The 115343-nt window shown below is 55.0% G+C and carries 93 protein-coding genes, 4 pseudogenes and 1 riboswitch (2 of these 98 cut by a window edge); of the genes and pseudogenes, 41 read left to right on the top strand and 56 right to left on the bottom strand.

The window, feature by feature from the left end; genetic code table 11:
* The 4 genes from FN082_RS17435 to yegS all read left to right on the top strand — a co-directional run.
* A protein-coding gene (locus tag FN082_RS17435) for a DUF3290 domain-containing protein (RefSeq protein WP_139536539.1) crosses the window boundary here: on the top strand, positions 1-336 show its 3' portion. The gene continues 111 nt to the left of window position 1, outside the view; the window shows 336 of its 447 coding nt (coding positions 112-447); the start codon falls outside the window, past its left edge; its stop codon occupies positions 334-336.
* A 10-nt stretch (positions 337-346) separates the two neighbouring features.
* Positions 347-982, top strand: a complete 636-nt coding sequence (locus FN082_RS17430) for a DUF421 domain-containing protein (protein ID WP_139536540.1) — start codon at positions 347-349, stop codon at positions 980-982.
* Positions 983-1302: 320 nt separating this feature from the next.
* Positions 1303-2664: a prephenate-dependent tRNA uridine(34) hydroxylase TrhP gene (gene trhP, locus FN082_RS17425; RefSeq protein WP_139536541.1), complete on the top strand. Its 1362-nt coding sequence runs from the start codon at positions 1303-1305 to the stop codon at positions 2662-2664.
* A 404-nt stretch (positions 2665-3068) separates the two neighbouring features.
* A complete protein-coding gene (gene yegS / locus FN082_RS17420; RefSeq protein ID WP_142982001.1) occupies positions 3069-3962 on the top strand; it encodes a lipid kinase YegS in 894 nt (297 codons plus the stop codon).
* Here the strand turns inward: yegS and FN082_RS17415 are convergent, their stop codons facing one another.
* The 12 genes from FN082_RS17415 to dalD all read right to left on the bottom strand — a co-directional run bounded on the left by FN082_RS17415 (position 3963) and on the right by dalD (position 17421).
* Positions 3963-4433: a hypothetical protein gene (locus FN082_RS17415; protein WP_139536543.1), complete on the bottom strand. Its 471-nt coding sequence runs from the start codon at positions 4431-4433 to the stop codon at positions 3963-3965.
* Entirely contained in the window at positions 4420-5229 is an 810-nt protein-coding gene (locus FN082_RS17410; RefSeq protein WP_139536544.1) for a winged helix-turn-helix domain-containing protein, read from the bottom strand. The genes FN082_RS17415 and FN082_RS17410 overlap by 14 nt, the downstream gene beginning before the upstream one ends.
* A gap of 416 nt (positions 5230-5645) precedes the next feature.
* Positions 5646-6419 carry an ABC transporter ATP-binding protein gene (locus FN082_RS17405; protein WP_139536545.1) on the bottom strand — a complete coding sequence of 258 codons (774 nt, stop codon included), beginning with the start codon at positions 6417-6419 and terminating at the stop codon, positions 5646-5648.
* A gap of 10 nt (positions 6420-6429) precedes the next feature.
* Positions 6430-7293, bottom strand: coding sequence for an ABC transporter ATP-binding protein (locus FN082_RS17400; RefSeq protein WP_139536546.1), 864 nt, complete (start codon positions 7291-7293; stop codon positions 6430-6432).
* On the bottom strand, positions 7265-8170 hold the full coding sequence (locus FN082_RS17395; protein ID WP_142982000.1) for an ABC transporter permease: 906 nt from the start codon (positions 8168-8170) through the stop codon (positions 7265-7267). The genes FN082_RS17400 and FN082_RS17395 overlap by 29 nt, the downstream gene beginning before the upstream one ends.
* On the bottom strand, positions 8167-9204 hold the full coding sequence (locus tag FN082_RS17390; RefSeq protein ID WP_142981999.1) for an ABC transporter permease: 1038 nt from the start codon (positions 9202-9204) through the stop codon (positions 8167-8169). Before FN082_RS17390 ends, FN082_RS17395 begins: the two co-directional genes overlap by 4 nt.
* A complete protein-coding gene (locus tag FN082_RS17385; RefSeq protein WP_142981998.1) occupies positions 9201-10823 on the bottom strand; it encodes an ABC transporter substrate-binding protein in 1623 nt (540 codons plus the stop codon). The genes FN082_RS17390 and FN082_RS17385 overlap by 4 nt, the downstream gene beginning before the upstream one ends.
* Positions 10824-10946: 123 nt before the next feature.
* The gene (locus FN082_RS17380; RefSeq protein WP_142462817.1) at positions 10947-12101 is read right to left on the bottom strand and encodes a mandelate racemase family protein; all 1155 of its coding nucleotides are present in this window, start codon (positions 12099-12101) and stop codon (positions 10947-10949) included.
* Positions 12102-12399: 298 nt separating this feature from the next.
* Positions 12400-13062 carry an HAD family hydrolase gene (locus FN082_RS17375; RefSeq protein WP_139536670.1) on the bottom strand — a complete coding sequence of 221 codons (663 nt, stop codon included), beginning with the start codon at positions 13060-13062 and terminating at the stop codon, positions 12400-12402.
* 48 nt (positions 13063-13110) lie between these two features.
* The gene (gene dalT, locus FN082_RS17370) at positions 13111-14388 is read right to left on the bottom strand and encodes a D-arabinitol transporter (protein ID WP_142462819.1); all 1278 of its coding nucleotides are present in this window, start codon (positions 14386-14388) and stop codon (positions 13111-13113) included.
* Positions 14389-14580: 192 nt separating this feature from the next.
* Positions 14581-16044, bottom strand: a complete 1464-nt coding sequence (xylB, locus tag FN082_RS17365; protein WP_142462820.1) for a xylulokinase — start codon at positions 16042-16044, stop codon at positions 14581-14583.
* 9 nt (positions 16045-16053) lie between these two features.
* Positions 16054-17421 (bottom strand): D-arabinitol 4-dehydrogenase, encoded by a 1368-nt coding sequence (gene dalD / locus FN082_RS17360; protein WP_142981997.1) that lies wholly within the window; start codon positions 17419-17421, stop codon positions 16054-16056.
* A 206-nt stretch (positions 17422-17627) separates the two neighbouring features.
* On the opposite strand from dalD, the gene FN082_RS17355 reads away from it, so the two are divergent.
* Complete coding sequence (locus FN082_RS17355; protein WP_142981996.1) at positions 17628-18569, top strand: sugar-binding transcriptional regulator; 942 nt, start codon at positions 17628-17630, stop codon at positions 18567-18569.
* Positions 18570-18583: 14 nt separating this feature from the next.
* Here the strand turns inward: FN082_RS17355 and FN082_RS17350 are convergent, their stop codons facing one another.
* Entirely contained in the window at positions 18584-19585 is a 1002-nt protein-coding gene (locus FN082_RS17350; protein ID WP_139536555.1) for a LacI family DNA-binding transcriptional regulator, read from the bottom strand.
* A 256-nt stretch (positions 19586-19841) separates the two neighbouring features.
* On the opposite strand from FN082_RS17350, the gene FN082_RS17345 reads away from it, so the two are divergent.
* Together FN082_RS17345 and FN082_RS17340 are read left to right on the top strand one after the other, a co-directional pair.
* On the top strand, positions 19842-20591 hold the full coding sequence (locus tag FN082_RS17345; protein WP_180349494.1) for an SDR family oxidoreductase: 750 nt from the start codon (positions 19842-19844) through the stop codon (positions 20589-20591).
* A gap of 30 nt (positions 20592-20621) precedes the next feature.
* On the top strand, positions 20622-22229 hold the full coding sequence (locus FN082_RS17340; protein WP_139536556.1) for an FGGY-family carbohydrate kinase: 1608 nt from the start codon (positions 20622-20624) through the stop codon (positions 22227-22229).
* 100 nt (positions 22230-22329) lie between these two features.
* Here the strand turns inward: FN082_RS17340 and fbaB are convergent, their stop codons facing one another.
* The 3 genes from fbaB to thiM form a co-directional block, all read right to left on the bottom strand.
* The gene (fbaB, locus tag FN082_RS17335) at positions 22330-23382 is read right to left on the bottom strand and encodes a class I fructose-bisphosphate aldolase (RefSeq protein ID WP_139536557.1); all 1053 of its coding nucleotides are present in this window, start codon (positions 23380-23382) and stop codon (positions 22330-22332) included.
* A 148-nt stretch (positions 23383-23530) separates the two neighbouring features.
* Positions 23531-24331, bottom strand: coding sequence for a bifunctional hydroxymethylpyrimidine kinase/phosphomethylpyrimidine kinase (thiD, locus tag FN082_RS17330; RefSeq protein WP_142981995.1), 801 nt, complete (start codon positions 24329-24331; stop codon positions 23531-23533).
* Positions 24328-25101: a hydroxyethylthiazole kinase gene (thiM, locus tag FN082_RS17325; RefSeq protein ID WP_142462824.1), complete on the bottom strand. Its 774-nt coding sequence runs from the start codon at positions 25099-25101 to the stop codon at positions 24328-24330. The genes thiD and thiM overlap by 4 nt, the downstream gene beginning before the upstream one ends.
* Positions 25102-25135: 34 nt before the next feature.
* A riboswitch (TPP riboswitch) is annotated at positions 25136-25232 on the bottom strand.
* A 232-nt stretch (positions 25233-25464) separates the two neighbouring features.
* On the opposite strand from thiM, the pseudogene FN082_RS17320 reads away from it, so the two are divergent.
* The 3 genes and pseudogenes from FN082_RS17320 to FN082_RS17310 all read left to right on the top strand — a co-directional run bounded on the left by FN082_RS17320 (position 25465) and on the right by FN082_RS17310 (position 28553).
* Positions 25465-27441, top strand: a pseudogene (locus FN082_RS17320) (alkyl/aryl-sulfatase).
* A 483-nt stretch (positions 27442-27924) separates the two neighbouring features.
* Positions 27925-28194 carry an AbrB/MazE/SpoVT family DNA-binding domain-containing protein gene (locus FN082_RS17315; RefSeq protein ID WP_142981994.1) on the top strand — a complete coding sequence of 90 codons (270 nt, stop codon included), beginning with the start codon at positions 27925-27927 and terminating at the stop codon, positions 28192-28194.
* A complete protein-coding gene (locus FN082_RS17310) occupies positions 28188-28553 on the top strand; it encodes a type II toxin-antitoxin system PemK/MazF family toxin (protein WP_142981993.1) in 366 nt (121 codons plus the stop codon). Before FN082_RS17315 ends, FN082_RS17310 begins: the two co-directional genes overlap by 7 nt.
* 544 nt (positions 28554-29097) lie before the next feature.
* Here the strand turns inward: FN082_RS17310 and FN082_RS17305 are convergent.
* Entirely contained in the window at positions 29098-30024 is a 927-nt protein-coding gene (locus FN082_RS17305; protein WP_180349496.1) for a LysR family transcriptional regulator, read from the bottom strand.
* Between the two features lie 127 nt (positions 30025-30151).
* Between FN082_RS17305 and FN082_RS17300 the strand changes: the two genes are divergently transcribed.
* Both FN082_RS17300 and FN082_RS17295 read left to right on the top strand, forming a co-directional pair.
* On the top strand, positions 30152-31963 hold the full coding sequence (locus FN082_RS17300) for an adenine deaminase (RefSeq protein WP_142981992.1): 1812 nt from the start codon (positions 30152-30154) through the stop codon (positions 31961-31963).
* Between the two features lie 2 nt (positions 31964-31965).
* On the top strand, positions 31966-33309 hold the full coding sequence (locus FN082_RS17295; protein WP_142462830.1) for an NCS2 family permease: 1344 nt from the start codon (positions 31966-31968) through the stop codon (positions 33307-33309).
* A gap of 127 nt (positions 33310-33436) precedes the next feature.
* On the opposite strand, the gene FN082_RS17290 is transcribed toward FN082_RS17295, so the two are convergent.
* Positions 33437-34330 carry a LysR family transcriptional regulator gene (locus FN082_RS17290; RefSeq protein WP_142981991.1) on the bottom strand — a complete coding sequence of 298 codons (894 nt, stop codon included), beginning with the start codon at positions 34328-34330 and terminating at the stop codon, positions 33437-33439.
* 170 nt (positions 34331-34500) lie between these two features.
* Here FN082_RS17290 and FN082_RS17285 point away from each other — a divergent pair, with 170 nt between their 5' ends.
* Complete coding sequence (locus FN082_RS17285; protein WP_139536566.1) at positions 34501-34818, top strand: RcnB family protein; 318 nt, start codon at positions 34501-34503, stop codon at positions 34816-34818.
* A gap of 60 nt (positions 34819-34878) precedes the next feature.
* On the opposite strand, the gene FN082_RS17280 is transcribed toward FN082_RS17285, so the two are convergent.
* Entirely contained in the window at positions 34879-35208 is a 330-nt protein-coding gene (locus FN082_RS17280; protein WP_139536567.1) for a hypothetical protein, read from the bottom strand.
* A gap of 363 nt (positions 35209-35571) precedes the next feature.
* Positions 35572-36681 carry an iron-sulfur cluster carrier protein ApbC gene (gene apbC, locus FN082_RS17275; RefSeq protein WP_142981990.1) on the bottom strand — a complete coding sequence of 370 codons (1110 nt, stop codon included), beginning with the start codon at positions 36679-36681 and terminating at the stop codon, positions 35572-35574.
* 151 nt (positions 36682-36832) lie between these two features.
* Here apbC and metG point away from each other — a divergent pair, with 151 nt between their 5' ends.
* The 9 genes from metG (at position 36833) to FN082_RS17230 (ending at position 57337) form a co-directional block, all read left to right on the top strand.
* Positions 36833-38866, top strand: a complete 2034-nt coding sequence (metG, locus tag FN082_RS17270; protein ID WP_112213219.1) for a methionine--tRNA ligase — start codon at positions 36833-36835, stop codon at positions 38864-38866.
* Positions 38867-39004: 138 nt separating this feature from the next.
* A complete protein-coding gene (locus FN082_RS17265; RefSeq protein ID WP_142981989.1) occupies positions 39005-42742 on the top strand; it encodes a DUF4132 domain-containing protein in 3738 nt (1245 codons plus the stop codon).
* Positions 42743-42754: 12 nt separating this feature from the next.
* Complete coding sequence (locus FN082_RS17260) at positions 42755-46495, top strand: WGR and DUF4132 domain-containing protein (protein ID WP_142981988.1); 3741 nt, start codon at positions 42755-42757, stop codon at positions 46493-46495.
* A 629-nt stretch (positions 46496-47124) separates the two neighbouring features.
* Complete coding sequence (locus FN082_RS17255; protein ID WP_456237445.1) at positions 47125-50109, top strand: DUF4132 domain-containing protein; 2985 nt, start codon at positions 47125-47127, stop codon at positions 50107-50109.
* Positions 50110-50339: 230 nt separating this feature from the next.
* Positions 50340-51428, top strand: a complete 1089-nt coding sequence (locus FN082_RS17250) for an ATP-binding protein (protein WP_139536572.1) — start codon at positions 50340-50342, stop codon at positions 51426-51428.
* Between the two features lie 10 nt (positions 51429-51438).
* Positions 51439-53724, top strand: a complete 2286-nt coding sequence (locus FN082_RS17245; RefSeq protein WP_142981986.1) for a DUF5682 family protein — start codon at positions 51439-51441, stop codon at positions 53722-53724.
* Positions 53724-54860 carry a vWA domain-containing protein gene (locus FN082_RS17240; protein ID WP_139536574.1) on the top strand — a complete coding sequence of 379 codons (1137 nt, stop codon included), beginning with the start codon at positions 53724-53726 and terminating at the stop codon, positions 54858-54860. Before FN082_RS17245 ends, FN082_RS17240 begins: the two co-directional genes overlap by 1 nt.
* Positions 54857-56863: a hypothetical protein gene (locus tag FN082_RS17235; protein WP_142981985.1), complete on the top strand. Its 2007-nt coding sequence runs from the start codon at positions 54857-54859 to the stop codon at positions 56861-56863. The genes FN082_RS17240 and FN082_RS17235 overlap by 4 nt, the downstream gene beginning before the upstream one ends.
* 12 nt (positions 56864-56875) lie before the next feature.
* Complete coding sequence (locus FN082_RS17230; protein WP_139536576.1) at positions 56876-57337, top strand: YehR family lipoprotein; 462 nt, start codon at positions 56876-56878, stop codon at positions 57335-57337.
* Between the two features lie 87 nt (positions 57338-57424).
* Here FN082_RS17230 and FN082_RS17225 read toward each other — a convergent pair whose 3' ends face one another.
* The 3 genes from FN082_RS17225 to FN082_RS17215 are packed head-to-tail and all read right to left on the bottom strand — an operon-like array spanning position 57425 to position 60347.
* Positions 57425-57892, bottom strand: a complete 468-nt coding sequence (locus FN082_RS17225; protein WP_139536577.1) for a YehS family protein — start codon at positions 57890-57892, stop codon at positions 57425-57427.
* A 53-nt stretch (positions 57893-57945) separates the two neighbouring features.
* Positions 57946-58665, bottom strand: coding sequence for a two-component system response regulator BtsR (gene btsR / locus FN082_RS17220; RefSeq protein ID WP_139536578.1), 720 nt, complete (start codon positions 58663-58665; stop codon positions 57946-57948).
* On the bottom strand, positions 58659-60347 hold the full coding sequence (locus FN082_RS17215) for a sensor histidine kinase (protein WP_139536579.1): 1689 nt from the start codon (positions 60345-60347) through the stop codon (positions 58659-58661). Before FN082_RS17215 ends, btsR begins: the two co-directional genes overlap by 7 nt.
* 402 nt (positions 60348-60749) lie before the next feature.
* Between FN082_RS17215 and FN082_RS17210 the strand changes: the two genes are divergently transcribed.
* Complete coding sequence (locus FN082_RS17210) at positions 60750-60863, top strand: protein YohO (RefSeq protein WP_004103838.1); 114 nt, start codon at positions 60750-60752, stop codon at positions 60861-60863.
* Here FN082_RS17210 and FN082_RS17205 read toward each other — a convergent pair.
* The 5 genes from FN082_RS17205 to bglX all read right to left on the bottom strand — a co-directional run bounded on the left by FN082_RS17205 (position 60838) and on the right by bglX (position 67122).
* A complete protein-coding gene (locus FN082_RS17205; RefSeq protein WP_139536580.1) occupies positions 60838-61575 on the bottom strand; it encodes an ABC transporter permease in 738 nt (245 codons plus the stop codon). The genes FN082_RS17210 and FN082_RS17205 overlap by 26 nt on opposite strands.
* Positions 61559-62506, bottom strand: a complete 948-nt coding sequence (locus FN082_RS17200; protein ID WP_142981984.1) for an ABC transporter ATP-binding protein — start codon at positions 62504-62506, stop codon at positions 61559-61561. Before FN082_RS17200 ends, FN082_RS17205 begins: the two co-directional genes overlap by 17 nt.
* Positions 62499-63656, bottom strand: coding sequence for an ABC transporter permease (locus FN082_RS17195; RefSeq protein ID WP_139536582.1), 1158 nt, complete (start codon positions 63654-63656; stop codon positions 62499-62501). The genes FN082_RS17200 and FN082_RS17195 overlap by 8 nt, the downstream gene beginning before the upstream one ends.
* 7 nt (positions 63657-63663) lie before the next feature.
* The gene (gene osmF / locus FN082_RS17190; RefSeq protein ID WP_139536583.1) at positions 63664-64581 is read right to left on the bottom strand and encodes a glycine betaine ABC transporter substrate-binding protein OsmF; all 918 of its coding nucleotides are present in this window, start codon (positions 64579-64581) and stop codon (positions 63664-63666) included.
* Between the two features lie 243 nt (positions 64582-64824).
* On the bottom strand, positions 64825-67122 hold the full coding sequence (gene bglX / locus FN082_RS17185; protein ID WP_142981983.1) for a beta-glucosidase BglX: 2298 nt from the start codon (positions 67120-67122) through the stop codon (positions 64825-64827).
* 194 nt (positions 67123-67316) lie between these two features.
* Here bglX and dld point away from each other — a divergent pair, with 194 nt between their 5' ends.
* Both dld and FN082_RS17175 read left to right on the top strand, forming a co-directional pair.
* Positions 67317-69059: a D-lactate dehydrogenase gene (gene dld / locus FN082_RS17180; RefSeq protein ID WP_142981982.1), complete on the top strand. Its 1743-nt coding sequence runs from the start codon at positions 67317-67319 to the stop codon at positions 69057-69059.
* A 93-nt stretch (positions 69060-69152) separates the two neighbouring features.
* On the top strand, positions 69153-69707 hold the full coding sequence (locus FN082_RS17175) for a GNAT family N-acetyltransferase (RefSeq protein ID WP_004138576.1): 555 nt from the start codon (positions 69153-69155) through the stop codon (positions 69705-69707).
* Positions 69708-69862: 155 nt separating this feature from the next.
* Here the strand turns inward: FN082_RS17175 and pbpG are convergent, their stop codons facing one another.
* Positions 69863-70810, bottom strand: a complete 948-nt coding sequence (gene pbpG / locus FN082_RS17170) for a D-alanyl-D-alanine endopeptidase (RefSeq protein WP_142981981.1) — start codon at positions 70808-70810, stop codon at positions 69863-69865.
* 175 nt (positions 70811-70985) lie between these two features.
* On the bottom strand, positions 70986-71573 hold the full coding sequence (locus tag FN082_RS17165; RefSeq protein WP_110272418.1) for a Yip1 family protein: 588 nt from the start codon (positions 71571-71573) through the stop codon (positions 70986-70988).
* A 154-nt stretch (positions 71574-71727) separates the two neighbouring features.
* Between FN082_RS17165 and FN082_RS17160 the strand changes: the two genes are divergently transcribed.
* Positions 71728-72297: a DedA family protein gene (locus FN082_RS17160; protein ID WP_142981980.1), complete on the top strand. Its 570-nt coding sequence runs from the start codon at positions 71728-71730 to the stop codon at positions 72295-72297.
* Positions 72298-72452: 155 nt separating this feature from the next.
* Here FN082_RS17160 and mdtQ read toward each other — a convergent pair whose 3' ends face one another.
* The gene (mdtQ, locus tag FN082_RS17155; RefSeq protein WP_142981979.1) at positions 72453-73892 is read right to left on the bottom strand and encodes a multidrug resistance outer membrane protein MdtQ; all 1440 of its coding nucleotides are present in this window, start codon (positions 73890-73892) and stop codon (positions 72453-72455) included.
* Positions 73893-74011: 119 nt separating this feature from the next.
* On the opposite strand from mdtQ, the gene FN082_RS17150 reads away from it, so the two are divergent.
* Positions 74012-74746 (top strand): class I SAM-dependent methyltransferase, encoded by a 735-nt coding sequence (locus tag FN082_RS17150; protein ID WP_016809253.1) that lies wholly within the window; start codon positions 74012-74014, stop codon positions 74744-74746.
* Between the two features lie 63 nt (positions 74747-74809).
* Here the strand turns inward: FN082_RS17150 and FN082_RS17145 are convergent, their stop codons facing one another.
* From FN082_RS17145 to mhbT, 9 genes and pseudogenes are all read right to left on the bottom strand, one after another.
* Positions 74810-76207, bottom strand: coding sequence for a glycoside hydrolase family 1 protein (locus tag FN082_RS17145; RefSeq protein ID WP_142981978.1), 1398 nt, complete (start codon positions 76205-76207; stop codon positions 74810-74812).
* Positions 76208-76224: 17 nt separating this feature from the next.
* Positions 76225-78196 (bottom strand): annotated as a pseudogene (bglF, locus tag FN082_RS17140) (PTS beta-glucoside transporter subunit IIABC).
* Positions 78197-78249: 53 nt separating this feature from the next.
* The gene (gene bglG / locus FN082_RS17135; RefSeq protein ID WP_139536593.1) at positions 78250-79083 is read right to left on the bottom strand and encodes a transcriptional antiterminator BglG; all 834 of its coding nucleotides are present in this window, start codon (positions 79081-79083) and stop codon (positions 78250-78252) included.
* A 143-nt stretch (positions 79084-79226) separates the two neighbouring features.
* Positions 79227-80174, bottom strand: a complete 948-nt coding sequence (dusC, locus tag FN082_RS17130) for a tRNA dihydrouridine(16) synthase DusC (protein ID WP_139536594.1) — start codon at positions 80172-80174, stop codon at positions 79227-79229.
* 143 nt (positions 80175-80317) lie between these two features.
* Positions 80318-81511 (bottom strand): 3-hydroxybenzoate 6-monooxygenase, encoded by a 1194-nt coding sequence (locus FN082_RS17125; RefSeq protein WP_142981977.1) that lies wholly within the window; start codon positions 81509-81511, stop codon positions 80318-80320.
* Between the two features lie 8 nt (positions 81512-81519).
* The gene (maiA, locus tag FN082_RS17120) at positions 81520-82164 is read right to left on the bottom strand and encodes a maleylacetoacetate isomerase (RefSeq protein WP_142462991.1); all 645 of its coding nucleotides are present in this window, start codon (positions 82162-82164) and stop codon (positions 81520-81522) included.
* Positions 82165-82172: 8 nt separating this feature from the next.
* Entirely contained in the window at positions 82173-82871 is a 699-nt protein-coding gene (locus FN082_RS17115; protein WP_139536596.1) for a fumarylacetoacetate hydrolase family protein, read from the bottom strand.
* Positions 82872-82895: 24 nt separating this feature from the next.
* Positions 82896-83933 carry a gentisate 1,2-dioxygenase gene (gene gtdA / locus FN082_RS17110; protein ID WP_142981976.1) on the bottom strand — a complete coding sequence of 346 codons (1038 nt, stop codon included), beginning with the start codon at positions 83931-83933 and terminating at the stop codon, positions 82896-82898.
* A 14-nt stretch (positions 83934-83947) separates the two neighbouring features.
* The gene (gene mhbT / locus FN082_RS17105) at positions 83948-85306 is read right to left on the bottom strand and encodes a 3-hydroxybenzoate transporter MhbT (RefSeq protein WP_142981975.1); all 1359 of its coding nucleotides are present in this window, start codon (positions 85304-85306) and stop codon (positions 83948-83950) included.
* Between the two features lie 126 nt (positions 85307-85432).
* Between mhbT and FN082_RS17100 the strand changes: the two genes are divergently transcribed.
* The 5 genes from FN082_RS17100 to sanA all read left to right on the top strand — a co-directional run bounded on the left by FN082_RS17100 (position 85433) and on the right by sanA (position 89414).
* Positions 85433-86350: a LysR family transcriptional regulator gene (locus tag FN082_RS17100; RefSeq protein WP_139536599.1), complete on the top strand. Its 918-nt coding sequence runs from the start codon at positions 85433-85435 to the stop codon at positions 86348-86350.
* A gap of 121 nt (positions 86351-86471) precedes the next feature.
* Positions 86472-86870: a CidA/LrgA family protein gene (locus tag FN082_RS17095; RefSeq protein WP_139536600.1), complete on the top strand. Its 399-nt coding sequence runs from the start codon at positions 86472-86474 to the stop codon at positions 86868-86870.
* Positions 86867-87562 carry a CidB/LrgB family autolysis modulator gene (locus tag FN082_RS17090; protein ID WP_139536601.1) on the top strand — a complete coding sequence of 232 codons (696 nt, stop codon included), beginning with the start codon at positions 86867-86869 and terminating at the stop codon, positions 87560-87562. The genes FN082_RS17095 and FN082_RS17090 overlap by 4 nt, the downstream gene beginning before the upstream one ends.
* A gap of 126 nt (positions 87563-87688) precedes the next feature.
* Complete coding sequence (gene cdd, locus FN082_RS17085) at positions 87689-88573, top strand: cytidine deaminase (protein ID WP_142981974.1); 885 nt, start codon at positions 87689-87691, stop codon at positions 88571-88573.
* 124 nt (positions 88574-88697) lie between these two features.
* Positions 88698-89414 (top strand): outer membrane permeability protein SanA, encoded by a 717-nt coding sequence (sanA, locus tag FN082_RS17080; RefSeq protein ID WP_139536603.1) that lies wholly within the window; start codon positions 88698-88700, stop codon positions 89412-89414.
* A 74-nt stretch (positions 89415-89488) separates the two neighbouring features.
* Here sanA and FN082_RS17075 read toward each other — a convergent pair whose 3' ends face one another.
* From FN082_RS17075 to folE, 9 genes are all read right to left on the bottom strand, one after another.
* The gene (locus FN082_RS17075) at positions 89489-90148 is read right to left on the bottom strand and encodes a DUF799 domain-containing protein (protein ID WP_142462853.1); all 660 of its coding nucleotides are present in this window, start codon (positions 90146-90148) and stop codon (positions 89489-89491) included.
* Positions 90145-90501 (bottom strand): DUF4810 domain-containing protein, encoded by a 357-nt coding sequence (locus tag FN082_RS17070; RefSeq protein ID WP_139536605.1) that lies wholly within the window; start codon positions 90499-90501, stop codon positions 90145-90147. Before FN082_RS17070 ends, FN082_RS17075 begins: the two co-directional genes overlap by 4 nt.
* 60 nt (positions 90502-90561) lie before the next feature.
* A complete protein-coding gene (locus FN082_RS17065) occupies positions 90562-91233 on the bottom strand; it encodes a CsgG/HfaB family protein (RefSeq protein ID WP_139536606.1) in 672 nt (223 codons plus the stop codon).
* Positions 91234-91567: 334 nt separating this feature from the next.
* A complete protein-coding gene (mglC, locus tag FN082_RS17060) occupies positions 91568-92578 on the bottom strand; it encodes a galactose/methyl galactoside ABC transporter permease MglC (RefSeq protein ID WP_139536607.1) in 1011 nt (336 codons plus the stop codon).
* Between the two features lie 15 nt (positions 92579-92593).
* Entirely contained in the window at positions 92594-94114 is a 1521-nt protein-coding gene (gene mglA / locus FN082_RS17055; protein WP_139536608.1) for a galactose/methyl galactoside ABC transporter ATP-binding protein MglA, read from the bottom strand.
* Between the two features lie 118 nt (positions 94115-94232).
* Positions 94233-95231: a galactose/glucose ABC transporter substrate-binding protein MglB gene (gene mglB / locus FN082_RS17050; RefSeq protein WP_139536609.1), complete on the bottom strand. Its 999-nt coding sequence runs from the start codon at positions 95229-95231 to the stop codon at positions 94233-94235.
* A 291-nt stretch (positions 95232-95522) separates the two neighbouring features.
* On the bottom strand, positions 95523-96545 hold the full coding sequence (gene galS, locus FN082_RS17045) for an HTH-type transcriptional regulator GalS (RefSeq protein ID WP_142467011.1): 1023 nt from the start codon (positions 96543-96545) through the stop codon (positions 95523-95525).
* Between the two features lie 155 nt (positions 96546-96700).
* On the bottom strand, positions 96701-97858 hold the full coding sequence (gene yeiB, locus FN082_RS17040) for a DUF418 domain-containing protein YeiB (RefSeq protein ID WP_139536611.1): 1158 nt from the start codon (positions 97856-97858) through the stop codon (positions 96701-96703).
* A gap of 15 nt (positions 97859-97873) precedes the next feature.
* Positions 97874-98542: a GTP cyclohydrolase I FolE gene (gene folE, locus FN082_RS17035; protein WP_004103895.1), complete on the bottom strand. Its 669-nt coding sequence runs from the start codon at positions 98540-98542 to the stop codon at positions 97874-97876.
* A gap of 368 nt (positions 98543-98910) precedes the next feature.
* Between folE and fghA the strand changes: the two genes are divergently transcribed.
* Positions 98911-99747, top strand: coding sequence for an S-formylglutathione hydrolase (gene fghA / locus FN082_RS17030; protein WP_139536612.1), 837 nt, complete (start codon positions 98911-98913; stop codon positions 99745-99747).
* A gap of 301 nt (positions 99748-100048) precedes the next feature.
* On the opposite strand, the gene FN082_RS17025 is transcribed toward fghA, so the two are convergent.
* Complete coding sequence (locus FN082_RS17025) at positions 100049-101176, bottom strand: MFS transporter (RefSeq protein WP_142982033.1); 1128 nt, start codon at positions 101174-101176, stop codon at positions 100049-100051.
* 141 nt (positions 101177-101317) lie between these two features.
* Positions 101318-102376 carry an alpha/beta hydrolase gene (locus FN082_RS17020; protein ID WP_142981973.1) on the bottom strand — a complete coding sequence of 353 codons (1059 nt, stop codon included), beginning with the start codon at positions 102374-102376 and terminating at the stop codon, positions 101318-101320.
* A gap of 265 nt (positions 102377-102641) precedes the next feature.
* Between FN082_RS17020 and FN082_RS17015 the strand changes: the two genes are divergently transcribed.
* On the top strand, positions 102642-103526 hold the full coding sequence (locus tag FN082_RS17015; protein ID WP_139536614.1) for a LysR family transcriptional regulator: 885 nt from the start codon (positions 102642-102644) through the stop codon (positions 103524-103526).
* A 98-nt stretch (positions 103527-103624) separates the two neighbouring features.
* Here the strand turns inward: FN082_RS17015 and FN082_RS17010 are convergent, their stop codons facing one another.
* The gene (locus tag FN082_RS17010) at positions 103625-104497 is read right to left on the bottom strand and encodes a LysR family transcriptional regulator (RefSeq protein WP_139536615.1); all 873 of its coding nucleotides are present in this window, start codon (positions 104495-104497) and stop codon (positions 103625-103627) included.
* 124 nt (positions 104498-104621) lie between these two features.
* Here FN082_RS17010 and FN082_RS17005 point away from each other — a divergent pair, with 124 nt between their 5' ends.
* From FN082_RS17005 to FN082_RS30210, 4 genes and pseudogenes are all read left to right on the top strand, one after another.
* Entirely contained in the window at positions 104622-105329 is a 708-nt protein-coding gene (locus FN082_RS17005) for an AzlC family ABC transporter permease (protein ID WP_142467005.1), read from the top strand.
* Positions 105326-105634 (top strand): AzlD family protein, encoded by a 309-nt coding sequence (locus tag FN082_RS17000; RefSeq protein ID WP_142467003.1) that lies wholly within the window; start codon positions 105326-105328, stop codon positions 105632-105634. The genes FN082_RS17005 and FN082_RS17000 overlap by 4 nt, the downstream gene beginning before the upstream one ends.
* Before the next feature lie 44 nt (positions 105635-105678).
* A pseudogene (locus FN082_RS16995) lies at positions 105679-106365 on the top strand (alpha/beta fold hydrolase); the annotation flags it as partial.
* A pseudogene (locus FN082_RS30210) lies at positions 106356-106480 on the top strand (GNAT family N-acetyltransferase); the annotation flags it as partial. The pseudogenes FN082_RS16995 and FN082_RS30210, both read left to right, overlap by 10 nt.
* Positions 106481-106516: 36 nt before the next feature.
* Here FN082_RS30210 and cirA read toward each other — a convergent pair.
* The 3 genes from cirA to yieE form a co-directional block, all read right to left on the bottom strand.
* Positions 106517-108490 (bottom strand): catecholate siderophore receptor CirA, encoded by a 1974-nt coding sequence (gene cirA, locus FN082_RS16990; RefSeq protein ID WP_139536618.1) that lies wholly within the window; start codon positions 108488-108490, stop codon positions 106517-106519.
* A gap of 303 nt (positions 108491-108793) precedes the next feature.
* Positions 108794-110263, bottom strand: coding sequence for an amino acid permease (locus tag FN082_RS16985; RefSeq protein ID WP_142981972.1), 1470 nt, complete (start codon positions 110261-110263; stop codon positions 108794-108796).
* A gap of 160 nt (positions 110264-110423) precedes the next feature.
* A complete protein-coding gene (gene yieE / locus FN082_RS16980) occupies positions 110424-111290 on the bottom strand; it encodes a DNA-binding transcriptional regulator YeiE (protein WP_139536620.1) in 867 nt (288 codons plus the stop codon).
* A gap of 294 nt (positions 111291-111584) precedes the next feature.
* On the opposite strand from yieE, the gene FN082_RS16975 reads away from it, so the two are divergent.
* The 3 genes from FN082_RS16975 to FN082_RS16965 all read left to right on the top strand — a co-directional run bounded on the left by FN082_RS16975 (position 111585) and on the right by FN082_RS16965 (position 114677).
* Positions 111585-112634: a YeiH family protein gene (locus tag FN082_RS16975; RefSeq protein WP_139536621.1), complete on the top strand. Its 1050-nt coding sequence runs from the start codon at positions 111585-111587 to the stop codon at positions 112632-112634.
* A 95-nt stretch (positions 112635-112729) separates the two neighbouring features.
* Positions 112730-113587 carry a deoxyribonuclease IV gene (gene nfo, locus FN082_RS16970; protein WP_142981971.1) on the top strand — a complete coding sequence of 286 codons (858 nt, stop codon included), beginning with the start codon at positions 112730-112732 and terminating at the stop codon, positions 113585-113587.
* A 1-nt stretch (position 113588) separates the two neighbouring features.
* The gene (locus FN082_RS16965) at positions 113589-114677 is read left to right on the top strand and encodes a sugar kinase (RefSeq protein ID WP_142461966.1); all 1089 of its coding nucleotides are present in this window, start codon (positions 113589-113591) and stop codon (positions 114675-114677) included.
* Between the two features lie 35 nt (positions 114678-114712).
* On the opposite strand, the gene FN082_RS16960 is transcribed toward FN082_RS16965, so the two are convergent.
* A protein-coding gene (locus FN082_RS16960) for a NupC/NupG family nucleoside CNT transporter (RefSeq protein ID WP_139536624.1) crosses the window boundary here: on the bottom strand, positions 114713-115343 show its 3' portion. Its footprint extends 620 nt past the window's final position; 631 of the gene's 1251 nt are visible here — the last part of the coding sequence; its start codon lies off the right edge, out of view — the gene reads right to left on this strand; the stop codon is at positions 114713-114715.

Below are 115343 nucleotides of genomic sequence, written 5' to 3'. Positions count from 1 at the left end.
TATATGCGTCATCGCCTGCAGACCAAATACAGAGACCTCACAATTATTGTCTTTCTGTTTTTACTTTTTCTTTCTGGCGTTCAGTATTCAGATTATACCAATAGCCAAAATGTCCATTCTCAGTCATCACAGATGGTTAACTTTGTTAAACTATTAGCACATGAAAAAAATATAAGCGTCAACAATATCTACTCCAATTCAGTACAATTATCAGATGGCGTAATAGTTAAAATTAATGATGATTATTACCGGGTTAGCTTGAGTACCGATCAAAACACCTATAGATTAGAGCAAACGTGGTTAACCAACCCGGCCATTAATATTATAAAAAAATAAGGAAACGAAGATGGCTATTTATACGCCTATTATAATAAAACTCGGCCTGGGCATTCTCTGCCTGATAATCCAGATCAACCTAATGGGAAAAGGCAATCTAGCGCCCTCATCAGCAATGGACCAGATCCAAAACTACGTCCTTGGTGGTATTATTGGTGGCGTAATCTATAATGAATCAATTACGGTGTTGCAATTTGTTCTCGTATTGATCATCTGGACGCTACTCGTCTTTATTCTTAAGTTTTCCAAAGAACATAATCACCTGATTAAACGCATCGTGGATGGTAAACCTATTACTCTTGTGCATAATGGTAGTGTTGACGTGAAAGAGTGTTTGAGAAATGGTATCTCCGCAAATGATTTAATGTTTAAACTAAGGTCCAACGGCGTATATGAAGTTGAAAAATTAAAACGAGTTATCCTCGAGCAAAATGGGCAATTAACGATAATTGAAAGCGGTGATGAAAATATTCGCTATCCAATTATTGTCGATGGGCAGGCAAATCGTGATGTGTTGGAAATAATTGACAAGGACGATCAATGGTTAGAATCAAAAATTAAAGAACAAGGCTTTAGCAAAATCAGTGAAGTCTATTTAGGCGAGTATTTATCCGGTAGGCTCAACCTCTATGGCTACAATCGTTAAACAGGAGGGGGTATGATAACGGGCCCCTTTCATCTAATGAGCAGCAAAAATTACCGAAACTAAAAAATCTGTTGACGTCCTGTCAATATCACGGATAACCGAAGCCACTCGTCTACTACAGTACATTGTGCTCCAGTGCCCGACAAATCTTCGCAAAGCATATACTCACGTATCTTCCATACTTTACCCCCTATGGATACCCCTATGATATTTACTCCCCTCTCCTACAGCGCTACAATGCCCGCCCTTAATGTGGGGGCACTCCCCAACTCGCCGCACCGGGTGCGGCGAATCTGACCTGTCATCAGAACGAGAAAATCATGTTTAAACCGGAACTCCTTTCCCCGGCGGGAACGCTGAAAAATATGCGTTACGCATTCGCTTACGGCGCAGATGCTGTTTATGCGGGCCAACCGCGTTACTCCCTGCGCGTGCGCAATAACGAATTCAATCACGAAAATCTGCAGCTCGGCATCAACGAAGCCCACGCGTTGGGTAAAAAGTTCTATGTGGTGGTCAACATTGCCCCGCATAACGCCAAGCTGAAAACCTTTATTCGCGATCTGAAGCCGGTGGTGGAGATGGGACCGGACGCCTTGATCATGTCCGATCCGGGTTTAATCATGCTGGTGCGCGAAAATTTCCCCGATATGGATATTCACCTGTCGGTACAGGCTAACGCCGTCAACTGGGCGACGGTCAAGTTCTGGCAGCAAATGGGGCTGACCCGCGTCATTCTCTCCCGTGAGCTTTCGCTGGATGAAATCGCCGAAATCCGCAGCCAGGTGCCGGATATGGAAATCGAAATTTTCGTCCACGGCGCGCTGTGTATGGCCTACTCCGGCCGCTGCCTGCTCTCAGGCTATATTAATAAACGCGACCCGAACCAGGGTACCTGCACCAACGCTTGCCGCTGGGAGTATAACGTCCAGGAAGGGAAAGAAGACGACGTCGGCAATATCGTGCATAAGCATGAGCCGATTCCAGTGCAAAACGTGGAACCAACATTAGGCATCGGCGCGCCGACTGACCAGGTGTTTATGATCGAAGAGGCTAAACGTCCGGGCGAGTATATGACCGCTTTTGAAGACGAACACGGCACCTACATTATGAACTCGAAAGATTTGCGCGCCATTGCGCACGTTGAGCGCCTGACCCAGATGGGCGTTCACTCGCTAAAAATCGAAGGTCGCACCAAATCGCACTACTACTGCGCGCGCACCGCGCAGGTGTACCGCAAAGCCATTGACGACGCTGCCGCAGGGAAACCGTTCGACACCACTCTGCTGGATACTCTGGAAAACCTCGCGCACCGTGGTTACACCGAAGGCTTCCTGCGTCGCCACACCCATGATGACTACCAGAACTACGAGCACGGCTACTCCGTTTCTGAGCGCCAGCAGTTCGTCGGCGAATTTACCGGCGAGCGCAACGGTCAGTTAGCCGCAGTGGCGGTGAAAAACAAATTCTCCGTCGGGGATAGCCTTGAGCTGATGACCCCGCAAGGCAATGTCAACTTCACTCTGGAGCATATGGAAAACGGCAAAGGCGACATCATGCCGATCGCGCCGGGCGATGGCCACACAGTATGGTTGCCTGTTCCGGAAGATATGGTCCTGCAGTATGCGCTGCTAATGCGCAATTTTACTGGTCAGACAACCAGAAACCCGCATAGTAACTAGTTATACCCGTCATACTTCAAGTTGCATGTGCGTTTGCCGCGTTCGTTCACCCCGGTCACTTGCCGCGTTACTCGGCCTGTGGCCTCGCCCCTCCGGGGCCAGCGCAAGCGCTGTTCAAGGCACAAGTGCCTTGTCCTGCAACTCGAATTATTTAGGGTATAAATTGGGTTATTTTTAGCGATGTAAAGATATTAGAAACGGATCACATACCGTTTCGTTCAAAGCAGATATCATCCATTTCGCTGAAAAACATAACCCATAAATGCTAGCTGTACCAGGAACCACCTCCTTAGCCTGCGTAATCTCCCTTACGCGGGCTTATTTTTTATCCCCCTTCCTTCGGTATTCACCTCCTTCATGCGGTACACTTTATGCATCACTGTGCAATAAAGGTCCCCCAGATAATGTCAACGTTTCCAGCCAGCTTACTGATTCTGAATGGCAAAGGTGCCAATGAACCGCAGCTACGCGAAGCGGTTAAACTGTTGCGCGCTGAAGGAATCGATATTCACGTCCGCGTCACCTGGGAAAAAGGCGATGCCATCCGTTTTGTCGATGAAGCGCTGAAGCTGAACGTAGAAACGGTGATTGCCGGCGGCGGTGATGGCACCATTAATGAAGTGGCGACGGCGCTGGTCGAGCGCGACGGCAAAATGGCGTTGGGGATTCTACCGCTTGGCACGGCGAACGATTTCGCCACCAGCGTCGGGATCCCGCAGGATCTGGCCAGCGCGTTGAAACTGGCCATCGTTGGCCGCGATGTGGCGATTGACATTGCGCGAGTCAACGACAGAACCGGGTTTATCAATATGGCCACCGGCGGCTTTGGCACCCGAATTACCACCGAAACCCCGGAGAAGCTAAAGGCAGCGCTTGGCGGCGTCTCGTATTTAATCCACGGCCTGATGCGCATGGATACGCTCAAACCAGACCGCTGCGAAATTCGCGGTGAAAATTTTCACTGGCAGGGAGACGCGCTGGTTATCGGCATCGGCAACGGCCGCCAGGCCGGAGGCGGCCAGCAGCTATGCCCGGAAGCATTAATTAATGATGGCCTGCTGCACCTACGTATTTTTACCGGCGAAGAACTGATCCCGGCGCTGTTCAGTACTCTGGCAAACCCGGAAAACTCGCCAAATATTATCGATGGAGTCTCCTCATGGTTCGAGATTACCGCTCCCCATGAAATGACGTTTAACCTCGATGGTGAACCGCTAACCGGTAAAACCTTCCGCATGGAACTCTTACCGGCCGCGCTGCGCTGCCGAATGCCGCCCGACTGCGCGCTACTACGCTAATCAGGCTTCACAAAATAGAGACGGCGCCCGGCTGGTATACAGCAGCCGGGTACGCTCATTAAGCCGCTGGATATTAAGATAAAACGGCACCTGCGGCTGGAGGAAAAACGTTGGCAGAATACGCTTTATCTGCTCTTCCTCCTCAAGTTTTCCGATACTGGCGGAGACGGTTTCCGAACGCAGGAAGTAGTGCTGACCATCGCGGGTAAAGCTAAACCAGATGTTCTGATTGATGGTGAATGGTTCCCCCTGCGGCGGCGTAATTTCGCCACGAACGATAGCCAGACCTCGATCGCTATCGAATATGTAACGCACTGAAATATCACCGTGAAAACCAGCGTTAAATAAACGCAGCTCACCACTACATTGGAAATGATTTTTCTGCCAGTATTGCCAGGATTTTATCGTCACGCCGATGAGCAACCCGGAAAATATGATAGCAATTAACCATTTAATTTCACGCAGGCGCATGTGATGCCTCCTTAATGTAATACCAGGTGAGGCATTGATTATCACGCCATTGGCTTATTTCCTGACGGCAACTGATTACCGAGACCCGGGTCTGGCCAGGATAAAGCGTTAAATAAACCCACGAATATTTTTCACACTCAAATTTACTACGATTGATAAAACCAACATGTCGGACGTGATCGACCACATCATTATTGGCAAAGAAATGACATTGTTGCGAAGTTTTAACATTAATGGGTAAATAACTTTGCAGTTGAGAGTCGAACCCTGTCTGCCAGGCAACAAAACCAATCACCAGAAAGCTGAGTAACGCCGCAATCGCCCATATCAAAGAGCGTTGCGGCTTTAACCGCTTTTTTTCCGGTAGCCTCGCAGCGGCGACCTCCTCTGGCTTGCCCTGCGCAACTGCCGAATCCTCTACCTCTGCAACAGACGGATTTTCCGCTTCAGTTGACTGGATTTCAGTCACCGATAATGTGGCATCCAGCCTGACGCCAACTCTGGGTACCGTAATAATAATATCTTCTTCAGCACCCAGCTCCTTAAAAGCCCGACGCAATAAAGAAATATTCTGGTAAAAACCGTTGCTGGTCACCTGGGAGCCGTGTTTTATCCACACTTCCTGAAAAAAGGTTTCACGGGCAACGGTTTTACCATACTGCTGAATAAGAAGGTATAAACAGCGGCTGGCCGGAATATTTAGTGATACATTTTTCGTATCATCATCAATAAGTATTAAAGATCCACTTTGTGGAACAAAAGAAATTCGTCCATTAATTGTAAATATTTTTTCCATCCTGTTCCCTGAGAATAGTAATCATTTGGATGAGAGCGGCACGAACACCATACTATAAATGAGATAATCCTTCATACTTAGATGACATCGTAGGATTATTCGCAAGCAAGTTTACTCTATTACGCAGAGGATCTGGAGGTGCAATACACAGTTTTTCCTTGCTATTGGCAAGGTTTAAATGAATTTACAGCATGGAAGATGTCGTTCATATGGAGATAATCAGTCATTTATTTCACTGATAAAGATAAATGCGATTTATGATTTCACACAAAACAATATATACAGCAGATATTACGCTTTTAGATCTAAACACCATTTTTACATTAATAGACGATATTTATAGCTATAAATACAATTTAATTTACATTTTAATCTAAAAATTGGCGCATTTCACGATAGACAATGCGCCACATTGGCTAGTACGCGGCCACCTCTCTCGCCATTTCACGCGTATATTGCTGACTGGCATTAACCAACATCTGCGTATAAGCCGTTTGCGCCTCGCCGTTCACCAGCGCATCCACGGTCAGGGTTTCGAGGATCTTACCGTACTGCATCACCGCAACCTTCTGACATAAGTGGGCGATAACGCCCAGATCGTGGGTCACCATCAGGTAAGTCAGCTTAGCCTCTTGCTGCAATTCCGCCAGCAGATTGAGGATCTCTGCCTGTACCGACACATCCAGCGCTGACGTCGGCTCATCCAGCAGCAGCACCTGAGGTTCGAGAATTAGCGCTCTGGCAATCGCCACACGCTGGCGCTGACCACCGGATAGCTGGTGTGGGTAGCGTTCGCGAAAGGCACGGTTCAGACCGACTTTATCCAGCAGCGCATTGATCCGTCGATCACGATCGTTAATACCATGAATCTGTAAGGGTTCTTCCAGAATATCGCCGATGGTATGCCGCGGATGCAGCGAGCCGTAGGGATCCTGAAATACCATCTGTACCTGACGGCAGCGTTCGCGGCTAATCTCGTGCTCGAGCCGCTTCCCGTCAATGGTCAGCTCTCCCTGCCAGTGGGTAAATAGCCCAGCAAGACACTTCAGTACCGTGGTTTTACCGGAACCGGACTCGCCCACCAGACCGTAGATTTCGCCAGGCTTGACGTGGAAATTCACGTCGTACAGCACCTGATTACGCTTCTCCCCTTCGCCAAACGCGAGGTTGAGGTTTTGTACTTCAATCATTCTGCGCTCCTTATTCCGTCAGCCAGCTGGCCTGGCGCTGCAGTACCGGTAAAACCGGGCGGCGATGCTGCATATCCGGCAGCGAGTTAATCAATCCTTGGGTATAGGGATGACGGGCGTTATCGAGATCTTTGGCGGCGATAGACTCCACCACCCGCCCGGCGTACATCACCAGCACCCGGTCACAGAAGCTGCGCACCAGATTGATATCGTGACTGATAAAAATCAGCCCCAGACCACGCGATTTCACCAGGTCATCCAGCAGACCCAGCACCTGCAGGCGTACCGACACGTCCAGCGCCGAGGTCGGCTCATCGGCAATCACCAGCTCCGGGTCGGTGATCAGCATCATCGCAATCATGATACGCTGCCCCTGACCACCGGAAATCTCATGCGGATAGAGCTGGTAAACGCGCTCCGGCTGGCGAATGCGCACCACCTCCAGCATCTCCAGCGCCTTTTCTTTTGCCTCATCTTTGCGCCCCGGATGGTGCGTAAGCCACGCCTCCGCTATCTGATTACCAACGCAGACCACCGGATTCAGCGAATATTTCGGGTCCTGCATAATCATTGAGATACGTTTGCCGCGCACACCGCGCATTTGCGCCTCGCTGAGATGCAGTAAATCAAGGTCACCAAACTGCATCCGGCTAGCGGTGACGCGGGCCTTTTTCGGATGCAGTTGCAACAGCGCACGCCCGACGGTGGATTTACCCGAACCGGACTCGCCAACAATCGCCAGTTTTTCCCGCCCCAACTGGAAGGAGACGCCGCGCACGGCATGGGTCACCGCGCTACCGTTAACAAAGTCGACGCACAGGTCGCGCACGTCGAGCAGCGGAGCATTATTCGCTGCGAGGATCGAGGATGTCACGTAGGCCATCTCCTAAGAAGTTGAACGCTAAGCTGTTGATCAGAATCGCCAGCCCCGGAATCGTTACTACCCACCAGCACTCCATCATGTAGGTGCGGCCGCTGGAGATCATCGCCCCCCACTCCGGCTCCGGCGGCTGCGCGCCGAGGCCAAGAAAGCCCAGACCGGCAGCGGTCAGAATGATCCCCGCCATATTCATGGTGATACGAATGATGACCGAAGGCAGGCACAGCGGGACAATATGCCGCCACAGTACGCGAGCCGGAGACGCGCCTTGTAAACGCACGGCGGAGATAAAATCAGCCTGACGCAGTGACAGCGTTTCGGCGCGCGCCAGACGAGCAATCGGCGGCCAGGCGGTCAGCGTTATCGCGATAACTACGTGCTCCAGCCCCGGGCCTAAGGCGGCGACAAACGCCAGCGCCAGCACCAGGCTTGGAAAGGAGATGAAAATATCGGTGACGCGCATCAGCACCATATCAACCTTGCCGCCAAAATATCCGGCGCTGACGCCGAGCAGCAGCCCGAGCGGGCCGACGGTGACCGACACCAGCAGCACGATATACAGCGTGATGCGCGAGCCGTACACCAGGCGGCTAAAAATATCGCGGCCAAACTCATCGGTACCAAACCAGTGCTGGGCGTTCGGCGCGACCAGCGCGCTGTTCAGGTCCTGCACCAGCGGGTTATAAGGCGCGATCAGCGGCGCAAACGCTGCCACGACGATCAACAGGAAGATAATCCCGCCGCCGATAGCCGTTAGCGGATTACGCGCCATTTTGCCGATAAATCCGGCAGCCCGCGCCGCCGCGCGTTGCAGCCGCTGGCGGCCTTCACCCGTGCCGCCCGAAAGCGGCGTATCCAGAGAAACGATCATGATTTTGTCCTCGGGTCAAAGAATTGATACAGCATGTCGGAGAGCAGGTTGAGCATCACAAAGATAACCCCCACCAGCAGCACGCAGCCCATTACCGCGTTCATATCGCCCAGCAGCAGGCTGCCGGTCAGATAGGAGCCAAAGCCCGGCCAGGAGAAGACGGTTTCAATCAGTACCGCCCCTTCCAGCAGCGCCCCGTAGGCCAGCGCAACCACCGTCAGCAGCTGCACGAGGATGTTACGAAACGCGTGGTTCCAGATAACCTGACGCTCGGTTAGCCCCTTTACCCGTGCGGTAATAATGAACTCCTGCGACAGCTGGGCCAGCATAAAGCTGCGGGTCATACGGCTGATGTAGGCCAGCGAGTGAAAACCGAGCAGAGAAGCGGGTAAAATCAGGTGGTTAATTGCATTCCAGAACACCTGGCTGTTACCTGCCAGCAGCGCGTCCACGGTCATCAGGCCGGTGCGACGCGGCACAATACCGTCCAGACCGAGGTCTACCCGTCCAGCGCCGCCCACCCAACCGAGCCAGGCATAGAACACCAGCAGCCCCATCATTCCGACCCAGAAAATCGGCGTTGAATAGCCGGCGAGGCTGATAATACGCACCACATAATCGGAGAGGCTGTTACGTCGCGCCGCTGCCAGCACGCCCAGCGGAATACCAAGGCCTGCGCCGACGATAATCGCCATCGTCGCCAGCTCCATGGTGGCCGGGAAGACACGAATAATATCGTCCACTACCGGTTTCCCGGTCAGCAGCGCATTGCCCAGGTCACCGTGCAGCAGGTTGACAAAATAGATGCCAAACTGGGTGGTCAACGACTTATCAAACCCCAGTTGCTGATAAACCTGCTGGTAGGTGCTCTGGTCGGCGTCCGGGCCAACAATCGCCAGCACCGGGTCGATGGGCATCACGCGTCCGATGGTGAAGGTCAGCAGCAGCAGACCGAACAGCGTAATCGCCACCTGCAGCAGTCGTTTCGACAGGCGCCGGGTGCGGGAGCCGGGCGCAAGGATTGCAGTACTCATCCTTTCTCTCCTTCGCGGGTTTTATAGACTTCTCGCAGAAAAGTGGTCGCGGAGGGGTGCGGTTGATAATCCTGCACCTCGTTGCGGACCACCACCGAATCGACCATTTGCGACAGCGGAATTAACGCCGGGATCAACTGGTCATAGCGTGCCTGAATCGCCTGGTAGCTCGCCACCTGCTGCGCGGGGTTACGTTCCAGCAGGGCATGGTCAATCATCGAATTCAGCTGCGGGTCGTAAAAACCGGTACGCCATCCCTGGAAGTTGGTCAGGCGAGCCTCAGCGCTATTATCCGGGTTATAGACCAGCGCACGCAGGCTGGAGTGCGGGTGAGGTTCCATTCCGCTCCCGCCGCGCCCGACCAGCAGATCAAACTTACGTTCGCGCATCGCGCCGTAAATCTGGTTGCCGGTGCCGGTGATAATTTTGGCGTTAATCCCCGCCTGCATCAGCGTCGACTGCACGGCAATGGCGATATTGAGGAACGGCTGATCGGAGAGCACCCGCAGCGTGGTATCAAATCCGTTGGGATAGCCCGCTTCCGCCAGCAGCTTCTTCGCCCGCGCCACGTCGAGCGTGTAGCCCGGGTCAGGCAGCGTGGACGGCATGCCGGCTTTGATTGGTCGCTGATGCAGCACGCCGTAGCCCGGCATCAGCGCTTTGTTAATGCCCTGGTAATCAATCAAATAGCGTACCGCTTCGCGCACTTTCGGATTGGCAAAATGATCTTCATTCATGCTCATGGCGACGTAGTACATAGTCCCACGCTGCACCGCATCGACGGTCAGCTGCGGGTCGCTGCGCAGGGCGTTGATATCGGAAACCGCCATATTATTGGCAATATCAAGGTCACCTTTTTCGATCATCAGGCGCAGGGTTTGCGACTCCTGGAAGTGACGCAGCACCACGCGGCTCATTTTCGCTTCTCCGCGCCAGTAGTCGGGGTTGCGTTTCATGCGCAGAACATCTTTCGCCTGCCAGGTTTCGAGGGTAAACGGTCCGGAGCCCGCTTCATGGGTGGTCAGCCAGCGGTTGCCCCAGTCCTTATCCTGCTCGTTGCTCTGCACCGTTTTACTGTCGAGCACGCCGAGGTTGCCCAGCGCCGCCAGCGAGTAAATCACCAGCTGCGGATCGTTATCTTTCGGTAACACGATTTGTACCGTAACGTCGTCCGGAGCGCTCACCTGGTTATCAATATTTTTCTTACTGAAGCCGTAGGATTTCCATACCGAGGCCTGGGCGAGGTTGAGATGCAGGATACGCCGCATTGACCACACCACGTCTGCGGCGGTCAACGGGTTACCGGAGTGAAACTTCACATCGTCGCGTAAATGGAAAGTCAGGGTTTTACCGTCCGGGCTGATATCCCAGGATTTCGCCAGCGCGGGCCTGACGTTGGTTAGCTGTTTAGGATCAAGCTCCACCAGCGAGTCATAGAGATTGACCACAATCCCGACGACTTCATTACCGGTCATCGCTGCCGGGTCAAGGGTCAGAAGGTTGTTCATATTCATGCCGATGATCAGCTGGTCGGGCGGCGTTTTCGCTATTGCCGCCCCGCTCCCCATCGACATGGCGAGCGCGAGTAAGCACGCTCCCAGTAAAGAGGTTTTTTTCATATCTATCGCCTGTAGGGTACACGCCCGTCATCATTCACATCGAGACTGATGACGGGTCTGGCTTATATTTATTATCCGTTTGCCTCAATCCAATAAGCCTTAAGCCTTTGGAGTTTTTATTAATCAGTCGTGGCTAACGGTATTGGCTTCGATATACGCAAAATTAATGTCTTCGCCGAGGCCCGGACGTTGTGACAAATGCACAAGTCCCTGGTCATCCATTGGGTCGACAATGCTGTTGAGATACGCGGCTGGCTCATCGTAATCGAGGAACGGATGCAGCAGGCCGCGCTCATACCAGCGGCAGTTGCGGATAGCGCCGACCACCGCGAGGCTTGCCGCGCCGTTACCATGGACTTCGCAATCCATGCCAAACGACTCCGCCAACGCCGCCACCTTCATGGTCGGGGTAATACCGCCAACGCCGTTGGCTCCGGCGCGCAGGATGTCGCAGGCCCCGGCTTTCACCCATTCGGCGCGCATATGGTGCTTGCCGCCAAAGCTCTCCGGCCCCACAACAGGAATGGACAGGTTTTCCGCCAGCCATGCGTAAGAAGACATCGAATCCTCTTCCATTGGCTCTTCAAACCAGGCGAAATTCAGTTTTTCCAGCTCTTTGCCAATCCACAGAGCTTCGGCGCGGCTATACCAGTGATAGCCGTCAATCATCAGGTCGATATCCGGCCCCACCGCTTCGCGCACCGCCGCGCAGGCTTTGATGTCCATTTTCGGATTTGGCGCAAAAGAGATCGGCGGCATCCAGGTGTGCAGCTTGATGGCTTTGTAGCCGCGGGCCACCAGCGTTTCGGCGAATGACGCGTATTCTTCCGGAGTCGACAGACCGCCCGGCAGATCGTCGCCGCACATGGTGCTGCCGTAGGCCGGAACCGTGTCGCGATAGCCGCCGAGCAGCTTATAAACCGGCATATTGAGCTTGCGGCCTATCAGATCCCACAGCGCCTGTTCGACAAACGACAGCGCGCGCTCGGTCAGTTGATGAGCGCTGCCGCGCTGCCAGTGGTTAAGATCCTGCCAGATGCGTTCACGGTTGAACGGGTCCTGCCCTACCATCACCTTACGGAAGAAGGTATTCACCACAAACGGACGCACCACTTCCGGCGGCGCAAACGAAAAACCCTGGGTGCCATCATCGGCAGTAATGGTCAGCATCGCCATTTTTGCCATGCTTTCGGCTCCCGGATGGGAGTGCCCGGCGCTGTCGGAAACCCGACGAGTGGGATACTGGAAAACGGTGACATTTACAGATTCAATTTTCATTCTCAGTCCTTATCGCAGCCAAACCCGATCTATAGACGCAAATCGGCAAAGTGGTTTCACATTATTGAAAAAACGTTTCAATATCTAATCTAAGCACAATTACGCAGCAGTGCCTCGGACAATCACCGCTAAGCAAGAGATTAAATTTGGGCATTGGCACGACGGGGCGTGATTGTTTTCACAAAAGAAGGGCGAAATGTGAGGGCGATCGGCATGGTGAAAAGAGGAGCGTGAGCGCAGAAAAGAGATTAACCGACCGGGTACATCCTGAAACTTTCTGCGCTCACAAATTACTGACTTATACCGCCGCCTCTGGCTCTACAGAAAGAGCTTCCAGCAGTTCAGGTAACGCCCGATAGCGACCTGCGGCGGCCTGAAAACGACCATGCAGGCAATCTTCGGCGATAACGATAGTGGGGATATTTGCTGCCTGAGCGGCGCTAAAACCATTAAAGCTGTCTTCAATCACCAGGCACTGACTGGCGTTGAGGTTGAGCTTGCGCAGCGTTGACAAGTAAACCGCCGGGTGAGGCTTGCCGCGTTCTTCATCATCCGCGCTGGAAACCACGTCAAAATAGTGCCAAAGGGAGAGTTTGTTCAGTACTGCGGAGATAACCTGGTGGGAAGATGAGGTGGCGAGCGCAATCTGATAGCCAAGCTGACGAAAATAGCTTAACGCTTCATGCACGCCGTTCATCGGCTCACCTTCGGCGGATATCAGGCCAGTGATGCGCTGCAGTATCGCCTCTTCAAGCCGCTGTGGCGCAACATCAAGTCGACAGTGTCGGCACCAGGTGCGGGCAATATCGTCAAGGCGTTTACCTTTGGTGAGCGTTTCGCACTCATCAACGCTCACCGTTACCCCCCACTGCGCCAGCGCTTCAATTTGCGCCTGTCGCCACAGGGTTTCGGAATCAATAATCACGCCATCCATGTCAAAAATAACTGCCTGAATACTCATCATCCACCTCATTAAGGCTGGCACAGAGACCATGCCAGCCGCATTACCTTAAGAAAACTCAACCTGCTCGCTGGCGGGCGCTTCCTTGTGGGAAAATCCCGGCTGCTCAACGCGAATAAACGCACAGAGGAAAAAGGCCACCACGTACAGCGCGGTATAGGCAATAACCACTCCGATAGTGCTGAAGAACGGCAGCAATATCACCGCTATGGCTGGCGCAAGAAAGTTCGACATCCCTGCTGACAGGTTATAAACCGAAATCGCCGCGCCTTTGTGCTTCGGTTCCAGCGCCGGGAAAACGGCAGCCAGCGGCACGAAAGCGGCGACAAAGATCCCTAAGGCGATAGCCGGAATCATCGCCATAGCAAAGTTATGCCCAAAGTGCTGCGGAATGTAGTAAAACGCCAGGCTGGAGAGCGCCATACCGATACAGCCGAACCAGCGCACTACCTTCATCCAGCCTAGTTTTTCGCCCAGAATACCCCACAGCACGTTAGAGAAAATGGTGGTGAAGAAGAAGGCGGCCCACACCTGCAGCCATTCCGACGTGGTAAAGCCCAGCTCGTCAACAAACATCATCGGCATAATTACCGCAAAGCCAAACAATGACAGGGTATTAATAATCCTCACCATGCTCGACAGCAGAATATTGCGATTGGTATAAAGCAGCGTCGCCGCGCGTCCCAGCTCGGAAAACTTCTCCCGCGTGGTCAGGTTCTGCATATGACGCGGCGTTTGAATATGGCGCAGGGAAACCAGCGCAATGATGCCGCCGGTCAGGCAGAAGGCCAGCGCCAGCCACAATGTTCCCAGTTCGCCGATGTGCGGAATAGTAAAGCTCGGAATATAGCTGCCGAATACGCCGATACCGATGGAGTAAACTGCCCAGAACCAGCCGATTGCCGAACTGGCGTTATCGCTTTTCACGTTGTGGATAATGGCCACGATAAACGAGTAAAGGAACAGAGGATACGCGAAGCCGCGGATACCGTAGAAAATTAAGATCAGCGCATAGTTCGCGTGACCGAGGCCGAAGACCAGAAACAGTACATGGAATACGCACCACAGCACGAAGCCGATCATCATGGTTTTCAGAGGGGTGATAATTTCTGCTACGACCCCTGAAATCCACGCTGACAGCGCGGCGGCCAGTCCGTACAGGGTAAAGGCAAATGAAGCCTGCGCCGGGGAGAACCCAAGCTCTTTGATATAGTGCGACAGAAATGCCAGCTCAAAACCGTCGCCGGTCATAAACACGGCAATGGCGATGTATCCCCAGAGCAGGTTGAGGGGTAAACCGAGCCACTGTTTATTATTTACGGACATAATGACCTCGTTTTCAGGGTACAGGAGGCCGCTCCGGGGAGTTCACCGGAGGGCCATTCTACCCGTCATAATTCAAACCGCAGCTGTGTTGCCTTCCTCGTTCACTCCAGTCACTTACTTATGTAAGCTCCTGGAGATTCACTGCGTCGCCGCCTTGCTGCAACTCGAATTATTTAGGGTATGTTTTTAAAATTAGTGTTGACGGAAGTTCAGGTCGTTTAAATACAAGGCGTTAAACTGCGCGTAACGCTGCATCAGGGTTTGATGACGAACCGGATCTGCCTGCCAGGTCTGCCAGACTTCTGGTTTTTCACACACGGCGGCGATGGGCTTCCCTGCCGCCAGGCAGGCCAGTCGTGCCGCGCCCAGTGCGCCGCCGGTCTCTCCGCCTTTGTGAGTCACCACCGGCATGTCGAGAATATCGGCCAGCAGTTGCGCCCAGAACGGGCTGCGGGCGCCACCGCCAACCAGCGAACATTGATCGATCTGCGTGCCGCTCTCTTTCAGCACCCGCAGGCCATCGTTAATGCCAAAACTCACCCCTTCAAGCACCGCGTAGCCAAGCTGGGCGCGCAGGCTGGAATGGGTCATTCCCCAGAACATTCCGCGCGCTTCAGGATCGTTGTGCGGCGTGCGTTCCCCGGAGAGATAAGGCAAGAAGAACGGCGCATTGGCTTTCTCTTCAGCACTTAATTCAGCAATCTCCTCCAGCAACGCCACTTCCGTGGTGCCGGTCAGACGACAGAACCACTGCAAACAGCTGGCGGCGCTGAGCATCACGCTCATCTGATGCCACAGATTCGGCAGCACGTGACAGAAAGCATGTACCGCCGACTGCGGGGCCGGACGATAGGCATCAGTTACTACAAACAGCACCCCGGATGTGCCGAGCGAAATAAACGCATCCCCCGGCGAGACCGCACCGACGCCAATGGCGCTCACCGCGTTATCACCGCCGCCACCGGCAACCACCACCGAAGCGTTAAGCCCCCAGCGTTCGGCTACCTGCGGATCGAGCGTGGCGGAAACCTCGCAGCCTTCAACCAGCGACGGCATATGGCTGCGCGACAATCCGCATTTTTCCAGCAGCGAATCAGACCAGTCGCGTTTCGCCACGTCCAGCCACAGCGTCCCGGCGGCATCCGACATATCGGAGACTTTCTTCCCGGTCATCTGGTAGCGCAGATAATCCTTTGGCAGCAGCACCGTCGCAGTACGTTTAAAGTTTTGCGGCTCGTGACGGCGCACCCACAGCAGCTTCGGCGCGGTGAAGCCCGGCATTGCCAGATTCCCCGCCACCTGATGCAGCTCCGGCGCCATCTCTTCCAGCTCTGCGCACTCCTCAGCGCAGCGAGTGTCGTTCCACAGAATGGCCGGGCGAATCACCTCCCCTGCCGCATCCAGCAGAACCGCGCCATGCATCTGCCCGGAAAGGCCAATGGCTTTGATTGCCGGCCAGTGCTGGGCGCATTTTTCCCGCAGCGTGGTCATCAGGTACTCCGTCGCCTCCCACCAGGATTGCGGCGATTGTTCTGACCAGTGCGGATGGGGCCGCTGAATACTCAGCGGCGCGCTATGGCTGGCAATAACCTCATTGTTCTCATCAATAACCAGCGCTTTAACTTCCGATGTGCCGAGATCGATACCCAGATACATAGCCACCCCTTATTTAATCAGCGAGTAAACTGCGGCGACCTTCTCGCGCATCAGCGCCAGGAAGTCAGCGTTATCGGCCAGTGTGCCAAACAGGGCTTTATCGCGGGCGTAAAGCGCTACCGGATCGCTCGCTTCAAACATTTCATGCACCGCTTGAGCGTCGAGGATGCCGTCCTGGTACTGATACGGCAGGGTTCCCTTGTGCCACTGCTCCATAAAGACGAAGAACAGCGCGGGCAGCATCGCCGTTGCTTCCGGGCGAACACCGCGCTGGTAGCACTCCTGCAGAGTTGGCGCGATCATTGCCGGAATTTTCGAAAAACCATCGGCAGCAACGCGCTGGTTGGTGTCCTGGATGTACGGATTGGTAAAGCGCTTGAGCACCACATCGCGATAAGTCGGTAAATCAATGCCGTTATCGCCGAGGCACGGAATGACGTCCTCAGTAACGTAGCGGTCGGCAATGGCATAGATAAAATCGGTCAGCGTACTTTCATGAATAAATTGCTGGCCGATTAACGTCCCCGCCCATGCAATGCAGCTATGCGAAGAGTTCAGAATGCGGATTTTCGCCTCTTCATAAGGGATAACCGACTCAACCATCTCCACGCCAACCGCTTCCAGGTTCGGGCGTTCATCGCGGAAGTTGTTTTCCACCACCCACTGAATAAAGGTCTCGCCCATTACCGGCGCTTTATCATCAATACCGGTTTGCGCTTTGATGCGCGCAGGCAGATCCGCCGCCGGACGCGGAGTGATGCGGTCCACCATGGTGTTCGGGCAGGTAGTATTAGCGGCCATCCAGTCGATCACTGCCTGTTTGCCAGTGAGCTGCAGAAACTCAACCATACCGTCGTGGAAACGTTCGCCGTTGTGGCGCACGTTATCGCAGTTCAGCAGAGTAAGAGGTCCGGCATTGTCCGCCATGCGCTTTTCCAGAATCCGCGCGATGGTGCCGTAAATGGTTTTGCAATCGCCCTTAAGGTCGGCGATTAAATCGGGGTTGTTGGTTTCCAGTTTATGACTGGTGTTCAGGTAATACCCCCCTTCCGTCACGGTGAAGGCGATAACTTTAGTCTGCGGATTTGCCCCTTCGTTAATCAGCGGCTGCAACCCGGCCTGCCACGGCAACAGTTTTTGAATGGAGGTGATCTCTTCATATTCGCGCTCCCCTTCCGGGCTCACGGTTTCCAGCACGTAGCGCCCACCCTGCGCCGTCAGCGCCTGAACGACCTGCTCAGCATCGTTGCGAATATTCCCCGCCGCGATGTGCCAGCGCTTATCCCCGGAAGCAATCAGACGATGCAGATACCACGCCTGATGTGCGCGATGAAAAGAACCCAGACCAATGTGAAGCCATGTGAATTGATTGTTCATGTTCTGCTCTCCTTGAGTTGATGGGGTCACTGTAATTGATCATTTGACCCAAATAAGAGCTATAGATCACAAAAGAGCAATTACCCAATTAAATTACAAATGACCATTAAAGAGCAAAAGCTTGCCAGTTATCCCGACCGCAGCCAGAATGCGGTTATTCGCCAGGCGAATTTTTCGCTGTGGCCAGAAACTTAGGGCAGGAAACCATGAGTAAAGAAGATGATATCCGGCTGGATCAGAAGGTCCGCGCCGCATGGATGTACTACATCGCCGGACAAAACCAGAGCGAAATCGCCAGTCAGCTTGGCACTTCAAGACCAGTGGTGCAGCGGCTGATTGCTGCGGCAAAAGAAGAAGGGATCGTATCGATTAGTTTGCACCATCCGGTAGCGAACTGCCTCGATTATGCGCAATTGTTACAGGAAAAGTACCAGCTTATTGAATGCAATATCTTGCCTGCCTTTAGCGAAGAAAGCACGCTGGACAGCGTGTCGTTCGGCTGCTATCAGCTGATGGCCCGCTACCTGCAGGATGATAAAGATAAAATCATCGGCCTGGGATCCGGACTGACCCTGAAAAAAACGCTACAGCGCATCGACTTCGATAGCTCAAATACCCGCTGCGTCGCGCTCATCAGCGCCATGGACGCCGATGGTCAATGTAACTATTACGATGACGTCCCGCTGCTGCTGACCAGTAAAATTAAGGCGAAGTACTATCAGTGGCCCGCGCCGCGCTATGCGCAAACCCAGGAAGAGTACAACATGTGGTGCACCAGCCGACTGTTCCGCAGCGTTTGTGACGTTGCCCGCCAGGCGGACGTTATTTTTGTGGGGATTGGACCATTAGGTACGCAAAGCCCGATATTTAAAGATGGCTTTATCAATCAGGCGCAAATGGATGAGGTGACCGCGCAAGGCGGGATCGGCGAGATCATGGGGCGCTTTATCGATGCCGAAGGCGGCGTGGTCGACAGCGAAATCAACAGAATGATCACCAGCTACGATATCCGCCAGAATCAGTGTCCACGTATCGCGGTGGCGTGCGGCGAATACAAACGCCCGGCTATCCTGGCGGCGCTTAAGGGCGGCTGGATCAACGGCCTGGTGACCGATGAACACACCGCCCGCTGGCTGCTGACGCGCTAACGTCAACAGCCGAATCAACGACTGCTCATCAATAGCGGCGGAATTTCAATCCGCTGCTGGTTGGTATCGCCGGAATCGATAATACTAAATACCGCCTCCAGCATCGCCGGGACGTTCTGCTGCACCATATCAATATCGTGCCCCAGCAGATAGACAAACGGGTCCCAGTCAAAGCAGCCCATTGGCGGCTGGCCGCTACCGGTAAGCCCCGCCTGCGACAGCCATCGCACCACCCCTTCCAGCGAAATAGTCGAGTTGACGAACAGCCCCTGCAAAGGAATATCAGTCAAGCCAAACCGCTCTTGCAGGCAGGCCTCAACTTTACCCTTCGAATAGCCGGGGGCCAGAATATTCGCCTGCGGCACGTTCAGCCCCAGCTCACGGTGCGCATCGTGAAAACCGCGTAAACGCTCGCTGGTGTTGTGGTCGCTACTACGCCCACCGATAAAGGTCAGCGGCGCCAGCTCTCCCCGGCGGCGGGCGCTGTTAGCCAGGATCTTGTGGGTCAGCGCTTTCGCGCCACCGTAGTTATCAGAAATCACCGACGGCGCGATAGACCCCGGCAGGTCAAGGTTGACGGTTGGCACCCCCGCCTGCTGACATAAAGCAGTAATTTTGTCCGGGTTGGTGGCCCCGGTTGCCACCACCCAATCCACCTGCCAGGAGAGCATCGCTTTTACCGCTTCAATTTCCAGTTCCGGGCTACGACGGGTGCAGGTAATAATCGGCAACAGCCCGCGCTCGCGGGCCATCTCCTCAAAGCGCTCGGCAACCGATCCGAAATAGCGGTTATCGTATTTGGGGACAATCATGCCGATGACGTGCGATTTTTTACTGCGCAACATGCTGGCCTGACGATTAACCGCATAGCCCTGCTCTTCGGCAATTCGCGTTACCTTTTCGGCAAGCTTTGCGCTGATGCGGCGCTTTTTCCAGTTGCCATTGAGGATGGCGCTCACCGCGCTTGCCGACACGCCGGATAGCTCCGCCAGGTCGTAAATCGTGATTTTCTTCATTTTCCCAACTTGCGTCACAAATTCATTTCGCCGTTAATTTCCCCACTTGCTCAATCGATGAAGCTAGCGCAACATGAGCTTCATCGATTGAGCTTCCATTTCACTCCACGAAGTATTAGCGCATTCAGCGTTAATACTCCAGCGAATATGAAAAAATAGTGCTTGTATTCAATAACTTAAAATATTTAATTCAAAGCATCGAACGCGATGCCCTCGCGTTCGATAGTTCCAACCAGACTCTGTCGAGGATTATAAAATGAACCACTCTGTCTCCTCTATGAATACTTCCCTCAACGGTAAAGTTGCCGCCATCACTGGTGCCGCTTCCGGTATCGGCCTCGAATGCGCTAAAACCCTGCTGGGGGCTGGCGCAAAGGTCGTGCTTATCGACCGTGAAGGTGAAAAGCTCAATAAAATTGTCACCGAGCTGGGCGAAAACGCCTTCGCCCTACAGGTTGATCTGATGCAGGCGGACCAGGTCGATAATATCCTGCAAGGTATTTTAAAGCTGACCGGGCGTCTCGATATTTTCCATGCTAACGCCGGAGCCTACATCGGCGGGCCGGTAGCGGAAGGCGACCCGGACGTGTGGGATCGCGTACTGCACCTCAACACCAACGCCGCTTTCCGCTGCGTGCGTAGCGTCCTCCCGCATCTGATTGCGCAAAAATCCGGGGATATTATTTTCACCAGCTCTATTGCCGGCGTGGTGCCGGTTATCTGGGAACCTATCTATACCGCGTCGAAATTTGCCGTCCAGGCGTTTGTCCATACCACCCGTCGCCAGGTTTCCCAGTACGGCGTCCGCGTGGGTGCCGTGCTGCCAGGACCGGTAGTGACCGCCCTGCTGGACGACTGGCCAAAAGCCAAAATGGACGAAGCCCTGGCCAACGGTAGCCTGATGCAGCCGATTGAAGTGGCCGAGTCGGTGCTGTTTATGGTGACCCGCTCGAAAAACGTTACCGTGCGCGACATTGTTATCCTGCCTAACAGCGTGGATCTCTGACCGTTCAACCAGACTGTGTGAGAGGATTTTATGCAAAGCAATACTCAAAATATTATTGGCGTAGATGTTGGTTCAGGCAGCGTTCGCGCGGGGGTATTCAACCTGCGGGGTGAGCTTCTTGCCCACGCTACCCGGGAAATCACCCTGTTTCGCAGCGCAGGAAGCGTGGTTGAACAGTCGAGCCGCGAGATCTGGCAGGCGGTGTGTTACTGCATTAAAACGGCGGTAGCGAACGCGAACGTCGCTCCCGCGTCGATTGCCAGTATCGGCTTCGACGCCACCTGTTCGCTGGTGGTAATTGGTGAAAACAACGCGCCGCTGGCGGTTGGCCCTTCGGAAGATCCTGACCGCAATATTATTGTCTGGATGGATCACCGCGCCACCGGGCAAGCGGAAAAGATTAACGCCACGGGCCACTCGGTGCTGCAATACGTCGGCGGTAAAATCTCGCCGGAGATGGAAACGCCGAAAATTTTGTGGCTGAAGGAGAATCGTCCGCAAATCTATCAACAGGCGCGCCACTTCTTTGACCTCGCTGATTATCTCACCTGGCGCTCAACCGGCGATTTGGCCCGCTCGGTGTGCACCGTGACCTGTAAATGGACCTACCTGGCGCATGAAAAACGCTGGGATGCCGGATACTTCCGCCAGATTGGCCTTGAGGAACTGGCGGATGAAGATTTTGTCCGCATCGGCCAGCGTATTGTCGATCCGGGAACGCCCTGCGAGGGTGGTCTGTGCGCAACAGCGGCAGATGAGATGGGCCTGCCCGTCGGCACGCCGGTGGCGGTCGGCATGATTGACGCCCACGCGGGCGGGATTGGTACCGTTGGCGTGCTTAACGGCGCGGTCAACAATATGGCCTACGTGTTCGGTACTTCCTCCTGCACTATGACCACCACCCAGGATGCCGTCTTTGTGCCCGGCGTGTGGGGGCCTTACTATTCCGCCATGGTGCCAGGGTTCTGGCTTAGCGAAGGCGGCCAGAGCGCAGCGGGTGCGGCTATCGACCAGTTATTGAGCTTCCATCCCGCCGCGGCAGAGGCTAAAGCGCTGGCAAAAGAAGCCGGGGTTCCGCTACCGGTGTATCTTGCCGACAAGGTGCTGGTGCAGGTGGATAATCCTTCCGAAGCAGTCAAGCTCGCTGCCGGTCTGCACGTGGTGCCGGAGTTTTTAGGCAACCGTGCGCCGCTGGCGGATCCGAACGCGAAAGCGATTATCGCCGGACTGGGCATGGAGCGGGATCTGGAAAACCTGATTGCGCTGTACGTCGCGGGATTATGCGGTATCGGCTACGGTCTGCGGCAGATTATCGATGCGCAGAAAAATTGCGGGATTGATAGCGAAAATATCGTCATCAGCGGCGGCGCAGGTCAACATCCTTTAGTTCGCCAGCTGCTGGCAGATGCTTGCGGCATTAACGTGGTCAGTACCGAGTCCAGCGAACCAGTGCTGTTAGGTTCGGCAATTCTCGGTGCCGTAGCGGGTAACATTGCCCCTTCGCTGCCGGAAGCGATGAAGCAGTTTACCCGAGTGGATAAAACTTACCGCTGCGAAGAGCAATTTAGCGCCGATCATCAGCGTCGTTACGAAGCGTATAAAACGCTCCAGCACACGGCGCGATTGATTCGCGAATAAGCAGGATCCCGGAGGCGGCGCTTGACGCACCTGTCCGGGCTACCCTTCCCGTAGCCCGGACAAGCGTAGCGCCGCCGGGGAAGGCAGACGACGCGAATGCTTAAGCGATGGTAACTTTGCCGTCCAGATAAACATCCTGCACGGCATTAATCAGCTTCACGCCGTCGGCCATCGATTTTTTAAAGGCCTTACGGCCCAGAATCAGCCCCATGCCGCCCGCGCGTTTATTGATAACCGCCGTACGTACAGCATCGGACAGATCGGTTTCACCGCCCGCCGCGCCGCCGGAGTTAATCAGCCCGGCGCGACCCATATAGCAGTTCGCCAGCTGATAGCGCACCAGATCAATCGGGTTCTCGGTAGTTAATTTGCTGTAAACCCGGTCATCGGTATAGCCGAAGTTCACCGCCTTATAGCCGCCGTTATTCTCCGCCATTTTCTGCTTCACAATATCCGCACCGATAGTGGCCGCCAGATGGTTGGCCTGGCCGGTTAAGTCGGCGGAAACGTGATAATCGACGCCATCTTTCTTAAACGCCGGGTTCCGCAGATAGGCCCACAGCACGGTCACCAGGCCCAGTTCATGCGCGCGCTCAAAGGCCACAGAAATTTCCTCAAGCTGGCGACGAGATTGTTCAGAACCGAAATAGATAGTCGCCCCTACCGCCACGGCTCCCATATTGAACGCCTGCTCAACGCTGGCGTACAGCGTCTGGTCATATTCGGTCGGGTAGCTTAGCGTTTCGTTGTGGTTCAGTTTGACCAGGAAGGGGATACGGTGCGCGTAGCGGCGCGACACCGAGGCCAGCACGCCATAGGTGGAGGCCACGCAGTTGCAACCGGCTTCAATAGCCAGTTCGACGATATTTTTCGGATCAAAGTACAGCGGGTTAGCGGCAAAAGAAGCGCCAGCAGAATGCTCTACGCCCTGGTCAACCGGCAGAATAGACAAATATCCGGTTCCCGCCAGACGGCCAGTGTTATACAGGGTTTGCATATTACGCAGCACCGCCGGTGGACGATTGTTATCAACCATCACCCGATCGACGTAGTCCGAACCCGGTAAATAGAGCTGATCGGCTGGAATCGTCATACAACGGTGCTGTAAAAGCGTGTCGGCATCTTTGCCAAGCAACTGCGTAATATCGGTCATAGCTATCTCCCGTAAGTGCCGGTCGAAACCGGCATGCATTTTCCCAACCCAATTATTTTGGGCAGGTTAAGCCTGGTACCGACTCAGCAGATTTTCCAGCCGGGAGCGTATTTTTTCAGCATGGTCTGCTGGCACGTTGTCGTGCCGTTTACCACCAGGCATGGAAATGATGCACCGGGCCAATCCCCTGCCCGACCTCCAGCGAATCCGCCTGCGCCAGCGCCGCAGAGAGCCAGCCTTTAGCCTCCGCTACCGTTTGCCCCCAATCATCGTAACGAGGACGCAGCGCCGCCAGCGCCGCCGATAGGGTACAGCCGGTGCCGTGCGTATTTTTGGTCTGCACTCTTGGCGCGGTAAAGCGCTGTTCTTCTTCACGGGTAAACAGCCAGTCCGGGCTTTCGGCGTCATCCAGATGACCGCCCTTCATTAATACCGCGCCGCAGCCCATTCCCAGCAGCGCTCTGCCCTGCTCCAGCATCTCCTGTTCCGTTCTGGCATGCGGCGTATCCAGTAGCGCTGCCGCTTCGGGCAGATTTGGCGTGATCAATGACACCTGCGGCAGCAGGCGCTGGCGCAGCGTCTGCACTGCGCTGACCGAAAGCAACGGATCGCCGCTTTTCGCCAACATCACGGTATCCAGCACCACGTTTTTAATCTGATAACGCGCCAGCCGCTCCGCCACCGCTTCGACGATATCCGTTTCCGCCAGCATGCCAATTTTAGTGGTATCGATTCGCACATCGCTGAATACCGAATCGAGCTGCGCGGCAACAAAATCAGGCTCAATGCGGTACACAGACTGCACGCCTCGGGTGTTTTGCGCCACCAGCGCAGTGATGACCGAGCAGCCGTAAGCGCCCAGCGCTGAGAAGGTTTTGAGATCCGCCTGGATCCCCGCGCCGCCGCTCGGGTCGGTTCCGGCGATGGTTAAAGCATTGATTCGTTTCACAGGCCGCCCTCCGCGTACAGCGCATCCAGGAATGCGGGAGTAAAGCTGCCGGGACCGCCCCGCTGCGCCGCGATTCCACCCGCGAACTTCATCAGACCGCAGGCCGCAGCGACGTTTTCCAGACGGTCACCGGGCATCGCCGTGCTGGCGGCAACCACCGCCGACAGCGCGCAGCCAGTGCCAACCACCCGAGTCATTAGCGGATCGCCGCCGGTGACAGCGCGCGTACGCTGACCATCGGTGACGTAATCGACCTCTCCGGTTACTGCGACCACGGTATTCAACTGGCGAGCTAACGCCTGAGCCGCGGGCAGCGCGGCGGCGGCGGTATCGGTGGTATCGACACCGCGCCCGCCGCCGCTCATCCCGGCAAGGGCCATAATTTCTGAAGCGTTACCACGAATAGCGGCTGGCTGTAGCGCCAGAAGCTCCCGACAAAATTCAGTACGTAAAGTCAACGCGCCGACCGCCACCGGGTCCAGCACCCACGGTTTGCCCGCCTGCTTTGCGCTATGCGCCGCCGCCCGCATCGCCGTCGCACGCTCAACGGTTAGCGTGCCGACGTTAATCAGCAGCGCGTCGGCAATGGCAGCAAACTGGCTGGCTTCATCCGGGTCGATAACCATCGCTGGTGATGCGCCAATCGACAGCAGCACGTTGGCGGTAAAGGTTTGCACCACGTCGTTAGTCATGCAGTGAACAAGGGGAGAATGGCGGCGAAAAAGGTGCCGCAGATGGGCAATATGCGCGGGGTTTAGCAGGTCAGACATCGTTTGCTCCCGCCAGGCGATGAAGAAGCAACGACCCTGCGGTCTCTGACTTCCCTACGCTGGCATTATCCAGATCAGGTGGTACGGGTTTTTCTCAGCCTTCACAAGGAAGGGCACCCCGAGTCATTGAGAGATAAAACGTTCTCAGCAGGCAGGTTACGGGAAGTCACCAGACAACGCAAGCCGGTCCAGTGAGGTTCATATTGACCTTACCGATATAAATTTAACATTTAATTTATTTTAAATTAACAAAATAAACACTTTCCCAGATACATGATTATAGTTTGAGGAAGCGTTACAGGATGTAACCCGACGTCATATCGAAATTAACGAGTGAATCATTGCAAAACCACGAGGATTCCAATGAAATTAACCCCGATAATGAAAGGATTGGCCCTGGCTGGAATATTCACTACCCTCCCCCTGACAAGCTGGGCGGAGACCTCCCCTAAAGAAGCGACAGCGGCAACCAAACAAGCGAACGACGCGCTGTACAAACAACTTCCCTTCTCCGATAACACCGACTTTACCAACGCGCACAAAGGCTTTATCGCCGCACTGCCCAGCGAGATAATTAAAGGCGAACAAGGCAATGTTATCTGGAACCCGCAGCAGTATGACTTTATTAAAGAGGGTGAAAAAGCGCCGGATACCGTCAACCCCAGCCTCTGGCGTCAGTCTCAGCTGATTAATATCAGCGGCCTGTTTGAAGTGACCGAAGGTGTGTATCAGATTCGCAACCTCGATCTCTCCAATATGACCATTATCGAAGGTAAAGAAGGCATTACCGTTGTGGACCCGCTGGTGTCGGCGGAAACCGCCAAAGTCGGTATGGATCTGTATTACAAAAATCGCGGCAATAAGCCGGTGGTAGCGGTGATCTACACCCACAGCCACGTTGACCATTACGGCGGCGTGCGCGGCGTAGTCGATGAAGCCGATGTGAAATCCGGCAAGGTCAAAATCTACGCGCCTTCCGGTTTTATGGAAGCCGCCGTTGCGGAAAACATCATGGCCGGTAACGTGATGAGCCGTCGCGCCAGCTATATGTACGGCAACCTGCTCAAACCAGATGCAACCGGTCAGGTTGGCGCGGGGCTAGGTACGACGACCTCTGCCGGTACCGTCACCCTGATTGCCCCAACCAACATCATCGAGAAAGATGGCCAGAAAGAGACTATCGACGGCCTGACCTACGATTTTATGCTGGCGCCGGGCTCGGAAGCGCCATCGGAAATGCTGTGATATATCGAAGAGAAGAAACTGATCGAATCCGCAGAAGATGTCACCCACACACTGCATAACACCTACTCGCTGCGCGGGGCAAAAATTCGTGAGCCGCTACCATGGTCGAAATATATCAACGCCGCCATCGTACGTTGGGGCGACAAAGCCGAAATCATCATGGCGCAACACCACTGGCCAACCTGGGGCAATGAGAACGTTGTTAACCTGCTGAAAAGCCAGCGCGACCTGTATCGTTACATTAACGACCAGACCCTGCGTATGGCCAACGAAGGTTTGACCCGCGATGAGATCGCCGCCAAATTCAAACTCCCGGACAGCCTGGCGAATACCTGGGCCAACCGCGGCTATTACGGTTCCGTCAGCCATGATGTGAAGGCAACCTACGTACTCTATCTCGGCTGGTTCGACGGCAACCCGGCAACGCTGGATGAACTGCCGCCGGAAGAAGCGGCGAAGAAATTCGTTGATTATATGGGCGGTGCCGACGCGATTATGAAGAAAGCCAAAGAGGACTACGACCAGGGCAACTACCGCTGGGTGGCGCAGGTCGTGAGCAAAATCGTCTTCGCCGACCCAGGCAATATTGATGCTCGTAATCTGGAGGCCGATGCTCTGGAACAACTGGGCTATCAGGCAGAATCAGGGCCGTGGCGTAACTTCTACCTGACCGGCGCGCAGGAGCTGCGTAACGGCGTGGTGAAAGGCCCGACGCCGAACACCGCCAGCCCGGATACCGTGCGGGCAATGACGCCTGAGATGTTCTTCGACTATCTGGCGGTACATATCAACGGCGAAAAAGCTGGTACGGCTAAATCGGTGTTTAATATCGATCTCGGTAACGATGGCGGCAAATATAAGCTGGAGCTGGAAAACGGCGTACTGAACCACACCGCCGATGCCGAAGCGAAAGACGCCGATGCCACCATTGCGCTGGATCGCACCACGCTGAACAAAATCATCCTGAAAGAGGAAACGCTTAAGCAGGCGCAGGATAAGGGTGAAGTGAAAGTGACCGGAAACGGCGCCAAGCTGGACGAAATGCTGGGTTATATGGATAAATTTGAGTTCTGGTTCAATATTGTGACGCCGTAAATAAGTCACCCCGCGGCAGTCGGTCGCGGGGTCTTAACTTGCCTATTGTTCGATTTGCGTATCGCCGGATATCGTAATCGTAGAGTACATTCCCAAGCGTGCTGATTCCGCCTATCCCGCAGACGAGGCGCTTCGCTTGCACGGGCCGACTAGAAATGCATAACATTATGATATTTTGGATTTTACAGGCTGGGTAAGGCACCAGCCCCCGGCAGAAATGCCAGTAAAATAGCCAAAACATGTTTTTCATCATACGAGTTAATCTCCAGCGCCTATTCATCCCTGCTGGCGAGAGGAACATTTCTTCACTGCCTCTATGGCTTGCCATGTAGCTCCTCTGATTGTTCATTAGTCCTCGACCTACGTTATATCTTCGATTTTATTAATCGTTTTTTTGATGTATACCGGGATACGAGCAAAGGTATTTTTAGTGCTACTTTGTGCTATATTAAGTAGAACAAAGTAGCACCAAGAGGAAGCACAATGCAGACTGTAAAACTGAGACAACAGGGCGGGGCCATGATAGTCACCATCCCACGCGATCTGGCTGCTGGGCTCGGCTGGACCGTTGGCGCAGAACTGACGGTTGAGAAAAAAGGCGATGGTGTCAGCCTCACTGCCACTAAGCACAATCCACGCGGAAGGCTCACTGTCACTCAGTTGCTAGGGCAGATTGACGAGAAGGAGATCGCCGAGCTGAACAACGCGGTCGACAGCTGGGCAAATGGGAAACAGGGGAATGAGGCATGGTAAAGGCAAGGACGCCACACCGCGGAGAAATCTGGCACTTTAACCCGGACCCAGTCGCCGGTCACGAGCTGAGCGGCCCTCATTACTGTATCGTTGTTACTGACCAGGCGCTAAACAGGGCGCTGAAAGTCGCAATGTGTTGCCCTATCTCGACCAGCGCGAACGCTGCGCGCTCTGAGGGAGTGACAGTCAACGTGTTACCACACGATACTGATAACGGTAACCTGCGCGGCGTCGTTCTCTGTCACCAGCTAAAAGCCGTGGACCTGATTGCGCGTGACGCTAAGTTCTATGCTGCCGCAGATGAAGCGCTGATTTGCGAAGTTGTGACAAAGCTGGTGAATTTAATCGACCCACAATAGCGCCATGATGCGTAAAGCCTGTAATGCTACATGCTGTTCATCCCCACTCCCGTGGGGAACGTCATGAAAATTGACAGCCGCAACCTCTATTGATCGGTTCATCCCCACTCACGCGAGGAACGTGCTTTTCCCGCAAGCCATCCCCACAGTTATGGCGATTCATCCCCGCTGACGCGGGGAACATCTGCTGATTTCCTCACCGCGCCAAACAAAGTCCGGTTTATCCCCGCTGGCGCGGGGAACATACCGTCGTTAACTGACCCCACGTCCAGCCAGCCGGTTTACCCCCGCTGGTGCGGGGAACATTCAAAGCGGACTGTCGTCGCCTCAGAGCACAGCGGTTTACCCCCGCTGGTGCGGGGAACATACTAAACATACCTTTTTGTTTTATAATGATTTTTTTCGCATAAAACAATCTACCGACATTTTTGCAACAAATTGATTTTATTAAAGAGCGATAACTCTTTGATTTTAAAAGGCACGATAAAGCATTCCGTTAACTCTATCTCAATTCACCAAAACAAACTATGAAAGCAATGGTCCCCTACAGACTCACTTCCCGCAGTGAACTTAGCAATAAAGAGAAGCACTCTTCAATTAGCGGCGGCAGAGGCTGAGGCCCGCGCATCAGCGCGACGGTACGCGTTAAAGCAGGCTGCTGAAGCTGGGCAATCTTCAAAGCAGGATCCTGAAGGTGAGTAGTATAAAGCTCAGGCAGAATCGCCACCGCCAGCCGGGAACGCACCAGACCATAAAGGGTTTCAATATAATCAACCTGATAGCGTGTATTCAGCGTCAGGCGATGGCTCTCTGCCAGCGCGCCGACCAGACGCTGAATATTGCCCTTTGAGAACACCGCAATATCTCGCCCGGCCAACAGCTTCCACGGCACGTGCGGCTGCCCGGCCAGAGGATCGTCACAATGCAGCACGGCAACGAACGGATCTTCGCGCAGAGGATAAACCAGCAGTTCCGGCGGCAAAGAGCGATCAATTGCACCGACGGCGAAATCTATTTTCCCTGACTGAAGCTCACAAAACAGGGCATCGTTAGTCTGATCGTGAAATTCCACCCTCAGGCGCGGAAAAGCCTGCGCCAGCGTCTGCGGCAGAAGAGGAAACAGCAGCGAGCTCACCGACGGCACCAGGCCTATGCGCACCGTGCCATCGCCGCCGGCCTCGACAATCTGCTGCATATCCTGAAACGCCAGTTGCGCCACGCTCAGCACCCGCCGGGCATGGGGCAAAATTGCGGACCCCAACTCGGTCAACGTCACTGACGACGCCGTGCGGTTAACCAGCTTACCGCCCAGTACTGCCTCGATTTGCCGCAGCGCGCTGCTTAGCGCCGGTTGGCTGATAGCCAGCCGGTTAGCGGTGTCGGTGAAATGGCGTAGCTGAGCCAGGGTCACAAAATACTGGATCTGCTTAAGAGAGAGCGCGGGCAGACGCTGCCAGGGTTCAGTCATAATGTTCTTCGTCTTCACTAACGGTCATTACGCAGAATAAGCCGAGGTTATCGGGCAATAAATTTATTCATCTGGGCAAACGTTTGCTCTGCCCCTAGAGTATCCCCATTATCCTTGTGCCGGAGTTGTTATGTCCAGCAGTGCTGAAACCCGCCGTCGCGCCGTCCAGGCCGCACGCGGCGAATCCCCGTTCGATTTATTATTAACCGACGCGCAGATCGTCGATATGGCGACCGGCGAGATCCGCGAGGCCGATGTCGGCATCGTCGGTGACACGATCGCCAGCGTGCATCCACGCGGCAGCCGCTCCGACGCTCAAGAACATCGCTCTCTGGCAGGATACTTTTTATCGCCGGGACTCATGGATACTCACGTCCATCTGGAAAGCTCCCATCTGCCGCCAGAACGCTACGCCGAAATCGTCCTTGCCCAAGGCACCACGGCGGTGTTCTGGGATCCGCACGAGCTGGCCAACGTGCTTGGCGTAGAAGGCGTGCGCTATGCCGTCGCCGCCAGCCGCTCTCTGCCGCTGCAGGTGATGGTCGCCGCCCCCTCCAGCGTGCCGTCCACGCCAGGGCTGGAGATGTCCGGCGCGGATTTCGCCGGCGCGGAGATGGCAACCATGCTGGCGTGGCCGGAAGTCCGCGGCGTCGCCGAAGTCATGGATATGCACGGCGTGCTGCACGGCAGCGAGCGGATGCAGGAGATTGTCCAGGCCGGTCTGGATAGCGGTAAGCTGATTGAAGGCCACGCGCGCGGTCTGAGCGGTGCGGATCTACAGGCCTATCTCGCCGCCGGGGTCACCTCCGATCACGAACTAACCTCGGCAGAAGATGCGCTGGAAAAACTGCGTGCAGGACTGACCATCGAAATTCGTGGTTCGCACCCTTATTTGCTGCCGGGCATCGTCAATGCACTGAAAACGCTACCGCATCTCTCCTCGCAGATCACCGTCTGCACCGATGATGTTCCGCCGGATATGCTGCTGGAAAAAGGTGGCATCATTGCCCTGCTCAACCTGCTGATTGAGCATGGTCTGGCGGCGACCGACGTATTGCGCTTCGCCACCTTAAACGCGGCAATCCGCTTACAGCGTAGCGATCTTGGACTGATTGCCGCCGGACGTCGTGCCGATCTGGTAGCCTTCGATTCATTAGAACAACTCAAAGCGCAGGAAGTCTACGTCGCCGGGAAGCTGATTGCCCGCGAAGGGACTCTGCTCCAGCCTGTTTCAGCGGCGGCAGGCGTCACTCCACCGCGCGACACGCTGCAAATCTCACCGCTAAGTCCTGACGATTTTATCCTCCGCGTCGAGGCGATTCGCCACGGCATCGCCCGCCTGCGGCATATTTGCGGCGCGCGCTTTACCCAGTGGGGCGAAGTTGAAGTGCAGGTTCGCGACGGCAAAGTGCGCATTCCGGATGGGTTCAGCCTGATTTGGGTCAAGCATCGCCACGGTCGCCACGAGGCAACACCGCAGATTGCGCTGTTAGAAGGCTGGGGAGAACTACGCGGCGCAATCGCCACCAGCTACTCCCACGACTCGCATAACCTGGTGGTGCTGGGTCGCGATGCTGACGATATGGCGCTGGCGGCAAACCAACTGATTGCATCCGGCGGCGGCATGGCGCTGTCGCAGCAGGGTCAGATCCTTGCCCACGTGGCGATGCCGATTGCCGGTATGCTCTCGGACTTACCGGCCCCGGAGCTGGCCCAACAGTTCCGTGAGCTGCGTGATTTAAGCAGCAAAGTTGCCGACTGGGAGCCACCTTACCGCGTGTTTAAGGCTATCGAAGGCACCTGCCTCGCCTGTAACGCCGGTCCGCATTTGACAGATTTAGGTTTGACCGACGGCAGCACCCGCCAGATAGTCGAGCCGCTGATAGACTGCCGGGAAACCCCGGAACACACACATCACAACAATAAACATCAGGGAGCCTGAGCATGGCCGACAACACCCTTCATTCATCCGCGCAAGGAAGCTGGCTGGAGCGCCGTTTTGCCTTGTATTCCCGCGGCAGTACGCTACGCACTGAATGCCTCGCGGGCATTACCGGCTTTCTCGCCGCCGCCTATCTGCTGGTGGTTATCCCCGGCCTGCTGGCGGTTGGCGGGATGGATAAAGGCGCAGCAACCACCGGTACGATTCTGGTGTTCGTCGGCGGCACGCTGCTGATGGCGTTTTACGCCAACCTGCCCTTTATTGTCGGACCGGGCATCGGCGGCTCGGTGCTGGTCGGCGTGACCCTGGCTGGCAGTGAGGGCATCGGCTGGCAGGTGGGGCTCGGTATCGCCTGCTGGTCGGGGATCCTGTTTTTCCTGCTGACTAAATTCGGCCTGCGAGAAGTGGTGACCCGCTCGGTGCCGCAGTCCATTAAGCTCGGATTAACCGCCTCGATCGGCCTTTTCGTCGCGGTACTCGGCTTCCGCAACGCCGGGCTGGTGCTGGCCAACGCCAAAACCAATGCCCTGATGCTCGGTGATTTTCTCTCACCAGGGGCGTTGGTGGCGCTCTGCGGGCTGTTTCTGGCCATCGCTCTGCAGGCGCGGCGGATCCCCGGTTCAATTTTATGGGCCATTCTGGTCGCGACGCTGATTGGCATCCCCATGGGCGTGACTAAACTACCGGGCAGCTTTATCGATATGCCGCATTCGCTGACGCCGGTGCTGGGACAAATTGATATGCTAGGGGCGTTGAATATCGCCTTCCTGCCGTTCCTGTTTGTCTTTTTCGCTTCAGAGTTCTTTTCCACGATGGGTACCACGCTGGCGGTGGGCGGCGAAGCGGGTCTGCTGGATGAAGAAGGCAACATGCCGCATATCAATCGCCCGTTTATGGTCGATTCGATTGCCGCAGCCGTTGGCCCCTGGCTGGGCATTCCAGCGGCGACCGCGCTGATTGAATCTTCGGCGGCAGCGGAAGCTGGCGGCAAAACCGGGTTAACCGCGCTGTCGGCGGCGGTAATGTTCCTGCTGATGCTGCTGTTTACGCCGGTGGCGCTGATGATCCCTAAAGAAGCGACCGCCCCGGCGCTGATCCTGATCGGCCTGAATATGTTCAGCGGCCTGCGTAAAGTGGATCTGGCGAATTTCACCGACGGGCTGCCGGTGCTGATGATGGTGATGATCACCCTGATCGCAAATAGCTTTGGTACCGGGATTGCCGGTGGGCTGCTGTTCTATGTGGTGATTAAAACCATCGCCGGTAAGTGGCGGGAGATCCCGGTAGGTCTGTGGATCCTCGCGATTCCGCTGGTGTACTACTTTGCTACGCTGGTGAAGCATTAAGGTTCGTGCCAATAATTGCCCCGGAGGCGGCGCTTGACGCGCCTGTCCGGGCTAGCGGTCCGCAGACAGTGGTGGATCCGTAGCCCGGTCAGCGAAGCGCCGCCGGGAATGACACCAGCGTTAAAGCCTATACTTTCTCGCACTCCGCTTTTACCGCATCATATAACAGCCTCACCGCAGCAGAGAGCTGTTTGCGGTGCGGGCAAATCATATTCAACGGCACCACATCTCCCTGATACTGTGGCAACAGCACCTGTAGCCGTCCTTCGCGGAGATCGTCGCCAACGTCCAGCGCCGATTTAAACGCAATTCCCTCTCCAGCCACGGCCAGGCGGCGAATCACCTCCGCGTCATCGCTCACAATCGTGCCGGAAACCTGCACGTGATGTACTTTCCCGTCCAGACTCAACGGCCAGCGGTCGAACGGCCTGCCGCGCAGCACGTAGGTAAGCGCATTATGCTGGGCTAAATCTTCCAGCGTTTGCGGTTCGCCGTGCTCAGCTATCCAGCCGGGCGAAGCCACCAGCACCCGGCGGTTCTCCCACGCGACGGGCAGGGAAATAAACGAAGCATCATCGTTATCGCCGTAGCGAAACGCGACGTCCACCGGATCTTTAAACACATCGGTCCGATGATCGGAAAACAGAATCCGCAGGCGCAGCGCCGGGTGACGATCGCGAAAAGCGCGAAACACATTGAGCAGCAGATTGCGCCCGAGGTCGGATGGCACGGCGATTTGTAGCGTGCCGCGAATTTCGTCGTCAGGCGCCTGAATTTTTTGCAGTCCTGCATGCAACGTATCGAGCATCTGAGTGGCATAGGGCAACCAGGTCTCCCCTTCCGGCGTCAGACGCAGACTGCGGGTCGAACGGGCAAAAAGACGAATATTCAGCGTTGTTTCCAGACGCTTGATCGCCGCACTCACCTGCGCAGGCTGCTGCCCCGCTTCGCGTGCCGCCTCGCTAAAACTGCCTAACGCCGCCGCGCGGACAAATAGGGTCAGATCTTCCAGCCTGAACATAGGGACTCCCGAACCCGGATTATTCTTAAAACAGGCGCGACGCGGTAAAAAAGCATCGCTGCATCACTGTTTGCTTACACTTTAAACCAAACCAACACTTGCCATTTAGTTGATGCATCAGGAATCATACGAGGCTGCGATTTCGTGTCCAGGATATTAATGAGGAAATTATGCGTAAAACGAAAATGATGCTTCTGGGCGTACTCTTGGCCAGTACCAGCGCCGTATGGGCGGCTGACGCGGGCAGTCTGCAAAAATATGAACTGGATGGGGTCACCGCAGATTTCAAACAGTTCCACATCGGCGATACCGTACCGCCGCTCTATCTCACGCCAGAGTACAACATTAAACAGTGGCAGCTTCGTAACCTGCCCGCACCGGATGCCGGTACACGCTGGACCTATATGGGGGGAAGCTACGCGTTGATTACCGATACTGAAGGGAAAATTCTAAAAATCTACGACGGTGAAATTTTCTATCATCGTTAAGCCATGAACGCCAGCGTACTGCTCAGTTCGCTGGCGTTTTGCTTTCTGCTTGTTAAAGCGCTATTCGTTAAAACGGTTTTGCTTTTGCATAAATTCCTCGACGGCAATGTATGAAACGATCTGTTCATACAACATCAGAATACTTAATATCAAATCGCCACCGCTGCGCAGTAAATCATCCGGCGCCATATGATTCTGTTCATCTGATAAAAAATTAATTTGCTCATAAATCTCGCAATATTCACCATAAGCGCCAATCGGAACCTCAGTTAGGGGAATGTTTTCCTGGCAATAGCGCAGCGCGTCCGCAGCCTTTTCAGGTAGCGAGCGTGTGTGCATAAAAATCACCAGCAGTTCTCGTAACTTAACGATTAGAGCAATATTATTCATCTCGTACTCCGGAAATTTATTACGGCTACATTTCCCTTCCATCGTTTTTATTTACGCATTGCTGTTACTGTCCACACCTCGCCAAATAAAAAAGATAAACTTTCAAAAAATAAAGCTCGTAGTGGCGAATAATAAAATATTCTACTTCTATATTAATAAAGCTCTCATAACCACGGCAAGAAAACAATGTTAAAAATATGTTTTATTGATAAATCTCAATATCGCTTAATGTGAATAAAAATATGTAATATTTAACGATAATGATATTGATGTGGTGATTAAATTATTAGCTGAAACACCGTTATCAGAAAATAAAAAAACCGTGCTACGCAGAACGCCGCACGGCTAAGGACTGTGAGGACATTACACCGCGCGGAAGGCTATCTCGCCGGGGATAACTTCCCCCTGCCAGTAGAGCTGAGCCGCAACGCGGTCCGCCAGCTGGCGGTAAGTCTCGGTAAACTCGCTCTCCGGACGCGCAACCACCGTCGGAGTCCCTTTATCAAGGTCTTCACGCAAGGTGATATGCAGCGGCAGCTGGCCCAGTAGCTGGGTGTGGTATTTATCCGCCAGCTTTTGCGCGCCACCGGTACCGAAGATAGGTTCATGGTGCCCGCAGTTGCTGCAAATATGCATGCTCATGTTTTCCACAATACCCAGCACCGGCACTTCGACTTTTTCAAACATCACGATGCCTTTTTTAGCGTCGATCAGCGCAATATCCTGCGGTGTGGTCACCACTACCGCCCCGGTTACCGGAATATTCTGCGCCAGCGTCAGCTGAATGTCGCCGGTGCCTGGCGGCATATCCAGTACCAGATAATCGAGATCCGGCCACAGGGTTTCCTGCAGCATCTGCATCAGCGCTTTGCTGGCCATTGGGCCGCGCCACACCATGGCGTTATCGTCGGTCACCAGATAGCCGATAGAGTTGGTGGCAAGACCGAATTTCATAATCGGCGCCATATGAGTGCCGTCCGGCGAAGTGGGACGCTGGTCTTCCGCGCCGAGCATGGTCGGAATCGACGGGCCGTAAATATCGGCATCGAGAATGCCGACTTTCGCTCCTTCCGCCGCCAGCGCCAGCGCCAGGTTGACCGCCGTAGACGATTTCCCCACCCCGCCTTTACCGGAGCTGATAGCGATAATGTTTTTTACGCCGTTAATGCCGGGCTGATTTTTTACCCGCTGAAGCGTGGCGATGCTGTGCGTCAGCTTCCAGTCAATGGCTTTTGCGCCGGTAATGCGCAGCAGCTCGGCGCTGCACTGCTCCTTGAGCACCTCAAACGCGCTATGCCAGACAAACGGCATCTGAATTTCGATGTGTACGGTGTCATCCAGCCAGGCGACGTGATGCAGCGCCTTCAGCGTGGTGAGGTTATGTTTCAGGGTTGGGTGCTGGAAATTAGCCAGGGTCCCGGCGACCATCGCACGCAGACGCTCGGGGGATTTGGCCTGGGATTGCGAACTCATCCCGACTCCTTTGTTATTGTGGGTTGAATCTTATCCGTTAAGTTTACCTTAAAGGGAATAATTCCCCCACAATAAGCTTTGGGCTTACCAAATTATTGCCTTTGCGGTAACATCAAAAACCCTTTTTACAATAGAAGATGTAATGCCCACTATGACTCAAGTCGCGAAGAAAATTCTGGTAACGTGCGCGCTGCCGTACGCAAACGGCTCAATCCACCTCGGCCACATGCTGGAGCACATCCAGGCTGATGTCTGGGTCCGTTACCAGCGAATGCGCGGCCACGAGGTCAACTTCATCTGCGCCGACGACGCCCACGGTACGCCGATCATGCTGAAAGCGCAGCAGCTTGGTATTACCCCGGAACAGATGATTGGCGAAATGAGTCAGGAGCATCAGACCGATTTTGCTGGCTTCGACATCAGCTACGATAACTATCATTCCACGCATAGCGACGAAAACCGCGAGCTGTCGGAGCTTATCTATGGCCGCCTGAAAGAGAACGGTTTTATCAAAAACCGCACTATTTCTCAGCTTTACGATCCGGAAAAAGGCATGTTCCTGCCGGACCGTTTTGTGAAAGGCACCTGTCCGAAGTGTAAATCACCGGATCAGTACGGCGATAACTGCGAAGTGTGCGGCGCGACCTACAGCCCAACCGAGCTTATCGAGCCGAAATCCGTGGTTTCCGGCGCGACGCCGGTGATGCGTGAGTCCGAGCACTTCTTCTTCGACCTGCCGTCGTTCAGCGAAATGCTCCAGGCGTGGACCCGCAGCGGCGCGTTGCAGGAACAGGTCGCTAACAAGATGCAGGAGTGGTTCGAGTCCGGCCTGCAGCAGTGGGACATTTCCCGCGATGCACCTTACTTCGGCTTCGAAATCCCCAACGCGCCGGGCAAATATTTTTACGTCTGGCTGGATGCGCCAATTGGCTACATGGGCTCCTTCAAGAACCTGTGCGACAAGCGCGGCGACACCGTAAGCTTCGACGAATACTGGAAGAAAGACTCCACCGCCGAGCTGTATCACTTTATCGGCAAAGATATCGTCTACTTCCACAGCCTGTTCTGGCCGGCGATGCTGGAAGGCAGCAGCTTCCGCAAGCCGACCAACCTGTTCGTACACGGCTACGTAACGGTGAACGGCGCGAAGATGTCCAAGTCGCGCGGCACCTTTATTAAAGCCAGCACCTGGCTGAATCATTTTGACGCCGACAGCCTGCGCTACTACTACACTGCCAAGCTCTCTTCGCGCATTGATGATATCGACCTGAACCTGGAAGATTTCGTGCAGCGCGTCAATGCTGACATCGTCAACAAAGTCGTTAACCTCGCTTCGCGTAACGCCGGTTTTATCAATAAGCGTTTCGACGGCGTGCTCTCTGCTGAGTTGGCCGATCCGGCGCTGTACAAAACCTTTACCGATGCGGCTGCCAGCATTGGTGAGGCATGGGACAGTCGCGAGTTCGGTAAGGCTATCCGCGAAATTATGGCGCTGGCAGACGTCGCTAACCGCTACGTTGACGAACAAGCTCCGTGGGTGGTCGCCAAACAGGAAGGCCGCGATGCTGACCTGCAGGCCATCTGCACCATGGGTCTGAATATGTTCCGCGTGCTGATGACCTGGCTCAAACCGGTCCTGCCGCAGCTTGCCGCACGCGCCGAAGCGTTCCTCAACAGCGAACTGAGCTGGGATGCTATCCAGCAGCCGCTGCTCGGCCATAAGGTCAATACCTTTAAAGCGCTGTACAACCGTATCGAAATGAAACAGGTTGAAGCGCTGGTTGAAGCGTCGAAAGAGGAAGTGAAAGCGCTGTCTGCGCCGGTTACCGGTCCTCTGGCGGATGATCCGATTCAGGAAACCATCACCTTTGACGATTTTGCCAAAGTGGATATGCGTATCGCGCTGATTGAAAACGCCGAGTTCGTTGACGGTTCCGATAAGCTGCTGCGCCTGACGCTGGATCTTGGTGGCGAGAAACGTAACGTCTTCTCCGGTATCCGCTCCGCCTACCCGGATCCGCAGGCGCTGATTGGTCGCCTGACGGTGATGGTCGCCAACCTGGCACCGCGCAAAATGCGCTTCGGCATCTCGGAAGGCATGGTGATGGCCGCAGGCCCAGGCGGGAAAGATATCTTCCTGTTAAGCCCGGACAGCGGCGCTCAGCCAGGCCAGCAGGTCAAGTAATCCTCGCATAACGCGCTGCTCCGGCAGCGCTTTTTTTTATAAATTCTGAAAATCGCATTCTTGTCGTCCTCCCCCTCTGTGTTCTTAGTAATAACTGCTAGCATCAAATCCAAACTGGATAAAAACACAGGGAAGAAAATGAGATCTTTTATTTATCAGGACGAAAAATCACATAAATTCTGGGCGGTGGAGCAGCAAGGTAACGAGCTGCATCTGAGCTGGGGCAAGGTCGGCACCAGCGGTCAGAGCCAGATTAAAACCTTTGCCGATAGCGCCACTGCCGCAAAAGCCAAACAGAAACTGATTGGTGAGAAAACAAGAAAAGGCTACGCAGAAAATACCGCGGCGGAAAAACACCCATCCCAGGCAGCCGCCAGCCAATCTAATGACCGACCCTGGCTCGCTGATGATGCCCTTATACCGCTAACGGAGGAGATCGGCTGGTTTGCTTTCCATCACCGTAACCGCTCCAGACCGTTTAATACCACACCGGATGGCAATCAAATTTGGCAAAGCATTACCAGGAATGATAAAGCCACATTCAGGCCATCCGACTACCATTTTACATCACCTGTCTGGGAACAGGCTTACGTTGAGCTACACCAACGGATTAAACATAACCAATCCACAGGAAGCCTGTTTTCTGAAGCGGCTCTTCTCGGGCAAATGGGCTATTATTCTGATGATTTAATCGACCTCTTTGTGACGCAATACGGACTTGAAACCACGGTTGAGATCGCCTGTCATACCCTGCAAGTGACATGCGAGTACGATGATGACCTTGAGAAAACTGTCGTAGGTAGCGACTTTCCTGTTAACGAAATAGAATATCTGCCCGACTGGCACCCGCGCTTGTGTCATCATCTTTCATTAGCACCTGAGGAAGAGTGGCAGCGCTGCGTCCAAAAGCTGATCGCGGCTATTCCTGGGCTTTCCCCCTCTATGCAGCCGTTTGCCGCATTGATGTTGCCAGAGCGCCCGGATATCGCCAACGAGATAGTATTGCGTTTCGCCGCAGAAGAGATCCCGGCAATGGCGTGGTTGAAAATGGTCGTCGATGCCCCTTCTGCACTGACGACGCTAGAAAAATACCCGTTGCCTCCGCTTTACTCTCACTTTCTCCCCTATGTTGCCACATTGATAGCCAACCATGGCATGATCGGGGTAAGTCAACTCGTTAACGATTTGGACGAAAAGGAAGCAAGCACCCAATTACCTGAGCTTGAAGCTACTGACTATTTCACTAAGTGGTTAGCTAAAACGAACCATCCGGATGCGCTTAAGATATTAATTCTTGGTGCCGGCAACAAAAATAAGCGTCTGGGATATTTAAGTAAGGCCAGTCAAAAATATCCTCATGCAGCCATTGCCGCTTATGCATCGCTGCTGACGAGCTATGAAGATCCGAGCTGGCGCAAAGCGCTAACGGTACTCATCAGCGCTGAACCAGCTCGGGTAGAGCAAGTTCTGCCATGGATTGATGCACACGCCGCAGAAACGCTAGCTGCGACGCGGCCACATAGCGACTCATCAGCAGAATATGCCAGCCCGGAGACCCTACCAGAAATACTGGTATCCCCGCCGTGGCTAAAGCAAAATCAAAAAAGCGCATCACCAGTATTCAAGCTATCGGTACTCCCCGTCGCTTCTACGCTAAACTTGACGCCGGCAATAACGGAAGAGCTAACTGGCTACGATTACAGTGATTACCACTGTCAATTCAATTACGCGGACCTGCCGCCATTTGAAAGCTATCATTGGGAAAAAGTGACGGAGCCATTCAACCCGGAACAAAACTTTCTGTGGCGTCTGGGGTTTGAAAAGTGGCAGCAGGTAAACCCTGGCACATCGCAAAAAGTCCCCATTCCGCAAAATGCTATCACAGCCCTGCAATGCGCTGACTACACCACCTTGATAAATGAGTTCCATCAGTATACGGGTAAGCGGTATTCGCATTGGAAGCTACATCTGCTGACCTGGATGCCGCGTGAGCAAGCATTAGCTCTGCTGGATGCTCTAGCTGATGAACCCCACAAAGGCGAAGAGGGGATCTTACCCATTTTTGGCATCGATGCCCTGCCGATATTTGTCCGTTATCTTAAACACGATCGCCAGTCGCTGTGGCCGTTTACCCCCTATTGCGGCACAACCGATTTGGCACTACCGATGGCACAAAACTTCAGCCGTAAAAAAACGCTACGCGAAGACGCCCGCAGCTGGTTACTTGAGTATCCCGAACATGCCATTGCCGGGTTATTGCCCGCAGCGCTAGGAAAAGCGTGCAAAGACAGGGACGATGCTCAACAAGCTTTGCGATTACTGGCCGATAATAATCACCGTTCTCTGATAACCCAAATAGCACAGCGCTATCAACAACCGGAGATTATCGCTGCACTGGGAGCCTTTCTCGACGTAGGAGACTTTCATGATTTCCCGGCGAAAATTCAGCCTTTGCCTGACTTTTATCAATTTGCACTGTGGCGCAGACCACAGCTCAAAAGCTCGGGTCTGCCGTTGCCGGATGACGCCATGCGTTACCTCGGCGATATGCTGAATTTCCCACGCGAAGTGAAACTTTACGCCGGACTGAATACCGTAAAAAGCATCTGTACTCCAACATCTCTGGCTAACTTTGCCTGGGATCTTTTTAACGCCTGGATTGAAGCCGGAGGCCCTTCAAAAGCGAACTGGGGCTTCACGACATTAGCCTTTTTCGGTAATGACGATACCGCGCGAGCGCTGACGCCACTCATCCGTGCCTGGCCTGGAGAGTCACAACATCAACGCGCAGCGCTTGGGCTGGATATTCTGGCGGAAATAGGCAGCGACATCGCTTTGATGTTGCTAAACGGCATTGCGAAAAAAATCAAATTTGCGGCGCTACAGGAGAATGCACAGAATAAAATCAAGCAAATTGCCGAACAGCGCGAACTGACCATCGCCGAGCTGGAAGACCGCCTCGCCCCGGATCTGGGGCTGGACGATAACGGCTCCCTGACCCTTGACTTCGGCCCGCGCCTTTTTACCGTCAGCTTTGATGAAGCCCTCAAGCCTTTTGTACGCGATGAAAACGGCAGCCGCCTGAAAGACCTGCCGAAGCCCAACAAAAGCGATGACGCAACGCTGGCTACGGAAGCCGTCAACCGCTACAAGCAGTTGAAAAAGGACGCCCGCACCGTCGCCGCTCAGCAAATCATGCGCCTCGAATCGGCCATGTGCCTGCGCCGCCGCTGGACGCCGGAGCAGTTTCGCCTGTTTCTCGTCGAGCACCCGCTGGTGCGTCATATCACCCGCCGCCTGGTGTGGGGCGTCTATAGCGAAAAAAACATTCTGCTGGCCTGTTTCCGCGTCGCCGAAGACAACAGTTACAGCGATGCGCAAGATAACCCATTCAGCCTGCCGCAAGGGCAAATCGGCATTCCGCACGTACTGGAAATGACCCCGGAAGACGCCGCCGCCTTCGGCCAGCTGTTTGCCGACTACGAGCTGTTGCCGCCGTTCCGCCAGCTCGATCGCAACTACTACAGCCTGACGGAAAGCGAATGCGACGCCATGGAGCTGAATCGGTGGAGCGGGCGACAATGCCTGGCAGGCCGCATCGTCGGGCTGGAGCGCAAAGGCTGGCAGCGAATAGAAGATGGCGGCAGCATCTGCGGCATGTACAAATCTGCTGCCAGCGGCGACATTGTGCTGGAAATGGAACCTTTTTCGCTGCTGTATGGTGAAACCGGATATGACGAATTGATCCCGCTCGATATAGTAAAAATCATTCCTGCGGGCGATATTTACTTCGGAAAAGCGACTTTTGCTTTCTCCACTCTCGACGCTATCGCCGCCAGCGAACTCATTAACGATATCGAATCACTGTTCGATTAAAAGGAATTAACGATGAAAACGTTTATCTATCAGGACGAAAAATCACATAAGTTTTGGGCAGTTGAGCAGCAGGATAACGAGCTGCACCTGAGCTGGGGCAAGGTGGGCACTAACGGCCAGAGCCAGGTTAAAACCTTTGCCGATAGCGCTGCGGCCAGTAAAGCCGAACTGAAACTGGTGAATGAGAAAACCAGAAAAGGATACATCCAGGATACCGCGACAGTACAGCCTGCCGCCGCCAGCCTGCCTGTGGAACCCGCTTCCCCGCCAGCCGCTCCGCAGCCAGAAAACACCCCAACGCCAGCGGACGTTGCTTGTCCATGGCTGGCTGATAATGCCGAACTGCCGCTGTCCGATGAACTACTTCAGGAAGCCCTCCCTTCACGTCTCTACCCCGGCGAGCCCATTGCCGCACCCGCAGAGAGTAAACTTATGGATCTCGGCAAAGAGATCCATAAGCAATCGGGGAGAACCGTTATCTTCAATTATGCTGACTGTTCCGCGTACTGGCAGCAGGTCATCAGTGAAGCTCTTGCCGATGGTCAACTTTCGCCCCCCGCGCTGGCGGTGCAGGTTGCCGTAACTACGCGCCGCGGCTGGCGCAGTAGCGACGAGCCAGAGCTGATGGACGAGATTGTTTACGTCTACGGACTGGAATATGCCGTTGAGGTGTTCATAGCCCTACAACACATTGAATTTGAATACAATTATCAAACTGTTGTGGTCACGTTTCATGCGGAGCCTACCCTGCCTCGCGGGCCGGATATGTTCGATATTCGTTTGCGCGCGCATCTGGCCCAGGCTGAAGAATCCCTCTGGCAACGCTGCGTAGACAAACTTATCACCGCATTGCCGGATATGCCCGTCGGCCAGCAGCCGCTGGTCGCGCTATTGCTACCGGAACGCCAGGATATCGTTAACGACATCGCCCGCCGGGCGCTGGCGCACAAAAACATCAAAACGGCGGAATGGCTGAAGCTGGTTGCCTGCGACCCGCAGGTGGTCAAAACGCTGGAGACTTACCAGGCACAAAACCTGTTTAACGATTACTATCACGGCAGCGTCTGGAACGCGACGGTGATGCGCGAACAGGGCGTCGCCGGAATCTCCCGCTTTGCGCCTTACGTACACGATGACTTGTGCGGTGAACTCATAAGCTACGTTAACCACCCGCAGGCGCTGATGCAGCTTATCCGCGTGAGCGAACAAGGAAAACGCTGCCACGAACGCATGACTCAAGCCAGCGCCCGCTTCCCCCATGCCGCACTTGCTGCCCTGGCCGAACTGCTGGCGCAAAAAGAAGAGAAACGCTGGCGCATTATGCTGATGACACAGTTGAGCACGCAGCCGGAGCTGGTCGCACAGATTTCGCCATGGCTCTCATCTCAGGCCGTCGCGCTACTGGAAGCCTGCCAGCAGCAACTACATCAGCAGACCGACTGCGCCAGCAACGATATGCTGCCACCGGTGCTGGTATCCCCGCCGTGGACGGTAAAAAAGAAAAAATCACCGATTCCCCAACTGAGCTTAACACCGCTTGCTTTAGAACCCGTCTGTATGCTGACGGAAGAAGCAAGCAAGCAGCTTCTCGAACAACATAGCTGGTATGCCCACCAGATTGAGCTGGGCAAAAAAGAAGATGGAAAGGAGTATCTGTCGCGCTTAGGCTTCCGATACTGGGGTCAGAACCACAATCGCTATGAACACGCCTCCGACGCCGCTATCGATGCCTGGCAGCGGCAGGATTATCCAGCGCTGATCGCGGAATATAAAAACACTCGTGCGTCTTATCTCCGGGAAGAATGGGATCTTTATATGCTCGCCGCCCTGCCCGTCGAGCTGGCGCTTCAAGCCTGGAATGCGCTAAGCAAAGAACCGCATACCGGGGCGGAATATGTGATGACGTACCTGCGTCTTGCCGGGCTGCCGGGTTTTATTAACGCCCTGTCCCGCTATCCGCAGGAGAACTTGCCGGTTGCCATCTGGTTTGCCGCCAGCGAACTGACCCCGACGATCGCCCGCGCCTTTAACAAACTTAAAACCGTACGTGAAGGCGCGCGCGAGTGGCTACTGGCCTATCCGGAACATGCCATAACCGGCCTGCTGCCCGCAGCCCTCGGTAAAGCGGGCGAAGCGCAGGATAGCGCCCGGCTGGCACTGCGCCTACTGGTGGATAACGGCCACCAGCCGCTGCTTGAACAGGTCGCGCAACGCTATAATCAGCCGGAAGTGACAGAAGCTTTGAGCGCTCTGCTTGCACTCGATCCGTTGGATAACCATCCGACCAAAATTCCGGCCCTCCCGGCATTTTACCAGCCTGCGCTGTGGGCGCGGCCGCTGCTGCGGGATAATGGTCAGGCACTTCCGGACACAGCCTTAAAATCACTCGGCGAAATGCTGCGTTTCCCTGCCGAAGAGGGGATTTACCCCGGCTTGCAGCAGGTAAAAGATCTCTGCACGCCCGACTCGCTCGCCGCCTTCGCCTGGGATCTGTTCAGCGCCTGGCAAACCGCTGGCTCGCCATCTAAAGAAGGCTGGGCCTTTAGCGCCCTGGGGATACTGGGTAACGACGATACTGCACGCGCGCTGACGCCGCTTATCCGCATCTGGCCGGGCGAATCCCAGCATAAACGCGCCACTACAGGCCTGGATATTCTCGCAAACATCGGCACGGATATTGCTCTGATGCAGCTTAACGGCATCGCACAGAAGCTGAAGTTCAAGGCGTTACAGGAGCGTGCGCGGGAAAAAATCGCTGATATCGCCGAGAGCCGTGAGCTGACCGTCGCCGAACTGGAGGACCGTCTCGCCCCCGATCTCGGGTTGAACGATGAAGGAACATTACTCCTCGACTTCGGTCCGCGCCGCTTTATCGTCAGTTTTGATGAAGCGCTCAAGCCCTGGGTGCGTGATGAGAACGGCTGTCGCCTGAAAGATCTGCCAAAACCGAATAAGAGTGATGATAGCGCTCTATCAGCAGACGCCGTTAATCGCTATAAAGCGCTCAAAAAAGACGCCCGCACGATTGCTGCCCAGCAGGTCGCCCGAATGGAATCCGCCATGTGCCAGCGCCGCCGCTGGGAGCCAGAGAACTTCCGCCTGTTTCTGGTCAATCACCCGCTGGTGCGCCACCTCACCCGTCGCCTGGTGTGGGGCGTTTACAGTGAAGAAAACACCCTGCTGGCCTGCTTCCGCGTGGCGGAAGATAACAGTTACAGCACCGCCGATGATGACCTCTTCACCCTCCCGGACGGCAAAATCCGCATCGGCCTTCCGCATGTGCTGGAAATGCCCCCGGAAGATGCCGCCGCCTTCGGCCAGCTTCTGGCCGACTACGAACTGCTGCCGCCGTTCCGTCAGCTCGACCGCAACTGCTACACACTGACGCCCGCCGAGCTTGCGGCCTCCGAGCTGACCCGCTGGGCCGGGCGAAAATGCCCGAGCGGCCGGGTAATAGGGCTGGCCAACAAAGGCTGGCTGCGCGGCGACCCGCAGGATGGCGGGTGGATCGGCTGGATGCTCAAGCCGCTAGGGGACTGGGCGCTGGTGATGGAGATCGACGAAGGTTTTGCCGTCGGCATGTTGCCTGACGAACTTAGCGCCGAGCAGCTATTAAGCAAAATCTGGCTCTATGCCGGAACTGCGAACCAGTACGGCTGGGGCGGCAACAGCCCGCAAACAGCAACGTTTTCAGTGCTGGATAAAGTCACCATCAGCGAACTGATTAACGACATCGACGCGCTATTTGAATAAAACAAGGAACGTTTATGCACACTACAGTAACCCCGCCATGGCTGGCGGACGACGCGCAGCTGGAACTGACCTTTAAAAAGGGCAAAGAACCGTTAAGCCACCGCCGCTGGCCGGGCGCACCGGTGCCGCAGGTCGAAGAGGGACGTATTCAACAGCTGGCGAATGATTTGCCGCAACGCTTCGGGAACACGCAACCGACAACATTTCATTACGGCGAATGTGATGAGCAGTGGCAACAGGCTATAGCGCAGGCGATCGGTTATATTAATATGCCCAAACCAGCAATGCCTGCCCGTGTAATGGCTGTACTAGTAGAGCTCAGTGACAGTCATCATACCGAAAATTTAGATGCTATCGTTCAACAGGAGGGGCTGGAGTACGCCACTGAGGTAGTTATTGAACGGCAGAAGATAGGTATTCAATACAGTACTTCCAATATTTGGCGATCGACAAACACCGTCACTTTTTCCCCCTTCGCCAGGCAAAATGTCTGGCGATCCTGTACCTACCATGAGTTCGATATCCGCCTGCGTAAGCATTTTTCGTTGGCAGAAGAGTATCTATGGCAGCGCTGTGCCAACAAGCTCATTGCCGCGCTTCCTGATATTCCGCCAGATCGCCGTCCGTTAATGGCGATACTACTGCCTGAAAGAGCAGATATAGCCACTGAGATGGCGACACTGCCTTCTTCATCGGCAGAGTGGCTGAAAACGGTGATAACCGTCATTCCCGGAACGCTGGCAAAGCTCCGCAAGATGGACGTGTTTAATAACCACGAAACCAGCGATGCCTGGTACGAAAACCATTATGGTTATGCTGCCTGCGCTGCGCTGCTGCGCGAACAGGGGTTAACAGCAGTATCACGCCTGGCACCGTATGCTCATGGTGACGATTGCGCCGGGCTGCTGGCGCAGATCAACCATCCGCAGGCCGTGACCTTACTGCTACACGTCGCAGATAAAAATCAACGCAACATGGCGCGCGTGAACAAATATGCCAAACACTTTCCACAGGCGACGCTGGCCGCGCTGGCGGAACTGTTGGTGCAAAAAAATGTGGCAGGAAGCCTCGGCTGGCTAAATCAATGGGGCGATGAACCGGATCTACAAGAACGTGAGTGCCGCCAGCCCAAGCTGGAGGCGATTTGGCAATCCCTATTGCAGGTATTACTCACCGCTCAGCCATCACTGGTTGAGCAAATACTGCCATGGCTAACACCACAAGCCGCTGCTCTGTTACAGCTCCGCTCAGCGAAGCAGACCTCAGCCCCTCTCCCCACCACCGATAGCGCCAGCCTGCCGGAAATCCTGCTATCGCCGCCGTGGCGCGGCAAAAAGAAAAAAGCCGCCAGCCCGCGTTTTGAACTTCCTGCGCTGACCGTTGCGCCGCAGGAGTACTGGCTGCCGGGAGAGCGAGAAACGCTGGCCGCCAGCAAACCGGCCCGCTTTTTTAACGATCTTCCGCTGCACGAGCGCCTCACCCGCAAAGGCGAAGTTGTATTAAGAGAACTGGGCTTTGAGGATATGGATTATCTGTTCCATCAATATACGCTTAACGGGCAGTCAGGGCATTCGTGGTCCGGATATAGCGCATACGGAAATAAGGAGAGGTGGTATAAAACGGCCGTCAGGGCACTGCACAGCGGCGAAAGCGAGGTACTGCTGCAGGCCTGGCGAGGCCATCTCGAAGAAGGTTATAAGCCCAACGACTGCTGGAATCTTTATCTGCTGATGCAGTTGCCCCGCACGCAGGCGGTAACACTCTGGCAGCGCATCAATGAAGAGAACTTCAAATTCGTCGGAGCCGAGTATGCGCTGAGCATTCTCGGAACCGACGCCCTCCCCGGCCTGCTGCTGGCGCTCCAGCATCGGCCAAAAGAGATTTTTCCGCTGCTGATTCATCTCGGCGCGACGGAGCTGGCCTTGCCGGTTGCTCGCCTCTGGCGGCGCTTTCAGGCGCAGAGCCATCTCGCCCGCCAGTGGTTACTGCAATGGCCGGATCACGCCGCTGCCGCATTAATTCCGCTGGCGTTCGATAAACCAGGCGATAACCGCGAGGCGGCCATTAACGCCCTGCGTCTTCTGCATCAGGAAGGCCACGGCAATCTGCTGCAAACGGTCGCCCGGCGCTGGAACGAACCGGCGCTGTGGCCAGCGCTGGAGCAGTTGCTGTTGCAGGACCCGCTTGATAACTACCCGGCCCGGACGCCGAAAGCGCCGGACTTCTGGCAGCCCGTGCTCTGGCGCAGGCCGCGGCTTATCAGCAACGACCAGCCGCTAACCGACGACGCGCTGGAGATCCTCGGCGAGATGCTGCGCTTCGCCCAGGGCGGCCATCATTACTGCGGGCTGGATCTCGTCAAAGCCGCCTGCCAGCCTCAATCGCTGGCTGCTTTCGCCTGGGATCTCTTCAATGCCTGGCAGAATTCAGGTGCGCCGACCAAAGAGAGCTGGGCGTTTCAGACGCTGGGAATTTTTGGCGACGAAGGCACGGTGCGTGATTTAACCCAGCTTATCCTCGCCTGGCCGCAGGAGGGGAAATCCGCTCGCGCCGCCAGCGGGCTGCATCTCCTTACCCGCATCGGCAGCGATATGTCGCTCTTACAGCTGCACCACATTTCTCAGCGCGCAAAATCTCGCCCGCTGCGCGACAGCGCGGAACAGTATCTTAAAGAGGTCGCCGAAGCACGCGATCTCAGCGAAGAGCAGCTCCAGGATCGGCTGACCCCGACGCTGGGGCTGGATGACGCCAGTGCGCTGACCTTTGACTTCGGTACCCGCAGCTTTAGCGTACGCTTTGATGAAAATCTGCTGCCGGTGATTTATGACCAGCAGGGAGCGCGGCAAAAGAGCATCCCGCGCCTGCGCGCCGAAGATGAACAGGCGAAAGCCGCAGAAGCGCTGGCCCGGCTAAAAGGTTTGAAAAAGGACGCCACTCAGGTAGCAAAACGCCTGCTTCCGCATCTGGAAAACGCCCTGCGGTTAGCGCGACGCTGGACGCGTACGGAGTTCCAGACGCTGTTCGTCGACCACCCATTTACCTGCCATCTGACCCGGCGACTAATATGGGGAGTTTACGCCGCTAATGAACCGCGTCGTCTGCTCAACGCCTTTCGCGTCGCCGCAGAAGGGGAATTCTGCGACAGCCTGGATGAATCCATCGCGCTGCCGGAAGATGCCCTGTTCGGCATAGTCCATCCGCTGGAAATAGATGACGAAACGCGCGCCGCATTTGAGCAAATCCTTGCCGATTACCAGCTATTGCCGCCGTTCCGCCAGCTGGCACGCCGCACGGTATTGCTGCACGAGGAAGAAGCAACGCGAAGCAAGCTAACGCGCTGGCAGGGCAAATCAACCACCTGCGGACAGCTGTTAGGGATCCGCAGCCGGGGCTGGTGGCAAGGTAGCGAAAGCTATTTCTGTTACGATGTTGCTCAGCATCGGCTGATACTGGAAATCACGCCGGGGTTTGTTCACTACAGCATAGACGCTAAAGCCCCTCAGCAGTTTGGCGCGATAACGCTCTATTATGGCGAACAACCCGTTGCGTTTTCCCGGCTCGATCCTCAGGATCTCAGCGAAGCGCTAAGCACAATAGAGATTATTTCCCGCTAGTGCGACAAACGAGGTGAGTCAATTAGCAACAATATTCGACTCACCGCATGAGTCGAATATTGGCTTTTTAGCCCCACGAACCTAATGTGCCTTTTTAACTACAAGATACGCAGGAAGATGTTGCGTTAAATATAATCCGATATATCAAGCTCGGAAATAAAGCACCTCACGCAATCTGCTGCGCATAAATAAGGTCTAACGATTACCGCTGTCACTTTAAGGAAGAAACGATGACACAACAGGAAACACATCTTCAGCGCCCACCGGCCACCGTACTGTATGCCGATGAGCTGGCACGGCTGAAACAGGACGACCGTCTCCCCTGCCCGCCGGGCTGGCAGCTCAGCCTGCAGGCCGCGCGGACATTTATTCTCGGCGATGAATCGCGTGGTATCAGCCGTAAAGTGGTTATCAGCCCCGCCGCCGTTGAACGGATGCTGGTGACGCTGGCTACCGGACGCGGCCTGATGCTGGTCGGCGAGCCGGGCACGGCAAAATCGCTGCTCTCGGAGCTGCTTGCCGCCGCCATCTGCGGCGATGCAGGGCTAACCATCCAGGGCGGCGCCTCAATTACTGAAGATCAGATTAAATACGCATGGAACTATGCGCTGCTGATAAACCAGGGACCGTCGGCGCAGGCGCTGGTTCCCGCGCCGCTGTATCAGGGTATGCGCGACGGTAAAATCGTCCGCTTTGAAGAGATAACCCGCACGCCGCTGGAGGTCCAGGACTGTCTGCTGGGGATGCTTTCCGACCGCGTGATGGCAGTCCCGGAGCTGACCGGTGACGACAGCCAGCTCTACGCCCGCGCCGGGTTTAATATCATCGCTACGGCTAATACCCGCGATCGCGGGGTCAACGAAATGAGCGCGGCGCTCAAACGGCGCTTCGACTTCGAAACCGTATTCCCGATTATGGATTTCCAGCAGGAGCTGGAACTGGTAGCGAACGCTTCGGCCCGACTGCTGGCGCATAGCGGCATCCCGCACAAGGTCCCCGACGCCGTTCTGGAGCTGCTGGTGCAAACCTTCCGCGATCTGCGCGCTGACGGCGATAAGAAAACGTCGATGGATACCCTTAACGCCATTATGTCTACCGCCGAAGCAGTCAACGTCGCTCACGCGGTCGGGGTACGAGCATGGTTCTTAGCCGGTCGCGCCGGAGAGCCTGCCGACCTGGTTGACTGTATCGCCGGAACCATCATCAAAGATAACGAAGATGACCGCGCTCGCCTGCGCCGCTATTTTGAACAGCGCGTCGCTTCGCATAAAGAAGCCCACTGGCAGGCCTATTACCAGGCCCGCCACCGCCTGCCGTGAGGGAACACGCATGCCTGAACAGCCGTTAATTATCGGCGTTCGTCATCACAGTCCTGCCTGTGCAAGGCTGGTGAAAGAACGAATTGAACAAACGCGACCGCGTTATGTTCTGATTGAAGGTCCGGCGGATTTTAATCCTCGGCTGGATGAGCTGTTTTTGCCTCATCAGCTGCCCATCGCCATCTACAGCTACTGTCAGTACCAGGATGGCGGCAAGGCAGGACGCAGCGCCTGGACGCCGTTCGCCGAATTCTCTCCTGAATGGCAGGCCCTGCTCGCCGCACGGTCTACGGGCGCGCTGGCTCGTTTTATTGATTTGCCGGTCTGGGCGCAGAATAACGACGATAGCGAGACCTCTGACGCCCGTCGCGCCGATGACCAGCAGCGTCTGCTTGCCGCCAGCGGAATGGAGAATACCGACACGCTGTGGGACCATCTGTTCGAAGACGAAACGCAGAGCGTCGACCTCGAACGGGCGCTGGAAACGTACTTTATCCGCCTGCGCGGCGATGAAAACGATGGCGAGAATAACCATCAGCGGGAAGCCTATATGGCCCGCTGGCTGGCATGGGCTATGCGCCAAAATGACGGCCCGGTAGTGGTCGTCTGCGGCGGTTGGCATGCTCCGGCGCTGGCCACCCTGTGGAAGGATGGTAAAGCCGAGCAGCTCGAGCCCGCCTGTCCCCCCTCGCCGACGCCCGATGCCATCACCGGCTGCTATCTGACGCCCTATAGCGAAAAACGGCTGGATGTCCTGGCTGGCTATCTTTCCGGCATGCCCGCGCCGGTCTGGCAGAGGTGGTGCTGGCAGTTTGGCCAGCGTCAGGCCGGTGAACAGCTGCTGAAAGCCGTACTCGCCCGCCTGCGTCAGCATCGTCTTCAGGCCTCTACCGCCGATTTCGCTGCTGCGCACCTGCGCGCCATGGCGCTGGCGCAAATGCGCGGTCATACCCAACCGCTGCGCAGTGACTGGCTCGATGCCCTGGCTGGCTCGTTAATTAAAGAAGCGCTCAACGCCCCGCTGCCGTGGAGCTATCGCGGCGTCATCCATGCGAATACCGACCCGATCCTGCTCGCCATCGTCGATGTGCTGGCGGGGGCCGATTTTGGCAAGTTGTCGCCAGGAACGCCGCAGCCGCCGCTACCGATAGATGTTGAACGCGAACTGGAGCGCGTAGGTATTACCCTGCCGGCAAAGCTGACTCTTAATCGCTTTGACTCCGATGGATTAGCGCAAAGCCAGGTGCTGCACCGGCTGGCAATTCTTGAGATTCCGGGGTTCCTGCGCCGGGCAGGCAGTACGATGGCGCTTTCCGGTAGCGGTGAAGAGAGCTGGGGATTGTTTCGCACGCTGGAACAACATGCCGCCCTGATTGAAGCCGCCTGCTACGGCGCTTCTCTGGCGGATGCGGCTCGCCAGCGGCTTGAAGTGGAGATGCTAGCCTCCGTCGGCATCAGAAATCTGGCCGCCTGCCTGAATCAGGCTGCGCTGGCGGGGTTGTCCACCTTCAGCCAACAGATGCTGGCGCAGCTGGCTCAGCTCATTGCCGAAGAGAACCGGTTCGCCGAAATGGGTCCGGCGCTGGAGGTACTTTACGCTCTGTGGCAGCGGGATGATATCGGCGGCATGCAGAACGCCGACGTGCTGGAAACCACGCTCTGCGCCGCGCTTGATCGCACGTTGTGGCTGTGCGAAACCAGCGGCGTGGCCGACGAAAAACAGTTTCATGCCCACCTGCATAGCTGGCAGTCCTTGTGCCATATCCTGCGCGACATGCATAGCAGCGGCACTCTCCCCGGAGTCTCGCTCAGCGCCGCACAGGCGTTACTTGAACGGCGTATACGCACGCCGGACGCGGCCCCGCTCGACCGCGGCGCGGCGCTTGGCGCGCTGCTTCGCCTTGAACATCCAGCGGCAACCGCTGACGCGGCGCTGAACCTGTTAACGCAGCTACCGCCGCAGAGCATTGGCGAGGCAGTACACGGCATGCTGGCGCTGGCCCGCCATCAGCTCGCCTGCCAGCCCGCCTTTATCGCCGGATTTAGCGGATTGCTCGCCCGGCTAGCCGAAGATGAATTTATTCTCGCACTGCCGGATTTACGCGCGGCCATGGCCTGGCTCCCCCCCCGCGAACGCGGCGCGCTGGCCCGTCAGGTACTGGACCACTATCACATGACCATGCTACCAGCACATGCGCTACAGGCGCCGGTATCCTGTTCGCCACAGCAGTTAATCCATCACCAACAGCTGGAACAGCAGGCGCTGGCGGCACTTCAGCATTGGGGAGTACGCTAATGAGTACGCAATCCGATCTTCTGACCACCCGCGAGCTCCAGCGCTGGCGATTGATTTTAGGTGAAGCCGCCGAAAGCAGCCTCGGCGGCCTTGATGAACATAGCCGTCAGGTAGACCACGCGCTGGAGTGGCTATACGGTCGCGACCCGGAGCGATTACAGCGCGGGGAGCGCCAGGGCGGGCTGGAAGATTCCATACTGACAACGCCGGAATGGATTAACGCAATCCATACGCTTTTTCCTCAGCCGGTCATTGAACGGCTGGAGAGCGATGCGGTGCTGCGCTACGGTATTGATGAAGTGGTCACCAATCTGGAAGTGCTGGAACGCATCGAACCCTCCGAAAGCCTGCTGCGCGCGGTGCTGCATACCAAACACCTGATGAACCCTGAGGTGCTGAACGCCGCTCGTAAGCTGGTTCGTCAGGTGGTGGAGCAAATTATGGCCCGGCTGGCAAAAGAAGTCCGTCAGGCCTTTTCCGGCGCACGCGACCGCCAGCGGCCTTCACGCATCCCGCTGGCGCGCAACTTTGACTTCAAAAATACCCTGCGCGCCAACCTGAAACACTGGGATCCGCAGCGCGGGAAGCTTTACATTGAATCGCCAAAATTTATCAGCCGCGTTAAGCGCCATAGTGAGAAATGGCAGCTGATTTTGCTGGTCGATCAGAGCGGTTCGATGGTGGACTCCGTGATCCATTCGGCGGTCATGGCCGCCTGCCTGTGGCAGTTGCCCGGCATTCGTACGCACCTCGTCGCTTTCGATACCAGCGTGGTGGATCTCACGGACGACGTTGCCGACCCGGTGGAGCTACTGATGAAAGTGCAGCTCGGCGGCGGCACCAATATCGCCCTGGCCGTGGAATATGCCCGACAGCTCATTGAGCAACCGCAGAAAAGCGTCATTGTACTGGTGAGCGACTTTTTTGAAGGCGGCGCAAGTTCGCTGTTGATTAATCAGGTGAAGCTGAGCGTACAAAGCGGCGTCAAGGTCCTCGGGCTGGCGGCCTTAGACAGCGCAGCTTCCCCCTGTTACGACCACGAGATGGCTCAAGCGCTGGTCAACGTCGGGGCGCAAATTGCCGCCATGACGCCCGGTGAACTGGCGGCCTGGCTGGCGGAGAACTTACAATCATGATGCCTTTACGCCCTGAATTACTGGAGCTCACGCCGCAGGCGCTCATGGCCCTGAGCAATGCCGGGTTTGTCAAACGCGGCCAGAAAGAGCTGGATAACGGCAATATCCCCGAGCTGGAGCAGGATGACGACGGTACGCTGACCGCCATATTTAGCGACGGTACCCGTACCCGTCTGGCAAAAGATCACGCGCTGAAAGCGTCGATCTGCTCCTGTAGCGCCGCAGGGATGTGCCGCCATCGCGTGATGCTGGTCCTGAGCTACCAGCGCGCCAACGCCAGCCATAACACCGCAGAAGAAGCCATAGAAGAAAGCGAACGCTGGCACCCTGGATTATGGCAGGAAGAGCTGGCCTCACTCCCCGAATCCGTACGCAAACGCGCGCAGCAGCTGGCGGATAAAGGACTGGCGGTGGAGCTGTTCTGCCTGCCAGGGGAAACACCATCCGCAAAGCTGCCAATGAGCGATGTGCGCTTTTACTCCCGCAGCAGCATCCGTTTTGCCCGCTGCGACTGCGTGGAAGGTTCACTGTGCGAGCACGTTGCGCTGGCGGTCCAGGCTTTTATCGATGCCGAAAACCAGCAGCCCGGCTTTACGCACCTGGTCTGGCAAACGCGCAGCAACAAAATGGCCGCCCGCGGAGGACCGTTCGATACGCCAGACGGCGAAGCCTGCCGACAACGCCTTCAGCAATTGAGCCAGCTACTGTGGCAAGGCGGCATCAGCCAGCCGGCGATTAACGTTGAGGCGGCGTTTACCCGAGCACAGCGTGCCGCGCAAACGGCCAACTGGCGCTGGGTTGCCGCAGCGCTGACCCAGCTTCGCGAAGGCGTCGAAGCCTTCCAGCAACGCGCCAGCCATTACCATCCTGAGCAGCTGCTCGCCCAGCTCGCAGGCCTTAACGCCCGCCTGGAGAGCGCCGACCGAATGGCGCAGATCGCCGATACCGACCAGACGCCGCCCCTACCGTGGCGCACCGTTGTCGGTCTGGGAATTGCCGGTGAAGCGCAGCTTGATCATTTGCGGCTCATCTCTTTGGGCATGCGCTGCTGGCAGGATAACCAGCAGTACGGCTTACGTATCTGGTTTAGCGATCCGGATACCGGCAGCATTGTGCATCTGTCGCGCAGCTGGCCGCTGGCTGAACGGGAGCAAAATCCGCTATGGCAACGCCGCCTGTTTACCTTTCAGGCCGGAGCGCTGGCGGGCGGGCAAATTATCACCCAGTCAGCGCGCCGTCATGCCAGCGGCGAACTGCTACTGGGTACGCGCCACCGCCTGAGCAGCAACGTTCCGCTAAGTGAAAATGCCTGGCTTTTGCTCAGTGCCCCGCTGCGTCAGCCGGGCGTTGCGGCGCTGCGTGAATATTTGCGCCAACGCGCCCCGGCCTGCGTGCGCCCGCTCAACCAGGTTGATAACCTCTTTATTTTACCAGTGCAGGCGTGTATTGCCGTCGGCTGGGATGCCGCCCGGCAAACGCTGGACGCACAGGTTCTCAGCGGCGAGGGGCAAGACAACGTTTTGCATCTGTCTCTCCCTACCTCCGCCAGCGCACCGTACGCCGTTGAGCGGATGGCGGCGCTGCTCAGACAAGAGGACGATCCGGTGGTGATGGTTTCCGGACTGGTCACGTTTAACCACGGGCAGCTCACCCTTGAGCCGCTGGTGATGATGACCCGCTCGCGCGCCTGGTGTCTGGATGCAGAACCCCTCCCCGTAGGCCCGTTACCTGCTGGCGATATATTACCGTCGCATTCGGTGACTCATGATCTATTGCAACGCGCCCGGACGCTGCTGATCCAGATACTGCACAACGGCCAGCGCTACCAGCAAAAGAGCCTGTTTCGCGAGGCACAAACGCTGGGCGATGATTTCACGAACCATGGTTTTAACCATCTTGCGCGCCTGCTCCACCAGTTAGCAAATAGCGAAACCGCAACCTCAATCGATACGCTCAATACTATTGCGCTACTCTGTATACAATTAGAACTGATGCTTGATTAACAAGGAACGATCATGAAATTTAACCGCAGGATTATCACCGCGCTGGGCGCAACAGTATTGGTTGCCACGCTTATCGGCTGCGATAACAACAAAGATGATGTCAAAGCGTTTAGCAACACCATGAACGGCGTTGATCTGACCTTCACCTACCACTACAAAGGCGATATCGTCACGCGCCAGGACGCGGACAATACCATTCCCTATCAATCACTCGGGGTGAGTAACGAAGAGCAGGCGCGCAAGATTATCGACCCTATCGGCGCGGCTTACAGCAGTATTAAAGGCGTCACGCACAGCGTGGACTATAAAGATACCTACGCTAAGGAACATCTCTCCATCGACTTCAATCAGGTAAAAATCAGCGAGCTGTGCAAATTACCGGGAGCCAGCTTTACCGACTGTTCACAAAAATTTATTTCGTTAAGTGAGTCGGAAAAAATGCTGACGTCGCAGGGATTTAAAGAGGTGAAATAACGGCAACTCCCGACTCGCGCTGCGCTTGGCCGGGCGGCCTTCGGGTAGCCCGGCTCAGGCATTGACGCCGCAAGCCGGGCAAACGCATCAGGATTTTGCGTGTTCGCGCTCGGTGAGACCGCGCAGGAAATAGCGCAGGAACTGGTCACCGCATTCGCGGAAGTTTTTGTGCTCAGGGGCACGCATCATGGCGGTGATTTCCGGCATTGAGACGCGGAACTTCTGCTGGGTGAGAATCGCGAGAATATCATCGGTTTTCAGCGAGAAGGCGATGCGCAGCTTTTTCAACACGATATTATTATTCACCCGGCGTTCGACAGCCAGCGGCGGCGCGGACTCATCTTTCCCGCGTTTATCGTAAATCAGGCCGTTAAGGAAATTCGACAGCACGACATCCGGGCAGCGCACAAACCCCTCTTCGTCTTCTTTTTTTAGCCAGGGAACCAGCTGCTCCGCGCTGACCGGCGCATCCGCCAGCGCAAAAATGCGCACCAGACCGCTATTATTCGTTTTCAGGGTGTAGCGCAAACTACGTAGGATATCGTTACTGATCATATTGCCTTCATGATGAAAAATTCTGGCGCTAAGTCTAACACGATTCCGTCGTTTTACAGCCCAATCGCCTCTTTCAGGCTTTTCAGGTAGCGGCGACTGACCGGCACCGTTTGCCCGGCGCGCATCAGCAGCTCTGCCTGGCCGTTCTCCTCCAGGCGAATCTCCTTGAGATGGGCCATATTAACCAGGTACTGGCGATGGCAGCGCAGCAGCGGCGTTCGGCTCTCCAGCGTGCGTAAGGTCAGCTCGGTAAAACCCTCTTTCCCTTCGCTATCGGTCACATAAATACCGCTCATCCGGCTGCTGACGAAGGCCACATCTTCCATCTGCAGCAGCCAGATCCGGCTGTGTCCGGTGCAGGGAATATATTTCAGCGCCTGTTGGGTGTCATCAAGAACGGTCATATCCTGCAGGCTGCGCTCCTGGCGCAGGCGAGCCAGCGTTTTTTCCAGCCTGGCGGACTCTATTGGCTTAAGTAAATAATCAAATGCGTGCTCTTCAAACGCTTTTACCGCGTACTCGTCAAAAGCGGTCAGGAAGACAATGTAGGGCCGATGCTCCGGGTCAAGCATGCCAACCATCTCCAGGCCGCTGATCCGCGGCATCTGGATATCCAGAAACAGCACATCAGGACGCAGCTTATGCACCGCGCCAATCGCCTCTACGGCATTTCCGCACTCGCCAACGATTTCAATATCCGGCTGGGTCTCCAGCAAAATACGCAGGTTTTCACGTGCCAGCGGCTCGTCATCAACAATTAATACTTTTAACATGCGTTTTCCTCCAGAGGCAGTCGCAGCGTGACGCGGGTAAAACATTCCGGCTCACAGGTGACGGTGATCCCACAGTCGGCGCCAAAACGTGCCCGCAGCCGTCGATCGACCAGATTCATGCCAAGCCCGCTGGCGCTAGGTTTGTCCTGATAGAGCCCGGCGTTATCTTCAATATCCAACTGCAGCCAGCGCTCATGCTGGCTGGCACGAATAGTGATTTCTCCCACGCCAAGGTGCTGTGAAGTCCCGTGCTTAATGGCGTTTTCAACAATCGGCTGTAGGGTAAAGGCCGGTAGATGATGCTGGGCCAGCGCTTCGGGCACCAGCATGTGGATCTGTAAATTGGCCTGAAAGCGCGCTTTCTCAACCTGCAAATAGGCGTTTACGTGTTCAATCTCATCCGCCAGGGTGACAATTTCCGCAGGTCGTTTTAGGTTTTTACGGAAAAAGGTCGACAGATACTGCACCAGTTGCCCGGCCTGGTCGCTGTCGCGGCGAATCACCGCTTTTAGCGTATTCAGCGCGTTGAACAGGAAGTGCGGATTCACCTGGGCGTGCAGCAGCTTGATTTCCGATTGCGTCAGCAACGCTTTTTGTCGCTCGTACTGACCAGCGAGGATCTGCGCCGACAACAGCTGCGCAATCCCCTCCCCCAGCGTGCGGTTAATAGAGCTAAACAGGCGGTTTTTCGCCTCATACAGCTTAATGGTGCCGATCACCCGCTGATTTTCACCGCGCAGCGGGATAACCAGCGTGGAGCCCAGTTTGCAGTTGGGATGAATCGAGCAGCGGTAAGGCACTTCGTTGCCGTCGGCGTAGACCACTTCGCCGGTATCAATCGCCCTTTGGGTATATAGCGAAGAGATAGGTTTGCCGGGGAGATGGTGATCGTCGCCAATCCCGGTAAAGGCCAGCAGTTTGTCGCGATCGGTTATCGCCACCGCGCCAATATCCAGCTCCTGAATTAGCACCTGCGCCACCTTCATACTGTTCTCTTCGTTAAAGCCCTGACGCAGGATCCCTTCCGTCGAGGCGGCAACCTTCAGCGCCGTGGCCGAGAATGCCGAGGTGTATTTTTCAAACATCGCCCGCTTATCCAGCAGAATGCGCATAAACAGCGCCGCGCCGACGGTATTGGTGACCATCATCGGCGCGGCGATGCTCTGTACCAGATGCAGAGCGTCTTCGAACGGGCGAGCGATAAGCAGAATAATCAGCATCTGTACCATTTCGGCGAAAAAGGTAATCGCCCCGGCGGTCAGCGGGCTGAAAACTTTGTCCGGCCGGCCACGTTTTACCAGAATGCTGTGTACCAGCCCGCCGAGCAGTCCCTCAACGATAGTAGAAACCATGCAGCTCAGTGCCGTCATGCCGCCCAGCGAGTAGCGATGAAGCCCGCCGGTCAGCCCCACCAGGCCGCCGACCACCGGCCCTCCCAGCAGGCCGCCCATCACCGCGCCGATAGCGCGCGTGTTGGCGATCGAGTCTTCGATATGCAGACCGAAGTAGGTTCCGAGGATGCAGAAAATGGAAAAGGTGACATAGCACAGCAGCTTGTGCGGCAGACGAACGGTGACCTGCATTAGAGGAATGAACAACCGCGTTTTGCTCATCAGCCACGCAATGACCAAAAACACGCACATCTGCTGAAGCAGCAGCAACACCAGATCAAACTCGTACATACCCGCAGACCACACTTCACATGAAAGCGCGTAACATACACTGCCTGCTTATAACTTTCTTTGAAGCAATACATGAAAATCATAATTCATGTTCAGGATCACACTTCCGAGCGCCTCTCCCGCCATTGAATGTACAAAAAACAAGCAAAGCATCTCTCTTCATAAAAGTACTTCTACAGTTAATAAAGGAGAACGCGACAGGAGCAGCAACAGGATCAGGTTATCTGGCTCAATAACTCTGCGGCGACTTTTCCCGGAGGCGGCGCTTAACGCGCCTGTCCGGGCTACCGGATCGCAGATGCCTGTAAACCCGGAGGTAATGTCGTAGCTAAAAAGCAATTAATGTTTTATTAACACCTGCGCTTCACCGTATAATCTCCGCGTTAACATCAGGAGCCTATTATGAAGCCAGCGAAAATTGCGGTTATCACCCTATTCTTATTTATGGCCATCAGCGGCATCGGCGGCGTGATGCTGGCCGGTTATTCATTTATTGTTCGCGGCGGTGTCGGCTGATTAGCCGGTTCAGCCGTTCAAATCCGCGGTCGACGATAATCGCCGCCAGCGCCACCAGCAGCGCCCCCTGAATGACATAAGCAGTATTAAACCCACTCAGGCCGATAACAATCGGCGTGCCGAGGGTATTCGCGCCCACCGTTGAGGCGATGGTCGCCGTACCAATATTGACGATGGTCGACGTGCGGATACCGGCCAACATCACCGGCGCCGCCAGCGGCAGCTCCACTTTTATCAGCCTCTGCCAGCCGCTCATCCCCATCCCCTGGGCGATAGTTAACACCCCGGACGGAACTGCCCCCAGTCCTGCCAGCGTCCCCTGCAAAACGGGCAATATACCGTACAGCGCCAGCGCAATCAGCGCAGGCTGCCAGCCGAATCCCATCACCGGCACCGCAATCGCCAGCACCGCCACCGGCGGAAACGTCTGCCCCATCGCGGCTATCGTTTCCACCAGCGGACGAAACTCATGCCCCGCCGGACGCGTCACCGCAATCCCGGCCCCGACGCCCACGACCGTCGCCGCCAGGCTGGAGAGCGCCACCAGCCAAAAGTGCGCCAGGGTGAGAGAAACAAAACTCTCCTGCTGATAAACCGGACGCGGCAGCTCGGGAAACAGCGTGCTGAACAGCGGCGCGCTCCAGGGCAGCACCAGCAGCAGCGCGATAAACATTCCCGTTAGCCATAGCAGCGGATCACGCAGAACTTTCACGTCGGACCTCCTCGCGCAGCAGGTCGGCAAAATGCAGCGTCCCGCAGGCTTGCCCTTGTTCATCAACCACCGGCAGCACCTCCCGGCGATGAGCAACAAACTGGGACAGCGCCTCGCGCAGGGTCATCGTCACATTTAACGCATCCCCCAACAGACGCTCGTCGCGACGCAGGTAGTCGCCCACCCCGCGCAGCGACAACAGGCGCACACCCAGTTCGCTGCGGCCAAAAAAGGTCTGCACAAAGGCATTTTTCGGCTCAAGCAGCATCTGCAACGGTTCGCCCTGCTGCACTACTTCGCCGCCGTCCATCAGCACCAGATGATCCGCCAGGCGCAGAGCTTCGTCGATATCGTGGGTCACCAGCACAATCGTTCGCCCTAGCAGGCGGTGAATGCGGATCATCTCCTGCTGTAGCGCTTCGCGCGTCACCGGGTCGAGCGCGCCAAAAGGTTCATCCATCAGCAAAACTTCCGGATTGGCCGCCAGGGCGCGCGCCACGCCGACGCGCTGCTGCTGACCGCCGGAAAGCTGGTGTGGATAGCGCTCGCGCAGACCAGGCTCCAGCCCCAGCAGCGCCATCAGCTCATCAACCCGCGCCTGCGTTTTCTGCTGAGACCACTTTTGCAACTGCGGAACGGTGGCAATGTTCTGCGCCACCGTCCAGTGGGGAAACAGGCCGATAGACTGGATGGCGTAGCCCATTCTGCGGCGCAGTTCGAGAACCGGCTGCTGGCGGATATCCTGCCCGGCAAAACGGATCGTCCCGCTATCGTGTTCCACCAGACGATTAATCATTTTCAGCGTGGTCGACTTTCCCGAGCCTGAGGTACCAATCAGCACCGAAAATGCCCCTTCGCGAAGATGCAGATTGAGGTTTTTTACCGCAGGCTCTCCGGCAAAGGCTTTGTTGACGCTGTCGAACTCAATCACGGGCCTCTCCTTTCAGTAATGCGCCCCACAGCGCGAATAGCGCATCCACCACCACCGCCAGCGCGATGGTCGGGATCACCCCTAACAGTACCAGGTCCAGCGCGCTGCTCAGCAATCCCTGGAAGACCAGCGCGCCAAAGCCGCCCGCACCAATTAACGCCGCCACCACCGCCATGCCGACGGTTTGCACACTCACCACCCGCAGGCTGCGCAATAATACGGGCAGCGCCAGCGGCAGCTGCACCAGGCGGAAACGCTGACCGCTGCTCATCCCCATCGCCACGGCGCTTTCCAGTGTTTCACGCGGCACCTGTTGCAATCCGGTCACCACGCCGCGCACCAGCGGCAAAAGGGCATACAGCACCAGCGCAATCAAAGCAGGCGTCATGCCGGTGCCGGAAACGCCAAGCTGCGCCAGCGACGGAAATTGACGCGCTAATCCGGCCAGCGGTGCGATCAACAAACCGAACAGCGCAACGGAGGGGACGGTCTGAATCACGTTAAGAACGGCAAAAGCCGGCGATTGCCAGCGGGGATAGCGCCAGAGCCAAATCCCCACGGGTAGCCCGATCAACAACCCCGGCAGCAAAGTGCCAAACAGCAGCGTGAGATGCTGATACAGCGCATCGTCAAAAACATCCTGGCGGTTGAAGTACTCTTTGAGTAGCGACAGGCCGTCCAGTGCACCCAGCCACAGCAGTAGTCCGGGCAGCAGCCAGATTTGCGCATTCAGCAGCCAGCGCCAAAGCGCACGGGAGGTAAGGCGACGAGCGGCGTCGCTGGCGATAAGCAGGCATAACGCCACAGACAACCACAGGCCGCTGCCGGGCGAGGTGCGGGCCAAGGGTGAGCCGCTACGCGCCAGTTCAACCGCCGCCTGACCTGCGCCCCATAGCAAAAGCGGCAGCAGCAGGTCCGCCAGCAGAAAGATAAGCAGCAGAGGAAGACGTCCTGGACGCCAGCATAGCAGCCCAATCAGCAGCGTTACCGCAGCCTGTATGCCAGCCAGCCACGGCCAAACCTGCCACAGCCAACGGCCCTCGCCGGATAACAGCCGGTTAGGCGCGTAATTGATAAACGGCAGCGCCATCACCAGCAGCAGTAACAGCGCCAGCAGCAACGCAACGCGGTTATAACAACGAATCGTCACGCGGGTTCTACTTCAGCAGCCCTTTTTGTTGCAGATAATCGGCGGCGACTTTCTTCGCATCCAGGCCCTCTACCGCAATGCTGGCGTTCAGCTTTTGCAGCGTCTTTTCATCCAGGCTGGCGAATACTGGCTGTAGCCATTCGGCTATCTGCGGGTACTCTTTCAGTACCGCTTCACGCACGACCGGGGCCGGAGCATAAATCGGCTGTACACCCTTTGGATCGCTGAGGGTTTGCAGGCCCAGCGCGGCGACCGGGCCATCGGTACCGTAGGCCATCGCCGCATTCACGCCGGAGGTTTGCTGTGCCGCCGCCTTGATAGTGACCGCCGTATCGCCGCCCGCCAGCGACAGCAGTTGGTTTTGCTTAAGGTTAAAGTCGTAGGCTTTTTCAAACGCCGGCAGCGCGTCCGGGCGTTCGATAAATTCCGCCGAGGCAGCCAGCTTAAACTCGCCGCCCTTTTGCAGGTAGCTGGCAAGGTCGCTTAATGAGGTGAGGTGATTTTTCTCCGCCAGGTCCTGACGCACGGCGATAGTCCAGGTGTTGTTGGCCGGAGCCGGAGTCAGCCAGACGAGTTTGTTCTTTTCCGCATCCAGTTTTTTGACTTTTTCATAGCCCTGCTGGGCGTTTTTCCACGCTGGGTCATTTTCCTCTTTGAAGAAGAAAGCGCCGTTGCCGGTATATTCCGGGTAGATGTCCAGTTCACCCGCAGTGATCGCCCCCCGAACGACCGGCGTAGTGCCAAGCTGGACTTTATTCACGGTTTTCACTCCGTGGTTTTCCAGCACCTGCAGAATAATATTGCCCAGCAGCGCCCCTTCGGTGTCGATTTTTGAGCCAACCTTAACCGGCTCCGCCGCCTGCAACGGCAGGCTTATCAGGGCCGTCAGCGCCAGCGCGCCTGACCAAATACTTGCCTTTATCATCCCGCGTCCCTCTTTAATTTGCGCTCCATTAACAGGAGCTTAAGAGAAAAGCGTAGTTCATTTAGGGCATTGCGGAAAAAGAAAAGGCCGATTAATCGGCCTTCAGGATAACGGTCCGCAGATGACGGTGAACCCGTAGCCCGGTCAGCGCAGCGCCACCGGGAAGAAACGGCTCCGATGCATCAACCCGGCACATTCCCCGGAGGCGGCGCTTAACGCGCCTGTCCGGGCTACAAATCGCTGTTACAGCAGCTCAAATTCGCTCTGCTTAACGCGGGCGGAGTCGACGCCGATAAAGACGTTGAATTTGCCCGGCTCGGCGTCGTACTTCATCTGCTGGTTCCAGAACTTCAGCGCGTCGACGTCAATCGGGAAGCTGACGGTTTGCGTCTCGCCCGGCTTGAGCGTCACTTTCTTAAAGCCGCGCAGCATTTTCACCGGACGGCTCATGGAAGCAGTGACATCCTGCAGATAAAGCTGAATCACCGTTGCCCCTTCACGCTTGCCGGTGTTGGTCACCTGCACGCTGGCGGTCACGCTGCCGTCGCGTTGCATGGTCGGTGCTGACATTTTCACGTCGGAAACGCTAAAGGTGGTGTAGCTCAGGCCGTAGCCGAACGGATAGAGCGGGCCGTTAGCCTCGTCAAAATAGCGCGAGGTGTACTTGTTCGGCTTATCGGCATTATAAGGACGACCGGTGTTGAGATGGCTGTAGTAGGTGGGGATCTGTCCGACCGAGCGCGGGAAGGACATCGGCAGCTTGCCCGATGGGTTATAGTCGCCGAACAGCACATCGGCAATGGCGTTACCGCCTTCGGTACCGGCAAACCAGGTTTCCAGAATCGCATCAGCCTGCTGATCTTCTTTCACCAGCGCCAGCGGACGACCGTTCATCAGCACCAGCACCAGCGGTTTGCCGGTGGCCTTCAGGGCGCTGATCAGGTCACGCTGACTTTGCGGCAGAGTGATATCAGTGCGGCTGGACGCTTCATGGGCCATGCCCTGCGCTTCACCCACCACGGCAACCACCACGTCGGACTGCTTCGCCGCCGCTACCGCTTCGTCAATCATCTCCTGCGGCGAACGCGGGTCGACCTGCACCGCTTTCTCATACAGATTGAGGAAGTCGACGATGCCTTTATCGTTAGTGACGTTAGCGCCTTTGGCGTAGATAACCTTGCCTTTGTCGCCCAGTGCATTCTGGATGCCGGTCAGCACGGTTACCGACTGATCGGCAACGCCCGCCGCAGACCAACTGCCCATCATGTCGCGCTTGCTGTCGGCCAGAGTGCCAATCACCGCGATAGTGCCCGATTTTTTCAGCGGCAGCGTGTCGAGACGGTTTTTCAGCAGCACCAGGCTTTCGCGCGCCACTTCACGGGCTTCTTTGCGATGCAGACGGCTTTCAGCATTGGTGTCCTCTGGATCAGACTCTTTCGGCCCCAGATGGCTGTACGGGTCATTAAACAGTCCCATATCATATTTAACGTTCAGCACATGGCGGGTGGCGTCATCCAGCTCCGCCATGGTCACCTTGCCGGACTTCACCAGCTCAGGCAGATATTTGCTGTAGTACTCATCGCTCATACTCATGTTGATGCCGGACTTCAGCGCCACGCGCACCGCGTCTTCCGGATCCGACGCCACGCCATGCTTGATGAGTTCCTTGATGGCCCCGTGGTCGGATACGGTGATGCCTTTAAAGCCCCACTGGTCGCGCAGCACGTCCTTCAGCAGCCAGGCATCGGAGGTCGCCGGGGTGCCGTTGAGCGAGTTCAGCGCCACCATCACCGCCCCGCTCCCCGCATCCAGCCCCGCTTTATACGGCGGCATATAGTCGTTAAACAGTCGCTGCGGGCTCATATCAACGGTGTTGTACTCTTTGCCGCCCTCGACCGCGCCGTAGGCGGCAAAGTGCTTAACGCTGGTCATCACCGAGTACCTGTCCGCCGGGCTTTTTCCCTGCATCGACTCAACCATCGCCCTGCCCATCTCGGTGGTCAGGTACGTATCTTCGCCGAAGCCTTCTGAGGCGCGGCCCCAGCGCGGGTCGCGGGAGACATCGACCATCGGCGCCCAGGTCATATTCAGTCCGTCGTCAGCCGCTTCATAAGCCGAAATCCGCCCAACGGTGTTGACCGCGCCGAGGTTAAAAGAGGAGGCCAGACCCAGGCTAATCGGGAAAACGGTACGCTGACCGTGCAGTACGTCATAGGCGAAAAACAGCGGGATTTTCAGGCGACTGAGTTCCATCACCTGATCCTGCATAATGCGGATATCGTGGCGGGTGACGGTGTTAAAAATCGCTCCTACCTGACCGTCTTTAATCATTTCGCGGATGGCTTCTTTCGGGTTATCGGGGCCGACGCTAATTAAGCGTAGCTGACCGATTTTTTCATCCACCGTCATTTTGGTTAGCAGTTCCGTCACAAACGCATCCCGCGCCTGCGGCGTCAGGGGATGATTGCCGAACAATTCATCCGCTAGCGCGGGTTGCAGCGCCAGACTCACGGCGACGCCTACAGTACAGAGCCATTTCATTTTTATCCCTCATTGTTCCAGTCGGCCAGTTCGGCGAAAAGATAGCAAAAAACCAAGTCTGACATAAACATAAACGAGACGCCTGGAGAAAGCGCAGGTTGTTCTCTGATTTTTCGTAACATTGATGCATCAAATTGTCATACAAAGCGCTATTCTTAAAGCTGATTATTTTGTACCACCACAAGGAGTGGAACATGTCATCTGCAATAACAAATAACAACGCTTTTCTGGCTGAACTGACCCGCCTGGTCGGCGCTTCCCATCTGCTGACCGACCCGGCCAAAACCCAGCGCTATCGCAAAGGCTTCCGCTCCGGTCAGGGGGAAGCGCTGGCGGTGGTCTTCCCCGGAACGCTGCTGGAACTGTGGCGCGTGCTGAGCGCTTGCGTCACCGCCGACAAAATCATTTTGATGCAGGCGGCGAACACCGGCCTGACCGAAGGCTCAACGCCGAACGGCAATGATTATGACCGCGAAATCGTTATTATCAGCACCCTGCGTCTGGACAAGCTGCATCTGCTGGATAAAGGCGAGCAGGTGCTGGCTTACCCCGGCACGACCCTTTATTCGCTGGAAAAAGCGCTGAAGCCGCTGGGTCGCGAGCCGCATTCCGTCATTGGCTCGTCATGCATCGGCGCGTCGGTGGTCGGCGGGATCTGCAACAACTCCGGCGGCTCGCTGGTACAGCGCGGCCCGGCCTATACCGAGATGTCGCTGTACGCCCAGATAGATGAAAACGGCAAGCTCAGCCTGGTCAACCATCTGGGCATCGACCTCGGCACCACGCCAGAGCAGATCCTCAGCCGCCTTGATGACGAACGGGTTAAAGATGAGGATGTGCGCCATGATGGCCGCCATGCCCACGATCATGACTACGTCACCCGCGTGCGCGACGTCAATGCCGATACCCCGGCGCGCTACAACGCCGACCCTGATCGCCTGTTTGAATCTTCAGGTTGCGCCGGAAAGCTGGCGGTGTTCGCCGTACGCCTGGACACCTTCCCGGCAGAGAAACGCCAGCAGGTGTTTTATATCGGCACCAACCAACCGGACGTGCTAACCGAAATTCGCCGCCATATTCTGGCGGAGTTTAATAACCTGCCGGTGGCGGGCGAGTATATGCACCGCGATATTTACGATATCGCCGAGCAGTATGGCAAAGATACCTTCCTGATGATCGACAAACTCGGCACCGATAAAATGCCGTTCTTCTTCACCATGAAGGGCCGCACCGATGCGATGCTGGAGAAGGTGTCCCTGTTTAAGCCACACTTCACCGACCGCTTTATGCAGAAGCTGGGACACGTCTTCCCGGCGCACCTGCCGGAGCGAATGAAATCCTGGCGCGATAAATACGAACACCATCTGCTGCTGAAGATGGCAGGTGATGGCATCGAAGAGGCTCAGACCTGGCTTGGTGAATATTTCAAAAACGCCGAGGGTAATTTCTTTGCCTGTACCGCGGAAGAAGGCAGCAAGGCTTTCCTGCACCGCTTCGCCGCAGCGGGCGCGGCAATCCGCTATCAGGCGGTTCACTCAGATGAAGTGGAAGACATTCTGGCGCTGGATATCGCCCTGCGGCGTAACGATACCGAATGGTTTGAGCATCTTCCCGCCGAGATAGACAGTCAACTGGTGCATAAGCTCTACTACGGTCACTTTATGTGCCACGTTTTCCATCAGGATTACATCGTGAAAAAAGGCGTCGATGCCCACGAACTGAAGGAGAAAATGCTGGTGCTGCTGAAGGAGCGCGGCGCTCAGTATCCGGCCGAGCATAACGTGGGTCATCTTTATGAAGCGCCGGAAAGTTTAAAACGCTTCTATCGCGAAAACGATCCGACCAACAGCATGAACCCGGGTATCGGCAAGACCAGTAAGCAAAAATACTGGGGCGAAACGCAGGACAACTCTGCGAACGCGACCGACCCGCAATAATCCGCAAGAGGGACTGTTCAGCCTCGGGGCTTCTGTATTACGCTGCACGCCGGAGAAATCTCCTCTCCGGCGAACCCGCTTAAGGAACCCATCATGTCCGCAGTGGATAAATTACACGACGCTGACTTAGAGATCCGCGAGGCGCTGCCCGATGACGCCCACGCCATCGCCGCGCTGTACGTCTGGCACGTACTCAATGGACGCGCCTCTTTTGAAGAGATCCCGCCGACCGTCGATGAGATGCGCAAACGTATCAAAACCGTGCGCGATAGCGGGCTGCCGTGGCTGGTTGCCCTGTGGCGCGGCACCATCGTCGGCTACTGTTACGCCACCTTCTATCGTCCGCGCCCGGCCTATCGTTACACCCTTGAAGAGTCAATTTATGTCGAAGCGGGTATGGGCGGACGCGGTATCGGCAGCGCCCTGCTCTCCCGCTTAATTGAAAAGTGTGAACAGGGTCCGTGGCGACAAATGCTGGCGATTATCGGCGACGGACACAGTAACGCCGGGTCGATTGCCATACATAAGAAATTCGGCTTTAGCGTGGCGGGCCAGCTGCGCAGCGTCGGCTATAAGATGGGCGACTGGCGGGATACCTTAATTATGCAGCGCCCGCTCGGCGATGGCGACTGGACGCTGCCGGAGTAAGCCCTCGGGGTCGCGGGTAAGCGGTAGCCCGGACAGGCGCGCCAGCGCCGCCTCCGGGAAAATCCCCCGGCTCGCGCTGCGCTTAGCCGGCTACGGTTCAGCGCGGTTCTGTAGCCCGGATAAGGCGTTTACGCCGTAATCCGGGGAAATGGGGGTTAATCGTTCTGCGCGGTCTGCGCGCCGCCTTTTAGCATCGCATCGGCCATTTGCGCTTCGCGCTGCTTCTTATAGCTGAGCGCGGAAGCCGGAACCGGCATCACCTTCCCGGTTTCAATCCACGTCCGCAAACGACTGGCATCAGCAAAGTGGGTATATTTTCCGAACGCATCCATGACCACCAGCGCCACCGGACGCCCTTTGATCACCGTACGCATAATCAGGCAGTGGCCCGCCGCGTTGGTAAAACCAGTTTTGGTCAGCTGAATATTCCAGTTATCGCGGTACACCAGATGGTTGGTATTACGGAACGGCAGCGTGTAGGCGGGATGAGCAAAGGTCGCCATATCCTCTTTGGTGGTGCTCAGTTGACCAATCAGCGGATACTGTTCGCTGGCGATCAGCAGCTTGCTCAGATCGCGTGCAGTGGAGACGTTATGAATCGACAGGCCAGTTGGCTCAACGTAACGGGTACGGGTCATCCCTAGCGCCTGCGCTTTGGCATTCATCGCACGAATAAACGCATCGTAGCCACCCGGATAATGGTGCGCCAGGCTGGCGGCAGCGCGGTTTTCCGAGGACATCAGCGCCAGCAGCAGCATATTGCGGCGGCTGATTTCGCTGTTCAGGCGCACGCGTGAGTAAATCCCTTTCATTTCAGGCGTCTGACTGATATCGACGGTCAGCATCTCATCAAGCGGCTGATGGGCATCAAGCACCACCATCGCGGTCATCACCTTGGTGATCGACGCCATCGGGCGGACCAGATCCGGCTGGCTGGCATAGATCACTTTTTTGCTGGCAAGATCGACGATCATCGCGCTACCGGAAGCGATATCCGGCTGTGAAGCGGTAACCGCTGCGGGGGTTTTAGCTATCGCCTGGGGCGCAAAAGGCACAGCCAGCAGCAAAGTCAGGCTGAGCAAAGAAACTCGAAATTTGGTCATCGTGAGCATTCTGAAAAGTATTTTTGCACGTTATGAACGTACGCCGCGGCGTTGGGGTGGTAACGCCGCTGGCAAAAATCATCATACCCCGGCAGAACGCTGGCTGGCTAATAAGAATCGTGAACAAATGCTGCATTGCCGACATAAAAACCTATTTATGTCGGCAATGAGTCAATCAGAAGAGTCGATATCCGTAACCCCAGAGAATCACGGTGATGGCGAGCAGCACTTCCAGCACCAGCACCCCAATCGCCAGAGTGGAGCTGGCGAAGCTCAACCCCTCTTCTTTATTGATACTCAAGAAGGTTGGAATGCCGAGATACAGCAGATAACCGGTATACAGCAGCGCGACGGTCCCCACGAGCGCGCACAGCCATACCAGCGGATAGAGCGCCACAATCCCGCTCAGGAAGATCGGCGTGGCGACATAACCGGCAAACACCATACAGCGTTTCAGCGAAGGCCGCTGCGGATAGCTTCTTGCCATCCACCAGATAACCCGCCCCATCACCGCCACCCCGGCGAGCATAACGGCATAAAACAGCACCGCCAGCGCCAGCCCGGTCATCAGCGACAGTTTTACCACGGTGCCATCGCCGAAGTTCCAGCCCAGCTGCGTCGTGCCGATAAAGGCGCAGATAACCGGAACCGCCGCCATGACCAGCACGTGGTGCGTATAGTGATGCGAAATGGTCTCGTTTTCACTTTTGATAACGCTCATCTCTTGATTAGGATGAGAGAAGAGTCCCCAGACATGGTTCATAGCGTCCCCCTTGTCACGGCGTGGTACAGCACTGATCCAAGTATAATTCACCTTGTAGATTATTTTGTGTACAGCAATAAAAATGCGCTTCCCCGCATTTTTATCATCAGGGTGTATGATTAAGGGACTGACGTTTTAAGGAGTTTATCTTTATATGGATATCAATAACCTGATTTCCCAGTACGGCTACGCGGCGCTGGTCATTGGCAGCATGGCGGAAGGCGAAACCATCACTCTGCTCGGCGGCGTGGCGGCACATCAGGGATTATTGAAGTTCTGGCTGGTGGTTGTCTCGGTTGCCCTTGGCGGAATGATCGGCGACCAGTTGCTTTACTTACTTGGCAGACGCTTTGGCGGGCGCATTCTGCGGCGATTCTCGAGCCAGAAAAAGCGGATTCAGAAAGCCCAGCGCATGATTCAGCGATGCCCTTATCTGTTTGTGATTGGCACCCGTTTTATGTACGGCTTTCGGGTTATCGGACCGTTACTGATTGGCGCCAGCCGTCTGCCGCCAAAGGTCTTTCTACCGCTGAATATTCTCGGTGCCATTGTCTGGGCGCTGATCTTTACTACCCTGGGGTATCTCGGCGGCGAAGCGATTGGCCCGTGGCTGCATCATCTGGATGCGCATCTGAAACACTGGATCTGGCTGATTCTGGTGGTCGTTCTGGTGGTTGCGGCGCACTGGTGGCTCAAGCGCCGCGAGGCGAAAAGGAAGGAGTGACGAGAGTTCCCGGAGGCGGTGCTGACGCACCTGTCCGGGCTACAAAACCCACAGACCGCACGGACCTGTAGCCCGGGCAGGCGCTTTGCGCCGCCCCCGGGGAGAATAATCAGAAGCCGCGTTGGGTGTGGCTACAAAACCCGCAGACCGCACAGTTACTTCGCCGCCTGATGATATCCGCCACCCAGAGCGGAAGTCAGCTGGATGCTGGCATCAAGCCACTGGCCGTGCAGGCGCAGCGCGGCAATCCGCTCCTGTAGCGCGGGCAGCTTCGCCAGGCTGACGCGCGAGCCGGAGATGATCCCGGCATTCATCCGCGCTTGCGCCAGAGCGACCATCCGCTGGGCATCTTTCTCAACTTGCAGCTGCTGCTGGTTTTTCGCCATCAGCGTCTCAACCTGGCTGGCGGTTTTCGCCACCTGATTAACCGCATCGACCACGGCTTTGTTGTACTTCGCCACCGACAGGCTGTTTTGCGCGCTGGCGATATCCAGATTCGCATTCAGGCGGCCGCTATCAAAGATAGGCAGCGTCAACCCGGCGGTAACGCCCATCTGCTGCGCGGAGTGACGGAACAGATCGCTGAGATGCAGGGCATCCTGTTGCAGGAAGGCCATCAGGTTGATATCCGGATAAAACGCCGCTTTAGCGGCATCAATTTCGCTTAAAGAAGCCTCGATATACCAGTGCGCCACCTGCAAATCCGGGCGCCGCGCCAGCAGTTCATAGCCCAGTTCGCTGGGCATCTGTGCGCTGACGGCGGGCAAATTAGCCGGACGTAAATTCAGCGCCTGGCTCTGATTGTTGGTCAGCGCCATCAGCCGCGCTTCAATCTCTTTCATATTGCCCGCAACGTCGGCGAGCTGCTGGTCGGTTTTGCTGACGTTAATATCGTTCTCCGCCCCTTCGGCAGAGTTGGTGATCCCGCGCTGATACAGCGCCGTATCCACGGTAACAATATTGTTCTGCTCGCTCTTCACCTGAGTCAGCACGTTTTTAATGGCGGCTTCGGTCTGCCATTGCCAGTAAAGGCGGGCGACGCTGCTGGCCAGCAGTTCGCGAGTCTGCGCCTCTTCAGCAACCTGAGCTTTAACTTCACCGATGCGTGCTTTTAGCAGAGCGCGATTTTTACCCCATAGATCCAGATCCCAACCCGCCGTCAGGCCAAAGGTACCGTTGGTATACCACGGGCCGGTGTTGCCGTCAGTATCCGTCGCGAACGGCCCCATCAGGCCTTCAGAGGACATTTTCTGTCGCTCTATATCGGCGGAAAAATCCAGATTCGGCCCCAGATTAGACTGCGACATCCGCGCCTGCGCTTCCGCCAGCTTGATACGTTGTTCAGCAATCTGCATATCCGGCGCATTAGCTAACGCGCGTTGAATCAAGCTATTGAGCTGCGGGTCGTGGTAGTCCTGCCACCAGTTGCTCTGCGGCCAGCCGTTTTTCACGGCGGCGGGCAGTTCCATTGAGACGTGGGATGCCGGGGTCTGCTGCTGCGCCGGGTTGCCAATATCGTGCGATGGCGCGCAGCCAGCCAGCACGATAGCCAGCGGCAGGCCAGCCAGCACGCGTTTGCTCAAAGTCAGGTTCATGAAATCGGTCAGATGATTAAATAAGGTCGGGTATATTAAGCTAATTGCATCATAGCCGTTTAGTAAAGCGTGTGCCGTAACTATTAGCAGGCTAAAAATAAACTTCTCATGGAGTGAAAATGAGTCAGAACATCTATGACGATCCCGCTTTTTTTGCCGGATACGCCACCCTCGACCGTTCAGTTAAGGGGCTGGAAGGCGCGCCTGAGTGGCCAACCATACAGCAAATGCTTCCGCCGTTATCCGGTTTACGCGTCGTCGATCTTGGCTGCGGCTACGGTTGGTTTTGCCGCTGGGCCCGCGATCGGGGTGCCGCGCAGGTCGAGGGACTGGATCTCTCCAGCCGGATGCTGGAGCGTGCCCGCGAAATGACCCGCGGCGAAGGTATCCGCTACCGCTGTGAAAACCTGGAGAACCTGACCCTGCCCGCAAATAGCTGCGAGCTGGTCTATAGCTCGCTGGCGCTACACTATCTGCCCGACGTGGCGCCGCTGTTCGCTACCGTTTACCAGGCGCTGACGCCCGGCGGTACGCTGCTGTTCTCCGCCGAGCATCCCATCTATACCGCCCCGCCGCAGCAGAGCTGGCTGGAAGATGAGAACGGACAGAAGCGCTGGCCGGTGAGCCACTACCAGCAGGAGGGCGAACGTATCAGCAACTGGTTTGCCGACGGGGTGAAGAAGCAGCACCGCAAGCTGTCCACCTGGATAAACCTGCTGGTGGCCGCCGGTTTTATCATCGAGCATCTGGATGAATGGGGGCCAACGGCGGAGCAGATTGCCGCCCAGCCAGCGCTGGATGAAGAAAAAGAGCGGCCGATGATTTTTCTGCTGCGCGCGCGCAAGCCGGCGTAATACGCAAAATGGCCCGGAGGTTATCCGGGCCATATGGATGATGTTACTTTCGTGCTCAGGGCATTACTCTTTTAAGCTGCCGCCGTTAGTGGCAATCACTTCTTTATACCAGTTGAAGCTTTTCTTGCGGCTGCGCGCCAAGGTACCGTTACCTGCGTCATCACGATCGACGTAGATAAAACCGTAGCGCTTGGACATCTCCGCCTTCGACGCGCTCACCAGGTCGATTGGCCCCCAACTGGTGTAGCCCATCAGCTCAACGCCATCTTCAATCGCCTCGCGCGCCTGTACCAGATGGTCGTTAAGGTAGCTGATACGATAATCGTCGTTGATGCTGCCATCGGCTTCGACTTTATCCTTCGCGCCCAGGCCGTTTTCAACGATAAACAGCGGTTTCTGATAGCGGTCCCACAGCACGTTCAGCAAGGTACGCAGGCCCAGCGGGTCAATCTGCCAGCCCCACTCCGAGCTTGCCAGGTGCGGGTTCGGCACCATGCTGAGAATATTGCCGCGCGCTTTTTTGTTCAGCTCTTCATCTGCAGTGACGCAGCCGGTCATATAGTAGCTAAAGGAGATGAAATCGACGGTCTCTTTCAGGGCTTCGCGATCGGCATCGGTGATCTCAAGATTAATGCCGTTATCGCGGAAATAGCGCAGCATATAGCCCGGATACGCGCCGCGGCACTGTACATCGCCAAAGAACTGCCAGCTGCGGTTCTGCTGCAGGGTTTCAAAAATATCTTCCGGTTTGCAGCTCAGCGGATACATCAGGCCGCCGAGCAGCATGTTGCCGATTTTGCCTTCCGCGACAATTTCATGGCAGGCCTTCATCGCCAGCGCGCTCGCCACCATCTGATGGTGAATGGCCTGGTATACTTCGTTTTTCCTGCTGTCGGATGGCAGACCCACGCCGGTCATCGGCGCGTGCAGGGACATATTGATTTCGTTGAAGGTCAGCCACAATTTGACCTTCGCCTGATAGCGCTCAAACACCGTACGGGCATAGCGCTCGAAGAAACCAATCACTTTACGGTTACCCCAACCGCCATAGTTTTTCACCAGCGCCCACGGCATCTCGTAGTGCGACAGTGTCACCAGCGGAGTGATATTGTGCTTCGCCATTTCATCAAACAGCTTATCGTAAAAGGCCAGTCCGGCTTCGTTTGGCTGAGCATCATCGCCGTTAGGGAAAATACGCGTCCAGGCAATCGATACACGCAGGCAGTTAAAGCCCATTTCAGCAAACAGGCTGATATCTTCCGGGTAGCGGTGGTAAAAATCGATGGCAACATCTTTAATTCCGCTATCGCCCGGTACACGCTCCACGACTTCGCTAAAAATACCGCCGTTTGGCTGAACATCAGAAGTCGACAGTCCTTTGCCATCCTCCTGATAAGCGCCTTCGACCTGATTTGCCGCGGTCGCGCCGCCCCATAAAAACGCCTGTGGGAATGTTTTCATTCATCTCTCTCCTGTGATTAACGGGTTACGGACAACAGCGGCTGACCGGCTTCCACCGCGCTGGCGGAAACAATGTCGAGAGCACGATAATCGTCGCTGTTGCTGATAATAATGGGCGTCGCAAGGTCATAACCGGCATCCAGAATCGCCTGGCGGTCAAACTCCAGCAGCAGGTCGCCCGCTTTAACTTTATCGCCCTCTTTAACATGAGCGGTAAACGGCGCGCCATCGAGCTTAACGGTATCGATGCCGACGTGAATAAGCAGTTCAATGCCGCTATCGCTTAGCAGGCCGATGGCATGTTTGGTTTGAAAAATTGAGGCAACTTCACCTGAGAACGGCGCAATAACGCGGCCCACGGACGGAATAATCGCTACGCCCTGGCCGAGCAAACCGCTGGCGAAGGTGCTGTCAGGAACCTGATCCAGCGCCAGTACGCTACCGGTCATCGGCGCCAGAACGTCGTTTTCCGAAGCGGGCGCAACAACAACAGCAGCCTGTTCGGAGGTCGTGCGCGGCAATCCGGCGATAAAAGTCAGCACGCAGGCGATAACCAGCGCCACCACCATACCAACCACACCACCCCAGACGCTGGCGTCGACGCCGCCTGGCGGAATCATCAGCGCCGGTAAAAAGATATTCGGGAAGCCGAAAGAGTAGATGCTGGTATTGAAGAATGCGGTAATCGCACCGCCAATCGCCCCAGCCACGCAGCCAAAAATAAACGGACGGCGCAGCGGCAGAGTCAGACCATAAATTGCTGGTTCGGTGATACCAAAAATCCCGGCGGAAAAAGCGGAACCGGCCAGTATTTTCTGGCGGGTATCACGAGTACGCAAAAAGATACCCAATACTGCGCCGACCTGGCCCATCACCGCAGGCAGCACCATCGGCCCCATGGTATCGTGACCGAGCACGGCCAGATTGTTGATCATCAACGGAACCAGGCCCCAGTGCAGGCCGAAAATCACGCACACCTGCCACAGCGCACCCAGCGCGGCACCCGCCAACCATGGCGCTACGGCGTAGATTATCTGGTAGCCCTGCGCCAGCAGTTGGCTTAGCCAGGTGGCGACCGGGCCGATAACCAGGAAGGTCAGAGGCACGATGACCCCCAGACAAATCGCCGGGGTAAAGAAGTTTTTCATGGCCGACGGCAGCAGCGCGTTGCTTCTGCGCTCCAGCCAGCAGCTGACCCAAGAGGCGAGAATAATCGGGATGACCGATGAGCTGTAGTTAATAAACGTCACCGGAATACCAATAAAATGCTCGACCGGCGCGCCCGGCGCCTGGGCGGCCTCAAAGGCCTGAATCATCAGCGGATGGGTTAGCGCACCGCCGATGGTCATCGTGATAAACGGATTACCGCCAAATTTCACCCCGGCGGTATAGCCGAGAAAGAGCGGGAAGAAGAAGAACAGGGCATCGCTGGCGGCAAACCAGATTTTATAGGTCGCATCACCGGTATTGAGCCAGCCGCAAACCACCGCCAGCGCCAGAAAACCTTTCAGCAAACCGGTGGCCGCCAGTACGCCGATAAACGGGGTAAAAATACCGGAAACAATATCGATAAGCTGGCCAAGCAGCGACGTTTTCTCGCCCTTTTCCGCGACCGGCTGGCTCTCATCCGTCAGACCCGCTTCGCTACGCACCGCTTGCCAGACATCATGCACATGGTTACCAATGACCACCTGAAACTGACCGCCGCTTTCTACGACCATAATAACGCCAGGATTCGCCTTCAGCCCTTCAGCATCCGCCTTTTTGCTATCTTTGAGCTTAAAACGCAGTCGTGTAGCGCAGTGAACCAGACTCACAATATTCTCTTTGCCGCCTACCCGGCTGAGAATATCCTGCGCGAGTGCTTTATATTCCATGCTGTTTTTCCTTACTTCCGCTGCCCGCAGGCATCGTTAACTGAGTATTAAAAATAAAAAAACCCGAGAACAACGCCGGGTTGGCGTTGCGCTCAGGTTTTGCCTGCATGATGCAGTAACAATCCAGTTTTAATGAAGGTGCTAAGAGCCAGGCCCGATAAGCGTTTAGCGCCCCTCTTTTCTCACGCGTTCAATATGAATGGCGAGAAACATAATTTCTTCCGTCGTCAGCGGCCGCTGGTAGCTTTTTTGCAGGTGCCGGGCGACGGTTTCCGCACACTTCCACGCTTTAGGGTAGTTATCCTTTACCGCGCTGTGCAGCGTCACATCATCATCTTCGACAACCGTTCGCGTCAGCATACGCTGGGCGAAAAACTTGAGATGAGTGACAAAGCGCTGATAGCTCAATGACTCTTCGTCATAATTGAGCGTCAGCTGATACTTCACCAGTTGCAGGATCTCCTGCATCACCCGGGTAACATGCATCACCTCAGGCATTTCGCTGTTAAGCTGCGCCGTGACCAGATGCAGGGCGATAAACCCGGCTTCATCTTCGGCAAGTTCAACCCCGAGCCTTTTGGCGATAATCGCCCGCGCTTCCTGCCCTAACTCAAACTCCTTCGGGTACAGCCGCTTAATTTCCCATAGCAGCACATTACGAATCGCGAGGCCCTTCTTCTGCCGCTCAATCGCAAAATGGCAGTGATCGGTCAGGGTAATGTACAAACTGTCCTGTAACTTACCGAGACGACCGCGCGCCAGATCGATAATCCGATCGCAGGTGGTCATCACTTCTAACGGTATCTGACTGAGTAATTCGCCTAAACGGCCAACCAGTTCATCGCTCTGCAGCGCGAAGACCTTTTCAATTTTACTTTCATCAAGAGAGTCACCAACGCGTTTTTGAAAGGCAAGTCCTCGGCCCATGACCACCTGTTCGCGCTGCTGCTCATCTACAACCACCACTACATTATTATTAAGTACTTTGGCGATTTGCATATGAACCCCAAAAACAAAAAAACCTGACCCCGACAGATGCCAGGAAATCAGGTTTTGCCTGCCGAAGCAGTAACAATCGGTAGTGAGTATTTCACTGTCCACGGGGTAATCTCAACGGGACAAACAGAAAAATGTGATGCAGGTCAGATAGTTTCGTTACGCCAGCCGTTAATTGTGCGCGCAATGCTCGCTGAGTCCTGAAGGGTGCGTACCGCGCTGAAAAGCTCAGAGGCTTCAAGGTATTCTTTGCGCAAATAGCTTAACCATTGTTTTATACGCGCAACATGATAAAGGCCGGTGTCGCCCTGCTTTTCCAGGCGGGTATATTTTTGCAGCAGCTCGACGACCTGAGGCCAGGGCATGCGCGGTTCGTTATATTTTATCACCCGGCTTAAGTTGGGTACGTTAAGCGCGCCGCGGCCAATCATCACCGAATCGCAGCCGGTCGCCGCCAGACAATCCTGAGCGCTCTGCCAGTCCCAGATCTCACCGTTGGCAACCACCGGAATGGTCAGACGCTGACGAATTTCGCCGATGGCCTGCCAGTTAATACGCTCCGCTTTATAGCCGTCCTCTTTGGTGCGACCGTGGACCACCAGTTCGCTGGCTCCCGCCTGCTGGACCGCGTCGGCAATTTCAAAGCGCCGATCGCCGCTGTCCCAGCCAAGACGCACTTTGACCGTCACCGGTAGATGATCCGGGACCGCTTCGCGCATCGCTTTCGCGCCGCGATAGATCAGTTCCGGATCTTTGAGTAACGTTGCCCCGCCGCCGCTGCCGTTGACCAGCTTCGACGGACAGCCACAGTTAAGATCGACCCCCCAGGATCCCAGCTCAACCGCGCGGGCGGCATTTTCCGCCAGCCATTGCGGATACTGCCCGAGCAGTTGTACGCGCACGCGGGTGCCGGATGGCGTCAGGCTATGGTTATGCAGCTCCGGGCACAGCTTATAGAATGATTTTACCGGCAGGAGTTGATCGACCACGCGTAAAAATTCGGTGATGCAGAGATCGTAATCATTCACTTCGGTCAGCAGCTCGCGCACCAGCGAATCGAGCACGCCTTCCATCGGCGCCAGTAATACACGCATATTGTTTATCATTGCCCGGAAAAAAAGAGGCGCTATGGTAGCGCCTCCCGGGGCGGGTTGAAAGGGGTACGTCAGTTTTCCCGGAGGCGATGCTACACATCTGTCCGGGCTACAAAAGTGCACCCCGGGAAACGCACAACCGCTTAACGTGGTTCCAGGCAGTTATCCTCTTTCCAGCCGTACAGCCACTCGATGCCGCGATAAAACTCACTCTGGGTTTTGCCTTTCCACAGCAGGTTGCGCACCTGGCGCTCCACTCCGGCGGCATGATAAACCCTCCCCATTTCGCGAGTCGACCAGACGATACGCGCGGTGCGCGGGATACGTACCGATTCATATAACGCAAAGGCACGGGCGGCATCACCATCGCACTCCGACAGCGCTTTACCTAAGGTAACCGCATCCTCCAGCGCCATACAGGCCCCCTGAGCCATATACTGCGCCACCGGGTGCGCGGCATCGCCGACCAGCGTAATGCGATCGTTGCCCCATTTTTCTACCGGCTCGCGGTCGGCGGTAGACCAGCGGCGCCACGAGGTGGGTTTGTCCAGCATCTGCCGGGGTCGAGGATGAATGCCTTTAAAGTAGGAGAGCACCTCCTCTTTACTACCGTCACGCACGCCCCACTCTTCTTTTTCGCGGCTATGAAAAGTCACCACCAGGTTGTACTGCTTGCCGCCGCGCAGCGGGTAATGCACCAGGTGGCAGTGTGGCCCGGCCCACAGAACCGGCGCATTAATACGTAAATCTTCCGGCATATCGACGGCATCGACCACCGCGCGATACACCACGTGGCCAGTCACCCGAGGCGTATCGCCGAGCAGGCTCTGGCGCACCACTGACTTCACGCCGTCGCAGCCGATCAGGATATCCGCCGTCCAGCTGTTCCCTTTGTCATCAAAAACGGTCACGTCGTTGGTGGTCTGGCGGATATCCACCACCTGCGTCGACGTGCGATACTCGACGCCAGGATGGGTCAGTACGGCTTCCCAGACGGTGGCGTGAATATCCACCCGGTGGATAACCGCATAGGGGCCGCCGAAATGGTCGCGGAAGGCCTGCCCGGTCTCAATATGCACCACCTCTTCGCCGTTTACCGCATCCATCATCGTGATGTGATCGGTAAATACCGCTCGCTGGCGGGCAACTTCGCCAACGCCAAGGCTATCCAGCGCCGAGAAGGCGTTTGGCCCAAGCTGGATCCCCGCGCCGATTTCGCCAATTTCGTGGGCTTTCTCCAGCAGCATAACTTTGATTCCCTGACGCGCCAGAGAGAGTGCCGTTGCCGCCCCGCCAATACCGCCGCCGACAATGATTGCTCGCATCACTTTTGCCATGTTGTCTCCTAAGCCGGGATCTTATCTTGTTGGTTTTCCGGCGCGGCGGCGATAAACGCCGGGAGCCGGGTACAGGCGTCATAAACCGCCTGGCAGCGCGGGTAGTGGCTCAGGTCGCAGCCCATACGCAGAGCGTTTGCCCATTGCGGCACCAGGCAGCAGTCAGCCAGGGTCGGCGTATCACCCACGCAGAAATTGCCGGATTTGGCGCGGCGCAACAGCTGCTCCACAGCGCTCAATCCCTGCTGGATCCAGTGCGCATACCAGCGTTTTTTGTCCTCTTCGCTCACCTTCAGTTCGTCACCAAGGTAGCGCAAAACGCGCATGTTATTAATCGGGTGGATATCGCAGGCGATAGCATAAACAATCTCCAGCACCTGCATCCGCGCAATATCCTCCTGCGGCAGCAGTTGCGGTTGCGGATAGTGGCGGTCAAGCCAGTCCACAATCGCCAGCGACTGGCCGAGTGATTCGCCCTCATCGGTAATCAGCGTCGGCACCAGGCCAACCGGATTCAGCCGCCGGTATTCCAGCGCGTTCTGCTGGCCGATGCGGATATTCACGCCCACGCTCTGGTAGTCGATGCCTTTCAGCGCCAGCGCAATCCGCACGCGGTACGACGCGGAGCTATTAAAAAAGCTGTACAGCTTCATCATTCACCTCACACCACGCGAACGGAGATCGGCGTTAGTCCCTCTACGTTGCCGGTAATGACATCGCCTTTCACCACCGCGCCAACGCCTTCCGGGGTACCGGTGAAAATCAGGTCGCCGGGCTGAAGTTCGAAGAAACCAGACAGGTAGCTGATGGTTTCATTGACCGACCAGATCAGATGGCGGATATCGCTGCGCTGGTGATCTTCGCCGTTAACCTGTAACCAGATCCCGGCCTGATTCACATCTGCGGTATCGGCTTTATGCAGCGGCGCAATCGGCGCGGAGAGGTCGAAGGCTTTACCGATTTCCCACGGACGGCCCATCTGGCGCATTTCCATCTGACGGTCGCGGCGGGTCATATCCAGGCCGGTGGCGTAGCCCCAGACATATTCATGAGCCTGCTCCAGCGGGATATCGCTACCTTTTTTGCCAATCGCCACCACCAGCTCAATTTCATAGTGATAGTTATCGGTTTGCGTCGGATACGGTAGATCCAGAGTTTGTCCTGCGGCCACCGGCACCACCGCATCGGCGGGTTTGCAGAAGAAGAACGGCGGTTCGCGATCCGGGTCAAAGCCCATTTCACGAGCGTGGGCGGCATAGTTGCGACCAACGCAGTAAACACGGCGTACCGGGAACTGCTCATCGCTGCCAACAACCGGAACGCTAATCGGGGCCTGGGGTGCAAAAACGTATTGAGTCATGAGTCTTTTCCTTATTCTTAATTTTTAATAACGCGCTTCGCGGAACAGGCCGAGAGCTTCCTGCACGGGACGATCCGAAAAGCTGAATAACACAGTGTCTTCGGCAGAGATAAAAGAGACGGCGTACCAGGTCGGCACGACGAAGATATCTTTTGCCTGGAAAGAGAAGGTTTGCTCGCCAATGGTTACCTGGCCGCTGCCTTCCACCACGTGATAAATGGTGCTGTCGGTGGTTTTTGCCGCACGTGAACTAAACCCTTTTGGCAACAGCTGCAGGAATGCGCCCATCGACGGCATCGGGTAGCCGCCGGTGACCGGGTTAACGTAGCGCATCTTGTAGCCGTCCCACCCATCAGCATCGCCCATACGCGTCAGGTCGTGCAGTGCTTCGCGGCTACGATCATAGCGATAGTTAAAAATGGGCGAGGAGTTACCGACCTGATGGCGCAGCGGCAGCATATTGGCGGCATAGCGCGGCAGATAATCCCCCTCTTTACGGGTTACCGGCTGCTGCTCTTCCGGGTAATCTTCAGCAAAGCCGCAGCCCAGATAGTTCACCAGCGGCAGGTCTAAACCATCCAGCCAGATAACCGGTTCATTGCCGGGGTTGCCGTGGTCGTGCCAGCGCCACTGCGGCGTCAGGATAAAGTCGCCGGCGCGCATTTGCGTGCGTTCGCCGTCGACAGCGGTAAACGCCCCTTCACCTTCAACGACAAAGCGCAGCGCCGACTGGTTATGGCGGTGGCTCGGCGCGACTTCGCCGGGCATAATCAGCTGTAAACCGGCGTACAGAGAGGACGTAATCGACGACTGCCCGCGCAGCGCCGGGTTTTCCAGCACCAGTACGCGACGCACCGCTTCTTTCGCGCCAATCAACTGGCCGCTTTCCAGCAGCAGCGGGCGAATCTCCTGATAGTTCCAGTAAGCCGGCGCGCAGGTGGCGTTTGGCGTTTTCGGCACCAGGTGGTGCAGCGATTCCCAAAGCGGCGTCAGGTTTTGTCCGGAAATATGCTGGTAAAACTGCTGACGACCGTTGTGTGCTTCCGTGGTGGATCGGGACATGAGCGTTCTCCTTATTATTTATTCACGATGCCTGCAGAAGGCAGCGCGGCAGGTACAGATATCGGGTTGCGGACGGCAAGCGTCAGCAGAATAAGCATCACGGCGCTAACAACGGCCGGTACGGCGATAACAAAAAACAGGGTGTCGAAAGAGAAATTCATCGCCATCATCATGCCTCCGGAGAGCGAGCCGACGATGGCCCCGCAGCGGCCAACGGCGTTGGACCAGCTCACGCCGGTAGCGCGGCTTTGCGTGGGGTACAACGTTGCGGTTAGCGCATTAAGACCCACCTGAGAGCCGCTGATACCAATGCCGGTACCGAAAATCGCCAGCGCCATCTGCCACAGGCCGTTCTCGCTCAGGCCAATCATGACGATACAGACCGCCCCCAGACCGTAGCTCAGCGCCAGCACCCGATAAGGATTGAAGCGATCCATCAGCACCCCGAGCAGCAGCGCGCCAAAGGTACCGCCAATCTGGAAGGCGGCGGTGACCCACGAGGCATGTTGTAAATCAATCCCGCGATGATTAAGCAGCGTCGGCATCCAGCTGGAGAGCAGATAGATAATCAGCAGGCTCATAAAGAACACGACCCATAACATTAAGGTGATGGGTAACTGACGCCCGGCAAACAGCTGGCGAATGCTGCCTTTCGCGCCAGCGGCTGGCTCATCAAGCCAGAAATGGGTATCGGTATAGCGCTCGCCGGTTATCGCGCCAACGGTTCTGGCGATAACCGCCTGCGGCAGCTGACGGCGAATCTGCCAGCGCGGTGATTCAGGAAGCAGCGGCACCAGCGCCACCGCCAGCATCAGCGGGAGAACGCCGCCCAGCACCAGAATACCGTGCCAGCCAATCAGCGGCACCAGTTGGGCGCTGACCACGCCGCCAAGCGCCGAGCCAAGGGTGAAGCCGCAAAACATCAGAGTCACCAGCGCCCCGCGCCGCCGGGCAGGCAGATATTCCGACGTCATGGTAATGGTATTGGGCATCGCACCGCCGAGGCCGAGGCCGGTCAGAAAGCGCAGAATAACCAGCGTCTCAAGGTCAGGGGAAAAAGCGGAAAGCAGGCTGAACAGACCGAACAAGGCCACGCAAAACTCAATCACCCGTTTACGGCCAAAGCGGTCGGAGAGCGGGCCGCAGAGCAGCGCCCCGGCGGTTAAGCCCAGCAATCCGGCACCAAACAACGGTGCAAGGTCGCTGGCAGTGAGCTGCCAGTGGCTACGAATATCCGGCGCGATAAAACCAATGGCCGCAGTATCGAAGCCGTCCAGCATGACCACCAGAAAACAGCAGATAATCACGCGCCATTGGCGGGCTCCGACCGGTACGGCATTCAATAGCGTTTGCAATTCAAGTCGTTGAGTCATCGTTATGCCTCAGTGCAGGTAGGGGTAGATGTTGTATTTATTTCTTTTATGTTGCGATTTTGTAACTCAAGCAATGAAATGTACAATGGTATTTCGGGCATAGACATAACCTGGAGGTTATCGCCAATGGCAGACTGGACGCAGAAATTGAAGCGACACCATCTACAGATGCTGGTCGCGCTGGGGGAGCAGGGCAACCTCACGCAAGTGGCTAAAATGATGAACATCACTCAGCCTGCGCTTTCCAAATGGCTAAGCCAGTTTGAAGACGAAGTTGGCATCTCTCTGTTTGAACGACATAGCAAGGGCCTGCGCACGACGGAAGGCGGAAAACTGTTACTTCAGCATGCTCAGCGGTTAATTAACGATATGTCGCGGTCGCAGTATGAAATTGAGCGTTTTAAACAGGGCGGACAGGTCGGCAGCCTGATGATCGGCTGTTCGCCGGTGGCGACCGACTGCGTCTCGCAGGCAATCCTCGAACTGCTCAAAGAGATGCCGACTCTACATCTTAATATCGAAGAGAAAGTGATGACGCCGTTGCTCAACGATCTGCTAGCCGGCGTGGTCGATGTTGTGGTGGGTCGGGTCGGCGGACGAGCGCTGGAACTACCGCTTAACTATCGGGTGCTCTACACCGAACCGGTCTGTTTTGTTGCTCGTCCCGATCACCCACTGGCTCAAAAGCCGCGTTTAAGCTGGACCGACCTTGCCAGCTGGCGTTGGATTGTCTGGCCGACCGGAACCCCTATCCGTTTAAGTATTGATAACGCGCTGGTAGATAACGGCGTGATGCTGCCGGAAAACACCATCGAATCGGCATCAATGAACGTCACCAGCAACCTGCTACAGAGCAGCGATATGGTTTCGATACTTTCACTGCGCCTGGCGCAGCGCTACGCCGCGCAGCACCAGCTGGTGATTCTTAATTTGCCGCGCATTGAACAAAAAGGTAGCGTTGGGGTGTTCTGGCGTAAAAGTGAAGTACCATCGCAAGCGCTTAACCGGTTCCTTCATTACTTGTCGCTGCCATCATCCCCCTGAATTTCGTCAGTTCGACTGTTCCAGAGTTCTATCTCAGGTATGCGTAGAATTCATGATGTGATCGGTAGCACATTTTAGGGTTTAATTGTATGATGAATGTGGTTCATCAAGGGTCATTACCATGAGTAAATCACTGATTATTGTCTGGCAGTATCTGCGCGCTTTCGTGCTGATCTACGCCTGCTTATATGCAGGTATTTTTATCTCTTCACTCCTGCCGATTACTATCCCCGGCAGCATTATTGGCATGCTGATTTTGTTCTTTCTACTGGCGCTGCAAATTATGCCTCCACAGTGGGTTAACCCCGGCTGTAATATCCTGATTCGCTATATGGCGCTGCTGTTTGTGCCTATCGGCGTAGGCGTCATGCAATATTGGGATCTTCTGCGCGCGCAGTTCGGCCCGGTAGTGGTCTCCTGCGCGATAAGCACGCTAGTGGTCTTTTTAGTAGTCAGCTGGAGCTCGCATCTGGTTCACGGCGAGCGCAAAGTGGTTGGGCAAAAAGGAAGTGAAAAATGATCCATGAAATCTGGTGGTCGCTGCCGCTAACTCTGGCCGTCTTTTTCCTCGCCCGCAGGCTGGCGGCGCGGTTTAAATTCCCGCTGCTCAATCCACTGCTGGTGGCAATGGTAGTATTGATTCCCTTTTTACTCATTACCGGCATCTCTTACGAGCGCTATTTCCTCGGCAGCAAAATTCTTAATGATTTGCTGCAACCGGCGGTAGTTGCACTCGCCTTCCCTTTGTATGAGCAGTTACACCAGATCCGCGCTCGCTGGAAGTCCATCATTACCATCTGCTTTATTGGCAGCGTGGTAGCCATGGTTACCGGGACGACCGTCGCGCTGTTGATGGGTGCAACTCCGCAGATTGCGGCTTCCATTTTGCCGAAATCGGTCACTACGCCGATTGCCATGGCGGTAAGCAGCAGCATTGGCGGCATTCCGGCAATCAGCGCGGTCTGCGTCATTTTCGTTGGTATTCTTGGGGCGGTCTTCGGTCATACGCTGCTGAATCTGATGCGCATCCGTACTAAAGCCTCGCGCGGCCTGTCGATGGGTACCGCTTCCCACGCCCTGGGGACCGCCCGCTGTGCAGAGCTAGACTATCAGGAAGGGGCGTTCAGCTCGCTGGCGCTGGTGCTTTGCGGGATTATCACCTCGTTAGTCGCACCATTTTTATTTCCGCTGATCCTGGCAATAGCCGGATAATGTGATTTACATCACATTTTAAAATGCAACAAGATGAAGTTGCACCAACAATGAGATGTTTATCACATATGCAGGCTATAACCGCCCGTACACTAGATTCCCATTACATTGTTATGAGGCTATGCCATGCACCCACGTTTTCAAGCTGTTCTTCCCCAACTGGCGGCGGACCTGCAAACGGCCATTGCCCCCATGCTGGCCGACCCGCATTTCCCGGCGCTGCTCAATGCAGATCAGGTCGCAGCGCTGCAAAGCGCAACGGGGCTGGACGAAGACGCGCTGGCCTTTGCTCTGCTGCCGCTGGCGGCGGCCTGTGCGCGGGCCGACCTTTCCCACTTTAACGTTGGCGCGATTGCCCGCGGCATCAGTGGTACCTGGTACTTTGGCGGCAATATGGAGTTTCTTGGCGCAACCATGCAGCAGACCGTGCATGCCGAACAAAGCGCCATCAGCCATGCCTGGTTACGCGGTGAAAAATCTCTGCGGGCGATTACCGTTAACTACACCCCGTGCGGCCACTGCCGTCAGTTTATGAATGAATTGAACAGCGGGCTGGCGCTGCGTATTCATCTGCCCGGTCGCGAGGCACATTCGCTACAGCACTATCTGCCGGATGCGTTCGGGCCGAAAGATCTTGAAATCAAAACATTGCTGATGGACGAGCAGGATCATGGCTTCCCGCTTAGCGGCGATGCGCTGGCTCAGGCAGCAATCCGGGCAGCTAACCGCAGCCATATGCCCTACAGTAAAGCGCCTTCCGGCGTCGCGCTGGAGCTGAGAGATGGTTCGATTTTCACCGGTAGCTATGCCGAAAACGCCGCCTTCAACCCGACGCTACCTCCGCTGCAGGGCGCATTAAACTTGCTGAGCCTCAACGGTTATGATTACCCGGATATCCAGCGCGCTATTCTTGCCGAGAAGGCCGATGCGGCATTAATCCAGTGGGATGCCACCGCCGCAACGCTGAAGGCGCTGGGTTGCCATAATATCGATCGCGTGCTGTTAGGTTAGCCGCATGATGTGGGCCGAATGGCCCACATTGTTGAAAATCCCCGCAATTAAACGACGGTTTCTTGCGCTTACCCGGCGGGTAAAGTAGCCTGAAGTCTCCCTTATCCACTATCGAGCCAGGTTCATGTTAAAGCGTGTGTTTTACAGCCTGTTAGTCCTGTTCGGCTTACTGCTGTTAACCGTGCTGGGTCTCGATCGCTGGATGAGCTGGAAAACATCCCCCTATATCTATGATGAGCTGCAGGACCTGCCCTATCGTCAGGTCGGCGTGGTGCTCGGCACTGCTAAGTACTATCGTACCGGCGTTATCAATCAATATTATCGCTACCGCATTCAGGGCGCACTGAACGCCTATAACAGCGGCAAGGTGAACTATCTGCTGCTTAGCGGCGATAACGCACTGCAAAGCTATAACGAGCCGATGACCATGCGTCGCGATTTGATCAAAGCAGGCGTCGATCCGGCGGATATCGTGCTGGATTACGCTGGTTTCCGTACGCTTGATTCGATTGTGCGCACCCGCAAGGTTTTCGATACCAACGACTTTATTATTATTACTCAGCGCTTCCACTGCGAGCGCGCGCTGTTTATCGCCCTGCATATGGGGATTCAGGCGCAGTGCTATGCGGTGCCGTCACCGAAGGATATGTGGAACGTACGCCTGCGCGAGTTCGGCGCGCGCTTTGGCGCGCTGGCGGATCTCTATATTTTTAAACGCGAACCGCGCTTTTTAGGCCCGCTAATCCCTATCCCCGCCCAGCAGGAAGTCCCGGATGGCGTTCAGTCGTATCCGGCCGTCACGCCGCAGCAGCTGCTGGAATTGCAGAAAAAAGAGAAGTGATGTCGTTATCTAACAAAAATAGATTCTCGCAATGGCCGATGCAAACGAGCGCATCGGCCATTTATAGAAAGACGCTATTGCAAATCTTTACCGTATTTTGGAGAACGAGGGCCGTAGAGAATACCATCTGGGGCGCCAGGGGTTAACAAACGCGCATCGGCAATGCCCGCAATCTTATAGCTTCTGTCAGTCAATGTATTGACTATCTGATCGACAGCAGCCTGAATGAGCATGCCTAAAAGCGATCCTCCGCTGCCGTCAGTTTCGCTACTTGAAGCAACTGCGCTACCGTTCCACAATAATTGCCCGTTACGGATGTCAACCAGTTCAGCAGAAACTGCAACTCGTGTGGCGCTACTGATAACCTGGTAAGACGTTCCGTATTCTGTCACCTTAAGATAAAGTACGGCATCCGCACCAAATATCTCCCCAAGCTTCTGACGGCTGACGCTATGCATTTCTTCGCCATTGACAACACCATTTTGCTTAAAGGTATTTTCTACGACGGCAACAGGGAAAACGTAATACCCGGCCTCCGCTAGCGGCAGCGTGACTTGAGAAAGTACGCCATAACCCGCTTTAACGTCTGGTGATTCGTTTTTCGGCAACAAAACCAGGATACTTTTCGGTTTACTTTGCCTGAACGCCGTATAGTCATAGCTTTTTTTAGGCGCACAACCGCTCAGCAGCAGGGTCAGTAATAGACCAGCGCACAATACATATAACTTTTTCATGCTTTGCCTCCCTGCATTTTCTTCAACAGAAAATCCATAAACTGGCTGGACTCAGGAAACAGCCGTTTCTCCTGTTCAAATTCTGTTTTCGCCAACTCCGGGTGACCGGTGTTGATATATAGCATCCCTAGATGGGCATGCAGTCCGGGAGGGACAGGGAGAGCTTTTGCCTGAGCTTTCTCGATGTCTTTTTTTAATGTTTCGATCTGTTTTTCTGGCCCCATATCCATAGCGTAATATTCATACACTACTGGTTGATATTCATTCCAACTATAAATAGGTTTTGGACCATTAGCACAACCGTTCAGCACGGTCGCTGCAAGCAATATCAAAATAGAACGAATGATATTCATCTTTAATATCCATATTATTTTTTAAGCTATGTTTCAAGAGAAATCGCGAAATAAGAACCGTTATTTCGCCGGCGTCCATGCACCACTTTCAATGCCTGAAACCAGGTTGTTTACAGCTTCCCGAATCGCGAGATCCAGGACTTTACCATTGAGCGTAGAGTCATAGCTGGCAGTACCACCGAAGCCAATTATCTCACGATTTGAAAGCTCAAATTCCCCTGCCCCCTGGGCTGAAAACACGACTTCAGACGTCTGAACATTCACAATATTCAGATTCACTTTGGCATAAGCAATTTGGCTCTTTCCTCTCCCCAAAATACCAAACAGTTGATGATCGCCAACCTCTTTACGGCCAAATTCTGTCACGTCGCCCGTTACCACATAATCAGCACCTTTTAATGTCTGGTTAGTTCCTTTGATGCTTGCTTCATTTTTCAACTCAGCCATATTGCTACGATCGAGCACATTGAATCGCCCGGTTTGTTGTAAATGGGTTATGAGAATTGTTTTAGACTGATTTCCCAGTCGGTCGACACCATCAGAGAAAACACCATTCATATAATTTGAGCGATTATCAAATTTCCCAACCGAAATAGGGCTACGGGCGCCATGATAAGGAGTATTCCAGGCCGCAACCTTAGCAACTTCCAGAGAGCGAGATGATTCTTTCGCGCAGCCACTGAGGATGATAAGGCTTCCGAGCCCAATCGCTGCGACAACTTGTTTAAACATAATATGAGATCCTTTCATTCTTTAATGAGTCCAATAGAAAAATATATCAGTACACCTTTATATATATATAATATCAATAACACCTCTATTTCAAATAATAAAAGGCGTTGAATTATAAATAGCAAGTTGTAGCCATTCGCGCCAGCATTCTTTACCCAGGACAAATCAGTGAGGAGGTATAAATATAACAAGAGGGGGAAGAAGAATATTCAGTCTTATACGAATTATTCGTTACGTTACGCCAATGGTTACCGAGAAATAAAAACTATTGAGCATCTATCCTTTCTTATGCAGTCAAAAAAGCTGCCCCTTTAGGGCAGCTTCTAATGAAAAATCACTTCTTCCGCGCGTACTTCAGCGAATCCAGCGCGACGGCAAAGATGATAATCGCCCCTTTGATAATGTACTGCCAGTAAGGGTTCACGCCGATATAGGTCAGGCCGTAGTTGATGACGGTGAAGATTATCACCCCGGTCACCACGCCGAACACGGTACCGACGCCGCCGCTGAACGACACTCCGCCCACCACGCAGGCCGCAATCGCATCCAGCTCGTACATAAAGCCAAGGTTGTTGGTCGCCGAACCGATACGCCCGGCTTCCAGTAACCCGCCGAACGCGTAGAACACGCCGGACAAGGCGTAAATCATCAGCAGGTTCAGCGCAACGTTTACGCCAGACACTTTCGCCGCTTCCGGGTTGCCGCCGATGGCGAAGATGTTTTTACCAAAGCGGGTTTTATTCCACAAGATCCACACGAAGAAAACGGCAATCAGCGCATAGAAGGTAATATATGACAGACGGAAGGTCCCCAACGCCACAAACCCTTGGGCAAACTGCGAGAAATGGCTATCGAAACCAGAAATCGGCGATGCGCCCACGAAGTCGTAATACAGTGAGTTGATACCGTAAACGATGATCATCGTGCCGAGGGTAGTGATAAACGGCGTCACGTTCAGATAGGCAATGATAATACCGTTGATAAGGCCAATCACCGCGCCAATTGCGCAGACCAGCAGGATAACCAGCGGAATAGGCATCGTGGCCATTTCCGGGAATACCTTATTGGCATTATCCACTGCCTGGAGCATCGTGGCGGCGATAACTGCCGCCAGGCCGACCTGACGCCCGGCCGAAAGGTCTGTCCCCTGGGTCACGATAAGCCCGGCAACACCAAGGGCGATAATAATACGCACCGAAGACTGGGTCAGAATATTACTTAAGTTCAGCAAACTTAAGAATGTCGGATCCTGGAAAATAATAATGGCCAGTAACACTAAAAGAACCACGTAAATCCCACCTTCTTTCAGCCAGGTGAGAAAACTCTTTTTATTTAACGCACTCATGGGGAGCCCCTGATCTTAAAGGTGCAACGACGCAAGACGGAGAATTTCGTTTTGCGTGGTAGTTTTCGTCTCAACAATTCCGGCAACAAGACCATTGCTCATCACCAGAATACGGTCCGTAATACCCAGCAGCTCCGGCATTTCGGAGGAAATAATAATGATCCCTTTTTCTTTTTTGGCCAGCTCTGCAATCAGCTGATAAATTTCAAACTTTGCGCCAACATCAATCCCACGCGTGGGTTCATCAAGCATCAGTATTTCCGGTTGGGTTAATAGCCAGCGGCCGATAATGACTTTTTGTTGGTTACCACCGGACAACGAACCAATTTGCGTATGCTGTCCTGGTGTTTTTACGCGCATCGAGTCAATGACCCATTGGGTATCACTTTTCATGCGTGAGTTATCGAGCAATCCGACCTTATTTTTGTATTTCTTAATATTGGAGATCAGCGAGTTAAAACCAATATCCAGATACGCATAAATCCCCGTCGAACGGCGCTCTTCGGTCACCAGGGCAAAACCATGGTTGATGGCTTCATTGGCGTTATGGTTATTAATTTTTTTGCCGTGCAGTTTGATCGTTCCGCTGGCTTTCTCACGAATACCAAATAAGGTCTCAACGATATCAGTACGTTTCGCCCCTACCAGCCCGGCAATCCCCAGGATTTCACCTTTGTGCAGGTCGAAAGAGATATCGCGGATTGACGGTTGGCGCAGCGAGGTTAAATTGCGCACCTCAAGAATCACCTCGCCCGGTTTATTTTCACGGTTAGGGAATCGCTGATTAAGGGAGCGCCCCACCATCATGGCGATGATCTTATCCATATCCAGCCCTTCCAGCGGTTGGGTAGCGATCCACTGGCCGTCGCGCAGGATAGTAATTTCATCACACAGCTGGAAAATCTCTTCCATCTTGTGGGAAATATAAACAATGCCGCAGCCGCGCTCTTTCAGCTTGCGGATAATTTTAAACAAATGATTGACCTCTTTTTCGGTCAACGAAGACGTCGGCTCGTCCATAATCACGATTTTGGCGTTATAGGAAAACGCCTTCGCAATTTCAATCATCTGCATTTGCGATACCGAGAGCGTACCGACGCGGGCGCGCGGATCGATATCAATATCCAGCTCATCAAAGATGGCTTTGGTGTCGCGATACATTTTTTCCTGATCGACAAACATGCCTTTGGTGGGATAACGCCCCAGCCACATGTTGTCCATCACCGAACGTTGCAATACCAGGTTTAATTCCTGGTGAACCATCGATATACCGTTTTCCAGGGCTTCTTTCGCCGAATGGAAATCAATCTCTTTTCCCTGAAAAAGAATACTGCCGGAATCTTTTTGGTAGATCCCAAAAAGGCATTTTAATAATGTTGATTTGCCCGCGCCGTTCTCCCCCATTAATGCATGAATAGAGTGGGGACGAACCTTGAGGTTCACATTATCGAGAGCCTTGACGCCAGGAAACGATTTGTTGATATTGCTCATTTCCAACAAATATTCGCCTGACCGTTCGCTATTATTGCTGACCATAATTATACCTGGCTGCGTGCGTGCATACCCCAGCCGACGAATTAACGACGCGCAGGGACGAGTTCTGTATCAGGAATAATCGGGCGTACAGCACGTACGCCCGCAATTTATTAATCTACTATTTGCTGGTAAATTCGCTCAGATTATCTTTATCAACACCGACGTACGGTACGCGAACAATCTTGTTCTCGATTTTCCAGTTAGTTCCGGCAGCGGGTTCTTTTCCATCAGCCAGGTTTTTCGCCAGATCGAAGGTGGCTTTCGCCTGGTTGTTAGCATCGTTCAGCACGGTACCGGCCATTGCGCCAGATTTAACCAGCGCCAGCGCTTCAGGCAGCGCATCGACGCCGAATACCGGAATACTGCTCTTATTGTGCGCCTTCAGCGCTTCTACTGCGCCCATCGCCATCGCATCGTTGTTGGCGATGACAACTTCAATTTTGTTGGCATTCGGGCCAGACAACCAGGCATCCATCTTATCTTTCGCCTGCGCGGTATCCCACATTGCGGTATCTAACGCCAGTTGCTGTGTTTTAAAGCCCTTGTCGTTCAGCTCTTTAATCACGTAGGTGGTACGCGCTTCAGCATCCGGGTGGCCCGGCTCGCCTTTCAGCAGCACAAACTGAATCTGGCCATCTTTGTTCAGGTCCCAGTTCGGGTTCGCTTTCCAGTGTTTAGCAATCAGATCGCCCTGGATAATCCCGGACTCTTTTGAATCGGTACCGACGTAGAACGCTTTGTCATAGCTATCCAGCGCTTTGCGGGAAGGTTCTTTGTTGAAGAACACTACCGGTACGTTCTGTCCGCGGGCCTTGTCGATAACCGTGCCCGCCGCCGCCGGGTCAACCAGGTTGATGGCCAGCGCCTTCACGCCTTTTGCCAGCAGGACATCAATCTGATCGTTCTGCTTGGACTGGTCGTTTTGCGAGTCATTCATCAGCAGCTGAACGTCCGGTGCTGATTTGCCGTCTTTTTCGATTGCCTTACGCACCACCGACATAAAGTTGTCGTCGTATTTATAAATCGTCACGCCGATGCGGGTATCCGCTGCGTGAGCCGCGGCGCCAAATAACATGCTAGCCATAACAGCAGACAGGGTTAACACCTTCTTATTCATGGAATCTCCGGTTTTATTATGCAGGGTCTTTGGTGTGAAAATGGCAGGCGGGCGTGTTACATTGATGTTACCGCACAGCGACATTCACGACTGTAATTCTGTCTTCCGTGTAGGGTAACGCTCCTGAAAAACGGCTTTATTTATCGTTTAACCGCCGATTACTGCTGTAAAAGTGATTAATCACCGTGACATAGTATGTTCAGACTTGTAAACGCAGCAATCATAGTCAGCTTAATGTTAACAATCTGTGAAATCACTCACAGATTGAAAGCGGTTACATCAGGCAGATAATTAGTTAGTGATCGGCCCCACAATTTGCCGCTGCGCCACCGAATGTCGACGTACCAGAGTCGGCATAAAGCAGTGGCTGGCTTCACGATCCAGTTTCCCGGCGGCTCCCTGTAGCGCCAGCTCCGTCGCCAGTTTCGCCATCGACATAATGGGATAGCGCACCGTCGTCAGCTGCGGGTCGGTGTAACGGGAAATCGGGATATCATCAAAACCGATGAGTGAGAGGTGCTGCGGCACGGCAATAGCGTTATCTTTTAGCGTCGTTAGCGCACCCGCCGCCATACTGTCGTTATAGGCAAACACGGCGGTCAACCCGAGGTTGCGCCCCAGCAGTTCCACCATCGCCGCTTCACCGCCCTGCATATCCGGTGACCCGGAACCTATCCAGCTGTCAGGGGCGATAATGCCTTGTTCATGTAACGCCCTGGCCCAGCCTTCCCGACGCAAATCATCATCTTCGATACCGTGATTGGAAGAGAGATAGCCGATACGCTGGTGACCATGATTGAGCAGCATACGGGTCGCCATCAGCGCGCCGCTGACATTGTCCAGCCCAACGCAGCGATGGGCATATCCCGGCACGATGCGATTAATCAGCACCATTCCCGGCATATGTTCCATAAAATCGCCAAGCTCTGCGTCGCTTAACGCTTTGGAGTGAACAATCAGCGCTGAACAGCGCTGGCGAATCAGCACCTCAATGGCGTTACGCTCTTTTTCCGCTTCATGATAGCTGTTGCCAATCAGCACATATTTCTGATGCTGCTGGGCGACGGTATCCACCGCTTTAACCAGTGCGCCAAAAAAGGCATCCGATACATCCATCACCACGACGCCGATGGTATCGCTGACCTGCGTCGCCAGCGCCTGGGCATTGGCATTAGGCCGATAGCCCAGCAGCGTTACCGCCTTCATTACCGCTTCTCGCGTATCCGGGCTCACCAGCGCGCTGTTATTCAGCACACGCGAAACCGTTGCGACGGAAACCCCCGCCTGGCGGGCGACATCACGAATGGTGATCATACTCACCGACCTTAAGAGAATTACAGTACGTCACACTCACCTCCTGTGTTCAGCAAGGAGGCTATTCTGGCAGCGACGTGCCGGACGCTACGTGAGTGATGTCACAAGGATGGAAACGGTTACATCCATTTTGTTAATGATTGTGATCCAGATCGTTATCTTGATGTATCTTTTAATGATGTCCCCGACGCACGCAGGGTTAATTGACGCCACAGCCACTCAACGGGACCCTGACGAAAATGACGTAGCCAAAGCCACGAAAAGATAAGATTAATCGCCCATACCGGCGGCACGAAGGCTAACAGCTGTAAGCGGTCAAACTTCATAAACAGGCCAAAGCGGTAAAACAGCGTAGTGCAAATCAGGGTTTGCAAAAGATAGTTGCTTAACGCCATGCGCCCGACGCAGGCAATCGCCCCGGTGAGGCGAAACTTGCACAGCTGCGGCCAGAAGCCCCAGGCTAATGCCGCGTAGCCGATGGTTTGCAGCGGTGCGCTTAACTCGCGAGGCGCCTGTAACAAGAATGCACACCAGCGGTAATCCCAGCCAAGATGCCACTGGGCAAGAATAGAGGGCAAATTGACAGCCATTCCGGCAACAATCAACAACGCGCCAGTACGACGATAGTGATGAAGGCTGAACTGTCCTTTAAGCCAACCGCTGCGCATCAGCGCGGCCCCCATCAGCATCATCCCGGCTAACTGCCAGCCATACTGCGCGCCCAGCGCCAGCAGGTTATCCGATAGCATATCCGCGCGATTGCTCACCGCTTCAAAGCCGCCCTTCAGCTTCCAGAACTGTTCATACTGCAAATTCGCCGCATCCGGCACCCATGAACGGTTGGGCGTATTGCCAGAAATCAGCCCCAGCAGCAGCAGTACCGCCACGCCAATAACGTACAGCACCACGCCGGTATTAAATAGCGATTTAACATCATGAGCATCGCGCACCATCCGCCAGCCCACCAGTCCTACCAGCGCATAGGCCAGCAGAATATCACCGTCCCAGAAAAACAGGCCGTGAATGAAACCAAGCAGCGCCAGCAGCGTCAGGCGCGACTGGATCCAGCGCTTGCCGCGCGGCAGCAGAAGCTGAAGCCCTGCGCCAAACAGCAGTGCGAATAGCGTCAGAAATTTGACCTGCGCAAACAAGTCGAGAATTGCCCAGGTCCAGGCATCGCTAACAGAAATACTCCCGGACCACGCCGGATTGAGGTAAGCAGCCTTCGGCAAACCGAAGGCGCTGATATTCAGTAGCAGGATACCGAGGATGGCAACGCCGCGGACAAAGTCCAGCGTGACATTTCTCTCCATGTACCCTGCTCCGTCTTAGTTGTGGTGACGTACAGCGCGCAGGAACTCCTGGCGAGTATTCTGGCTGGATTTAAACAGGCCGCCCAGCGATGTGGTGGTGGTGGCGCTGGTCGCATCGCGAATACCGCGCGCTTTCACGCAGTAATGTACCGCATCAATGGAAACCGCGACGTTGCTGGTACCCAGTAGCGTTTGCAGCGCGGTGAGGATTTGCTGGGTCAGCCGCTCCTGCACCTGCGGACGCTGGGAGAAGAACTGTACGATACGGTTGATTTTCGACAGACCAATCACCGAATCTTTCGGGATATAGGCCACCGTCGCTTTACCATCAATCGTCACAAAATGGTGTTCGCAGGTGCTGGTCAGAGTAATGTCGCGCACGGTCACCATTTCATCCACCTGCATCTTGTTTTCGATGACGGTGATTTTAGGGAATCGGGCGTAATCCAGGCCGGAGAAGATCTCATCAACGTACATTTTGGCGATGCGATGCGGGGTCTCCATCAGGCTGTCATCACTTAGATCAAGGTTTAACAGCTGCATAATCTCGGTCATGTGTCCGGCGATCAGACGCTTGCGAGTTTCATTATCAATTTCTTGCACTGGCGGACGCAGCGGCGTCTCCAGCCCACGAGCGACCAGCGCTTCATGAACGAGTATGGCTTCTTTACTCAGTGATGACATTTTTGTTCTCCTGCAGGTGTGGCGCTCTTTGCTCTTCTGAGGGCAAAGTTTGTATTCATTGTGCGTGAGGTGACGCACAGAATCCAGTAGCCGCATCGATAATTGTTGAAATTGGCGTCACCTCTCGTTCCACGCCGCCAGACCAGCGCACTACGATGCGTCACGCAACGCCTTACTCACCTTGCCACAACCAACATAATACCGGGTACATAGCGTGATTCCTGACGCTTGAGCCATTTCGGCATGTTGGTTAAAAGTTGCATTAATGATGCAATATGTTCCGAAAAGGAGAAAGTGAAAGTTGCTCACGGGTGAATGAAATATCTGTATTATGGAAAATTACGCGTACAACACTTAAGGAGCCCTGCATGGAACTGCTCGAAGAGCACCGCTGTTTTGAAGGTCGGCAGCAACGCTGGCGGCACGACTCCACGACGCTGAACTGTGCAATGACGTTCAGTATCTTTTTACCGCCCTCTCACGTGGACACGCCGCCGCCGGTCCTCTACTGGCTGTCCGGTCTGACCTGCAACGATGAAAACTTTACCACCAAAGCAGGTGCTCAGCGGGTTGCCGCCGAACTGGGCATTGTGCTGGTGATGCCAGACACCAGTCCGCGCGGTGATAGCGTTGCCGACGATAGCGCTTACGATCTGGGCAAAGGTGCGGGTTTTTATCTTAATGCGACCCAGGAACCGTGGTCCACGCATTTTCGCATGTACGATTATCTTCGCGACGAACTGCCGCAGCTTATTACCCGCGAGTTTAAGGTTAGCGAGCGCTGCGCCATCAGCGGGCATTCGATGGGTGGCCACGGCGCGCTGGTTATGGCGTTGAAAAACCCGGGTCGTTTCACCAGCGTGTCGGCTTTCGCGCCAATCGTTAACCCGGCTCAGGTTCCCTGGGGCAAAAAAGCCTTTACCGCCTATCTGGGAGCGAATGAAGCAGACTGGCAGGCCTGGGACAGCTGCGCGTTAATGCAGGCCAGCAGCGAGTCAGATGCGATCCCAACCCTGATTGACCAGGGCGATAGCGATGCATTCCTCGCCGAACAGCTGCAGCCGGCGGTGCTGGCGGAAACCGCACGTCAGAAAAGCTGGCCGTTAACCCTGCGTATTCAGCCCGGCTACGATCACAGCTACTATTTTATTGCCTCATTTATTGAGGACCACCTGCGCTTTCATGCCCAACACCTCTTTAAATAATCGTTTCAATGCGCCGTGAAGAATCTTCGCGGCGCATTCATATACAAAATTCCTCGCCATCAAATAGTCATAAAAACTAATATATACAGAGTGTCATCGTCATTTGGATTCAGGGTGATCTGCCCCCCAGAAATTGATGCAGATAGATGTTAGCAACGTCCGCTCCTGGCTGTGAGTTCAACGGGTCGATGCAACGCTATCCTTAATCTAGGGTACCGTGGCGGTACTGAATGGCTGCAAGCCGGGACGGACGCAGCCATATTGCGCTTTCCACATTTCTGGAGCGCGGACCTTCGCCGGATTAAAGCGTACCGGCCTTTTGGCGTGCGGTGAAAAAGGTTAGTACGCCCGCGCAAAGGAGCAGCACACTGCTCATGGTAAACGTGCTCTGCCAACCAAGGTGGTCAAACACGATGCCTCCTGCCGTTGACCCAAGGGCAATGGAGAGCTGAATCACCGCGACCATGAGCCCGCCTCCGGCTTCGGCATTGTCGGGAAGGGTGCGCGCAACCCATGTCCACCATCCGGTTGGCGCGGCGGTGGCCAGCATACCCCAGAGCCCTAACAACAACGAAACCGTCCAGACGTGATGCCCGGTCAGCATCAGGCCGATGGCAATGACGGCCATCAGTCCGGGTATGGTCATCAGCGTGGGGTAAAATTTTCTGTTGAGGAATGTCGATACAACCAGCGTGCCAATAAAACCGGCTACACCGATAACCAGTAAAATCAACGATAAACCAGAAGCGTCAACCTGCGTCACCGACTCCAGAAACGGGCGTACATAGGTAAATAACGTAAACTGGCCCATGAAAAACAGGCCACACGCCAGCATGCCGACAGCAACCCTGCGGTGGCTAAGTAAGCGGAATACCGCGCCACGTGACGTGTGGCTTTTATTTGCATCCATACCAGGCAGGCTGATGCACTGCCAGATAAAGGCGACAACCGCGATGGGCACCAGGCACAAGAAAGCGCCTCGCCATCCGACCGTGGCACCCAGATAGCTTCCCAGCGGCGCGGCCACGACCGTCGCCAGCGCATTACCGGCGTTGAAAATAGCCAGCGCACGCGTGACCTGATGCTGCGGCACCAGACGAATCGCCGTTGCCGCAGACATCGACCAGAATCCGCCAATCGCCATCCCAATCATCGCGCGACCGACCATATACATCAGATAACTGGAAGCCAGCGCAATAATAAGACCCGATATGGCCATCAGAACCGTCATCCCCAGCAGCAAGAACTTACGATTCACATTTCCGGCCAGCGTTGAAAGCGTCAGGCTGGTCAGGACCGCCAGTGCGCCGGAGATGGCAATCCCCTGCCCTGCCAACCCCTCCGTCACGCCTAAATCGCTGGCAATCGGCGTGAGCAGGCTGACAGGCATAAATTCAGAAGCAATCAGCACAAACACGCACAGGGTCATGGCAAAAATGCCGCCCCAGTATGCACGCTGATGATGAGGTGATGGTGTTTGGTTTAGCGTCGACATAGTGAAATTTCACGAAGATCCGGATAAAAGCCACCTGCCATAGGCCGGTGGCTTTGCATCAATTCAGGAGAGGGTTTATTTCAGTTTGGTCTGGAAAAATTGTTCGAACTTCGCGAAAGGTATTTTTCCGGCAACGTTATCATACAGATCCACGTGATTTGCCCCAGGCACCACCACCAGCTCTTTGTCTTTACTGCCGACCGCCTTGAAAGCATCTTCAGCAAAATAGCGTGAATGCGCTTTCTCACCGGTCACAATCAGCGTCGGGATGGTGATTTCACTGGCGTAGCTCAGCAGCGGCATATTCATAAACGAAAGCGGCATCGTTGCCGTCCACGCCCCGGTCGAGTTAACGGAACGTTCGTGGAAGCCGCGCGGCATGCGATAGTAATCGAAGAACTCTTTCAGTACCGGATGCGGATTTGCCGGCAGCGTTTCTGGCAGAACGCGCTCGCCCGCGCTGACCTTGCCGTTACTGTCGACGCTAATATCATGAGCACCGTGTGCGAACGTGCCGCTCTGCGCATCCTTCCAGCGCTGTTCATTCAGATATTGCAGAACAGCACGACGGTCGGCGGTGGAATAACGGTCTTTACCCTCACCCACACCATGGCCCATCGCCCGGCTCATGTCGTACATCACGCTGGTAGCCACCGCTTTGACGCGGGTATCCATCGCGGCGTCGTTCAACGCCATGCCGCCCCAGCCGCAAATACCGAGCAGCCCGATACGGTTGCGATCCACCTCTTTTTGCAGCCCTAAGAAATCCACCGCCGCGCTGAAATCTTCAGTGTTGATATCCGGTGACGCGACGTTTCGCGGATAGCCGCCGCTTTCCCCGGTGTAAGAAGGATCGAACGCCAGGGTAACAAACCCTTGTTCCGCCAGCGTCTGCGCATACAGGCCGCTGGATTGCTCTTTCACCGCGCCAAATGGCCCACTGACCGCAATCGCTGCCAGCTTGCGATCGCCGCGATCTTTGGGCAGGTAAAGATCGCCCACTAAGGTGATGCCATATCGATTCGGGAACGAGACTTTACGATGATCGACTTTCTGGCTCTCGGTGAACGTTTTATCCCATTTATCTGTCATGGACACAGGGGCATTCGGATTGATTGAATCAGCATAACTCATTGTCGTGACTCCACTTAATGATGCGAATAACAGCATGGCCGGCATCGCGGTTTTTAGCGTTCGGGTGAAGGCTTTCATAAAAATCCCCATAAAAAAACAACAGAGAGATACAGGTTTCCGACGGAAAACGCTGCGGTGCTTTGTTCTGATGGGGTCATTATAGTGAGCAGAATTAGTGCTGATTAGGTGGCGATTACTGCTAAGATTGATACCATATTGTTATAAATTAATGCTGGGATTGCTGGCATGAAGGGAGGATTTTTCAATGGCAAAAAGGGAGAACTACAACGAACTGTACCTGTTTATGCAGGTGGTACGAGAAGGCAGCTTTACCGCCGCGGCTCAGCGACTGGGGCTTGCTCAGTCAGGTATCAGCCGTTCCGTTCGTGAGCTTGAAGAAAGGCTGGGCGTCCAGCTGCTGGTGCGCACCACGCGTAAACTGTCGCTGACGCAAGCAGGCGAGCAGCTCTACCAGAAGACGGCGTCGGGATTTGATACGTTAGATCGTGGGCTTGCCACGCTGGCGCACTATCGAGAGACGCCCTCCGGTACGGTACGTATCAATGCCAGCCAGCACGCGATTGATAAATGCCTGCTGCCAAAGCTGGCGGTATTTAAACAGCGCTATCCTGATATCCGGCTTGAACTGATGAATGAGAGCCGGTTCGTCGATATCATCGAGGAAAGATTTGATGCAGGGGTCCGTTTGGGGCCAGAAGTCGGCCAGGGCATGGTCGCGGTACCCATCACGCCCGATATGGAGATGGCGATTGTGGGGACTCCGGAACATTTTCGTCGCTACGGTTTTCCGCAAACCCCGGCGGATTTAAAGGCGCATCCCTGCATCGCCTATCAGTTTGCCGACGGCAGCGTATATCAGTGGGAACTCATTCAGGATGATAAAAAAATTACCCATCGACCTGAAGGGCAATGGGCCTTATCTGACAGCTATATGGAAGCAGAAGCCGCCCGGCTGGGTCTCGGATTGGCCTATGTTCCTGTTGAACTGGTCGCGGATGATTTAGAACACGGTAAGCTTATCAGAGTGTTACAGCGTTACAGCCTGCGAATGGAAGGATTGTTTCTCTATTATCCTCATCGCAACGTCTCCCCTGCCCTACGGATGGTCATTGATACATTGAAAATCTGAACGTTAACGGTGACCGACTCTTCACTGTACAACATTTGCTTTCAATCCCAGGGTCCGCTTTAGCGAGCAGCGGACGTTGAGGCACCTAATAAATCATCTCAACTTTCAACTTTTCTTACCCTTAATGTCCTGATTAGCAAATCATACAAACTATCCACAGCTGAAGAACCCTGAGAAGCACGACTTCTGAACAAGGCGACTTCCATCGGTTCAAGGGGCCCCAAAAGATGTTCACTGCCAAGAACTTGCAAATGAGGTGGTACGCTGCACTGGGTCAGAACGGCAACAGCCAGGCCACTTTCTACTGCTGTAATCTGTCCCGACAGACTGGAGCTGTTATACACCACCTTATATCTCCGCCCCTGTAATGCTAATGCATTGATAGCGCTACGCTTAGCAAGGCTCGTGCTTTCATATACCGCAATGGGTAATGGATCACGCCTCCACACTTCAAATTGCGGAGAGCCTATCCACACCATTGGTTCATAAAACAATAACGAGCCCTGGCTGTGATGTTCCCGGGAGACCAGGGCCAAATCGAGATCGCCGCTCTCAACGCGAGGAATGAGTGACGTTGATTGCTCACAACTCAGTTCGATCTCGACTGATCCAAAGTTAGGCGCAAATCTCTTCAGAGCAGGTGTAAGGTATTTTGCTGCATAATCATCAGGAACCCCCAGACGAATACGCCCTGTTAATTCCTTACCGTGGAATGCTGCCTGCGTTTCAGCATGAAGGTCGAGCATCCTTCGGGCATATCCCAACAGTTTTTGTCCTTCAGACGTGAGCTGATGTTGACGAGGACCGCGAAGTAAAAGCTGACACCCTAATGCGGATTCCAGCTTTTTAAGCTGCATGCTGACCGCAGACTGTGAGCGATGAACCTCAGGTGCCGCAGCCGAAAGCGACCCTGCGTCCACTACCGCAACAAAACACTTGAGCCAGTCCATCTGGAGGTCTTGATAATGCACCTTTGATCCTTGTATTTGATTATCAAATATTAACATCAATTATTATGCGTTTTTATTGATTTCACAACACTGTCATAGTGGCGCTCTGTTTAATATTACTGAGAGGAAGTTCATGAGGCCTCAAATGGAGTATCACGAGTCCGATTTATCTCAACTTAATCATTCACTTATTTGGGCTGGTTTTCGTCAACTTATCCCGGTTTCACTCTTTGTCGCTGTTTTTGGTGCCGCCTTTGGCCTGGCTGCATCACAGAAAGGACTGGACCAGATGACTGCGACAATGATGAGTTTGTTGGTTTTTGCCGGTTATGCACAATTCGCCGCGTTAGAACTTTGGACGCCTCATGTTCCTGTAATAACGCTAATAGCCACCGTCTTTGCCATTAATGCCAGGCATCTGTTGATGGGGGCCACCTTATACCCGTGGTTGCGCTCTTTAACACCCGCTAAACGCTACGGAATTATGATGGTTGCATCCGATGCTAACTGGGCTATGTCCATTCAGGCATTCAGCAGGGGAAAAGCAGGGCTAGGGTTGCTCTTTGGCGGTGGTCTTGCGTTATGGCTTTTTTGGGTAGTAGGGACACTTGTAGGGCTTTATTTCGGTAATGCTATCCAGGAGCCTAAAAGCTATGGTCTTGACATGGTCATGGGATGTTTTCTCCTTTCCATGGTGTTCGAAGGAGAAAGAAATCTAAGAATGTTTTGTATCTGGGCCGTAGCGGCCGGAGCTTCGCTGATAGCTTATAAATGGTTACCAGAAAATAGCCACGTCATCACCGGGGCCCTCGCCGGAGGCATCGCTGGAATCATCATGAGAGATAAAAGATGAGTATTGAGACGGAAGGTTTTGGGCCTCTGATTATTATCATTATTATGGCCCTGGTCACTCTAGCTACCCGATGGGGTGGCGTCTGGGTTATGTCTTTTGTTCCTTTTAATAACAGAATAAAAGCCTTTATTCAGGGCATGTCAGGCTCCGTTCTCGTTGCGATTTTAGCCCCCGCGGCTCTTACAAGCGACAAAGGTGCTCAGATGGCATTATTGACCACCGCTATTTTAATGCTGGTTTTTAAAAGGCCTTTGATTGCTATCACTTTTGGGATTGTCGTTTCAGCCCTGGTCAGATATTTTTAACCAGTCTAACCCCATAAATACACTGATGCTTTTAAGCGAGACCTATGAGTTTAAAGCCGCGTACAATCGTTTTAATTCCCGGGTTTATGCTGAATGAAATGCTTTGGCATGAATTTGAAACATACCTGCCATCAAACTGTATTGTTCATCATGCATCCGTTACCGAAGGCCAAACCATTCACGATGTAGCGCGGCATCTGATTACCCTTCTGCCTGAAAAGTTTTCTTTAATAGGTTTTTCGATGGGAGGATACATTGCCCGACAACTGGCAGCAGAATTCCCTGAACGCGTGGAGTCCTTAGTGCTTATTGCCAGTTCCTTACAGGAAGATACGCCGTTAGAGGCTGAAGCAAAGCGGAAAAGCGTGCAGTCATTGTCCCCTACGACGTTTAAAGGACTGAGCAGCCATGCTGTTGCCCGGTCACTCCACCCTCTAAACGCATCAAATCAGGATATGATTTCAGCTATCCAGAAAATGGGATGCTCTCTGGGATTTGAAGCCTTTATCACGCAATCATCATTATTCAGGCAAGGTATACCTTCAGCAACGATATGTTGTCCAACGCTGGTTATCGCCAGTGAAGATGATGCCATCCGTTCGATGAAGGAAGCAGAAGAGTTGGTCGAAGCCATACCTTATGCATCGTTAAGAATCATTCGGGGTTGCGGCCATATGATTCCGCTCGAACAGCCCGGGGAGTTGGGAAGAACGATTGCTGAATGGCTCCCGGTAGCGTTAACCATACAGAAGCCACAGGGGTCTTCGGCGTAAAATGCCAGATCCCATTCCTGTTACTATACTCGCCCGGCTTGCTGTCGACGTCTCATTCCGTGGAAAAGGGCTGACAGGGAAACCTGCCAGCCCTCTTTTATTGGCCTAATCAGAAGCGGTAATCGACGGCCATGAAGTAGCGGCGGCCTTCTTCGGTGTAGCTGTAGTCGTCGCGGCTCAGGTCTTTATCGCCGACGTTAAGCACGCCAGAACGCAGCTTAACGTTTTTGGTCACGTTCCACGCCGCGCCGATATCAAACATGGTATAACCGCCCGGCGTTTTACCCGTGGAGCTGACCGCACGCTGCTCACCAGTGTAGTTGGCGGTCACGTAGAAGGACCAATCGTCCAGCGGTTTCCAGTCGAGGGTACCGTTTGCAGTATGGAACGGCAGCGTTTGCAGCGGTTTATCGCCGCCGTTACTCAGATCGCGACCATCGTTATAGGTGTAGTTCACCGTCAGCTTCCATTCATCGCCGAACGGCACTTTCAGTTCCGTTTCCACCCCTTTGATACGCGCCTTATTAACGTTGAAGTAGCGGAATACCGGCACGCGTTTACCGTTGACCGTTTCCCAGCCGACAAAGTTCGGGTATCCCGGCGCTTCGCTAGCGCTGGAGGTACGCAGGATATCAATCATATCGTCGACATTGTTCTGGAAGGTTGTCACGCTCCCTTCCACGCCTTCAAGCCAGCCTTCTTCACCACGATAGTAAAGACCCAGCTCAAAGCTTTCGCTGGTTTCCGGCTTCAGGTCCGGGTTACCGATGATACGGCATGAGCCGCGACAGGAGTTAGTGGTCCAGTCCGGGTTCAATTGCAGCAGAGATGGCGCTTTAAATGCCGTCGCCCAACCGCCCTTCACGGTGACGGTATCGGTCGCGTTATAGACCAGATAAGCACGCGGGCTCCAGTGATCACCATAGGTCTGGTGATCGTCCATACGAATACCGGTGGTTAACGCCAGCGGCTCGATGATCCGCCACTCATCCTCAAGGAACAGCGCGTACTGGCTGGCGGAGGTGGATTTACCGCCGCTGCTCAGGTTAACCGGGTCTTTCAGCTTGTCGTGGCGCCATTCACCGCCAAAGGTCAGTAACTGGTTAATCATCCCCAGCGGCAGGACGTATTTACCATCAATAGCGTTGCTTTCAGAGGTGATCGTCCCGGCCTGACCCGGGTTTTTGTTATCCACTTTCTCACCGTAGAATTTCACCTCGCTGTTACCGACATCCCAGCGGCCGTTGTGGCTCAGGGAGTAGTTCTGGCGTTCGAGGCGGTTACGATCAAGGGAGTCAGAATCACGATCCTGGCGATCGAAACCGTAGCCTGCGGTAATGTCCTGATTATCCGTTGGGGTCCATGCAAACTCAACGTTCCCGTCACGGCTGGTGAAGCCTTCAATACGCGGCGTTTCGCCCGCTGCGTTGCTGGAGGCCTGCTGATCGTCTTTGGCGCGTTTCGCCAGGCTGCCGTAAGCTTTCATGCCCAGCACGCCGTCAATCAACGGGCCGCTGGTAAAGAATTGGCCGTTATAAGTATCACCGCGATCGCGATGTTCCTGAATGGTCGTGTCCGCACTGAGGGTACCGGTCCACTGCTGACCAACTTTTTTGGTGATGATATTCACCACGCCGCCAAGGGCGTCAGAGCCATAAAGTGAGGACATCGGCCCGCGCACGACTTCGATACGTTCAATGGCATCTACCGGGATCCAGTTGAGGTCGAAATCATTGTGGCGGAAAACGGCGTTGCGCGAGTTAACGCGTTTGCCATCAATAAGGATCAGCGTATAGCTGCTATCAAGACCGCGGATACTTACGCCTTTGCGGTTATCCCCTTCGTTGGTGAGCTGCACGCCAGGAACATCCCGCAGTACATCTTTCAGATTCTGTACCGGTTTACGCTGCAAATCCTGTTGGGTGATAACGCTAATACTGGCGGGAGCATCTTTTACGCTCTGTTCAGTTGCCGCAGCGGTGACGACCAGCGTTTCTTCGTTAACGGCGGCAAGCGCCGGAAACGCCAGTGATACGACGGACGCGCATAATCCGGCCCGGACAAAAGGGTTTAACCTGAACATTCCATATCTCCATGAGGTGTACAACAAATCAAACAAAAGGGTGCTGCTCACAGGTACTGTCGGCCTATCGCTCTATCGGCAATATGCGCGCTGTTTTTTTACAGTAGATGTGGCTGGTCGCCCCTTGTCAGTCTGACCGTCTGCAAGATATGGGGATTGGCTTCATCCTGAATTTGACGAAAATGATAAAGATAATGATTACAATTATCAATACAATTATGGAGAACTGTATCAAATTGTAATGAATACACGCATAAAAAAACCCTCTTAAAAAAGAGGGTTTACGTAACGTGGTCGCTCACCTTAGCCTTTAAAGCGCTCCGGGAACTTCATTTCGCTGTAGCGGACAAAACGCGTCCCTTTCGCCAGCTTGTAGCCAAACCAGATAACCAGGAACAGCGGAATGCCGATATAGGTTGCCGCGACGCCGCCCCAGTCGATGGTGTCTTTGAGGAACGCTTCGTAGTTTTGCCCCAGGGTAATGATCAGGCACAAGACGAAAGCGAAGATTGGCCCCAACGGAAAGAAGCCTGAACGATATGGCAGGTTATTCAGATCGTTACCCTGCAGCACGTAACCGCGGCGGAAACGATAGTGGCTGATGGCAATCCCCAACCAGGCGATAAAGCCGGTCATCCCGGAGGTGTTCAGCAACCACAGGTAAACGGTCTGGTTACCAAACATCGAGCTCAGGAAGCACAGTGCCGCAATGACCGTAGTGGCATACAGCGCATTACGCGGCACACCGCCTTTCGACAGCTTAGAGAAAATGCGCGGCGCTTTGCCATCGCAGGCCAGGGTGTAGAGCATACGGGTAGACGCATACATCCCGGAGTTACCCGCCGACAGCACCGCCGTCAGAATAACCGCGTTCATAATCGCCGCAGCCGACAGCAGCCCAGCGTGCTGGAACACCAGCGTGAACGGACTCACGGAAATATCTTTTACATCATTACGCAGCAGGCTCGGATCGGTATACGGAATGATCAGGCTGATAATCAGAATCGCGAATACATAGAACAGCAGGATACGCCAGAATACCTGACGTACGGCGCGCGGAATGTTCTTTTCCGGATTTTCCGACTCACCGGCCGCAATACCAATAAGCTCGGTTCCCTGGAACGAGAAGCCAACGATCATCGCCACGCCAATCATTGCCGCAAAGCCGCCAGCGAACGGCGCATCGTCAATAACCCAATTACTCCAGCCCGCAGGCTGTGCGCCTTTAAAAATACCAAAGATCATCATCACGCCGACGATGATAAAGATAGTGACGGTAGCAACTTTGATAAGCGAGAACCAGTATTCCGCTTCGCCAAAGCCTTTTACCGAGATCCAGTTCAGCAAGAACATGATGCCGAGGAACAGCGCGCTCCAGACCCAACCGGGCGCATCCGGGAACCAGTAGGTCATCACCAGTTGAGCGGCAACAAGGTCGACGGCGATTGTCACCGCCCAGTTGTACCAGTAGTTCCAGCCCAGCGCGAAGCCAAAACCCTCTTCGACATAATTCTGGCCATAGGTGGCAAAAGAACCGGACACCGGCATAAACGCCGCCAGTTCGCCGAGGCTGGTCATCAGGAAGTAGACCATCAGGCCGATGAGGATATAAGAGAGCAGCGCGCCGCCGGGGCCTGCCTGAGAAATCGTTGCGCCAGAGGCAACAAAAAGACCTGTACCGATGGAACCGCCAATAGCGATCATGGTCAAGTGGCGCGCCTTCAGTTCACGACGTAAACCGGGCGCTTCTGTGGTTTTAGTATCCGAAACCATGTGAAAATGCTATCCATCCAAAAAACGAGGCGCGATTGTAGCAGACAGTCTGTGATCCATCCGATACAAATGCAAAGTTATAAGAGAGCTTCATGATCGAGCGTGGATTATTAGTAAAGCACGAAATCATGGAAACGCCAGCGTTCAGTTTACCCCGATTCTACACTTCGCAATAATGCAGAAAACGTTGTAATGCCTTGGAAATATGCTTCTGTCGGTGATGAATACGCCACAGCGTGCGGGTTAAACGCGGAAGTGGAATCTTCAGCTCCACCAGGGAACCCACTTCAAGCTGTTCCGCCACGACGCGTCGCGACAGGCAGCTAATGCCTAAGCCATGACGCACCGCATGCTTGATTGCTTCAGAGTTACCCAGCTCCATTCCAAGATAAAACATCGGTAGATGCGACAACAATAAATAGTCGACAATTTCCCGGGTCCCGGAACCGTGCTCACGCAAAATCCACGGCGCTTCCGCCAGCCGTTGTAGCGTGACCTCGCCTTCTAACAACGGAGAATCCGGCGCGGCAAAGACCACCAGCTCATCTTCCAGCCACGGCTCGGCGATAATATCCGCGGCGTGACAGGGGCCTTCAATCAACCCGATATCCACGCGAAGATCGACCACCGCATTAATCACGTCCTGACTATTTCCGACGCTCAGCTCCAGCGGTAAATCAGGGAGATCGCGTCGATAGCGGGCGATGATTTCCGGCAGAATATAGTTACCGATGGTGCTGCTGGCGTAGACGCGAATCGCACCGTTATCGCCGCGAAACAGCTGCTCTATCTCCAGCGCACGCTCCAGCAGCGCCAGCGCCCGTGGGTAAAGCAGCCTGCCGTGTTCATTGACCATTAACCGCTTGCCGACGCGATCGAAAAGCTGGACGCCAAGCTGCCCTTCCAGATCGGTCAGCGCCGCGCTGACCGCCGATTGCGAAAGCGCCAGCATTTGCGATGCCTGCGTCGTCGAACCGCTTTTTAAGACTTCAGCAAAAACTTCCAGCTGCCGTAGCGTGATATGCATAACCCTTCCTGCCTTCATTTATATGCTGCGCGGTTCTCCAACAACCCGCCGCTCGTGGGAGCTTCGCCGAAGACGCGATATACCCTAAATAATTCGAGTTGCATCACGGCGGCAACTAAGCGCATCCCAGGGAACGTACAAATAGTACGTGACCCGGGTAAGCGCAGGCAGCCAACAAAGATGCAGCTTGAAGTATGACGGGTATACCACTTATTTCGATTAATTATAAATATATAATCAATTTTATATTTAAACCAGCAAGTCGTATGCTTTTCCCAGACAAAGGAGAAGGTTATGACAGCACTCACTTTACCAACCAAACATCGCCCATTGCGGCACTTTGCACCTGGACTGGCGCTGACGGCCCTGCTCACCGGCGCAGCGCTGTGGGCAGGTAGTTTCCCGGCAATCGCTGGCGCGGGTTTCAGCGCCCTCACGCTGGCCATTTTGTTCGGCATGGTCATCGGTAACACCGTTTACCCTAAAATCTGGCAACCCTGCGACGGCGGCGTGATCTTTGCCAAACAGCACTTGCTGCGCCTCGGCATCATTTTATACGGCTTTCGTCTGACGTTCGCCCAGATTGCCGACGTCGGCATAAGCGGTATCGTCATTGACGTGCTGACGCTTTCCAGCACCTTTTTTATTGCCTGCTTTCTTGGGCAAAAGGTTTTCGGCCTGGATAAACATACCAGTTGGCTGATTGGCGCCGGTAGCAGCATCTGCGGCGCGGCGGCGGTACTGGCTACCGAGCCGGTAGTCAAAGCGGAAGCCAGCAAAGTCACGGTAGCCGTCGCCACGGTGGTGATTTTCGGTACCATTGCTATCTTCCTGTACCCGGCTCTTTATCCGTTCCTGGCGCACTGGTTTACCCCGGAAACCTACGGTATCTATATGGGCTCAACAATGCATGAAGTTGCTCAGGTTGTTGCTGCAGGCCACGCCGTTAGCCCGGATGCAGAAAACGCGGCGGTGATTGCAAAAATGCTGCGCGTAATGATGCTGGCTCCGTTCCTGCTGTTCCTCGCCGCTCGCGTGAAGCAATTAGCCCCGGCGAACAGCGGCGAGAAAAGCAAAATCACCATTCCGTGGTTTGCTATCCTGTTTATTCTGGTGGCGGTGTTTAACTCCTTCCACCTGCTGCCGAAAGCCGTTGTCGATATGCTGGTGACTCTGGATACCGTGCTGCTGGCAATGGCAATGGCCGCCCTGGGCCTGACCACTCACGTCAGCGCGCTGAAAAAAGCCGGAGCCAAACCGCTGCTGATGGCGCTGATGCTCTTCGTGTGGCTGATTGTCGGCGGCGGTGCGATTAACCTGGCCATTCACAGCCTGCTGGCCTGAGGCTCATCAATCGTGAGGTTGTGTTAAGGCACGTGTAACTCTCCGGCTAAGCCGCTATCATTACCCTCCAACCAGCGGCTTAACTGGAGTTTTTTATGAAATATATTGGAGCGCACGTCAGCGCCTCCGGCGGAGTGGCCAATGCCGCCATTCGCGCAGCCGAAATTGGCGCAACCGCATTTGCCCTCTTCACCAAAAACCAGCGCCAGTGGCGCGCCGCTCCCTTGAGCGACGAAACCATTGCTGAATTCAAAGCCGCCTGCGAGAAGTATCATTTCGGACCCGGGCAAATTCTGCCGCATGACAGCTATCTGATAAACCTTGGCCATCCGGTTGCAGACGCGCTGGAAAAATCCCGCGATGCCTTTATTGATGAGCTCTCCCGCTGCCAGCAGCTCGGTCTGACACTGCTTAATTTCCATCCGGGCAGCCATCTTCAACAAATTCCAGAGGACGAATGTCTGGCGCGTATCGCCGAATCAATCAATATCGCGCTGGCAAAAACCGAAGGTGTGACGGCGGTGATTGAAAATACCGCCGGCCAGGGCAGCAACCTCGGTTTTAAGTTTGAGCATCTGGCCGCCATCATCGACGGCGTGGAAGATAAATCCCGCGTCGGCGTGTGCATTGACACCTGCCACGCCTTCGCCGCCGGTTACGATCTGCGTAGCGCACAGGAGTGTGAAAAAACCTTCGCTGATTTCGAACGCATTGTCGGTTTTCAGTATCTGCGCGGTATGCACCTGAACGATGCGAAAAGCACCTTCGGCAGCCGGGTTGACCGTCACCACAGTCTGGGCGAAGGCAATATTGGTCATGACGCCTTCCGCTGGATTATGCAGGACAGCCGCTTTGACGGTATCCCACTGATTCTGGAAACGATCAATCCTGATATTTGGGTGGAAGAAATTGCCTGGCTACGGGCGCAGCAGACGGAAGAGGCCGCGGTCTGATATGAACGACAGGGAAAAGCAGATCCTCAAAATTTTGCGACGCAATCCGCTGATTCAACAGCATGAGATTGCCGATATTCTGCAAATTAGCCGCTCCCGCGTAGCGGCGCACATTATGGACCTCACGCGTAAGGGGGCCATCAAGGGCAAAGGCTATATTCTTACCGAGCAGGAGTATTGCGTCTCGCTGGGGGCCATCAATATGGATATTCGCGGGATTGCCGATATTCATTATCCGCAGCCGGTCTCAAATCCGGGCAATATCCAGTGTTCCGCCGGCGGCGTGGCGCGCAATATCGCGCACAACCTGGCGCTGCTGGGCCGCGATGTACATTTAATTTCCGCCGTTGGCAGCGATTTCTACGGTGAAACGCTGCTGGAACAAACCCGGCAGGCCGGCGTTAACGTACAGAGCTGTATTCGCCTGCACGGCCACAACACCGCAACTTATTTATCCATCGCAAACCCGCAGGAAGAGACGGTGCTGGCGATTAATGATACCCATATTTTACAGTCGCTGACCCCACAGCTGCTGAATCAGTATCGGGATCTGTTAACTCATGCGGGCGTCGTTCTGGTCGACTGCAATTTAACGGAGCCGTCGCTGGAGTGGGTATTTACGCTGGCAAACGCTATTCCGGTGTTTGTCGATACGGTGTCGGAGTTTAAAGCACATCGCATCCGCCCGTGGCTGGGGAAAATTCACACCCTCAAACCCACGCTGCGCGAACTACAAATCCTCTGGGGACAGACGATATCCAGCGATACAGATCGCGATCGAGCGCTGTCATGGCTGCACGAACAGGGAACGCAACGGGTGGTGATTTGTTCAGAAGACGACTCTATTTTCTGTAGCGAAGCAGGCGGTGAGCGTTTCCAGATGAGTCTGCCAGGCCACACGACGGTAGACAGTTTTGGTGCTGACGATGCGCTGATGGCCGGGCTGCTTTATAGCTATCTCGATGGCAGCGATTTTAAAGAGAGCGCCGCTTTTGCTATGGCCTGCACCGCCATCACCCGCGCCAGCGACAGTATTAACAACCCCTCATTGTCCGTTGATAACGCGCTCAATTTACTTCCCAACGCATAACGGTATGCACCGCAGACGCGGTGCATACTCTCGTTTTATGCCAGACCAATAAAGAATCCGGCGATGGTGGCGCTCATCAGGTTTGAGAGCGTCGCCGCCGCCAGGGCGCGCAGCCCAAGCTGGGCAATTTCCGGCGCGCGCTGCGGGGAAATCGCCGAGAACGCCCCGACAACCACGCCAATTGAACCAAAGTTGGCGAAACCACACAGGGCGAACGAAATAATCGCAATGGTTTTGACGTCCAGCGTGCCGCCGGTTTGCAGATATGGCGAGAAGTTGAGATAGGCAACGAATTCGTTAATCGCCAGCTTTTGCCCAATCAGGCTGCCCGCCAGCGTCGCATCGCTCCAGTCAACGCCCATAATCCACGCCAGAGGCGCCAGCACAAAGCCGAAGATCCCTTCCAGAGTGGCATGACCATAGCCAAACCAGCCGCCAATTCCGCCGATAATACCGTTCAGTAAGGCGATAATCGCCACGAACGCCATCACCACCGTTGCCACCCCGGCGGCAATTTTCAGGCCGGTCATCGCCCCGGATGCCGCCGCTTCAATAATACTTTTCGGAGGCGTTTCGGTGAAGGAAAGGTTGTCAAAAGTCACCTGCGACGCTTCGGTTGCCGGACTCAACATACGGGCAAACAGGATCCCTCCGGGGATAGCCATT

Origin of the sequence: Klebsiella spallanzanii (assembly GCF_902158555.1) — a bacterium.
Classification (GTDB): Bacteria; Pseudomonadota; Gammaproteobacteria; order Enterobacterales; family Enterobacteriaceae; genus Klebsiella; species Klebsiella spallanzanii.
This window is presented reverse-complemented; position numbering and strand designations above follow the sequence as displayed.

What these genes read in the sequence shown, in the direction of transcription:
- pbpG (WP_142981981.1), bottom strand. Translation starts at nt 70,810, where the DNA reads ATGACCAAATTTCGAGTTTCTTTGCTCAGCCTGACTTTGCTGCTGGCT.
- FN082_RS17225 (WP_139536577.1), bottom strand. Translation starts at nt 57,892, where the DNA reads ATGATCAGTAACGATATCCTACGTAGTTTGCGCTACACCCTGAAAACG.
- FN082_RS17165 (WP_110272418.1), bottom strand. Translation starts at nt 71,573, where the DNA reads ATGAACCATGTCTGGGGACTCTTCTCTCATCCTAATCAAGAGATGAGC.
- nfo (WP_142981971.1), top strand. Translation starts at nt 112,730, where the DNA reads ATGAAATATATTGGAGCGCACGTCAGCGCCTCCGGCGGAGTGGCCAAT.
- FN082_RS17210 (WP_004103838.1), top strand. Translation starts at nt 60,750, where the DNA reads ATGAAGCCAGCGAAAATTGCGGTTATCACCCTATTCTTATTTATGGCC.
- FN082_RS16985 (WP_142981972.1), bottom strand. Translation starts at nt 110,263, where the DNA reads ATGGTTTCGGATACTAAAACCACAGAAGCGCCCGGTTTACGTCGTGAA.
- FN082_RS17090 (WP_139536601.1), top strand. Translation starts at nt 86,867, where the DNA reads ATGATCCATGAAATCTGGTGGTCGCTGCCGCTAACTCTGGCCGTCTTT.
- FN082_RS17410 (WP_139536544.1), bottom strand. Translation starts at nt 5,229, where the DNA reads ATGGAAAAAATATTTACAATTAATGGACGAATTTCTTTTGTTCCACAA.
- FN082_RS17415 (WP_139536543.1), bottom strand. Translation starts at nt 4,433, where the DNA reads ATGCGCCTGCGTGAAATTAAATGGTTAATTGCTATCATATTTTCCGGG.
- FN082_RS17230 (WP_139536576.1), top strand. Translation starts at nt 56,876, where the DNA reads ATGAAATTTAACCGCAGGATTATCACCGCGCTGGGCGCAACAGTATTG.
- FN082_RS17100 (WP_139536599.1), top strand. Translation starts at nt 85,433, where the DNA reads ATGGCAGACTGGACGCAGAAATTGAAGCGACACCATCTACAGATGCTG.
- FN082_RS17255 (WP_456237445.1), top strand. Translation starts at nt 47,125, where the DNA reads ATGGCGATACTACTGCCTGAAAGAGCAGATATAGCCACTGAGATGGCG.
- FN082_RS17070 (WP_139536605.1), bottom strand. Translation starts at nt 90,501, where the DNA reads ATGAATATCATTCGTTCTATTTTGATATTGCTTGCAGCGACCGTGCTG.
- FN082_RS16975 (WP_139536621.1), top strand. Translation starts at nt 111,585, where the DNA reads ATGACAGCACTCACTTTACCAACCAAACATCGCCCATTGCGGCACTTT.
- FN082_RS17150 (WP_016809253.1), top strand. Translation starts at nt 74,012, where the DNA reads ATGAGTCAGAACATCTATGACGATCCCGCTTTTTTTGCCGGATACGCC.
- dalD (WP_142981997.1), bottom strand. Translation starts at nt 17,421, where the DNA reads ATGAACAATCAATTCACATGGCTTCACATTGGTCTGGGTTCTTTTCAT.
- FN082_RS17265 (WP_142981989.1), top strand. Translation starts at nt 39,005, where the DNA reads ATGAGATCTTTTATTTATCAGGACGAAAAATCACATAAATTCTGGGCG.
- bglX (WP_142981983.1), bottom strand. Translation starts at nt 67,122, where the DNA reads ATGAAATGGCTCTGTACTGTAGGCGTCGCCGTGAGTCTGGCGCTGCAA.
- FN082_RS17430 (WP_139536540.1), top strand. Translation starts at nt 347, where the DNA reads ATGGCTATTTATACGCCTATTATAATAAAACTCGGCCTGGGCATTCTC.
- cirA (WP_139536618.1), bottom strand. Translation starts at nt 108,490, where the DNA reads ATGTTCAGGTTAAACCCTTTTGTCCGGGCCGGATTATGCGCGTCCGTC.
- FN082_RS17160 (WP_142981980.1), top strand. Translation starts at nt 71,728, where the DNA reads ATGGATATCAATAACCTGATTTCCCAGTACGGCTACGCGGCGCTGGTC.
- FN082_RS17175 (WP_004138576.1), top strand. Translation starts at nt 69,153, where the DNA reads ATGTCCGCAGTGGATAAATTACACGACGCTGACTTAGAGATCCGCGAG.
- galS (WP_142467011.1), bottom strand. Translation starts at nt 96,545, where the DNA reads ATGATCACCATTCGTGATGTCGCCCGCCAGGCGGGGGTTTCCGTCGCA.
- FN082_RS17315 (WP_142981994.1), top strand. Translation starts at nt 27,925, where the DNA reads ATGCAGACTGTAAAACTGAGACAACAGGGCGGGGCCATGATAGTCACC.
- FN082_RS17310 (WP_142981993.1), top strand. Translation starts at nt 28,188, where the DNA reads ATGGTAAAGGCAAGGACGCCACACCGCGGAGAAATCTGGCACTTTAAC.
- cdd (WP_142981974.1), top strand. Translation starts at nt 87,689, where the DNA reads ATGCACCCACGTTTTCAAGCTGTTCTTCCCCAACTGGCGGCGGACCTG.
- FN082_RS17245 (WP_142981986.1), top strand. Translation starts at nt 51,439, where the DNA reads ATGCCTGAACAGCCGTTAATTATCGGCGTTCGTCATCACAGTCCTGCC.
- FN082_RS17290 (WP_142981991.1), bottom strand. Translation starts at nt 34,330, where the DNA reads ATGTTCAGGCTGGAAGATCTGACCCTATTTGTCCGCGCGGCGGCGTTA.
- FN082_RS17250 (WP_139536572.1), top strand. Translation starts at nt 50,340, where the DNA reads ATGACACAACAGGAAACACATCTTCAGCGCCCACCGGCCACCGTACTG.
- FN082_RS17095 (WP_139536600.1), top strand. Translation starts at nt 86,472, where the DNA reads ATGAGTAAATCACTGATTATTGTCTGGCAGTATCTGCGCGCTTTCGTG.
- FN082_RS16965 (WP_142461966.1), top strand. Translation starts at nt 113,589, where the DNA reads ATGAACGACAGGGAAAAGCAGATCCTCAAAATTTTGCGACGCAATCCG.
- FN082_RS17125 (WP_142981977.1), bottom strand. Translation starts at nt 81,511, where the DNA reads ATGGCAAAAGTGATGCGAGCAATCATTGTCGGCGGCGGTATTGGCGGG.
- FN082_RS17385 (WP_142981998.1), bottom strand. Translation starts at nt 10,823, where the DNA reads ATGAAAAAAACCTCTTTACTGGGAGCGTGCTTACTCGCGCTCGCCATG.
- FN082_RS17345 (WP_180349494.1), top strand. Translation starts at nt 19,842, where the DNA reads ATGAACCACTCTGTCTCCTCTATGAATACTTCCCTCAACGGTAAAGTT.
- FN082_RS17405 (WP_139536545.1), bottom strand. Translation starts at nt 6,419, where the DNA reads ATGATTGAAGTACAAAACCTCAACCTCGCGTTTGGCGAAGGGGAGAAG.
- metG (WP_112213219.1), top strand. Translation starts at nt 36,833, where the DNA reads ATGACTCAAGTCGCGAAGAAAATTCTGGTAACGTGCGCGCTGCCGTAC.
- FN082_RS17000 (WP_142467003.1), top strand. Translation starts at nt 105,326, where the DNA reads ATGAGTATTGAGACGGAAGGTTTTGGGCCTCTGATTATTATCATTATT.
- FN082_RS17235 (WP_142981985.1), top strand. Translation starts at nt 54,857, where the DNA reads ATGATGCCTTTACGCCCTGAATTACTGGAGCTCACGCCGCAGGCGCTC.
- FN082_RS17375 (WP_139536670.1), bottom strand. Translation starts at nt 13,062, where the DNA reads ATGAGTATTCAGGCAGTTATTTTTGACATGGATGGCGTGATTATTGAT.
- FN082_RS17395 (WP_142982000.1), bottom strand. Translation starts at nt 8,170, where the DNA reads ATGATCGTTTCTCTGGATACGCCGCTTTCGGGCGGCACGGGTGAAGGC.
- xylB (WP_142462820.1), bottom strand. Translation starts at nt 16,044, where the DNA reads ATGTATCTGGGTATCGATCTCGGCACATCGGAAGTTAAAGCGCTGGTT.
- fghA (WP_139536612.1), top strand. Translation starts at nt 98,911, where the DNA reads ATGGAACTGCTCGAAGAGCACCGCTGTTTTGAAGGTCGGCAGCAACGC.
- fbaB (WP_139536557.1), bottom strand. Translation starts at nt 23,382, where the DNA reads ATGACCGATATTACGCAGTTGCTTGGCAAAGATGCCGACACGCTTTTA.
- FN082_RS17145 (WP_142981978.1), bottom strand. Translation starts at nt 76,207, where the DNA reads ATGAAAACATTCCCACAGGCGTTTTTATGGGGCGGCGCGACCGCGGCA.
- FN082_RS17115 (WP_139536596.1), bottom strand. Translation starts at nt 82,871, where the DNA reads ATGACTCAATACGTTTTTGCACCCCAGGCCCCGATTAGCGTTCCGGTT.
- FN082_RS17025 (WP_142982033.1), bottom strand. Translation starts at nt 101,176, where the DNA reads ATGACCCTGTGCGTGTTTGTGCTGATTGCTTCTGAATTTATGCCTGTC.
- thiM (WP_142462824.1), bottom strand. Translation starts at nt 25,101, where the DNA reads ATGTCTGACCTGCTAAACCCCGCGCATATTGCCCATCTGCGGCACCTT.
- FN082_RS17355 (WP_142981996.1), top strand. Translation starts at nt 17,628, where the DNA reads ATGAGTAAAGAAGATGATATCCGGCTGGATCAGAAGGTCCGCGCCGCA.
- FN082_RS17280 (WP_139536567.1), bottom strand. Translation starts at nt 35,208, where the DNA reads ATGAATAATATTGCTCTAATCGTTAAGTTACGAGAACTGCTGGTGATT.
- FN082_RS17075 (WP_142462853.1), bottom strand. Translation starts at nt 90,148, where the DNA reads ATGAAAAAGTTATATGTATTGTGCGCTGGTCTATTACTGACCCTGCTG.
- FN082_RS17340 (WP_139536556.1), top strand. Translation starts at nt 20,622, where the DNA reads ATGCAAAGCAATACTCAAAATATTATTGGCGTAGATGTTGGTTCAGGC.
- osmF (WP_139536583.1), bottom strand. Translation starts at nt 64,581, where the DNA reads ATGATAAAGGCAAGTATTTGGTCAGGCGCGCTGGCGCTGACGGCCCTG.
- maiA (WP_142462991.1), bottom strand. Translation starts at nt 82,164, where the DNA reads ATGAAGCTGTACAGCTTTTTTAATAGCTCCGCGTCGTACCGCGTGCGG.
- mdtQ (WP_142981979.1), bottom strand. Translation starts at nt 73,892, where the DNA reads ATGAACCTGACTTTGAGCAAACGCGTGCTGGCTGGCCTGCCGCTGGCT.
- FN082_RS17065 (WP_139536606.1), bottom strand. Translation starts at nt 91,233, where the DNA reads ATGTTTAAACAAGTTGTCGCAGCGATTGGGCTCGGAAGCCTTATCATC.
- btsR (WP_139536578.1), bottom strand. Translation starts at nt 58,665, where the DNA reads ATGTTAAAAGTATTAATTGTTGATGACGAGCCGCTGGCACGTGAAAAC.
- mglB (WP_139536609.1), bottom strand. Translation starts at nt 95,231, where the DNA reads ATGAATAAGAAGGTGTTAACCCTGTCTGCTGTTATGGCTAGCATGTTA.
- sanA (WP_139536603.1), top strand. Translation starts at nt 88,698, where the DNA reads ATGTTAAAGCGTGTGTTTTACAGCCTGTTAGTCCTGTTCGGCTTACTG.
- FN082_RS17295 (WP_142462830.1), top strand. Translation starts at nt 31,966, where the DNA reads ATGGCCGACAACACCCTTCATTCATCCGCGCAAGGAAGCTGGCTGGAG.
- FN082_RS17240 (WP_139536574.1), top strand. Translation starts at nt 53,724, where the DNA reads ATGAGTACGCAATCCGATCTTCTGACCACCCGCGAGCTCCAGCGCTGG.
- dalT (WP_142462819.1), bottom strand. Translation starts at nt 14,388, where the DNA reads ATGTCCGTAAATAATAAACAGTGGCTCGGTTTACCCCTCAACCTGCTC.
- FN082_RS17300 (WP_142981992.1), top strand. Translation starts at nt 30,152, where the DNA reads ATGTCCAGCAGTGCTGAAACCCGCCGTCGCGCCGTCCAGGCCGCACGC.
- FN082_RS17005 (WP_142467005.1), top strand. Translation starts at nt 104,622, where the DNA reads ATGGAGTATCACGAGTCCGATTTATCTCAACTTAATCATTCACTTATT.
- FN082_RS17215 (WP_139536579.1), bottom strand. Translation starts at nt 60,347, where the DNA reads ATGTACGAGTTTGATCTGGTGTTGCTGCTGCTTCAGCAGATGTGCGTG.
- mglC (WP_139536607.1), bottom strand. Translation starts at nt 92,578, where the DNA reads ATGAGTGCGTTAAATAAAAAGAGTTTTCTCACCTGGCTGAAAGAAGGT.
- bglG (WP_139536593.1), bottom strand. Translation starts at nt 79,083, where the DNA reads ATGCAAATCGCCAAAGTACTTAATAATAATGTAGTGGTGGTTGTAGAT.
- FN082_RS17285 (WP_139536566.1), top strand. Translation starts at nt 34,501, where the DNA reads ATGCGTAAAACGAAAATGATGCTTCTGGGCGTACTCTTGGCCAGTACC.
- dld (WP_142981982.1), top strand. Translation starts at nt 67,317, where the DNA reads ATGTCATCTGCAATAACAAATAACAACGCTTTTCTGGCTGAACTGACC.
- folE (WP_004103895.1), bottom strand. Translation starts at nt 98,542, where the DNA reads ATGTCATCACTGAGTAAAGAAGCCATACTCGTTCATGAAGCGCTGGTC.
- yieE (WP_139536620.1), bottom strand. Translation starts at nt 111,290, where the DNA reads ATGCATATCACGCTACGGCAGCTGGAAGTTTTTGCTGAAGTCTTAAAA.
- gtdA (WP_142981976.1), bottom strand. Translation starts at nt 83,933, where the DNA reads ATGTCCCGATCCACCACGGAAGCACACAACGGTCGTCAGCAGTTTTAC.
- yeiB (WP_139536611.1), bottom strand. Translation starts at nt 97,858, where the DNA reads ATGGAGAGAAATGTCACGCTGGACTTTGTCCGCGGCGTTGCCATCCTC.
- apbC (WP_142981990.1), bottom strand. Translation starts at nt 36,681, where the DNA reads ATGAGTTCGCAATCCCAGGCCAAATCCCCCGAGCGTCTGCGTGCGATG.
- mhbT (WP_142981975.1), bottom strand. Translation starts at nt 85,306, where the DNA reads ATGACTCAACGACTTGAATTGCAAACGCTATTGAATGCCGTACCGGTC.
- trhP (WP_139536541.1), top strand. Translation starts at nt 1,303, where the DNA reads ATGTTTAAACCGGAACTCCTTTCCCCGGCGGGAACGCTGAAAAATATG.
- mglA (WP_139536608.1), bottom strand. Translation starts at nt 94,114, where the DNA reads ATGGTCAGCAATAATAGCGAACGGTCAGGCGAATATTTGTTGGAAATG.
- yegS (WP_142982001.1), top strand. Translation starts at nt 3,069, where the DNA reads ATGTCAACGTTTCCAGCCAGCTTACTGATTCTGAATGGCAAAGGTGCC.
- FN082_RS17020 (WP_142981973.1), bottom strand. Translation starts at nt 102,376, where the DNA reads ATGAGTTATGCTGATTCAATCAATCCGAATGCCCCTGTGTCCATGACA.
- FN082_RS17350 (WP_139536555.1), bottom strand. Translation starts at nt 19,585, where the DNA reads ATGAAGAAAATCACGATTTACGACCTGGCGGAGCTATCCGGCGTGTCG.
- FN082_RS17260 (WP_142981988.1), top strand. Translation starts at nt 42,755, where the DNA reads ATGAAAACGTTTATCTATCAGGACGAAAAATCACATAAGTTTTGGGCA.
- dusC (WP_139536594.1), bottom strand. Translation starts at nt 80,174, where the DNA reads ATGCGTGTATTACTGGCGCCGATGGAAGGCGTGCTCGATTCGCTGGTG.
- FN082_RS17015 (WP_139536614.1), top strand. Translation starts at nt 102,642, where the DNA reads ATGGCAAAAAGGGAGAACTACAACGAACTGTACCTGTTTATGCAGGTG.
- FN082_RS17390 (WP_142981999.1), bottom strand. Translation starts at nt 9,204, where the DNA reads ATGAGTACTGCAATCCTTGCGCCCGGCTCCCGCACCCGGCGCCTGTCG.
- FN082_RS17380 (WP_142462817.1), bottom strand. Translation starts at nt 12,101, where the DNA reads ATGAAAATTGAATCTGTAAATGTCACCGTTTTCCAGTATCCCACTCGT.